Source organism: Capnocytophaga sp. G1920, from assembly GCF_051417515.1.
On record NZ_JBPRKH010000009.1, the window covers coordinates 1 to 109,204 of the forward strand.

The 109,204-nt window shown below is 40.8% G+C and carries 100 protein-coding genes, 6 tRNA genes and 1 pseudogene; 70 read left to right on the forward strand and 37 right to left on the reverse strand.

Going from position 1 to position 109,204, the window contains the following annotated elements:
• From ACSQ7D_RS06500 to nrfH, 10 genes are all read right to left on the reverse strand, one after another.
• Positions 1–540: hypothetical protein (locus ACSQ7D_RS06500; RefSeq protein ID WP_437135700.1), on the reverse strand; the 540-nt coding region annotated here is incomplete at its 3' end.
• A 177-nt stretch (positions 541–717) separates the two neighbouring features.
• A complete protein-coding gene (locus ACSQ7D_RS06505) occupies positions 718–2,958 on the reverse strand; it encodes a GH92 family glycosyl hydrolase (RefSeq protein WP_437135701.1) in 2,241 nt (746 codons plus the stop codon).
• A 43-nt stretch (positions 2,959–3,001) separates the two neighbouring features.
• Entirely contained in the window at positions 3,002–4,171 is a 1,170-nt protein-coding gene (locus ACSQ7D_RS06510; protein ID WP_437135702.1) for a glycosyltransferase family 4 protein, read from the reverse strand.
• Positions 4,152–4,982, reverse strand: a complete 831-nt coding sequence (locus ACSQ7D_RS06515) for a glycosyltransferase family 2 protein (RefSeq protein WP_437135703.1) — start codon at positions 4,980–4,982, stop codon at positions 4,152–4,154. Before ACSQ7D_RS06515 ends, ACSQ7D_RS06510 begins: the two co-directional genes overlap by 20 nt.
• Positions 4,983–6,104, reverse strand: a complete 1,122-nt coding sequence (locus ACSQ7D_RS06520) for an EpsG family protein (RefSeq protein ID WP_437135704.1) — start codon at positions 6,102–6,104, stop codon at positions 4,983–4,985. It lies immediately after the preceding gene.
• Entirely contained in the window at positions 6,101–7,513 is a 1,413-nt protein-coding gene (locus ACSQ7D_RS06525; protein WP_437135705.1) for a lipopolysaccharide biosynthesis protein, read from the reverse strand. The genes ACSQ7D_RS06520 and ACSQ7D_RS06525 overlap by 4 nt, the downstream gene beginning before the upstream one ends.
• Before the next feature lie 478 nt (positions 7,514–7,991).
• Entirely contained in the window at positions 7,992–8,786 is a 795-nt protein-coding gene (gene ccsA / locus ACSQ7D_RS06530) for a cytochrome c biogenesis protein CcsA (protein ID WP_437135706.1), read from the reverse strand.
• A 46-nt stretch (positions 8,787–8,832) separates the two neighbouring features.
• Complete coding sequence (locus tag ACSQ7D_RS06535) at positions 8,833–10,050, reverse strand: cytochrome c biogenesis protein ResB (RefSeq protein WP_437135748.1); 1,218 nt, start codon at positions 10,048–10,050, stop codon at positions 8,833–8,835.
• 84 nt (positions 10,051–10,134) lie between these two features.
• Positions 10,135–11,601, reverse strand: a complete 1,467-nt coding sequence (nrfA, locus tag ACSQ7D_RS06540) for an ammonia-forming cytochrome c nitrite reductase (protein WP_198475055.1) — start codon at positions 11,599–11,601, stop codon at positions 10,135–10,137.
• Between the two features lie 29 nt (positions 11,602–11,630).
• The gene (nrfH, locus tag ACSQ7D_RS06545) at positions 11,631–12,248 is read right to left on the reverse strand and encodes a cytochrome c nitrite reductase small subunit (RefSeq protein ID WP_034575961.1); all 618 of its coding nucleotides are present in this window, start codon (positions 12,246–12,248) and stop codon (positions 11,631–11,633) included.
• A gap of 185 nt (positions 12,249–12,433) precedes the next feature.
• Between nrfH and ACSQ7D_RS06550 the strand changes: the two genes are divergently transcribed.
• The 13 genes from ACSQ7D_RS06550 (at position 12,434) to bglX (ending at position 37,246) form a co-directional block, all read left to right on the forward strand.
• Entirely contained in the window at positions 12,434–13,828 is a 1,395-nt protein-coding gene (locus ACSQ7D_RS06550; protein ID WP_437135707.1) for an alginate export family protein, read from the forward strand.
• A 719-nt stretch (positions 13,829–14,547) separates the two neighbouring features.
• Positions 14,548–17,562 carry a SusC/RagA family TonB-linked outer membrane protein gene (locus ACSQ7D_RS06555; protein ID WP_437135708.1) on the forward strand — a complete coding sequence of 1,005 codons (3,015 nt, stop codon included), beginning with the start codon at positions 14,548–14,550 and terminating at the stop codon, positions 17,560–17,562.
• Between the two features lie 23 nt (positions 17,563–17,585).
• Positions 17,586–19,124, forward strand: a complete 1,539-nt coding sequence (locus ACSQ7D_RS06560) for a RagB/SusD family nutrient uptake outer membrane protein (RefSeq protein WP_437135709.1) — start codon at positions 17,586–17,588, stop codon at positions 19,122–19,124.
• Between the two features lie 88 nt (positions 19,125–19,212).
• Entirely contained in the window at positions 19,213–20,037 is an 825-nt protein-coding gene (locus tag ACSQ7D_RS06565; RefSeq protein WP_437135710.1) for a LamG domain-containing protein, read from the forward strand.
• A complete protein-coding gene (locus ACSQ7D_RS06570; RefSeq protein ID WP_437135711.1) occupies positions 20,030–20,803 on the forward strand; it encodes a prolyl oligopeptidase family serine peptidase in 774 nt (257 codons plus the stop codon). Before ACSQ7D_RS06565 ends, ACSQ7D_RS06570 begins: the two co-directional genes overlap by 8 nt.
• A gap of 425 nt (positions 20,804–21,228) precedes the next feature.
• On the forward strand, positions 21,229–21,375 hold the full coding sequence (locus ACSQ7D_RS06575) for a hypothetical protein (protein WP_048747783.1): 147 nt from the start codon (positions 21,229–21,231) through the stop codon (positions 21,373–21,375).
• Positions 21,376–21,525: 150 nt separating this feature from the next.
• A complete protein-coding gene (locus tag ACSQ7D_RS06580; RefSeq protein ID WP_048747784.1) occupies positions 21,526–22,908 on the forward strand; it encodes a glucoamylase family protein in 1,383 nt (460 codons plus the stop codon).
• Positions 22,909–23,218: 310 nt separating this feature from the next.
• Positions 23,219–26,023: a triple tyrosine motif-containing protein gene (locus ACSQ7D_RS06585; protein ID WP_437135712.1), complete on the forward strand. Its 2,805-nt coding sequence runs from the start codon at positions 23,219–23,221 to the stop codon at positions 26,021–26,023.
• An 881-nt stretch (positions 26,024–26,904) separates the two neighbouring features.
• Positions 26,905–29,919, forward strand: a complete 3,015-nt coding sequence (locus ACSQ7D_RS06590; RefSeq protein WP_437135713.1) for a SusC/RagA family TonB-linked outer membrane protein — start codon at positions 26,905–26,907, stop codon at positions 29,917–29,919.
• Between the two features lie 15 nt (positions 29,920–29,934).
• The gene (locus tag ACSQ7D_RS06595; protein ID WP_437135714.1) at positions 29,935–31,416 is read left to right on the forward strand and encodes a RagB/SusD family nutrient uptake outer membrane protein; all 1,482 of its coding nucleotides are present in this window, start codon (positions 29,935–29,937) and stop codon (positions 31,414–31,416) included.
• Positions 31,417–31,448: 32 nt separating this feature from the next.
• Entirely contained in the window at positions 31,449–32,993 is a 1,545-nt protein-coding gene (locus ACSQ7D_RS06600; protein WP_437135715.1) for a PKD domain-containing protein, read from the forward strand.
• A gap of 209 nt (positions 32,994–33,202) precedes the next feature.
• Complete coding sequence (locus ACSQ7D_RS06605; RefSeq protein ID WP_437135716.1) at positions 33,203–34,846, forward strand: family 16 glycosylhydrolase; 1,644 nt, start codon at positions 33,203–33,205, stop codon at positions 34,844–34,846.
• Between the two features lie 114 nt (positions 34,847–34,960).
• Positions 34,961–37,246 carry a beta-glucosidase BglX gene (gene bglX / locus ACSQ7D_RS06610; RefSeq protein ID WP_437135717.1) on the forward strand — a complete coding sequence of 762 codons (2,286 nt, stop codon included), beginning with the start codon at positions 34,961–34,963 and terminating at the stop codon, positions 37,244–37,246.
• A gap of 75 nt (positions 37,247–37,321) precedes the next feature.
• Here bglX and ACSQ7D_RS06615 read toward each other — a convergent pair whose 3' ends face one another.
• The gene (locus tag ACSQ7D_RS06615) at positions 37,322–39,007 is read right to left on the reverse strand and encodes a glutamine--tRNA ligase/YqeY domain fusion protein (RefSeq protein ID WP_437135718.1); all 1,686 of its coding nucleotides are present in this window, start codon (positions 39,005–39,007) and stop codon (positions 37,322–37,324) included.
• An 85-nt stretch (positions 39,008–39,092) separates the two neighbouring features.
• Positions 39,093–39,231 (reverse strand): annotated as a pseudogene (locus ACSQ7D_RS06620) (LuxR C-terminal-related transcriptional regulator); the annotation flags it as partial.
• 63 nt (positions 39,232–39,294) lie between these two features.
• Between ACSQ7D_RS06620 and ACSQ7D_RS06625 the strand changes: the two are divergent.
• The 37 genes from ACSQ7D_RS06625 to rplQ all read left to right on the forward strand — a co-directional run bounded on the left by ACSQ7D_RS06625 (position 39,295) and on the right by rplQ (position 68,219).
• The gene (locus tag ACSQ7D_RS06625) at positions 39,295–39,951 is read left to right on the forward strand and encodes a carbonic anhydrase (protein ID WP_437135719.1); all 657 of its coding nucleotides are present in this window, start codon (positions 39,295–39,297) and stop codon (positions 39,949–39,951) included.
• A gap of 1,167 nt (positions 39,952–41,118) precedes the next feature.
• Positions 41,119–44,235: a SusC/RagA family TonB-linked outer membrane protein gene (locus ACSQ7D_RS06630; protein WP_437135720.1), complete on the forward strand. Its 3,117-nt coding sequence runs from the start codon at positions 41,119–41,121 to the stop codon at positions 44,233–44,235.
• Between the two features lie 12 nt (positions 44,236–44,247).
• Positions 44,248–46,239, forward strand: a complete 1,992-nt coding sequence (locus ACSQ7D_RS06635) for a RagB/SusD family nutrient uptake outer membrane protein (protein WP_437135721.1) — start codon at positions 44,248–44,250, stop codon at positions 46,237–46,239.
• 641 nt (positions 46,240–46,880) lie between these two features.
• Positions 46,881–47,795 (forward strand): SPFH domain-containing protein, encoded by a 915-nt coding sequence (locus ACSQ7D_RS06640; protein ID WP_015782334.1) that lies wholly within the window; start codon positions 46,881–46,883, stop codon positions 47,793–47,795.
• Positions 47,796–47,967: 172 nt separating this feature from the next.
• Complete coding sequence (gene pheT, locus ACSQ7D_RS06645) at positions 47,968–50,400, forward strand: phenylalanine--tRNA ligase subunit beta (protein WP_437135722.1); 2,433 nt, start codon at positions 47,968–47,970, stop codon at positions 50,398–50,400.
• A gap of 455 nt (positions 50,401–50,855) precedes the next feature.
• Positions 50,856–51,263, forward strand: coding sequence for a 30S ribosomal protein S12 (gene rpsL, locus ACSQ7D_RS06650; RefSeq protein WP_002675007.1), 408 nt, complete (start codon positions 50,856–50,858; stop codon positions 51,261–51,263).
• 32 nt (positions 51,264–51,295) lie between these two features.
• Positions 51,296–51,772: a 30S ribosomal protein S7 gene (gene rpsG, locus ACSQ7D_RS06655; RefSeq protein WP_106095968.1), complete on the forward strand. Its 477-nt coding sequence runs from the start codon at positions 51,296–51,298 to the stop codon at positions 51,770–51,772.
• A 9-nt stretch (positions 51,773–51,781) separates the two neighbouring features.
• Positions 51,782–53,902 (forward strand): elongation factor G, encoded by a 2,121-nt coding sequence (gene fusA, locus ACSQ7D_RS06660; RefSeq protein WP_009419802.1) that lies wholly within the window; start codon positions 51,782–51,784, stop codon positions 53,900–53,902.
• 12 nt (positions 53,903–53,914) lie between these two features.
• Entirely contained in the window at positions 53,915–54,226 is a 312-nt protein-coding gene (rpsJ, locus tag ACSQ7D_RS06665) for a 30S ribosomal protein S10 (RefSeq protein ID WP_009417400.1), read from the forward strand.
• Positions 54,227–54,399: 173 nt separating this feature from the next.
• On the forward strand, positions 54,400–55,017 hold the full coding sequence (gene rplC / locus ACSQ7D_RS06670) for a 50S ribosomal protein L3 (protein WP_002675012.1): 618 nt from the start codon (positions 54,400–54,402) through the stop codon (positions 55,015–55,017).
• Positions 55,017–55,646, forward strand: coding sequence for a 50S ribosomal protein L4 (gene rplD / locus ACSQ7D_RS06675; RefSeq protein WP_015782338.1), 630 nt, complete (start codon positions 55,017–55,019; stop codon positions 55,644–55,646). Before rplC ends, rplD begins: the two co-directional genes overlap by 1 nt.
• A 7-nt stretch (positions 55,647–55,653) precedes the next feature.
• The gene (rplW, locus tag ACSQ7D_RS06680) at positions 55,654–55,941 is read left to right on the forward strand and encodes a 50S ribosomal protein L23 (protein ID WP_002675014.1); all 288 of its coding nucleotides are present in this window, start codon (positions 55,654–55,656) and stop codon (positions 55,939–55,941) included.
• Positions 55,942–55,962: 21 nt separating this feature from the next.
• Positions 55,963–56,790, forward strand: a complete 828-nt coding sequence (gene rplB / locus ACSQ7D_RS06685) for a 50S ribosomal protein L2 (protein WP_002675016.1) — start codon at positions 55,963–55,965, stop codon at positions 56,788–56,790.
• A gap of 11 nt (positions 56,791–56,801) precedes the next feature.
• Positions 56,802–57,080, forward strand: coding sequence for a 30S ribosomal protein S19 (gene rpsS, locus ACSQ7D_RS06690; protein WP_002675018.1), 279 nt, complete (start codon positions 56,802–56,804; stop codon positions 57,078–57,080).
• Between the two features lie 8 nt (positions 57,081–57,088).
• On the forward strand, positions 57,089–57,499 hold the full coding sequence (gene rplV, locus ACSQ7D_RS06695; RefSeq protein ID WP_002675020.1) for a 50S ribosomal protein L22: 411 nt from the start codon (positions 57,089–57,091) through the stop codon (positions 57,497–57,499).
• Positions 57,500–57,507: 8 nt separating this feature from the next.
• Positions 57,508–58,248: a 30S ribosomal protein S3 gene (gene rpsC / locus ACSQ7D_RS06700; RefSeq protein WP_002679516.1), complete on the forward strand. Its 741-nt coding sequence runs from the start codon at positions 57,508–57,510 to the stop codon at positions 58,246–58,248.
• A gap of 20 nt (positions 58,249–58,268) precedes the next feature.
• On the forward strand, positions 58,269–58,688 hold the full coding sequence (rplP, locus tag ACSQ7D_RS06705; RefSeq protein WP_002679503.1) for a 50S ribosomal protein L16: 420 nt from the start codon (positions 58,269–58,271) through the stop codon (positions 58,686–58,688).
• Between the two features lie 10 nt (positions 58,689–58,698).
• Entirely contained in the window at positions 58,699–58,890 is a 192-nt protein-coding gene (gene rpmC, locus ACSQ7D_RS06710; RefSeq protein WP_002675028.1) for a 50S ribosomal protein L29, read from the forward strand.
• A 14-nt stretch (positions 58,891–58,904) separates the two neighbouring features.
• Positions 58,905–59,162, forward strand: coding sequence for a 30S ribosomal protein S17 (gene rpsQ, locus ACSQ7D_RS06715; protein WP_002675041.1), 258 nt, complete (start codon positions 58,905–58,907; stop codon positions 59,160–59,162).
• A gap of 2 nt (positions 59,163–59,164) precedes the next feature.
• Positions 59,165–59,533, forward strand: a complete 369-nt coding sequence (gene rplN, locus ACSQ7D_RS06720) for a 50S ribosomal protein L14 (protein WP_002675043.1) — start codon at positions 59,165–59,167, stop codon at positions 59,531–59,533.
• Positions 59,534–59,548: 15 nt separating this feature from the next.
• A complete protein-coding gene (gene rplX, locus ACSQ7D_RS06725; protein ID WP_314334603.1) occupies positions 59,549–59,863 on the forward strand; it encodes a 50S ribosomal protein L24 in 315 nt (104 codons plus the stop codon).
• Between the two features lies 1 nt (position 59,864).
• Positions 59,865–60,416: a 50S ribosomal protein L5 gene (gene rplE / locus ACSQ7D_RS06730; RefSeq protein ID WP_009411644.1), complete on the forward strand. Its 552-nt coding sequence runs from the start codon at positions 59,865–59,867 to the stop codon at positions 60,414–60,416.
• 4 nt (positions 60,417–60,420) lie between these two features.
• The gene (gene rpsN, locus ACSQ7D_RS06735; RefSeq protein WP_002675050.1) at positions 60,421–60,690 is read left to right on the forward strand and encodes a 30S ribosomal protein S14; all 270 of its coding nucleotides are present in this window, start codon (positions 60,421–60,423) and stop codon (positions 60,688–60,690) included.
• A 20-nt stretch (positions 60,691–60,710) separates the two neighbouring features.
• Positions 60,711–61,109, forward strand: coding sequence for a 30S ribosomal protein S8 (rpsH, locus tag ACSQ7D_RS06740; protein WP_002675052.1), 399 nt, complete (start codon positions 60,711–60,713; stop codon positions 61,107–61,109).
• A 21-nt stretch (positions 61,110–61,130) separates the two neighbouring features.
• On the forward strand, positions 61,131–61,673 hold the full coding sequence (gene rplF / locus ACSQ7D_RS06745) for a 50S ribosomal protein L6 (protein ID WP_009751543.1): 543 nt from the start codon (positions 61,131–61,133) through the stop codon (positions 61,671–61,673).
• Between the two features lie 11 nt (positions 61,674–61,684).
• Positions 61,685–62,041 (forward strand): 50S ribosomal protein L18, encoded by a 357-nt coding sequence (gene rplR, locus ACSQ7D_RS06750; protein ID WP_002679484.1) that lies wholly within the window; start codon positions 61,685–61,687, stop codon positions 62,039–62,041.
• Between the two features lie 5 nt (positions 62,042–62,046).
• On the forward strand, positions 62,047–62,571 hold the full coding sequence (gene rpsE / locus ACSQ7D_RS06755; protein ID WP_002675058.1) for a 30S ribosomal protein S5: 525 nt from the start codon (positions 62,047–62,049) through the stop codon (positions 62,569–62,571).
• Positions 62,572–62,583: 12 nt separating this feature from the next.
• A complete protein-coding gene (gene rpmD / locus ACSQ7D_RS06760; protein WP_002675060.1) occupies positions 62,584–62,766 on the forward strand; it encodes a 50S ribosomal protein L30 in 183 nt (60 codons plus the stop codon).
• A 17-nt stretch (positions 62,767–62,783) separates the two neighbouring features.
• Positions 62,784–63,236: a 50S ribosomal protein L15 gene (gene rplO, locus ACSQ7D_RS06765; protein WP_009751575.1), complete on the forward strand. Its 453-nt coding sequence runs from the start codon at positions 62,784–62,786 to the stop codon at positions 63,234–63,236.
• A 10-nt stretch (positions 63,237–63,246) separates the two neighbouring features.
• Positions 63,247–64,590 (forward strand): preprotein translocase subunit SecY, encoded by a 1,344-nt coding sequence (gene secY, locus ACSQ7D_RS06770; RefSeq protein WP_002675064.1) that lies wholly within the window; start codon positions 63,247–63,249, stop codon positions 64,588–64,590.
• 7 nt (positions 64,591–64,597) lie between these two features.
• Entirely contained in the window at positions 64,598–64,813 is a 216-nt protein-coding gene (gene infA, locus ACSQ7D_RS06775; protein WP_002675066.1) for a translation initiation factor IF-1, read from the forward strand.
• 275 nt (positions 64,814–65,088) lie between these two features.
• Positions 65,089–65,205, forward strand: a complete 117-nt coding sequence (gene ykgO / locus ACSQ7D_RS06780) for a type B 50S ribosomal protein L36 (protein ID WP_002676536.1) — start codon at positions 65,089–65,091, stop codon at positions 65,203–65,205.
• A gap of 2 nt (positions 65,206–65,207) precedes the next feature.
• The gene (rpsM, locus tag ACSQ7D_RS06785) at positions 65,208–65,582 is read left to right on the forward strand and encodes a 30S ribosomal protein S13 (RefSeq protein WP_002675068.1); all 375 of its coding nucleotides are present in this window, start codon (positions 65,208–65,210) and stop codon (positions 65,580–65,582) included.
• A gap of 13 nt (positions 65,583–65,595) precedes the next feature.
• Positions 65,596–65,997, forward strand: a complete 402-nt coding sequence (gene rpsK, locus ACSQ7D_RS06790; protein WP_437135723.1) for a 30S ribosomal protein S11 — start codon at positions 65,596–65,598, stop codon at positions 65,995–65,997.
• An 84-nt stretch (positions 65,998–66,081) separates the two neighbouring features.
• A complete protein-coding gene (gene rpsD / locus ACSQ7D_RS06795) occupies positions 66,082–66,687 on the forward strand; it encodes a 30S ribosomal protein S4 (protein WP_002675073.1) in 606 nt (201 codons plus the stop codon).
• 22 nt (positions 66,688–66,709) lie between these two features.
• Positions 66,710–67,702 (forward strand): DNA-directed RNA polymerase subunit alpha, encoded by a 993-nt coding sequence (locus ACSQ7D_RS06800; RefSeq protein ID WP_009411648.1) that lies wholly within the window; start codon positions 66,710–66,712, stop codon positions 67,700–67,702.
• A gap of 31 nt (positions 67,703–67,733) precedes the next feature.
• Positions 67,734–68,219 carry a 50S ribosomal protein L17 gene (gene rplQ / locus ACSQ7D_RS06805; protein ID WP_002675077.1) on the forward strand — a complete coding sequence of 162 codons (486 nt, stop codon included), beginning with the start codon at positions 67,734–67,736 and terminating at the stop codon, positions 68,217–68,219.
• Positions 68,220–69,173: 954 nt separating this feature from the next.
• On the opposite strand, the gene ACSQ7D_RS06810 is transcribed toward rplQ, so the two are convergent.
• The 12 genes from ACSQ7D_RS06810 to ACSQ7D_RS06865 all read right to left on the reverse strand — a co-directional run bounded on the left by ACSQ7D_RS06810 (position 69,174) and on the right by ACSQ7D_RS06865 (position 80,302).
• Positions 69,174–70,601 carry a NupC/NupG family nucleoside CNT transporter gene (locus ACSQ7D_RS06810; protein ID WP_002675080.1) on the reverse strand — a complete coding sequence of 476 codons (1,428 nt, stop codon included), beginning with the start codon at positions 70,599–70,601 and terminating at the stop codon, positions 69,174–69,176.
• Positions 70,602–70,613: 12 nt separating this feature from the next.
• Entirely contained in the window at positions 70,614–71,222 is a 609-nt protein-coding gene (locus ACSQ7D_RS06815; RefSeq protein WP_002675081.1) for a bifunctional nuclease family protein, read from the reverse strand.
• 156 nt (positions 71,223–71,378) lie between these two features.
• Positions 71,379–71,825 carry a copper resistance protein NlpE N-terminal domain-containing protein gene (locus ACSQ7D_RS06820; RefSeq protein WP_009417407.1) on the reverse strand — a complete coding sequence of 149 codons (447 nt, stop codon included), beginning with the start codon at positions 71,823–71,825 and terminating at the stop codon, positions 71,379–71,381.
• A gap of 20 nt (positions 71,826–71,845) precedes the next feature.
• Positions 71,846–73,300 carry a sensor histidine kinase gene (locus ACSQ7D_RS06825; RefSeq protein ID WP_437135724.1) on the reverse strand — a complete coding sequence of 485 codons (1,455 nt, stop codon included), beginning with the start codon at positions 73,298–73,300 and terminating at the stop codon, positions 71,846–71,848.
• Between the two features lie 19 nt (positions 73,301–73,319).
• Entirely contained in the window at positions 73,320–73,670 is a 351-nt protein-coding gene (locus ACSQ7D_RS06830; protein WP_015782360.1) for an SPOR domain-containing protein, read from the reverse strand.
• Positions 73,671–73,680: 10 nt separating this feature from the next.
• A complete protein-coding gene (locus tag ACSQ7D_RS06835; protein ID WP_437135725.1) occupies positions 73,681–74,367 on the reverse strand; it encodes a hypothetical protein in 687 nt (228 codons plus the stop codon).
• A gap of 35 nt (positions 74,368–74,402) precedes the next feature.
• On the reverse strand, positions 74,403–74,963 hold the full coding sequence (gene pyrR / locus ACSQ7D_RS06840; protein WP_437135726.1) for a bifunctional pyr operon transcriptional regulator/uracil phosphoribosyltransferase PyrR: 561 nt from the start codon (positions 74,961–74,963) through the stop codon (positions 74,403–74,405).
• Positions 74,964–74,968: 5 nt separating this feature from the next.
• Positions 74,969–77,458 carry an O-antigen ligase family protein gene (locus ACSQ7D_RS06845; protein WP_437135727.1) on the reverse strand — a complete coding sequence of 830 codons (2,490 nt, stop codon included), beginning with the start codon at positions 77,456–77,458 and terminating at the stop codon, positions 74,969–74,971.
• A gap of 61 nt (positions 77,459–77,519) precedes the next feature.
• On the reverse strand, positions 77,520–77,843 hold the full coding sequence (locus ACSQ7D_RS06850) for a type II toxin-antitoxin system RelE/ParE family toxin (RefSeq protein ID WP_009410190.1): 324 nt from the start codon (positions 77,841–77,843) through the stop codon (positions 77,520–77,522).
• Positions 77,833–78,051 (reverse strand): hypothetical protein, encoded by a 219-nt coding sequence (locus ACSQ7D_RS06855; protein ID WP_437135728.1) that lies wholly within the window; start codon positions 78,049–78,051, stop codon positions 77,833–77,835. The genes ACSQ7D_RS06850 and ACSQ7D_RS06855 overlap by 11 nt, the downstream gene beginning before the upstream one ends.
• A gap of 72 nt (positions 78,052–78,123) precedes the next feature.
• Complete coding sequence (gene recF / locus ACSQ7D_RS06860) at positions 78,124–79,242, reverse strand: DNA replication/repair protein RecF (protein ID WP_437135750.1); 1,119 nt, start codon at positions 79,240–79,242, stop codon at positions 78,124–78,126.
• Between the two features lie 151 nt (positions 79,243–79,393).
• Positions 79,394–80,302, reverse strand: a complete 909-nt coding sequence (locus ACSQ7D_RS06865) for a hypothetical protein (protein ID WP_016478546.1) — start codon at positions 80,300–80,302, stop codon at positions 79,394–79,396.
• Between the two features lie 743 nt (positions 80,303–81,045).
• Here ACSQ7D_RS06865 and ACSQ7D_RS06870 point away from each other — a divergent pair.
• Together ACSQ7D_RS06870 and ACSQ7D_RS06875 are read left to right on the forward strand one after the other, a co-directional pair.
• Positions 81,046–82,782 carry an ABC transporter ATP-binding protein gene (locus tag ACSQ7D_RS06870; RefSeq protein ID WP_437135729.1) on the forward strand — a complete coding sequence of 579 codons (1,737 nt, stop codon included), beginning with the start codon at positions 81,046–81,048 and terminating at the stop codon, positions 82,780–82,782.
• 6 nt (positions 82,783–82,788) lie between these two features.
• Positions 82,789–84,510, forward strand: a complete 1,722-nt coding sequence (locus tag ACSQ7D_RS06875; protein WP_437135731.1) for an ABC transporter ATP-binding protein — start codon at positions 82,789–82,791, stop codon at positions 84,508–84,510.
• A 49-nt stretch (positions 84,511–84,559) separates the two neighbouring features.
• Here ACSQ7D_RS06875 and ACSQ7D_RS06880 read toward each other — a convergent pair.
• The 10 genes from ACSQ7D_RS06880 to ACSQ7D_RS06925 form a co-directional block, all read right to left on the reverse strand.
• Positions 84,560–84,633 (reverse strand) — tRNA-Asn (locus tag ACSQ7D_RS06880).
• A gap of 215 nt (positions 84,634–84,848) precedes the next feature.
• Entirely contained in the window at positions 84,849–86,231 is a 1,383-nt protein-coding gene (locus tag ACSQ7D_RS06885; protein ID WP_009410196.1) for a dipeptidase, read from the reverse strand.
• 119 nt (positions 86,232–86,350) lie between these two features.
• Entirely contained in the window at positions 86,351–86,659 is a 309-nt protein-coding gene (locus tag ACSQ7D_RS06890; protein WP_015782366.1) for a type II toxin-antitoxin system YafQ family toxin, read from the reverse strand.
• A gap of 3 nt (positions 86,660–86,662) precedes the next feature.
• Positions 86,663–86,905, reverse strand: coding sequence for a hypothetical protein (locus ACSQ7D_RS06895; RefSeq protein ID WP_015782367.1), 243 nt, complete (start codon positions 86,903–86,905; stop codon positions 86,663–86,665).
• Positions 86,906–86,943: 38 nt separating this feature from the next.
• A complete protein-coding gene (locus ACSQ7D_RS06900) occupies positions 86,944–89,268 on the reverse strand; it encodes a glycoside hydrolase family 20 protein (RefSeq protein WP_437135733.1) in 2,325 nt (774 codons plus the stop codon).
• Between the two features lie 27 nt (positions 89,269–89,295).
• On the reverse strand, positions 89,296–89,991 hold the full coding sequence (locus ACSQ7D_RS06905; RefSeq protein ID WP_437135734.1) for a ZIP family metal transporter: 696 nt from the start codon (positions 89,989–89,991) through the stop codon (positions 89,296–89,298).
• Between the two features lie 7 nt (positions 89,992–89,998).
• The gene (locus ACSQ7D_RS06910) at positions 89,999–91,129 is read right to left on the reverse strand and encodes a GTP cyclohydrolase (RefSeq protein WP_437135735.1); all 1,131 of its coding nucleotides are present in this window, start codon (positions 91,127–91,129) and stop codon (positions 89,999–90,001) included.
• Positions 91,110–92,054 carry a transporter gene (locus tag ACSQ7D_RS06915; RefSeq protein ID WP_437135736.1) on the reverse strand — a complete coding sequence of 315 codons (945 nt, stop codon included), beginning with the start codon at positions 92,052–92,054 and terminating at the stop codon, positions 91,110–91,112. Before ACSQ7D_RS06915 ends, ACSQ7D_RS06910 begins: the two co-directional genes overlap by 20 nt.
• 56 nt (positions 92,055–92,110) lie before the next feature.
• The gene (locus ACSQ7D_RS06920; RefSeq protein ID WP_437135737.1) at positions 92,111–93,382 is read right to left on the reverse strand and encodes a nucleotide sugar dehydrogenase; all 1,272 of its coding nucleotides are present in this window, start codon (positions 93,380–93,382) and stop codon (positions 92,111–92,113) included.
• A 127-nt stretch (positions 93,383–93,509) separates the two neighbouring features.
• Complete coding sequence (locus ACSQ7D_RS06925) at positions 93,510–94,763, reverse strand: sigma-54 interaction domain-containing protein (RefSeq protein WP_289012791.1); 1,254 nt, start codon at positions 94,761–94,763, stop codon at positions 93,510–93,512.
• 663 nt (positions 94,764–95,426) lie between these two features.
• Between ACSQ7D_RS06925 and ACSQ7D_RS06930 the strand changes: the two genes are divergently transcribed.
• Positions 95,427–96,287: a glycerophosphodiester phosphodiesterase family protein gene (locus tag ACSQ7D_RS06930; RefSeq protein ID WP_009421748.1), complete on the forward strand. Its 861-nt coding sequence runs from the start codon at positions 95,427–95,429 to the stop codon at positions 96,285–96,287.
• Positions 96,288–96,329: 42 nt separating this feature from the next.
• Here ACSQ7D_RS06930 and ACSQ7D_RS06935 read toward each other — a convergent pair whose 3' ends face one another.
• A complete protein-coding gene (locus tag ACSQ7D_RS06935) occupies positions 96,330–97,289 on the reverse strand; it encodes a ribonucleotide-diphosphate reductase subunit beta (RefSeq protein ID WP_002675128.1) in 960 nt (319 codons plus the stop codon).
• A gap of 281 nt (positions 97,290–97,570) precedes the next feature.
• On the opposite strand from ACSQ7D_RS06935, the gene ACSQ7D_RS06940 reads away from it, so the two are divergent.
• The 17 genes from ACSQ7D_RS06940 (at position 97,571) to gldA (ending at position 107,803) form a co-directional block, all read left to right on the forward strand.
• Complete coding sequence (locus tag ACSQ7D_RS06940; protein ID WP_002675130.1) at positions 97,571–97,786, forward strand: hypothetical protein; 216 nt, start codon at positions 97,571–97,573, stop codon at positions 97,784–97,786.
• 6 nt (positions 97,787–97,792) lie between these two features.
• A complete protein-coding gene (gene rfbD, locus ACSQ7D_RS06945) occupies positions 97,793–98,629 on the forward strand; it encodes a dTDP-4-dehydrorhamnose reductase (protein ID WP_437135738.1) in 837 nt (278 codons plus the stop codon).
• A 26-nt stretch (positions 98,630–98,655) separates the two neighbouring features.
• Positions 98,656–99,219, forward strand: a complete 564-nt coding sequence (locus tag ACSQ7D_RS06950; protein ID WP_437135739.1) for a LemA family protein — start codon at positions 98,656–98,658, stop codon at positions 99,217–99,219.
• A 152-nt stretch (positions 99,220–99,371) separates the two neighbouring features.
• A complete protein-coding gene (locus ACSQ7D_RS06955; RefSeq protein WP_009419836.1) occupies positions 99,372–100,295 on the forward strand; it encodes a M48 family metallopeptidase in 924 nt (307 codons plus the stop codon).
• Between the two features lie 597 nt (positions 100,296–100,892).
• A tRNA-Thr gene (locus ACSQ7D_RS06960) sits at positions 100,893–100,966 on the forward strand.
• Positions 100,967–101,002: 36 nt separating this feature from the next.
• A tRNA-Tyr gene (locus ACSQ7D_RS06965) sits at positions 101,003–101,084 on the forward strand.
• Positions 101,085–101,105: 21 nt separating this feature from the next.
• Positions 101,106–101,178: transfer RNA gene (locus tag ACSQ7D_RS06970), tRNA-Gly, on the forward strand.
• A 12-nt stretch (positions 101,179–101,190) separates the two neighbouring features.
• Positions 101,191–101,262, forward strand: a tRNA-Thr gene (locus tag ACSQ7D_RS06975).
• A 65-nt stretch (positions 101,263–101,327) separates the two neighbouring features.
• A complete protein-coding gene (tuf, locus tag ACSQ7D_RS06980; protein ID WP_034553965.1) occupies positions 101,328–102,515 on the forward strand; it encodes an elongation factor Tu in 1,188 nt (395 codons plus the stop codon).
• Between the two features lie 77 nt (positions 102,516–102,592).
• Positions 102,593–102,663 (forward strand) — tRNA-Trp (locus tag ACSQ7D_RS06985).
• A 179-nt stretch (positions 102,664–102,842) separates the two neighbouring features.
• A complete protein-coding gene (locus tag ACSQ7D_RS06990) occupies positions 102,843–103,283 on the forward strand; it encodes a lipocalin-like protein (RefSeq protein ID WP_437135740.1) in 441 nt (146 codons plus the stop codon).
• Positions 103,280–103,741 (forward strand): hypothetical protein, encoded by a 462-nt coding sequence (locus ACSQ7D_RS06995; protein WP_437135742.1) that lies wholly within the window; start codon positions 103,280–103,282, stop codon positions 103,739–103,741. The genes ACSQ7D_RS06990 and ACSQ7D_RS06995 overlap by 4 nt, the downstream gene beginning before the upstream one ends.
• 227 nt (positions 103,742–103,968) lie before the next feature.
• Positions 103,969–104,178: a transcriptional regulator gene (locus ACSQ7D_RS07000; protein ID WP_181831625.1), complete on the forward strand. Its 210-nt coding sequence runs from the start codon at positions 103,969–103,971 to the stop codon at positions 104,176–104,178.
• Complete coding sequence (locus tag ACSQ7D_RS07005; protein WP_181831626.1) at positions 104,166–104,450, forward strand: virulence protein; 285 nt, start codon at positions 104,166–104,168, stop codon at positions 104,448–104,450. The genes ACSQ7D_RS07000 and ACSQ7D_RS07005 overlap by 13 nt, the downstream gene beginning before the upstream one ends.
• 65 nt (positions 104,451–104,515) lie before the next feature.
• Entirely contained in the window at positions 104,516–104,992 is a 477-nt protein-coding gene (locus tag ACSQ7D_RS07010; RefSeq protein ID WP_053581494.1) for an S-ribosylhomocysteine lyase, read from the forward strand.
• 12 nt (positions 104,993–105,004) lie between these two features.
• Positions 105,005–106,774: an aminopeptidase P family protein gene (locus ACSQ7D_RS07015; protein WP_437135743.1), complete on the forward strand. Its 1,770-nt coding sequence runs from the start codon at positions 105,005–105,007 to the stop codon at positions 106,772–106,774.
• Between the two features lie 129 nt (positions 106,775–106,903).
• Positions 106,904–107,803, forward strand: coding sequence for a gliding motility-associated ABC transporter ATP-binding subunit GldA (gldA, locus tag ACSQ7D_RS07020; protein ID WP_437135744.1), 900 nt, complete (start codon positions 106,904–106,906; stop codon positions 107,801–107,803).
• Between the two features lie 32 nt (positions 107,804–107,835).
• Here the strand turns inward: gldA and ACSQ7D_RS07025 are convergent, their stop codons facing one another.
• Together ACSQ7D_RS07025 and ACSQ7D_RS07030 are read right to left on the reverse strand one after the other, a co-directional pair.
• Complete coding sequence (locus ACSQ7D_RS07025) at positions 107,836–108,552, reverse strand: LytR/AlgR family response regulator transcription factor (protein ID WP_437135746.1); 717 nt, start codon at positions 108,550–108,552, stop codon at positions 107,836–107,838.
• A gap of 297 nt (positions 108,553–108,849) precedes the next feature.
• The coding region (locus ACSQ7D_RS07030) for a transposase (protein ID WP_437135747.1) at positions 108,850–109,204 on the reverse strand (355 nt) is incomplete at its 5' end.

A 109,204-nucleotide genomic window follows, 5' to 3' on the forward strand; every position in this document is an offset into this window, starting at 1 on the left:
CATTTCTTGCTGGTGATGAATTTTACACTTGAATGGTAAGTTTGAAAATCCAATGGTGAATTTTAAGCTTAGCTTTCCTTGCTCATCTTTTTTATTCTTCTGTCCATTTTGCATTCCTAAATGGAGTAGTTTGGATGAGATACTCACTATTGTAGAATCATAACTACTTATTTTAGAAGTAATTCCTTCTTCTAAAAAAGGTGCATACTTCTTTACGCAATAAGCAAAAAGTCTTTCAAAGAAAACTACATTTATTTTAGCAATCCTTTCTGCAATGCTACTATGTGATATGACTTTAGTAAGTGATATCTTAGCAATCATTTTAAAGAAATTTGTGATATAAAAGTTTTCAAAGGTTCTTAGACTAGCTCTATCATCTGTCAAAGCACCGAAAATTAGCAACTTAAATATTTCTATTCCTTTAAGTTTTTTGCTATATTTATCGACTCCTGTTTCTTTTACAAGAAATTCTAACTCTTTATCTTCTATCTTAGAAAAGATATTTGAAATTCTTTTTCTATTCTTTATTATAGTGGTCATAACTTTTTTTTTGCAAAGATAATACTTACACAGTATTTCTACAAAAAAAACATAGTTAAAAATCAGTGCTTTATAAATCTTCCTTACAGTTTTGGTTTCAGACTTTGGCAAAGTGTAGTGACGGAAATGTGATTTAGTTTTTTTTGAATAGCCTCAGTATCACACTTTTCTTACCTCTTATCTCTTACCTAGCTCAAATCGTATTTTCTTTGCATTCTTTAGTGCCTCGTGACTGATGAAATAGGATTTGTAAGGCTTGTCGTCGATGTAAATGTTCTTAATGAAAATGTTTTCAGGCGAAGCATTACTTTCTATTACCAAATCACCAGCAGGATAGTACTGCGGATTGCGTTTGAGGGTGATTTTAGTAAACTTAGGCGAGGTAAAAGTATAGTTAGGCTCAGCGGGAGTAATAGGATAAAAACCTGCCATTCCATAAATGAGCCAAGCCGACATTACTCCTGTGTCTTCATTGCCTGGGAGCCCCGCAGGTTTGTTTTGGAAATACTCATTGATGAGTTGGTCTACTTTCTGTTGGGTTTTCCACTCTTTACCTTTAAGGAAGTTGTAGAGATACGGATAGGCAATATCGGGTTCGTTTGCCATATCGTACTGCTTACTGTCGAAAATATGGTCAAGTTGCTTTTCAAAAGGTTTTTCACCGCCCATTAGCTTGATCATTCCTTTTACATCGTGGGTTACCATATATACGTATTGCCACGCATTACCCTCTATATAGCCTACATTCTCTTCAAAGTTAGCCCCACTTTCGGGGTTGAAAGGCGCATACCACTTGCCATTGGCGTGACGTGGACGCAATAAATGGGTTTCTTTGTCGAATAACTTTCTATACGAATAGGCTTGTTTGTTAAACTTCTCGTAATCGGCTTTTTTGCCTAACTTCTTAGCGATTTGCGCAATGGCAAAGTCGGCAGCGTTGTACTCTTGGGTAGTAGATACCGGACCTCTTACACCCCCATCTACACTCAGGTACCCCAATTTCCAATACTCTTTCACCCCTGGGCGTATAGGGTTGTTTTCAAGGGTATTCGCCCCTTTGAGCATCGCCTCGTAAGCCGTTTGTATATCAAAATCGGTGAGACCGCGCAGGTAAGTATCTGCTAATACTATGCTGGCAGGATCGCCTACCATCGTAAAGGTTTCAGTGGAATTGAGTTCCCATTTTGGCAGCCAACCACTTTCTTTGTAGATGTCGAGCATCGTGCGCACCATTTGCAGTTGCTGTTCGGGGTAGAGCAGGGTGAGCAATTGGTGGTAATTGCGATAGGTATCCCACAATGAGAATACCGTATATCGTTCGTGATTTTTGCCTATTTTGTTAGTTTTGCTCTCAGGGTAATCACCATTCACATCGTTGAGGAGATTCGGGTGAATAAGCGCGTGATAGAGCGCTGTGTAGAATATCGTTTTTTGGTCGTCGGTACCGCCTTCTACGGTAGCGCGGAGGGCATCGCTCCATGTTTGGCGAGTAGCGGCATACACCTCGTCAAAAGTGCGGTTGCCTATTTCTTTTTCGAGGTTTTCACGGGCGTTGGCAATGCTCACGTATGAGATACCTACTTTGAGTTCTACTACTTCATCTTTATCAAATTTATAGCGGAAATACGCCCCTATACTATCGCCTACTACCTCGCGAGCGAATTGTTCTTTGAGGCGGGTGTCGCCGTTGTACCACATCCATTGGGCTTCTACCCCTTGATGTTTTTCAGGCGTATGCCAAACGCCATAAGAAGGGGCTACTTTGTTCACTTTAGCTACAAAATACACCGGATATGCCAGCTCCGGACTGTTATAGCAGAAAGTCCCTACCATACGCATCCCTTCCACCTCGGTAGGTGATACGAATTTGAGCATCGCGCCCTTTTCGTTGGTGAGCCCGAGTCCGAGATTGATGAGCAGGTTGGCTTCTCCTTTCGGGAAGTGATAGCGAGTAATACCAGCCCTTGTAGTGGCGGTAGCTTCAGTTTTGATATGGTATTTAGTAAGGAAGTTGCTGTAATAGCCCGCTTTAGCCACCTCATTTTGGTAGGTTGAGCCATATTTTAGGTGATTTACCTCCAATTTACCAGTAGTAGGCATTGCGATAATCACCCCGAGTTCAGGACAACCCACACCGCTGAGGTTCACGTGGGTAAATCCGGTGAAGAATTTATTTTCATTTACATAAGGATTAGAAAGCCAGCGACTGTCTTTTTCGAGCGGAGCTTTCACCCCCGTAGTATCGAAAGCTACATTGAAAGGCGAAATGCTAAGCATACCGCGCGGAGCAATAGCCCCAGGGTGCGTAGCGCCAAAGTTAGAAGTACCAATGAGCGGATTGATATAATCCACAGGTTGCTGTTGAGCGTGTAGTGATAAAGCCACCCACAAAGTGGCAAAAGAAAGAAGTTTCTTCATTCGTTCAGAACTCTAAATGGTTAATCAGGCTACAAATGTACGATTATTTTTTAGAAGAAGCAACACTTAATAACTTATTATACGTTTCTATCAAGGCTTGCCATACCATTTCCTTGTGATATCGTTGTTCTATCAAAGGTCTGCTATTACTCTTTAACTTATGATACAACGGCTTATCATCTAATAATAACGTCATTGCTTTTTGAAAAGCTTTTGCATTTTTAGGAGGAACGATAAGTCCGTTTTTGTTTTCTATAATAATTTCGTTACTACCGTTGATATCGGTTACGATACAAGGTAATTCCATAGCACCTGCCTCTAATACTACATTGGGGAAGCCTTCGCGATAACTTGGAAATACAAAACAGTTGGCTATTGCCAAATAAGGGCGTACGTCTTTTTGCTCTCCTACGGATATAATATCAGGGTCTGTATCTATGGCGCTTAATGTTTTAGTTTGCAGGGGGTCTAAATGAGCTTCTTGTCTGCCTACCAATAGCAGTTTTATAGGGGATGTTGTTTGCTGTTTCAGTGCTTGAAAAGCGGTAACCAATTCATTAATGCCCTTATCGCCTACTAATCTTCCTACAAAAACATATATAAAATCATCTGCTCCTATGCCTAAGGATGCTCGTAAAGTAGCTTTATCAGTAGCCGAAAAATGTGTTTTAGAAAAATAGTCGGTATCTATCCCGTTGATATTGCCATTAGCCAATACTTTTAAGGGTTTTGCTGTAATATGAAATTGCTGTAAATCTCTTTTTACCCCTTCACCTTCGGGATATATATCGGTAGCCGCCCAGCATAATAACTTATCCATCGCTATGAGTAGCCGTTGCATTACACCTTTGCGAGTGGGAAAAATGAGTCCGGTAAAAGTATGTATCCTGATAGGTACTCCAGCCATCTTAGCAGCCAGCATACTCAGTAAGCCTGCTTTGGGAGTAATAGAATGTACTATAGTAGGTTTTTCTCTCTTAAACAAGCGGTAAAGTTTCAACAGAGAACTCAAATCTTTCAAAGGAGCAATAGGGCGCGACATTGCAATAGCAAAGGTATTTACCCCTTCTCGCCTCTTTACCTCTTCCAAGTCTTCTCCTTCACCCGAAATAGCAGTTACCTCAAAAGTCTCGTTCAAGAACTTTAGTTGCCCTTTTAGCAGTGAGTTTAAAGACGAGGGTACAGTGGCGGTTCTAAATAGTTTTATTTTCATCTTGATAAGCTGTATAAGGTTTTACAGGGCTGATTTTTATATTGCGCCTATTCACAAGCCTTTGCTCCATACCAAAAATATGAGCTATTCTATATACAATACCTTTGAGAAAATTCGCTCTAAAATAGTGTTTCCAATAGCTTTCATTAGGATATTTACTAAAAATATAGGCTTTACTTTGCTGAGCTAAAAAATACTTCTTGTAATAGTTATTGCCCACTTCTCTATAAAACAGTAACGGCTCATTCAAACGCACAAAATGGTATTTTGAGTGGGTGCGATACCACAGTTCAGCATCTTCCATACGAAGCGCTTTGGTATCATAAGGATTTTCTAAAAACCACTGTTTTTTAGCTATGATGGTAGGGTGTATAAAGCTTTTTACACGTGTTAAAGTATTTTCAGGAGTGAGAGGGTATCGTGTGCCTGTTACGACATTCTCATCGTTTATGATATAGGCATTAGTGCCGAGTACATCTATCTCGGGATGAGCTTTCAATACCGTTAATTGTCTTTCAATGCGAGCAGGGTGCATTATATCGTCGGCGTCCATTCGAGCGAGGTAAAGCCCTTGAGCAAGAGAAGGAAGTTCGTTGAGTCGCGTTGCCAAGTTTTTATTCTTTCCATCGCTTATTACTTTTATACGACTGTCTTTCTGAGCATAACTTTGAGCAATAGATAAAGAATTGTCAGTGCTTCCGTCGTCCAAGAGGAGTAAATCCCAATCGGTATACGTTTGAGCTTGTACGGATTCAATGGCTAAGGCTAAATACTTTTCGGCATTGTAAAAAGGGAGTCCAATGGTTACCATCTATGTGTGTTTTAAAGTGTTGTACAAAGTGAAAAATGCGTATAGCAAAATGAAAAAAGCAATCACAGCGGTCTTAGGTTTAAAGTCTTTTGAAAAACACGGCAGTACAATAAACGGAATCGCTATCCAAGCAAAAAGTCCCCAACGGTCGGAATACGGAATCTGGAATGCCATAAAAAACAGAAAACTTACGCTTGTAAAATATTTTAAAAGCTGGTCGTAAGAGGTACTCCAAGCGCTCGCTACTACAAACGATTGCTTACGCATATAGAGCCCTATCCCCAGAAATAGCGTGGTAAAAGCTACAAATTGTGGTTTGAAGCCCACTTGATATAAGCCATCATCATTTATAAAATAAGTGCTAAAGCGACCTGGGTCTTTCCGCAAGATAACTTCCATAACCGAAGCAATATTTAACAGTCCTACATTTAGATAGGCTAAAACAATCCCCAATACATATAAAGCTAAAAAATAGTACAATGGAATTTTTTTAGCTACTAATTGCAATAGCAGAAATACGACAATAGGAATTATTACAGTGGTGTGGGTAACAAAGGCTAATAATAAAAATAAATAAGCTGTGTATTGTTTTCTTTCCCATAAACTATAAGCAAATATTAAAAAAGCTAAAGAAAGCCCTTGCCTAATAATATTAATAGCTAAACTCTCTGCAAAAAACAACGACACAAAGGAGAAAAAGGCAAAAAAAGCATTCGTTTGGTATTTATCACTTAAGTTTTTCAAAGCATAGGCTATGATTCCGTAGAAAAGCCCTGCAACTATTAGCAAAAATACCGAAAAAGGGGCTCCTATACTACTTAATCCTGTCATCAACCAGCTGAACATTACCTCTATTTTTACAATGGGAGGCATATCTCCATTCATCCAATAATGATAATTCATCGTATCTGTACCCACGCTTACATCTCTAAACCCTACAATTGAGATAAAATAAATCACAAAGAAGGATAAAGCGTGTTTTGAAACAAAAGAAGGTAATTTATCTTCATTACCTCTATCCATTCGGTATGCCCAAACGAGGGCTATAATAGCCATTAGTGCATAACCAACGTTATACAATAGCTTAAAATACGCTTCTGAAATTCCTAATGGTGTAATCATAATTCTTTATTTTTATACATAATTTGTTTAACTTCCTTTGCATAAAACACAGCGAAAAGCGACCCTATCACTAAACATTTTAACACAAAAGAGAGGTATAAATTATGAAATTCAATATCTCGGGTAAAATAGGCTATCAATAATAGCCCTACAAATATAATGGCTACTTTCAGCATACTCAATAACTGATGCTTTAAAATTCCTTTGAGTACTTTATCAAGAGAAAAACTCACCCAAAAAAACATTATCACACTGTGGATTACGATTCCGTAGAGCACCCACTGAAAACTTCCGCAGTAGGCAATCAAAAGAACGGGAATAATGAGTAGTTTCCCTATGAGTTCTATCCGTAAATATTGGTTAGTGTCACCTAATACCGCAAAATAATCAATATTTAAGTTGTAAAGTACTATAAAGACCCCTGAAAGGGAAAGGATTTGTAATATCGGGATACTTTCTGTCCATTTTTCTGATAATATAATAATTATTATCTCCTTTGAGGTAAAAAATAGCACACAACTCACAAAACTCACCAACAAGAAAGTAACCTTTTCAAAAAAAAAGAACTTATCACTTTTGGCTTTGAGATTTTCTTCCTTAGAAAGGGTTGAGAAACTTACTTTTTTTACAATCGTAGAAATATTGGAAGAAAACAAATCGCGGAAGGTTACTGCACGAGTGTAATAACCCAAAGCACTTGCACTGAAAAACTTACCAATAAACACGTAGTAAATATTAGTTTGTAGGATATTTAGCAGGTTTGAAAAAAGTAGATTTCCTCCATACAAAAACAACTGTTTAAACGATTGCCAAGAGAATAACCAACTGGGGCGCCATTTATTTAAAATCCAAAAAAGTGCTACTGTAATAGCTTCTCCAATAAGCACTCTATACAGCAAACTGTACACACCCCAGCCTCTTTTTGCCATTACGATAGCACAAACGGCACTGATAGTTACAGAAATGAGTGAAACAACGGCTATCTTTCTGAAAGCTAATTCTTTTATAAGTATAGTGCGATGTATAAGCTCAAAAGAAACTAATACAATGTTAAGCCCTAATAACTGTAATAGAGGCTGAATAGGAGGGTTACCAAAAAAAGAGGCTATCCCTGCTGATGAGACATAGAGGAGTAGGTATAAAAAGACTGAAAAACCTATGTTTATAAAGAAGATAGTGCTATAATCGGTTTGTGTAGTGTTCTTTTTATTGATAAGTGCTGCCCCAAAACCTCCTTCTACCAAAACATTTGTTACGGTAATGAAGAAGGTAGCAATACCAATAAGACCAAAATCTTCAGGCACGAGGATACGAGCCAAAATAATCCCTACTACAAAATTCAATATTTGTTGTAGGAAATTATCTACTGAACTCCAAAATAAATGCCTAAAAGAATTGCTTTGTAACATTAAAAAAATGATTCTCTACATTAAGTAGTTAAATTGCAAAAGTAGCAACTCTGCCGAAAAAAAACAACAAAAAGGACGTATTTTTATTTTTTGAGTATTGATAAACAACTTCTCAGAGAGAGTCTGAATACATCGGAAGGAAACGGAGATTTTCAAAAGTAGGATTTTAGATAAAAGGTAAAAGATGAGCTGTAAATTGGGTGTGCTTAGCTTATAGAGAGCTTATAGGAAGCTTATACGAATCTTGGACGATTGGTATAGAAAGGGTATATAAGTTGTTGATTCATACTGTGATACAACAGCGCTAAAAATGTTAAAAACAGGGTTTCGAGGCGAAAGAAAGAGAAAAGGCACTAGGCCTTAGGCCATAGGCACTAGGGGGAAATAGGCTACACGGGCAGTTATAACTTTCAGCAAAAATCGTAGCACAACAAGTAAAAAAGCTGTTAAGCGAGGGCTTAACAGCTTTTTTAGTTATTTATCCTGAATAGGTATGTACACTCATTTGTGCCGTTGGCAAGTAGTTAACGCCAAACCAACAGATGAGCAACAGTATAAATGCGAGCCCTACAATGATAAAACTCTGAAAGGGTTTCTTTTCTTTGTGATTGTACTTGTGGTGGAGATATACCAAATAGCCGAGCCAAGTGATAAATGCCCAAGTTTCTTTAGGGTCCCACGTCCAATAGTGTCCCCACGCTTCTTTTGCCCAAAGAGCTCCAAAAAGCAATCCAAAGGTGAGAAATACATAACCTATTTTTACAAGCTGATCGATAACAGTAAAGATTGATTGTACTTCTTGTCCTTTTTTATAGCGATAAATGCCATAGAAAGCGGTGAGTGATGCCATTCCTAACATCGCATAAGCAAATATATACACAATTACGTGTGGAATGAACCACACGCTCTGCAAGGCAGGCATTAGGGCTTTGTTCATTGTATCGGGGTGGGTGTAGGTAAGTACTACAAATACAATCCCCATTACAGCCGAATAGCTAAGCATCCACTTTTGGCGATAGAGGAGGTAGATAGCATAACCTATGAGCCCCATAAAGAATGCGTACCAAATACGCGTTTCGGCAAGTGTGCGCAATGGCGGACGGTCTAAATTCTGCCATAAGGCAACAATAAAACCTCCTATGGTTAAGGTAGCTACCAAGTGAGCTACAATACTCACTCCTCTAAGTGCTTTGCTTTTGCTGTAGATAAGCGTACCCGAAAGTAGCCACAAAGCTACTGTAATATATGTTATAAGATTAAAATAATGCCACATTTTTAATTAACAATTGACAATTAATAATTAACAACAGCGTTAGCTGTTACTTGTTAGCTGTTTTAGTTTTTACTTCAAAGAGTAGGGCAATACCGCCAGCAAGTAGTAAGAAAATTCCTACATAAACGACAGGTAACCAAGGGTCGGAGATGAGTTCGACGACACTAAGTTCTGACCAACGTCCCATACGCTCGTCATAACTCAATTGGTAAATGCGCCAACCACCTACGCTAATAGGGTGATTTACTTCTATTTTTTCTTCGAGTACTTCGTTTATATGATCTTTTTGATATATCAATACATCGGATTGGAATTTACGTGCTTCGGCAGGAGCCATTACCAAGGTATGCTCATTGTCTAAATGAATGGCACGGGGTGAGAATTGGAAGTTTCCGGCAGAAATCCAATCGGTTTTCTTTTTGTGAGTACGAAGGTCTTCTACGGTTACTTTGGCTGCATTGGTCGCACCCCACATCGTGTGATTGATGTAGGTACTATCGGTATCGGGAATAGCTTTTTCAAGATATTGGTGAAGGGTGATTTTCCAGTTCAGCAGGGTTGCATAGTCACCTTCTTTCTCCAGCATAAAGCCTTGAGGTTTTTCAGTAGGCAAAGCAGAACCTGTACTATCAATCACAAATAGTTTGTTAGGATAAATATCAATACTGAACTCTTTGAGTTCCATTGCAATGGGGAGTTCTACCATCTGATTATCTTCAGTAGTAGCGCGCCATTCGAGCTTATCCTTATAGAGGTTCATTTTCAGACGTATAATATCTCCCTGCCCTAATACCCCAGCAAACATTGTAAGCCATAAGCCAAAGTGATTGAGGAGGAAAGGAATGTTTTTGCGTTGATAAACCATTGAGCGTTTGAGGATAGAAAACCAGAGGTTCATCAGTGCTAATACGAAGATAATGCCAAAGTACCAAGTTTTGGTAAGGTCGTCTAAGCCTAATTTGCCCACAAAGCTATGAGCTACCTCTTGAGGATTTACGTTGATGCTCCCCAAACCAATGGTGAGAACCCCAAGGGTTACGACCGTAACAATAGCAAAAGGCGCTGATGAAAAGCGCACGATAAAATTCGTTTTTCTAAAAATAAAATATACAGCTGTAGTGAGTACCACAAAGGCAAAGCCTCCTATTACATTGTAAGGAAAGCTAAACCAACTTTTGCTGATACTTCCTAAGGTAAGTTGTAGTATCAGCCCTATGATAAGGGATATGCACGCTACGAGAATAGCGAAAGGATATTGTTTCATAGTTAGGTAAAAGATAAGAGGTAAGAAATAGGGGCGAATGTAATTCGCCCCTACATCGTGATTTGTCATTCGTAATTCGTTAAATTACTTTTGGGTTACTAAGCGTCCTTTTTCTTTAGCTTCTTTAATCCATTTAGGAACGATAGTTTCTAAGAATCTTTTCTTAGCAGCTTCTTCTTTAGGGATATCTAAGCCTATTTCTTTCTGAGCTTTAGCTTTAGTGCTGATATCAGGCATCACGAAAGCTGTTTTGATGTTTAGTTTTTCTTTAAGCACATCTAAATTATCTTCAGCTTGATAAGCATAGATAAGACCATCGCTAAGGAGGCGTTCAGATTCGATAGGAGCGTGGAAAGCGGCACCGTGTGAAGAGTGTACCATATCCCAACGCCATTGTGATTTGCGGATAAGTGCCAAAGTAGGTTTCATTTGTTCTTCAGTAGCACCGTTATCCCACAAGAATTTAGCTTTAAAGTGTACTTTTGCTAATTGTTTTTCGAGTTTCATACGCATACCATATACAGCATCTTGGCGATCGTATACGTTTTTCACCAATTCTTCTTCACTTTGGCGGTGACAAGTTTGACAACTTGCTGACACGTTACGCAAAGGGCTACTGATTTGGTGATCGGTGAATTTCACAGCACCATCAGTTTTGTAAGGCATATGGCAATCGGCACAAGAAACGCCACGTTGTCCGTGAATACCGAGTTGAGAAAGTTCATAGTCGGGGTGTTGTGCTTTGAGGATAGGAGTACGGCTAAGTGGGTGTACATAGTCAGTCCAACCTTCTGCATCGTAGTACTCTTCCATCTTTTCAATAGTCATACCTTTATCCCAAGGGAAAGTAAGATATTTTTTATCACCTTTGAAGTAGTACTCTACGTGGCATTGCGCACAGACGAGAGAACGCATCTCTTGATGAGTAGCTTTATTGATATCGCGCCCTTGACGTTTGAAGGCTTCTTGTAAAGCCAATTGACTTACTTGCAATTTCATAGTTTTAGTATCGTGGCAAGTAGCGCAACCGATAGGATTTACGATTTGGCTACCCCATTGATCCCAAGGAGCGCTGTAATAAGTTTCGGCACCTACTTCTTTCATAAGGCGAGGCACATCGGGGCTTTTACAAGTCCAGCAAGTACCTGGTTGAGGAGAGTGGGTAGAATCGGTAGGGGCACCAGTACGGAGGATTTTAGTAACGTCTTCAATAGCGTGCATATGTCCGCGTGGAGCGTTGTATCCCTTAGAGAAAGAATAACCAGCCCAAAGGATTACCATTTCTGGACGTAGCTCAAGCAGATCATCATCGTTACTACTCATATACTTAGAGCGGAAAGTAGTGTCGGCAGTAGCTGCCCACGAAGCGTATTCACGAGGATAGAACGGTTCGTAAAGCTCATTGCGGCATTCACCTTCTTTAAGGTTATTACCACCTCTAGCTATCAATTGAGCTTCTGTAGATCTGTTCATTATCGAATTAGCCAATAGACCTAATAAAAAGGTAACCACTGCTAATAAACCTGCAATTAACCAATGTTTCTTTTTCATCGCTGTATAAATTATATTTCGTTTTTTTTTTAATTATTTGATTTTTCTCTGTTTTTCACCATTTTGTCAAGCCAATCGGGAGTATTGCTAGGCATATTGTCCACAATAGGCACAGGCGAATGAGGAGCAGCATTAAGCCCTCGTACGCGACTGTGAGGTACTTCTCGGTGGCAGTCCCAGCACAATTTACCGTTATCAGCGTGTGCCATTTTAGCAGTCACCTTGCCCGCTTGCACTTCACTTACCAAAGTACTATGGCAACGAATACAATTTTCTTGTACCACTGTTTGCCCTGGAGTGTGCATCTTAATCACTTGTGGTTCCATACGGAAGGTGAACATTGTAGCGTGGCGAAGTCCGTCGTTCGCTTTAAAATAATATTTGCGAAAAACGTTGTCGTGAGGCACGTGACAATCGTTACACACAGTATTGCGACCGTGCGAAGAGTGCATCCACGTAGCATACTCAGGCTCCATAATATGGCAGTTCACACACGCCTTGGGGTCGTCAGACAGATAGGTGTATGCTTTGGATATATAAAATTTGTATCCGCAAAGCCCTATCAGTATCCCTACTAACGAGGGAATTAAGAAACGAAACCATCGTCCTTTTTTAGTAGATGGGGTGTTGTTATCTGTTGTCGCCATTATATAAAAAAATATTTTTTCGTTGTTTTTCGTTGCAAATGTAAATAGTTTCCTTACATTTGCAAAAGAAAATAAAGATATATCCTTATTTTATTGTAATTCTAAATAAGAGACTGTGGTCTTATGTCTTATTTTTAGTATTTTAACCTATTTTAAACGTAAAACATTTTAAAAACACTATACCAATGAAAAAACATTTATTATCATTTTTTGCTTTGGGTACCGCTTTCGTTTTGTGCCCCACTTTAGCAACTGCGCAGGTAGAAAATCCTCCTGCCCCTAATGAAGGTATTCCTCCTCCACAACCTCCTATGGAAGAGATGATGACACCTCCTTCTCCGCCACCTGCCGATAATGAGTTCACGCTATCAGCACAAATTCGTCCGCGTTTCGAGTACCGCAATGGGGCATATCGCCCTTTAGTAGAAGGTGAATCTCCTGCTATCCTCACCAACAACCGCGTGCGCTTAAACTTCGACTATAAGCATAGCGACCGCCTACATTTGTACGTTTCTCTCCAAAACGTAAACGTTTGGGGGCAAGCGCAACAAGTACAAGCTGTCGATAGAACAGGCGGTATGTCGGTTTTCGAGGCTTACGCCGAATTCCCTCTTATGAATACTCTTAGCGCAAAAGTAGGTAGACAAGTGATTGCGTTGGACGACGACCGTATTTTCGGCTCTCTCGATTGGCACCCTGCCGGACGTAGCCACGATGCAGTAAACCTCAATTGGACACCTTCCGAAAAGTGGACACTTCGCGGTTTCTTTGCTTATAACCAATCGGGAAGTACCACGACCCCTACTCTAAATGTAAATACTCCGAGCGGACAGAATTTCACTCCAGGATGGGGTCAGGATTATCAACACTTGCAAGCGCTTCACGCACACTACAACATTAGTGAAGCGCACCAATTGTCGCTCTTGTTTGCTAACTTAGGTTACCGTACTGATGATAGTGCTGACCAAAATATGCAAACTTTCGGAGCACACTACACTGGCAAAAGTAACCAGTTGACCTATGGAGCTTCTGCTTATATGCAAACTGGTAAAAACGCTACAGGAGCCGATAAAAGCGCTTATATGTTTGCAGTGAACGCAGGCTATAAGTTCTCTCCTATCTTTGGCTTAACTGCTGGTGTAGACTACCTCAGTGGCAACGCCTCTGATGACAATTCTAAAGATAAGAAATTCAATCCATTCAGCGGTACCAACCACAAGTTCTATGGCTTTATGGATTATTACTATGTAAGTTTCACTCCTTCTGTAGGTTTGCTCAATCCTTATCTCACTGCCAATGTACGCACTGGCGAAAAGAGCAACCTCAGCGCTACTTATCACTTCTTTGCACCCGCAGCTAAGTTCGAAACTGATAAGAAACACAGTAGTCTCGGTAGTGAAATCGACTTAGTGTACAACTTAAAGGTACAACCTTTTATAGGGTTGCAAGTAGGTTACTCTACTTACTTTGCTAACGATGGCACTAAAGCCCTCAAAGGTACTGCTAACCAACGCGGTTACCAAGACTGGTTCTGGTGCAGCCTAAACATCAATCCTAAATTGTTCTCTGCTATATTTTAATTGTATTGAACTATAATAAAAAGAGGTAAGAATTGCCATAGCATTCTTACCTCTTCTTTTTTGCTAAATTGTTCACTACATCTCTCTTCTACCTTCACCTTTCCGTCGCTACATTCCCCCTATTACCTCCGTCATTCGTCATTCGTTCCTCGTCATTCGTTCCCTTTTCCGTCATATTCCCCCTAGTACCTATGGCCTAAGGCCTATCACCTCTTCCTTTTTCTTTCGCCTCGAAACCCCGTTTTTCCCATTTTTATACTCGTTGTATCATATTATGAATCAACTATTTATATACCCTTCCTATACCAATCGTCCAAGATTCGTATAAGCTTCCTATAAGCTCTCTATAAGCTACCCCCACCCTCCTTACACCCTTTTTTCATCAAAAGACCTCTTAGTCTCCTTCTGAAAATTTCCGTTTCCTTCCGAATCCTCCTAACAGTCCCAACACATCGCTTTTTCATCTCAAACTTTGGCAAAGTTTTAAACTTTGCCAAAGTTAAATAAACTAACAATATTTTCTAATTCTCTCATTTTCTAATTTACTCACTTTTTTGCTCTCAGAAATATCTAACAATCAAAATATTGTATTTTTTTGTAGTACTTTTGACGTAGTATGTCATTTCGTTAATTTTTCATTGTAGTAGTTTTGACGTAGCTCTTTTTTTGGAGATAAAAGAAACTTTTAGCAATTTTGCGGTGAAAAAAATCAACAACATATGGAAATAAAGAAAATATTGTTTTTCTTCCTGATGTTTTCTCTAACCGTTACCCTGCACGCTCAACAAATTACCGTACAAGGTACCGTTTATGAAGAAGGGACTAAAAACCCCATTCCAGGAGCAAACGTAATTGTAAAGGGTACTACCCAGGGTACTTCTACCGACTTCGAAGGGCACTATACACTTCCCAATGTGCCCTCCAATGCCGTCTTAGAAGTCAGCTTCGTAGGTATGCAGACCCAAAATGTAAAAGTAGCAGGACGCTCCCGCATTAATGTTACTTTAAGAGAAAATACCCAAGAGCTCAAAGAAGTAGTAGTGATTGGGTATGGGGCAGCTCAAAAACGAGACCTTACAGGCTCTATTGTCAGTCTTAAAACCGATGAATTTGCTGACCGTCCATCTACCAACCCCTTAGCCTCTATCCAAGGGAAGGTAGCTGGGGTGCAAATCGTCAATACAGGGCGGGCAGGGCAAGACCCCGAAATACGTATCCGCGGTACAAACTCTATCAACGGCTATACACCTCTATACGTAGTCGATGGGCTCTTTACCGATAATATCAACTACCTCAACCCGCAGGATATCGAGTCTATGGAAATCCTCAAAGACCCCTCGTCTCTCGCAATCTTCGGGGTTCGTGGTGCCAATGGAGTGATTATCATTACCACCAAGAAAGCCAAAAAAGGACAAACCATCGTAAATATCAATTCTTCCGTAGGATTAAAAATCATCAACGACCGTATTGCAATGACTGATGCCGAAGGCTTTAAAACTCTCTACAACGAGGATTTAGCTAACAAAGGTGCCGCTCCTTTTGATTATACACACTATCAAGCCAATACCGATTGGCAAGATGAAATCTTCCGCCGTGCGTGGGTGTCTAATCATAACGTCAGCGTAGCCACCTCAGGCGAGAAAGGGCGCTTTTATATGGGGGCAGGCTATACCGATGAAGAGGGCTCTATCAAGCACGAAAAGCTCTCTAAACTCACCCTCAACCTCAGTAGCGATTACAACGTAACCGATTATCTGCGCTTTGGCTTCCAAGCCAATGGTTCTCGCACCCTCCCTATCGATGCCAAAGGGGTAGCAAGTGCCCTAAAAGCAGCTCCTATTGTAGCCCCTTACGACACTCAATCGGGTTTGCTAAATATAATGCCTAACTTCCAGCGTGCCCAAGTGTGGAATCCTCTTATCGATGTCGAAACACGTGCCAATCACAACAAAGGTTTGAATCACCGTTTGGCGGGCAATGTATATGGTGAACTCGATTTTCTTAAAAACTTCACCTTTAAGGCTACCCTTTCTATGGATTACCGCATAGGCGAAAACCGCGAATATTCCCCTATCATCTGGGTCTATAACCCCGATACCCAAAAGAAAGAAAACCTCAACGAACGCGAAACAATTAATCAGAGTAAATCTACCACCATTGCCACCCAGCAGGATTATATCCTTACCTACAAAAAACAAGTGGCAAAACACAACCTTACCTTTATGGGAGGGCTTACCACCAATTACACCGAACACAGTTCGCTATCAGGCTCTCGCTATCAAAATATCAACGATATAGTGTTTGGCATTCCCGAAAATACCGATAAGTGGTGGTTGTCATCAATTGGGGGTAGCAATATGAGCAATGGTTCTGGTCAGTATCGGCGTTTTACAATGTCGTATTTAGTACGTGGTTTGTACAATTACGACAACCGTTACCTCCTCAATGCTTCTTTCCGCCGCGATGGTGCCTCCGTATTTAACCGCTTAGGCAATACGTGGGATAACTTCTATTCCTTCGGGGCCGGCTGGGTGCTCAGCGAAGAAGCCTTTATGAAAAACCAAAAAGTGGTAGATTACCTCAAACTCAAAGGATCTTGGGGCGTTTTAGGTAACCAAAACACTGGCGGACGTAACTATCCTACTTACCCTCTGCTCACCAATTCGGGCAGTGCTGTATTCGGCGACCGTATCATTACGGGCTATGCACCTGCTTATTTAGTGCAAAACTTAGGTTGGGAAAAGACCTATGCGTGGGAAGCTGGTGCTGAATTCCGATTCTTAGGCAATCGCCTCAGTGTAGAACCTGTTTACTATCACAAGAAAACCAAAGACCTTATCGTGCTACTCAGTGGCTTAGCAGGAGCAAAAAACTCTTTGGAAAACCTCGGCGAAATTGAAAATAAAGGATGGGAGATTTCAGCCTCTTGGCAAGACCAACGCAAAGAAAGTGGTTTTAGCTATGGTGTAAATGCCAATATCACCACAATTGATAACAAAGTGCTTTCACTTGGTAGAGGAGAAAAAGATGCGCTTTACGAAGGCTATCAAAACGTAGCGCGCACGTTGGAAGGCTACCCTATTGGGCACTTCTACGGCTATAAAGTGAAGGGCGTGTATCAAACTTTTGAAGATATCGACACCTCACCTACCAACAATATCGCTACCGTAAAACCTGGTGATCTCAAATTTGAAGATGTGAACGGCGATGGTGTAATCGATAGCAAAGACCGCACGATGATAGGTAACCCTACCCCCGATTTCACTTATGGATTTAGTGTGAATCTCGGCTACAAAGGCTTCGACCTCACCGCCGAATTTATGGGAGCTTATGGCAACGAAATCTACCGCGGTTGGGGCGAAGTAGGCTATGCAATTCTCAACTACCAAGCCCACCGTTTAAAACGTTGGCACGGCAAAGGCACTTCTAATTGGGAGCCTATTATAGATAACGGTCGCGCTATCAACCGTGAAAACTCCTCTTATTACATTGAAGACGGTAGCTTTTTCCGCCTCCGCAACGTGCAATTGGGCTATAGCTTGCCACAAGAAGTAGTACAACGCTTCAAAGTACAGAAATTGCGCTTCTATGCCAACGTACAAAATCTCAAAACTTGGCATAAAAACACAGGGTATACCCCCGAAATAGGTGGAGGAGCTTTGGCTTTCGGTATCGATACCGGCACCTACCCTATGCCAATGATTGTTACCTACGGGGTGAACCTTACATTTTAATTAACAATTGATAATTAACAATTATGAAAAAGAATATATATCATATCATAGCAATAGGATGGATGGCAGCGAGCCTCGCCCTCTTTACCCATTGCAATAAATTCGACCAAGAGCCACAAGGCGAATGGGTCGATGGCGACCAAGGGAATGTATCAGGCTCTTTTGAAGCCGATATATTCACCCTCTACGGAAAACTGAGAGGCTCTGATCTGGTAGCGGGTATTCCTGCTTTGGCAATCCACAGTTTCCGCAGTGAAGATGCCGAAAAAGGCTCTACTGCCAGCGATGGAGTTGATCACGCCAATATGTTCGATAATTTCAATTATGTAGCGACTAATGGTTTAATTAACGGATACTATTCCGCTAACTACGAAGTTATTCACCTCTCCAATACCGTGCTCGACAAAATCAATAAGGCTGACCAAAGTACTCTCACCGATTCCGATAAGATAAACCGCGGTGAAGCACACTTTTTCCGCGCCTTTGCCTATTTTAACTTAGTGCGCGCCTTTGGCGAAGTACCTCTTATCAATTTCCGTATCTATAAAGATGAAGATGCCAATAAACCTAAGGTAAGCGTTGATAAAATCTATGAACTCATTGATGCCGACCTTACTGCTGCCGAAAGCGTACTCCCTCGCACGTGGAGTGCTATCTACATCGGTAGACTTACTTGGGGGGCTGCCCGTTCGTTGCACGCCAAAACCTATATGATGCGCTCTAATTGGCAAGCAATGTACAACGCCTCTACCGATGTGATAAATTCAGGAATTTACAACCTTAGTACACCCTACAATAAGTTGTTCCGCGAAAGTGGCGAAAACGCTCCCGAATCTATCTTAGAAGTACAGTGCACTGCCAATGCCACCTATCCTCAATCCAGCCAAGTAGGTAGTCAGTTTGCTCAAGTACAAGGCGTGCGGGGCTCTGGACAATGGGACTTAGGTTGGGGGTGGAATTGCCCTACCCAGCTTTTAGCCGATGCTTTTGAAGCAGGCGACCCTCGCAAAAATGAAACCCTGCTCTATTTTGCCAAAAGTGAAGCCGAAGCTGCTACTATGCAACCCAATACCCCTTACGACGAAAAACCAATTGCACAAGCAGGCGTGGTAAATAAATATTACAACAAAAAAGCCTATACCGACCCTGCTTTGCGTAGGTCATACAGTCGTTTTGGTTATTGGTTCAATATTCGTCTCATTCGATATTCCGATGTACTTTTAATGGCTGCCGAAGCCGCTAACGAACTCGGCAACAGTGCCCAAGCGCTCGTCTACTTAGAGCAAGTGCGAGCAAGAGCACGAGCAGGCAATAACAGTGTTTTACCTGCCGTTACAACCACCGTTCAAAGCAATTTGCGCGACGCTATTCGTCACGAACGCCGTATAGAGCTCGCTATGGAATTCGATCGTTTCTACGATTTAGTGCGTTGGAATATTGATGTGGAAACCCTGCACAACGCGGGCAAAACCGCTTATCAAACCAAACACCGCCTTTTGCCCTTACCTCAAGCGCAAATCGACCGTTCCAACGGAGTACTTATCCAAAATCCTAATTATTAATTAGCTAACAGGTGTCAGGTATTAGGTGTCAGCTGTCAGGTAACATCACGTCATCTTTTACCTTTTACCTCTTATCTCTTATCTAAAAATGAAAAAATATCTATTTTATATCAGTTTTATGGCAGGTCTTACAGCTTTTACTAACTGTTATCAAGATTTAGACCAAGACCCGCCTTTCGATTATCCTGAGGAGGTAATACCTCAGTACAACCCTCAAAAGCTCTTGTTTACCTTTGAGGGCAATGCAAAAAATGTGAGTACTTACAAGATTCCTACGCTCTCTAAGGGCAATGTCACCTATACAGACGGCAAAAAAGGCAAAGCCTACCAAGGGGGTGAAGGTACTTATGTTTTTATCTCCCCTCGCACAGCGCGTTTTGCAGGCGATATATCTCTGAAAGATACGATAGCTAACCTCGGTAGTTTTACAGTAGCTTTCTGGATGAACTCCCCTCAAGTAAATAAAGGTACAGGTATCTTTTCAATTCCTAATACTAAAAAGTTCTGGGGTAACCTCGATATTTTCTTAGATGGCAATAATACTGCTGGCGAAGGACGTTTTAAAATGCACCTCTTCAATGGTACTAAAGAAAATTGGGTAGAGACCAAAATCCCTGGTACTATTGGTGATTGGGTGTTTATGACCTTCCGTTACAACCACAAAACGGAAATGTTACACATTTTCAAAAATGGAGAAATTGTCTTTACGCGTGCCCTTACAGGTTGGGGGAGAATTGTCTACAACAATATGGGCGATTTGGTCTTAGGTACTTATGGATTCCAAACCGATCCTCCTCAATCGTCTGACAAAGCACAAACTTGGGCACAGTCCTTCCCTGGCAAGTTAGAAAACTTCGCTTTCTACAACAAAGCCCTTACCGATGAACAGATAAAAGCTTTGTATAATGAGTAGCCGTTATTATGTTTACTTTATAGCACTCTTACTTTCCTTTCCTCTTTCTGCTCAGAATGAGGCGTATACCAAAGGCGTATATGTGGATAAGCAAAAAAACAGTATGCCTTACCGCTTTCTTCAACCTAAAAAAATGGAGAAAGGCAAGAAATACCCTTTGGTGCTCTTCTTGCACGGAGCTGGCGAAAGAGGGAACGATAATGAGAGTCAGTTGCGCAATGGGGGCACGGTGTTTAGCAATCCTGCGAACCGAGATAAGTATCCTTGCTTTGTGCTCTTTCCGCAGTGTCCTGAGGGTGCGTATTGGTCGCTTGAAAAGCGTCCTGAAAAAGGTTACAAAAGCGGTAATCCTTTACCAAAGGACACTCCCATTACCAGTCATTTACGGTTGGTGAAGGAACTTTTAGACGAGACTTTGGCTACATATCCTATCGACCCTAAGCGGGTGTACATTATGGGCATTTCGATGGGTGCGATTGCTACTTTGGATATGGTGTATCGCTTCCCCGATACCTTTGCTAAAGCTGTCTCGATATGTGGGGCGACTAATATAGAGCGTATGCGTGAGTTCAAAGGGAAAACAAAATTCCGCTTTTATCACGGTGATATTGACGATGTGATACCGGTCATTTACTCGCGCGAAGCCTATGAGGCGTTGAAAAGCACTGGCAAGAAAGTAGAATACATAGAGTTCTACGGAGCCAATCACAACGCTTGGCACCCTGCTTTTAACACCAAAGACTTTTTAGAATGGAGTTTTAGGTAAGGTAAAAGGTGCGAGCCGCACAGGCAGTGTGAGCCACACGGGCAGTCGTAGCACGACGGGCGGGGAAAAATTAGCAGATTAGCAAATTTGAAAATGAGGAAATGTGGAGGGTTGGAAGATTCGGAAGGAAACGGAAATTTTCAAAAGGAGACTAAGAGGTCTTTTGATGAAAAAAGGCTGTAAGATGGGTGGGGTTAGCTTATAGAGAGCTTATAGGAAGCTTATACGAATCTTGGACGATTGGTATAGGAAGGGTATATAAATAATTGACTCATAATATAATACAACGATACAAAAAATGGTAAAAACGGGGTTTCGAGGCGAAAGAAAGAGGAATAGGTGATAGGCCTTAGGCCATAGGCACTAGGGGCGAGTGTGACGGAAAATTGAAAGAAACCTCCTCCTAGCCCCCTCAATGAGGGAGAATGTGGAGAGTCATTTATTCGGTAAGCCCCCGAACCCCCGAAGGGGGACAAGCTGTAAAAGGAGACAAACCTCCGCCTTTACACATACTTTGCTTTCGTGGGGCACATACCCAGCTATTGCTGGCTACTTTCAAAGGGGGAAATTAGTGACGGATAGGAACACAAGCTATAAGTTTGCGCTAGCGGGGAGATAAGTAGCTGATGTTGCTAAATTGCACAGATTGCAATATAAATATAACTGTAAATCAGTATTAATATTATATTGAATTGATGTTAAAATAGAAAAATATACAAAATATGAAGCATATCAAACAGATAAACAGAACACTTTTTGTGCTTCTTATTGCATTCTGCGCGTCGTGCAGTTGCAGTAAGGACAGTAAGAAAGGGGGTAATACGCCTACTCCTAAACCACCTGTTGAAAAGAATCGTCCGATGGAATTTGCTTCCGACGATGCTTTCTTGGATTATATTCAGCGTTCGCACCTCAACTATATGTGGGACGGTGCCGAACCTAACTCGGGGTTAGCCCCTGAGCGCATTCATATAGATGTCCCTTCCGATGATGCTCATATCATCACTACGGGAGGTTCGGGCTTTGGCATTGCAGGGCTATTGGTAGGGGTAGAACGCGGTTTTATCCCTCGTACACAAGCGGTAGAAAGATTTACTAAAATCGTAACTTTCTTAGAGAAAGCCGACCGTTATCACGGTGTATGGTCGCACTGGATAGACGGACGTACGGGTAAGACCAAACCTTTTGGACAGAAAGACAACGGGGGAGACCTTGTGGAAAGCGCTTTCTTGATGCAAGGATTGCTCTGTGTACGTCAGTATTTCAAAGACGGGAACGATACCGAAAAAGCCTTAGCTTCTCGCATTGATAAATTATGGCGCGAAATGGAATGGGATTGGTACTTAAACGGACAAGATGTGCTCTATTGGCATTGGAGTCCTGATTATGCTTGGCAGATGAATTTTCCTCTGAAAGGTTATAACGAGTGCCTGATTACCTATATTTTGGCAGCTTCTTCGCCAACCCACACCATTCCTGCTTCGGCTTATCACAACGGTTGGGCAAGCGGAGGAGCTATTAAAAGCACTCAGGTAACTTATAGTTTGCCACTTATTCTCAAGCACAACGGCGCAGAGCAATACGGAGGACCGCTATTTTGGGCGCATTATTCGTACATAGGGTTGAACCCCAAAGGACTCAGTGATGATTATGCCAATTACTGGGATTTGAATCGCAATCACACCCTTATCAACTACAAATATTGCCTAGAAAACCCCAAAGGTTATAAAGGTTATGGGGCGAACTGCTGGGGACTTACCGCCAGTTATTCAGTAAAAGGGTATGATGCACACAGTCCTAGCAAAGATTTAGGGGTGATAGCACCTACTGCCGCACTTTCCAGCTTTCCTTATACCCCTCAAGAATCAATGGCTGCGCTCAAGCATTTCTATTATGATTTGGGCGATACTATTTGGGGTAAATACGGCTTTTATGACGCTTTTAGCGAGCAAGCGGTATGGTATCCTAAGCGTTATTTGGCTATCGACCAGCTTACTATTGCCCCGATGATAGAAAACCACCGCACGGGTCTCATTTGGAAACTGTTTATGAGTTGCCCCGAAGTGCAGGAGGGATTAAAGAAACTGAATTTCAAGGTGCAGTAAAAAAGATAAAAGGTTAAGCCCAGCATTATCTTATGTCTAACCTAACCAGAAGTTTATTACTAACAGTGTTTTGAAAATTGGGTTTTAACAAAGGGCGATGTGTGAACATCGCCCTTTGTTTGATTAATGACTAAAAATAAAGAACAACAATTTTAATACGATAATACCAAAAATGCCAATAATACCAACTCAGAGACGAATGATGAGGGAGAAATAAGCGAAAAGAGACTTTCGTTGAAAATAGACGATGTTTTTTGGAATATTCAAAATAAAATAGTTATCTTTGCCAGCAACTAAACTTTAATACCTTATGCGTATGCGTGTTTTTCTGTGTGTTTTGATGGGATGGTTTGTAGGGACGATACACGCTCAGTTATTGCCACCTATCTATAACTACGCTCCTTCGGTATACTCGGGTGAGAGTCAGAATTGGAAAATATGTCAAGCGATAAATCAAAAGATATATTTTGCTAACAATATAGGTCTATTGGAGTTCAATGGGGTGGTATGGCAACATTACCCCTTGCCCAATGGGGCGATAGTGCGCGCCGTAAACGCCAAAGGTAACACTATCTATACAGGTGGTTTTGCTGAATTTGGTTATTGGCAAGCAGATGCTTTCAACCGTTTGCAATACACTTCGCTAAGTAAACGATTGGCATCTAAGGACATAGAAGACGAAGAGGTATGGAAAATTGTTTTTTTTGACCATTGGGTGCTCTTCCAGTCGTTACACAAACTTTATATTTACGACTCTCAGCACGACCGCTTTCACATTGTGCATTCGCAAAACAACTTACCTAAAATCTTCAAAGTGGGCGAGCATATCTTCTTTCAAAAGATGAATGAGGGGCTTTTTGCTCTTGTGAATGGTAAAGAGGAGTTGCGTTCGGGAGCATCTCTTTTCCGCGAGCATATTGTTATTAATATCTTCCCCTATAAAGGTAAGTTTCTATTTGTTACCCAAGACAAAGGCATTTACGAAGGAACACCTGCTGAGGTGAGACCTTGGCAAGTGAGTACTGGAGCACTTACTTCTTCCCTAAACATTTACAGTTGCGAACAACTCTCTGACGGTTCTATCTTGCTGGGGACGATTGCCAATGGTGTATACCGATTATCGCCAGAAGGACAACTATGGGAGCACCTTCATCAGAAGCAAGGCTTGCAAAACAACACGGTGCTTTCTATCTTCGAGGACAAGGAACACAATGTGTGGTTAGGCTTAGACAATGGCATTAGTATGGTGAATTTCTTTTCGCCTTTCCGCCAGTATAAAGATAACGAAGGAGTGTTAGGAGCCGTTTATACGTCTATTGTTTACCAAGGTGATTTGTATTTGGGCACCAATCAGGGGCTTTTTTATGCGTCCTTTCCTTTGAAAGCAGGTCAGCCATTTCAGTTGGTTGAAGGTACTAAAGGGCAAGTGTGGCAACTGAAAGAACTACAAGGCACTTTGTTTTGTGGGCACAATTCAGGTACGTTTGTGATAAACAACCATCGAGCACAGTTGGTGTGTAATCTTTTGGGTACTTGGGATATTAAACCTGTGGAAGGACACCCTAATTGGCTCTTGCAAGGCAATTATGAAGGTTTATACCTTTTGGAACTGAAAGAAGGGCGTTGGCAATACCGCAATAAGATAACAGGATTCAACGTATCGAGTAGGTTTTTTGAGTTTATTTCGCCTACTGAACTATTGGTAAGTCACGAGTACAAAGGCGTGTTCCGGTTGCAACTCTCCCCTGATTTTACCAGAGTACTCCAAGTGCACAAAGAGACTTCTGCCCCAATGGGACGCAAGTCGGCGATTGCTAAATACCGCAATGAGATTTGGTATTTTACTGAAAAAGGCTTGTTTAAATATGATATTACCGCACGTAAGTTTGTGCAAGATGAAAGCCTTACCCATCGGCTATTCGACCAAGATGCCTACTTATCGGGCACTATGTTACGGGGTAAAGAGGACGGATTGTGGTTTTTTACCCAATACAATATAGTGAAGATGAGTCAGGGTAAGTTAGACAAGGCACTTCAGCTGAAAAAGATGCCTCTCTCGGCTGCTTTTCGCAAGGATTTGGTAGGGTTTGAGAACCTCAATGAGTACCGAGAAGGTGATTGCCTTTTAGGTACGAGCACCGGCTTTATGGATTTTGCGTTTAATCCGTCGCACCATACTGCTTATGAAGTGCATATAGACCATATAGATAAAAGCAAAGTGGAAGGCGTATGGCAACCTATTGCTCTTAATAGTACTGATAACCGCTGGGCACATAACCAAAACAATCTGCGTTTTAGCTATAGTGTACCTGCCTATAATGTGATGTTTCAAACTGTATATCAATATAAATTGGAAGGACTTTATGAGCATTGGAGCGACTGGAGCAAGGAGGCAAGTGTGCAGTTTGATAATCTGCCTGCGGGTGATTATACCTTTCTGGTAAGAGCCAGAGTGGGAAATGCTGTTTCGACCAATACGGCTACTTTTCACTTTGTAATTGAAAAGCCTTGGTATGCCACTAATGTAATGATAGCCACCTATATAGGACTCTTACTGCTTTTGCTTTTTATTATCCACCGAGTGTATAGAGTTCATTATAAGCGTCATAAGAAGAAAGTAGAACAAGAAAAAGAGAAAGAACTCGCCCTATTGCAATTGGGGAACGACCGTACGGTAATGAAACTCCAAAACGATAAGCTCCAGAGTGAAGTGGAGAGCAAGAACCGCGAGCTGGCGGTGACTACGATGAACATCGTGCGCAAGAATGAACTGCTGATGAGCATCAAAGAGGCTCTTTTGAATAGTGGCAATAGCAAAGAAGTGTTACACATTGTGGAAGATAAGATCAACAGCGAAGGCGACTGGAAGCATTTTCAAGAAATCTTTAATCAAACTGACCGCGACTTCCTTAATCGGCTTAAATCACTTCACCCTGACCTTACTCCTAATGACATTAAACTGTGTATTTACCTGCGTTTGAACCTTTCGAGTAAAGAAATTGCTCCACTACTGAACATCTCTACCCAAAGTATAGAAATAAAACGCTACCGCTTGCGCAAAAAGATGCGTTTAGAGCGCAACCAGAACCTTACTGACTATATTCTAAAGCTCTAAATTAATGATTAATGGTTAATAATTAATGGTGCGAGCCGCACAGGCAGATGTGAGTCGTATGAGTGAGTAGAAAACATAAATTGATTTTCTTAAAAAAATATATACATTACCTATACAACACCTCTTTTTAAGAGGTGTTTTTTATTTGTTGTTACCTTTACATCGATTTTTTGCATATAAGTTTAAATGTAAGATTTACAATGGTTTGTTTTGTAATTCTCGTTAATAGTAACTATACATTTACGTTAAAAATATTCCTTGTATATTTTTTGTATAGGTAAAATATTTTGTGTGTTGAATAATTGCGTTTATCTTTGTTGCGTGATTGAAAGAGAAATAAAAGAAAGAGAAGGTAATACCGAGTTAATACCAGAAATGTCAATAATATTGATTAAAAGTATAAAATTAGTGAAGGATTAAAGTTTGGGCTAAGTCAGGGACAGTAAGTAGTATTATTAGTTATGTAGTTTTAGAGGCTTTGACAAAGTTGGGAGGCAAAACCAACTGAAAAAGGTGATTTGTTATTTTGAAATTAAGGCTGTAATTTATCCTTTTTGAGATAAAACTTATCAAAAGTTACCACGGGGAATGGAAGAACGAAAGCGCACGAAAATTATTCTTAACTTTATCTAAAAAAGAGACGGATTTTTACTAGATGAATGATGGACTTAGCTTATAGAGAGCTTATAGGAAGCTTATACGAATCTTGGACGATTGGTATAGAAAGGGTGTATAAATAGTTGATTAATAATACAATACAACGATACCAGTAATATCAGTAATAGGTAATGAGGCGAAAGTAAAGGAAAGAAAAGAGCAAGTTAGAAACAGTTTAAACCTAATATAATACATTAACATACCATTTAAAAAGAGCAATTCAGATGAAAGTATTTATTTTACCAATGTTGCTATTTTTATGTACGAGTTTGGCAGTGGCACAAACTTATAACATAAAAGGAAATGTGAAAGAAGCTCCTAACAGTCCGATGATGGGGGTTTCGGTGGTTGTAAAAGGCACTACCCACGGGGTCTCTACCGATTTCGAAGGGAATTTTGCCTTAGACAATGTGAAGAGAGGTCAGGTTCTGGTGTTTTCGTATGTGGGTTACATCACTCAAGAAATCACTGTGAACAATGGCAATGCGCTGAACGTTACCTTGAAAGAAGATACCCAAACCCTCGGTGAAGTGGTAGTTATCGGGTATGGAACTCAAAAGGTAAAGGACGTAACAGGTTCGGTATCAGTAGTAGATGCTAAAACCATTACCGAACTAAAGCCTGTGGATGCGGCTACTGCCCTACAAGGTACTACCTCAGGGGTGAGCGTAAACAAGGCTTCGGGCTCACCTGGAGGGAAGATAAACATTCTCATTCGCGGAGTGAGTTCTAACGGTAGCAACGAGCCTTTGGTAATTATCGACGGTTACGAAGGGGCACTGAACAGTATTAATCCCGAGGACATCGAGAGTCTTACTGTACTAAAAGACGCTCAAGCGGCTATCTACGGTATTAAAGGGGCGAATGGAGTAGTACTCGTAACTACTAAGGGTGGACGCAAAAACACACCTTTGGAAGTGAAAATTAGCTCTTATACCGGTATTCAGCAAACTACGAAAAAGTTGGATTATATGAACGCTACCGAGTATGCTGCCTTACTCAACGAGAGTTATGCAGCCAACGGACAGGCGTTGCCTTTTGGCAATTTGGCTTCTTTAGGCAAAGGCATTGATTGGCAAGACGAGGTGTTTAAGAATTCTGTCATTTCAGATATGACAGCTAGTATCTCGGGTGGAGGTGAGAAATTTAGTTATTACTTAGGAGCATCACATCTTACCCAAGACGGTATTGTAGCCCCTGAAAAGTCCAACTTCAAACGTAATAACGTGAAAGTGAGTTTGGGTGCTGATATTACCTCTAAACTCAAAATGAATTTCACAGCTAACTATTATAACAACAAGCGCAAAACCATTGAGGAAAACGGCTTGGGAGCAGTGCTTTTCAACGCTTTGAACTTCTCGCCTACCTACGGTTTGCACGATGAAGATTTAACGGGCTTTTTGGGTAATGAGGTAATTAACCCTTTGGCACAAATAGACAATACCTATAATCAGTACGATGGTAATGGATTAGAGGGAAATTTCCAGTTGAGCTATAATCTCATAGAAGGCTTAGACCTTACTTCACGTATTGGGTTTAAAACGTATAGTGATGAGAAAAAAGATTTTCAACCTCTTAGCTTCTTTGGTACGGGCAAAATCTTCAACCGCAGTCGCAGTACGGTAACTCAGGAAAAGAACGAAACGCACGCTTATACGTGGGAGACTTTTGCTACTTATAACAAAACGCTCTTTCAACATCATAACACCTCACTCACTGTGGGAACTAGTGCGCAACGGAACTGGGGCAGTGGACTCAGCGCTACGGGTTACGATGTGCCTAATAACTCTTGGGATTTTGCTGATATAGGGCTTACTACAGGCACTAACAACAGCAAAACTGATAACTCGTATATGAACGATTCGCGTCTTACCTCTTTCTTTGGTAGATTGCAATACGATTATAAGAGTAAATACTTGCTATCGGCGATGCTTAGGCGTGATGCTTCTTCAGACTTCCCGAAAGACAACCGCGCCGACTTGTTTTCATCAGTAACAGCAGGTTGGAAAGTATCCGATGAAGGCTTCTTGAAAGACAGCAAATGGATAGACTTCCTCAAATTGCGCGGTAGTTACGGTACGCTAGGTAACAATGCCGGTAAAAACCTTTATAAGGCAATTTTAAACGGGGAAGCTGTGTACGTGTTCAACGGACAGATAGTGCGTGGAAAAGCTGTAGGCAAATTGCCCAACCCAAGTGCCAAATGGGAAGTAGCTGAAAAGTTAGACGTTGGTTTTGATTTCAATACCTTGAAGAACCGTTTGTCGTTAGTATTTGATTACTTTATAGAAAACCGCAACGATTTGCTCATTTCTAATTTTCCTGTCTCAGGTATTATAGGAACGGCTGCACCAGGAGCATCAAACCCCACCGTGAACGCTGGTAATACTCAAAATAAGGGCTTTGAGGTAGCCTTAGGTTATAGAAGTGATGTAACTAAACCTTTCTCTTGGGGCTTTAACTACAATATCACCCGTTTGGACGGCAAAGTGGTATCGATTAATGGCGATGTGATTCCAGAAGGAGGAGCTTTCAGTGTGGGTCAGTTAGCACCTGCACGTATGGAAGTGGGTCAACCTATTGGTTACTTCTACGGTTTGCAAGCCGATGGAATCTTCCAAAACCAAGCTGAGGTAGATGCACACCCTTCACAACTCGCCTTAGGAGCTCCTGCCAAACCTGGCGACATCAGGTATAAAGATGTGAATGGCGACGGAGTAATCGATTTTAAAGACCGTACTTATTTGGGTAAACCTACCGCCACTTACTATATGGGCTTGAACCTCAATGCTAAGTATAAAAACTTTGATTTCTCGACCTATATGTATGCTGAGCTCGACAAAGAGATGGTGCGCAACTACGAGCGTTCACAACCTAACGTAAACCGCCATCGTTCCTATCTTGACCGTTGGCGTGGTGAGGGCACCAGCAATAGCGTGCCTCGTGTAACCACAGGCGCAACTACCAATAATTTATTCTCAAGTTTCTTTGTAGAAGACGCCTCATTCTTGCGCGTTCAGAATATACAGTTGGGCTATTCGATTCCTGCATCGGTATTGGAGAGTGTGAAGATGAAAAGCTTCCGCGTGTATTTTTCAGTAAACAACGCCTTTACGTTTACTAAGTACAAAGGTTATGACCCTTCAGCTACCTCTGGTGATGCCATTGGTGGAGGTATTGATTACGGCTTTTACCCACAAGCCCGTCAGTTTATCTTAGGATTTAATACTTCATTCTAAAACCCATACAAACAAATGAAAACGATACATAACATACAGAAATGGACTATAGGGCTAATGCTCCTCGCCTTTGCCCTTGCTTGTTCCGATGATTTTCTCGACAAAACCAAACAGTACGAAATCAATTCGGAGACCTATTTCAATTCAAAGGAAGACTACCAAAATGCGCTGATTGCAGCTTACAATTTGTTACATTCTACGTATATAAATGTATTGATGGGCGAAATTGCCTCCGATAATACCCTTTGCGGAGGTGAAAGTGCTTCCGATGTGCCTGGTTTTCAACAAATAGACCAGATGATTCACACGCCTATCAACAGCCAACTCAAAAACTTGTGGGACTGGATGTTTGCCGGTGTAAACCGCTCGGCTTATATCTTGGAATTCCAAGACAAAACAGCCTTTGAGGGCAAAGAAGTGATTATTGCCGAAGCGCATTTCCTTCACGCTTATTACAATTTTGAGCTCGTGAAATGGTTTGGGGCAATTCCACTCAAAGAAAACAAACGATTTGAGCGTGGCGACGAACAAAAAATACCCCGTTCCCCTGTGAGTGAGGTATATGCTTCTATTGAGAAAGACCTTTTGGCAGCCATTCCTCACTTGCCTACAACACCACCCGACGGACAAGTAGGACGTGCTACTAAAGGCGCCGCTCAAGCCCTCCTCGGCAAGGTGTATTTATACCAAAACAAATTTGCCGAAGCAGCTCAAGTATTAGAAACCGTGATACACAGCAATACCTATTCACTTGTAACTGACTATGCTTCTATCTTCGAAAAAGAAGGTGAAAACGGGGCTGAATCGGTATTCGAGATACAATACACCGATGCTGAAGGTGCTAGTTTTGACTGTTTGCAATGTAGCAAAGGAAATGTAGCGGTAGGGTTTAACAGTATCCGCAACTATAACGGCCCTGTGTTCGATTCTGGCTATAGTTTTAACGTACCTGTACAAGAGGCAGTCGATGCTTTCGAAGCAGGCGACCTTCGCAAAGATGTTGCTATCTTGGATATCGTAGCGTGGGCAGCAGCGAACAACGCTACTTATGCCGAAGGTTACAAACATACAGGCTATTTCAATAGAAAATATATAGCTCGTAAAGGCGACCTCAATAGCCCCGACCAAAACCTTACCAACCCTAATAACTATCGTGCTATTCGCTATGCCGATGTGCTCTTAATGGCTGCCGAAGCGCTCAATCGTGGTAATATCAGCGATGAACGTGCTCGCGACTATCTCAACCAAGTGCGCAAACGTGCCTTTGGCGATGAAAATCACAATATTACGGTTTCGGGTACTGCTCTTACCGAAGCAATATGGAAAGAACGCCGTGTAGAGTTCTTAGGCGAAGGCTTGCGCTTTTTCGACTTAGTCCGCACGGGTAAAGGTACCGAAATACAAGGCTTTACTGCCAATAAAAACGAAGTGTTCCCCGTACCCCACGAAGAAATTCGTTACGCCAATGGCAATTGGCAACAAAACCAAGGATATTAATGACGAACCTCTTACCTCTTATCTAAATTAAAATGAAAGCACTCAAAACCCTAATAGCACTACTGCTCCTCATTGGAATGGTAGCTTGCGAAAAAGATAAGGACGATCTCAGTTTCGTCCAAAATGCCACTCCTCCTACTGATGTCTCAGCTAAATTTCAGGTGAGCACCGATAACACAGGAACAGTAACCATCACACCTTTAGCTACGGGGGTAGCCACCTATAAGGTCTACTTTGGCGATAGCACTGCAACTCCCACTGTGGTAAAAGCAGGTGGTTCGGTAACACACACTTATGCTGAAGGTAGTTACCAAGTGAAAATAGTAGCTGTGAACATCGCTGGCAAGGAGGCCGAAGCGACTTTGCCTTTAGAGGTGTCGTTCCGCGCCCCTGAGAATGTAGAAGTAACTGTGGCTAACGACCAAGCGGTTTCTAAGAAAGTGAATGTAACGGCTAAAGCTAACTTTGCGATTACTTACGATGTGTATTTCGGTGAAAGCGCCGATGAAAAACCGGTGTCTGGCAATATAGGTGAAGTTGTTTCACACATTTATAAGCAAACAGGCACTTATACCCTTACGGTAGAGGTGAAAGGTGCTGGCAAACAAACTACCAAAGTACAAAAATCGGTACGAGTAATTGCCTTGCAACAGCCAACTACTGCGGCTCCTCAACCTCCAATCCGCAAAGCACAAGAGGTCGTTTCGCTTTTCAGCGGACGATATACCAATGTGGCAGGTACCGATTTCAACCCTAATTGGGGGCAAGCCACTGCCTATAATTTCTTTAAGTTGGGCACCGATGAAATCTTGCAATACGCTCACCTCAATTATCAAGGTATCCAATTTGCCCGAGAAATCGACCTATCAGCGATGGAGTTCTTACATTTAGACGTTTGGACTGCCGATGCTACAGCTTTAGATATCTATTTGATTAGCAAAAGCACAGGCGCTGACGGTGAGAAGTTCGTCAAAAAGACCCTCACTGCCGATAAGTGGACAAGCATTGATATTCCGCTAAGCGACTACACCAAACAAGGATTTGTAATCACCGATGTACACCAAATCAAATTAGTAGGACAAGGTACGGTATTTATTGATAACTTGTATTTCTACAAAAAATCGAATACCGTGATAATCGAAAACTTTGAAGGTACAGCTCCCGAATTTACTACCTTTGGCAATATGGCAGATGTGGAAGTAGTAGCCAACCCTAATACTACAGGCAATACTTCTACCAAAGTAGCCAAAATGGTGCGCACCAAAGGTTGTGAAACGTGGGCAGGTGCGTTCTTTACTTCCGAAAGTTTGGATATGAACGCTCATAAAGTCCTTAAATTGAAAGCACTATCACCTAAAACAGGTATTGTTGTAAAAGTGAAATTAGAGGGAGCTACTAGCAATGAAGCAAAAGAAGTAGATGCTCGCATCACCAAAAAGAACACTTGGGAAGAACTTTCTTTTGACTTTACAGGCATTGATACCAGCGCAAAATATACTAAAGTAGTTGTTTTCTTCGACTTTGGTGAAAAAGGCGATGATACCACTTATTACTACGATGAAATAACACTTAACTAACGTCAGTTCGATATAACAGAATATTGATTTACAGATTTGTAACATATATTCACAAAATAATTCACCGTCAGGTGAAAATTCGTGAGATAATAAAAAATAAAGACTTTTATGCACTCCCAATTTCGTGAAAATTCGTGTAATTCGTGAGATAATAAAAAATTGTTAAATAATTACTTACGCCGAACTCTCGTTAACTAAATTGAATAGAAATGAAAACCTTAAATCTTTTAACCCTATTAGTAGCTTTTGTCTTTATAAGTTGTAAAGATAAGCACGAGTTTGGAGACCTTACACCTCCTTCTAATGTAAATGCCTCGTTCAGTATTGTGGGGGCTGATAACACTCATCCTCACGGCGACGGCACGGGTTTGGTGAACTTTGTAGTAACCGCCCAAAATGCCATTTCTTACCGTGTCGATTTTGGCGATGGCAAGACCGAAATGGCTCCCTCTGGTAAAATCCAACACCGCTATACCAAAGTAGGTACGAATAAATTCACAGCGGTAGTAAGTGCTGTAGGTGCAGGAGGCTCTATGAGTTCTGTGTCTTTAGAATTGGAAGTATATAGTTCCTTCTCCGATGCTGAAGCTGAAAATATGCTTGCTGGTAAGAATGTAGGCGATACTAAAACTTGGTATTGGGCTGCCAATGTAGCAGGATATGCAGGCTTAGGACCTCAAGAAAGTGGCGATAATGGCGAATATGGCTACCCCGCTTGGTGGCAAGCAACACCATTTGACCCTACTCGTACTTGTATGTTCGAAAATTCCTTTATCTTCACCCGTACAGCTAATGGTATTACCTATAAACAAACTGCCAACCACGTGTTCATACCAGGAGCTTATGCTGAGGTGTTAGGTGTAGCTAAAGACCAATGTCACGGCACCGATGTAGTACCTACGATTACAGGTGAGAAACAAGTGTCCTTCGTGCCTTCTACTTCCAAAGCCGCTACCCAAGGTAAGTACGACAACAAAGCCTATCGCGGTACAGCTATCGAGCTCTCCAATGGTGGTATGCTCGGTTGGTGGGTAGGAGTAAGCACTTATGATATCATCAGCCTTACCGATACACAACTTGTCGTACGTGTAATGCAACCTAATAGTCAGTTTGCTTGGTATCACATTTTCACTACTACCAAACCTTCCGAAAATAGTTTTACCAACCTCGTATGGTCTGATGAGTTCAATAAAGCGGGCGCCCCCGATGCGACAAAATGGACGTATGATTTAGGCAAAGGTAGCAATGGTTGGGGTAATAACGAGTTGCAAACATACACCAAAGACCCCGAAAATGTGAAAGTTGAAAACGGTGTGCTCAAAATTACTGCCAAAGCCGATGGCAGTGGAGGGTATACTTCTGCACGACTCAAAACTGAAGGTTTGTATGGTTTCAAATACGGCAAAGTGGAAATCAAAGCCAAATTACCTGCTGCCAAAGGTACCTGGCCTGCAATGTGGTTCTTGGGCAATAACTTCGCTACCGAGGGCTGGCCTAAATGTGGCGAAATAGATATGCTCGAACAAAAAGGTAATAAAAAGACCCATATTCTCGGCGCTTGCCATTGGTACGACACCGATAACAACCGTCAGGGTGATTACGACAAAGAAACTGAATTTGCAAACACTTCTGCAGATTTTCATATCTATACGATGACGTGGACAGAAAAAAAGATTATCTTTGCAGTCGATAACAAGAACTATTTCGAAATGGACAACAACGCTAAATTGCCATTCAACCAAAAATTCTTCCTCATTCTAAACGTTGCAATGGGAGGAACACTGGGAGGTCAAGTAGCTAATAATTTCACCGAAGATAGCCTTGAAATCGATTATGTAAGAATTTATCAGTAAATACTATCGCAAACTTTTTACGTAGGGGCATATTGTATACGCCCACGTGATATATCATTTTTGTGTAAATTCGTGAGACTCGTTTTATAGCGAACTCACCTTAAAATAAGTTTTATGAAGAAATTAATCTGTGCTGTTACTGTCTTATTCGCTGTAGTAGCTTGTAACAATTCGTCAAAAACCGACGATAAAACCCCTGTAAAATGGGAGTCCTTCAGTGGCGATAAAAACATCGAACGCAAGGTAGATTCTTTGCTATCGCTGATGACCTTAGAGGAAAAAATAGGACAACTTACTCAGTTTGCCGCTAATTGGGATGTTACAGGCCCCGTAATGTCCGATGACTTTCAGCCTTATCTCGAAAAAGGTCTCGTGGGCAGTGTGTTCAACGCTGTTACCGTGCCTGGGGTGCGCAAAATGCAGGATATTGCTGTCAAAAAAACTCGTTTAGGCATTCCTATCCTCTTTGGTTACGACGTGATTCACGGTTATAAAACCATCTTCCCTATGTCGCTTGCCGAAGCCTGCTCTTGGGATTTAGAACTAATGCGTCAAACCGCTGCCATTGCTGCCGAAGAAGCTGCTGCTGATGGTATCAAATGGACGTTTGCTCCTATGGTAGATATTGCTCGCGATCCGCGCTGGGGGCGTGTGATGGAAGGCGCTGGCGAAGACCCTTTCTTGGGAAGTGAAATTGCTAAAGCTCGCGTACAAGGATTTCAAGGCGGTACCGACTGGCATTCGCTTAGCAAAACCAATACTGTCTTAGCGTGTGTAAAACACTTTGCTGCCTATGGTGCTGCCGAAGCAGGGCGCGACTACAATACTGCCGAGCTCTCTCAGCACACCCTTTGGAATGCCTATCTACCACCTTATAAAGCAGCAATCGATGCAGGAGTGGGCACCGTAATGGCTTCCTTCAACGAGGTGAACGGTATCCCTGCAACTGCCAATCGCTATCTAATGACCGATATCCTTCGCAAGCAATGGGGCTTTAAAGGCTTTGTAGTAACCGATTATACCGGTATTAACGAACTGGTTCCTCACGGTGTTGCGGTTGATAATAAGCACGCTGCCGAGTTAGCAATCAATGCTGGTATTGATATGGATATGACAGGCGCTAACTTTATCAAGCACCTCAAAAAATCAGTCGAAGAGGGTAAGGTAAAAGAAGAGACTATCAACACCGCTGTACGCCGTATCTTGGAAATGAAATTCGTATTGGGCTTATTTGACGACCCTTACAAGTTCCTCGATGAGAATCGCGCAAAAACAACCCTTATGAAACCGGAGTTCTTGCAAGTAGCCCGCACTGCCGTTGCTAAATCGGTAGTATTGCTCAAAAACAACGCCGAGGTATTGCCTATCACTCCCGATATGCCGAAAAAGGTAGCCCTTATAGGCCCTATGATAAAAGATTCTATTAACCAAAATGGCGAATGGCAAGGTCGTGGCGACCGTGAACTCAGCGCTTCTCTTTTCAAAGGATTACAAGAAGTGTATAAAGATAGTAAGGTGCAGTTCAGCTATGCCAAAGGTTGTACCCTTACTGCCACTACTTCTGCCGATATTGCCAAAGCAGTAGCCACCGCACGCACCGCTGATGTAGCAGTGGTAGCCTTAGGTGAAGACTATAACTGGTCTGGTGAATCTGCTTGCCTTACCGATATACGTTTGCGCGCTCCTCAACGCGAATTGCTCCGCGCCCTCAAGCAAGCAGGCAAACCTATAGTGTTATTAGTGTATAGCGGTCGTCCGCTCGACCTTAGTGAAGAGAGTGAATTAGCCGATGCTATTTTGCAAGTGTGGTTCCCTGGTACCCAGTCAGGTTATGGCATCGCCGATGTATTATCAGGTAAGTACAACCCTTCAGGGCGTTTGGTGATGAGTTTCCCTCGTAATGTTGGGCAAGTGCCTATCTATTACAATCACAAGAACACCGGTCGCCCCGTTGACCCTAATAACCCAACAGTTGATTACCGTTCTAAATATGAGGATGCGCCTGTCACACCGCTCTATCCTTTTGGTTACGGATTGAGCTACACTACCTTTAATATTAGTAATGTACAGCTCAGCAGTGCCACACTCAGTAAAGGAGGTAAACTCACCGTTACAGCCCAAGTAGCCAATACCGGCAAGCGCGATGGTGAAATAGTAGTACAGTTATATATTCGCGATTTGGTAGGTAGTGTAACCCGTCCGGTGAAAGAGCTCAAAGGCTTCCAAAAAGTCGCACTCAAAGCCGGCGAAAGCAAACAAGTGCAGTTTGAAATCACCGAAGACCTCTTAGCCTTCTACAACGCCGATTTGAAAAAAGTAACCGAACCCGGCGCTTTCAAACTCTGGGTAGCCCAACACTCCGCCGATAACAGCAACGAAAAAGATTTTGAACTAAAGTAGATTTTTTCCTTTCATTACACGCAAAAAGGATTGCTCTTCTAGGGCAATCCTTTTTTTGTTTTAGTGTATGATGTCTTATTCGCTAATCTTAGCCCACGTATCTTTTAAGCCTACGGTTTTGTTGAACACCAATTTTTCAGGGGTAGTATCGGGGTCTACACTGAAATATCCCAGACGTTGGAACTGTACCGTGTCGCCTGCTTGGGCGGTCTTGAGGCTTGGCTCTACATAGGCAGTTACTATTTTTAGAGAATTGGGGTTGATGTAGTTTAAGAAGCTATCCTCTTGGCGGTCGGGTTCAGCAACGGTAAAGAGGCGGTCGTAGAGGCGCGCTTCGGCTTTCACGGCGTGGGGTATGGACACCCAATGCAATGTGCCTTTTACCTTGCGCATACTCGCTTCGGTACCACTACCGCTACGGCTATCGGGGTCATAAGTACAATGTATTTCGGTAATATTTCCTTGAGCGTTTTTCACTACGCTTTCAGCTTTGATGATATAAGCATTCTTCAAACGTACTTCTCCTCCTAATTTCAATCGGAAATACTTCTTGTCAGCCTCTTCTCTAAAGTCATCTCTCTCGATATAAATTTCTCTACTGAAAGGCACCTTACGATAGGTCATAGGGGTTATCTCAGGATTATTTTCGGCGTCAAGCCATTCTTCTTGTCCCTCGGGATAGTTAGTAATCACCACCTTCACAGGGTCGAGCACTGCCATTACACGGTTAGCTTTTTTATTGAGGTCTTCGCGCACGCAGAATTCCAATAGCGATACATCGATGAGGTTTTCCCGTTTGGCAATACCGATGGTATCAGCGAATTTGCGAATGGCTTCAGGGGTATAACCACGGCGACGTAAGCCTGAGATAGTAGGCATACGGGGGTCGTCCCAGCCAGCAACATAGTTTTCGTTTACCAACTGCAACAGCTTACGTTTACTCACAATCGTATGACTGAGGTTACGGCGGGCAAACTCACGTTGTTTAGGACGGGTACGAGTGTTGTCGTATACCTGGTCTAAAAACCAATCGTATAACTCTCTGTGTGGTAAGAATTCTAATGTACAAAGGGAGTGTGATATTTGTTCGAGGTAGTCGCTCTCTCCGTGTGCCCAGTCGTACATAGGGTAGATATGCCATTTGTCACCTGTGCGGTGGTGTGAAGCGTTCATAATACGGTAGATGATAGGGTCGCGCATTAGCATATTAGGCGATGCCATATCTATCTTGGCGCGGAGTACATACGTGCCATTTTCGAATTCACCGTTTTTCATACGCTCAAAAAGGGCGAGGTTTTCCTCAGGAGAGGTATTGCGATAAGGGCTCTCGGTTCCTGCTACCGTTGGCGTGCCTTTTTGAGTGGCAATCTCTTCTGATGTTTGTTTATCTACATAGGCTTTTCCTTGTTTGATGAGCATTACTGCCCAGTCGTAAAGTTCTTGAAAATAGTCGGAAGCATAGCATTCTTTATCCCATTTGAATCCGAGCCACGCTACATCACGGCGAATCGCATCTACGTATTCTTGTTCTTCCTTAGAAGGGTTAGTATCGTCGAAACGCAAATTTACAGGGGCGTTGTAGCGCAACCCCAATCCAAAGTTAAGGCAGATAGAACTCGCGTGACCGAGGTGCAAGTAGCCATTCGGTTCTGGAGGGAAGCGAAAGCGTAAGGCGCTGGCGGGAAAGCCTGCCTCAAGGTCTTCCTCAATGATATTTTCTATAAAGTTATTAGAGCGTTGTTCTTTTAATTCTTCTGACATCTTTTTTAATGATTAATGATGAATGGTAGATAGTTAATTCTTGTTTTCAAGGTGCAAAGATACAAATAATTTCCTAATTTACTAATTAACCAATTACTCTCATTCTTTTGGCGAAGGCAATAGCTTCCACATTATCAGCGTGTGTTTTCTCTTAGGATATTTTGCCTATAACGGTTTACTGTATGTACACTGATATTCAGCTTTTCGGAGATTTCTCTGCAAAAATTTGTCATTTTCCTAAAAACATCTACCTTTGCCACCTCAGTAGCCACTAATCATTATAACTTATGCCTACTTACAACAAAATATTTGAAAACAATCGTCAATGGGTAAAACGCCGCAAAGAGGGCGACCCTCATTTCTTCGAGAAACTTGCCGAAGACCAGAACCCCGATTACCTCTATATAGGTTGCTCCGACAGTCGTGTAGCTGCCGAAGAGTTAATGGGTGTAGGTCCTGGTAAGGTGTTTGTACACCGCAATATTGCCAATGTAGTAAATACCCTCGATATGAGCTCTACCGCTGTGATACAATACGCCGTAGAACACCTGCAAGTAAAGCATATTGTCGTATGTGGTCATTACGATTGCGGAGGTGTAAAGGCTGCTATGCAAGCTAAAGACTTTGGTCTGTTAAACCCTTGGTTGCGTACCATTCGCGATGTATACCGGTTGCATCAAGCAGAACTCGATGCCATTACTGATGCCGACCAGCGTTACCGTCGTTTGGTAGAACTGAACGTAGAAGAACAGTGTTTCAATGTTACCAAAATGGCAGTTGTGCAAGAAAGTTATCTCAAACACCAATACCCTGCTGTTCACGGTTGGGTATTCGATATTCACACCGGCGAACTCATAGACCTTAACCTCGACTTCGAAGCTTTCCTTCATAAAATCCAAAAGATATACGACCTCACCGGACAAGAATGGTATAAACCCTACTAATTTCACTCAGTAGTCAAAAGTCAAAAGACGTCATATATCAGCTCCAACTATTCTCTGGCTACTTTACAACGAACTTATATTAAATACAATTTCTCTCTAAAGCTTCTTTATAAACAGCTATTCTACCACGTCTATCTTTTCGCTCCCCTAAATCTCTCCGACAGCACCCACCTTTTTAACCTATCTCATAAAACTTTTTAACCGCCTTACCCTCGTCATTTGTCGTTCATTCCTCATTGCCCGTGCGACTGACACCTGCCTGTGTGGTTCACACTTTTCCTTCGCTACATTCCCCCTATTACCTCCGTCATTCGTCATTCGTCCCCCGTCATTACTTCCCTTTTCCGTCATCACATTCCCCATTTGAAGGTAGCCAGCGACAGCTGGATATGTGCCCCGCTAGAGCGGAATATGTGTAAAGAGAGATGTTACACTCGTCATTCGTTATTTGTTACTCGTCCCTACACTCCCTCTCCTTGGGAGAGGGACGGGGTGAGGATTCTCTTTTCTTTCGCCTCGAAACCTCGTTTTTGGCATTTTTAGCCTTGTTGTATTATGTTGTGAATCAACTATTTATATACCCTTCCTATACCAATCGTCCAAGATTCGTATAAGCTTCCTATAAGCTCTCTATAAGCTAACCCCACCCATCTTACAGCCTTTTTTCACCAAAACCCCTCTCATCTCTCTTCCGTTCTTCTCCGTTTCCTTCCGAAAGCTCTTAATAGTACCAACACATCGTTTTTTCATCTCAAACTTTGGCAAAGTTTTAAACTTTGCCAAAGTTGAATAAACTAATAATATTTACTCCTTTACTCATTTCCAAATTCCTTCATTTTCTAATTTGCTAATTTTCTCCGCCCGTCGTGCTACGACCTCACACTCGCCTGTGTGGCTCACACTTTCTTCCTTTTTCTTTTGAAAAGTGTTAAAATTAACAATAATACACTTTCTTTTATTTTCTCCTTATCTATTGTAATTCATATGATTATCCCCTCTATTTAGCGAAGTATATAAAATTATTTAAAAATATTAGCTATAATTATTTGGTAGATATAATAAATAGTGCTACTTTTACGCCGTAAATTTCATTTAATAGCCAAACTTATGAAAGAAAAGTATTTAACATTTGTTATGTTTGTGTTAGGTTGCTTTTTAACAACTCTTATGGCACAAACCATCTCAGTAAAAGGTAAAGTTACTGACGATAAAAAAACGCCTTTACCCGGTGTTTCCGTAGTGGTTAAAGGCTCTACGCACGGTACATCTACTGATTTTGACGGTAATTACCAAATCCAAGCCAAAGCAGGCGATGTGCTTGAGTTTAGCTTTGTAGGGTTTACTACCCAAACTAAAAAAGTTGTAGGGGGTGGCAATTCTTATACAGTTAATGTACAGCTAAAAGAAGATACCCAGCAACTCAGCGAAGTAGTAGTGGTGGGGTTTGGTACCCAAAAGAAAGTAAACCTTACGGGTTCTGTCAGTTCTGTCGACTCTAAAACTATCGAAGCACGTCCCGTAGCTACCGTCACTGAGGCTTTGCAAGGTATTGTTCCGGGGCTGAACATCTCCACTTCTACCGCTGGAGGTCAGCTCGATGCTACCAAAAGTTTTAACATTCGTGGAGCAGGTACCATTGGCGATGGCTCTAATGCAAGTCCGCTAGTGCTCATCGATGGTATGGAAGGTGATATGAATGCCCTCAACCCTAATGATATCGAGAATATTTCAGTGCTTAAAGATGCAGCAGCTGCTTCTATCTATGGTTCAAGAGCTCCGTTTGGGGTAATCCTCATAACTACTAAAAAAGGAAAATCTGGTAAAGTAATAGTAAACTATACTTCTAATTTGCGTGCTGATTCTCCTATCATTCGCCCTAAAATGGTCGATTCTTACTCTTGGGCTACTTACTTTAACGACGCCGATGTAGGCGGTACGCAATTCCAAGATTGGAAACTTCAACAAATAAAAGACTTTCAAGAAGGAAAGATTACCAAATCAATGTTCGAAAACTCTTCTGGTAAATGGGAAGCTTGGGACGCTCACGACTTGCTCCCTATTGCAAATACCAACTGGATTGAAGAACACTACAAGAAAGCTTATTATTCTTATGAACACAACCTCAGTGTAAGTGGCGGTAGTGATAAAAACCAGTATTACATCTCTGCTAACTACTTAAACCGCGATGGACTTTTCCGTTATGCTTCCGAAGACTTCGACCGCTATACCCTTACAGGTAAAATAAACGCTAAAATTAATGACAAACTCTCCATAGGTTATAGTTCTCGGTTAGTGCGCCAGAATTACGAAGCCCCTTCCTACCTTACCCACAATGCCGTATTCTTCCACGATATCATTCGTTATTGGCCTATTATCCCTCTCAAAGACCCAAATGGCAATTATACTCGTGAAAGTAAAGTGCCATACCTGAGAGAGGGTGGTAAACAAAAATCTGAGAAGGATTGGTTGTATTCTCAACTCACTGCCAATTACAAAATCACTGATAAATGGGACGTGGTAGCTGAGTTTAACTACCGTATCTATACAGAGTTCAATCACACCGACCATCTTACTACTTATGCTAAAGATGTGAAAAATCAACCTTATATTGTAGATAACGAGACTTCTTCTATATATGAATATGCTAAGAAAGAAAACTTCTTAAACCCTAACGTATTCACAAATTATCACATCAATTTAGAAAGTGGTCATAACTTTAAGCTTATGGCGGGCTTCCAGTCCGAACTTCTAAAGAGTAGAGATTTATCAGGCGATAAAAAGAATGTGATTACCCCTTTAACTCCTACCCTAAATACCGCTTCTGGTAAAGAAGTGACCAAAGGAGGCTATAGCCATTGGGCTACCTTAGGTTTCTTTGGTCGTATCAACTACGATTACCAAGGTAAATATTTGTTAGAGGTAAATGGTCGTTATGATGGTACTTCTCGCTTCTTGCGCAATCAACGTTGGAGCTTCTTCCCTTCTTTCTCTGCCGGTTGGAACGTAGCTCAAGAAAACTTCTGGGAACCCTATCGCGACTATGTGAGTACCTTCAAGATTAGAGGCTCTTGGGGTGAATTGGGTAACCAAAATACCAAAAACTGGTATCCTCTTTATACTATAATAGATTACAAAACCAATGAAGGTAAGTGGATTTTAGGAGAATCTCGCCCTAATATTGCTGGTATACCTGCACTTATCAGTACTACTTACGGCTGGGAAACCGTACGTTCTTGGAATGCAGGTCTCGATGTAACCGCTCTTAAAAATCGTTTGAACTTCACGTTCGATTACTTTGTCCGTGCCACTTACGGTATGATAGGACCTGCTCCCGAGCTACCTCAAACCCTTGGTGCAGCAGTCCCTAAAACTAATAACTCCGATATGGAAAGCCGTGGTTTTGAAGTAATGCTCAGCTGGAAAGACAAAATCGGTGAAGACTTTCGCTATGGTCTTACCTTTACCCTTGCCGACTCTCGTCAGAAAATCCTTAAATACCCTAACCCTTCTAAGAGTTTAGGTGACAAAAGAGATAATTGGTACGAGGGTCGTTATGATGGTGATATCTGGGGATATACCACCAAAGGAATCGCCAAAACACAAGCCGAAATGGACGCTCATTTAGCTAAGGTAAACCAAAGCCAGTTAGGAAGTAACTGGAGTGCGGGCGATATTATGTACGAAGACCTTAATGGCGACGGTAAAATATCTAACGGTAAAAACACTGTCGATGACTCCGGCGACCTTTCTATTATAGGTAACAAAACCCCTCGATATAACTATGGTATAACCCTCGATGCCTCTTACAAAGGATTCGACTTCCGTCTCTTCTTGCAAGGGGTAGGCAAACGCGACTTTGCCACCAGTGGTTCTTACTTCTGGGGGGCAAGTGGCGGTAAGTGGCAAACCGTAGTCTTTAAAGAACATTTGGACTATTTCCGCGATGACCCTAATCACCCATTAGGACAAAATCTCGACTCTTACTATCCTCGTCCCGACTGGGGTTCTGGTAGAAACCGCCATACACAAACCCGCTATTTGCAAAATGCCGCTTATCTAAGGGTGAAAAACATACAGCTCGGATATACGATCCCCCAAGAAGTAAGTGAGAAAATAGGCATTAGTAACTTACGTGTCTATATTTCAGGTGAAAATATCCTCACCTTTACCAAGCTCAGTAAACTTTACGACCCCGAAATGTTAGGTATCGGTTATGGCGACGAAGGTGCTAAAACTTATCCTATCTCAAAAACTTGGGCAATTGGTTTAAATATAACTCTTTAATTTTAGTAAACTATGAAAAGATATTTAAAATATATAGCTTTATCAGCAGGAGTATTGCTCACCTCTTGCGATAAGTTCTTAGATAGAGAGCCTTTGGATAAAGTAACCCCCGATAACTTCTTTAATACCGAAAGCGACTTACTCTCTTATGCTATCAACCTCTATCCCGATGTAAGTTTCTCTACTATTCCACCAGGACAATACGGGCTTTCCGTCTTCAAATCGGACGATGCAACCGATAATCAAGTTGCCCCAGCTGGTAATGCTCGATTCTTACCCGGTGAATGGCGTGTGCCTAGTACTAGTAAAGAATGGAATTTCGAGTCTATCAGAAAATGCAACTACTTCTTTGAGAAAGTACTTCCTAAATACGAAGCCAATGAAATTAAAGGAAGCCCCGCTAATATTAAGCAGTGTATAGGAGAAGTCTATGCGCTCAGAGCACAAATTTATTTCGTAAGACTCCAAAACTTTGGCGACTTCCCCATCATTACTGAAGTATTGCCCGACGAGAACGCTATCTTAACTGAGCAAAGCAAGCGCCGTCCTCAAAATGAGGTAGCCCGCTTTATCCTTTCCGATTTAGACAAAGCCATCGCCTTGCTCAGCGAAAGTACCCCTAATGGCAAAAATCGCATCAATCTCAATGCTGCTTATCTCCTCAAGTCTCGTGTAGCACTTTACGAAGGTACTTGGCTTAAATACCACAAAGGTACTGCCCAAGTGCCAGGAGGAGCTGGCTGGCCTGGTGCTCAAGCAAGCTATTTGAGTAACTTCAGTATCAATATCGATGATGAAATTAAGTTCTTCCTTACCGAAGCCAAAAACGCTGCTAAAGTAGTCGCCGATAAGATGGTAAATAACCTTGCCCCTAACTCTGGCGTGCGTGTAGCTCGCGATGCCAGTATGGCTATTAAGAATCGCTATTTTATGATGTTTGCCGATGATAATATGGAATCTTATGACGAGGTTATCTTCTGGCGTAAATATTCTAAAACTGAACAAACGCATAATATCCAAATGGAATTAGCTCGTAACGGAGGTGGCTCTGGCTATACCAAAGGACTCGTAGACTCTTACCTAATGAAAAACGGCTTGCCCATCTATGCATCAGGATCAGGCTATTTAGGCGATGAGACTCTTTTCAATACAATAGAAAAACGCGACGACCGCTTGCGCCTCTTCACTAAGTTAGATAACGACACCTTGTATTACCACGAAGGGACTCCTGTAAAAGCCCCTGTACCCGAAATCCTTAATCCTGCCGAAACCCTTGCTACCACAGGCTATCGTGTGAAAAAAGGATTGAACTATTCAGAAGCCGATGCCACTACTCACGACCACGGTATTACAGGCTCTATTGTTTTTCGTGGTGCCGAAGCTTTACTCAACTATATGGAAGCTCAATATCTCCTCGATGGTACCCTCGACGGCTCTTCTCAAACCTATTGGCGCGCTCTTAGAACACGTGCTAACGTAGATCCCGATTTCCAAAAAACCATCAATGCTACCGATATGGAGAAAGAAAAACTTGGCGACTGGGGGGCTTACTCCGCAGGAACTCTGGTGAATACAACGCTTTACAATATCCGTCGCGAACGTCGTAACGAGTTTATTGCCGAGGGTATGCGTTGGGCTGACCTAAAACGTTGGCGTTCTATGGAACAGATTAAAAACACTCCTTATATTGTCGAAGGATTCAAAATTTGGGGAACTATGAAAGATTGGTATAAAAACCAAGATGGCACTTCCAAATTAGTAGTAAGCGACACCGATAAAGGAAATGTAAACCCACAATCCAACAGCGTCTACTTGCGTCCTTACCAACGCAATAAAGTGAACAATCTTTATTACGATGGTTATAAGTGGAATGACGCTCATTATTTCGAGCCTATACCTATGGACGCCTTCCGTCTTACTTCTCAAAATCAAGCCAATTTAGATGGTTCGGTAATCTATCAAAATCCAGGCTGGAGCAAAGTAGCCGGCGAAAGTCTAAAATAACATCTTTCATAACATAATTTTTATTGCTTAAATAGGAAAAGCTACCTTTGAGGGGTAGCTTTTTCTGTTTTATAGCTATTTGCTATAAACTTTTTCATCGCCCCACCTTTCGTCACTCATCATTCGTCCCCCGTCATTACTTCTCCTTTCCGTCACTACATTCCCCCTCATTGAGGGGGCTAGGGGGAGGTTATCTCCTATTGCCTATGGCCTAAGGCCTAATGCCTTTTCTCTTTCTTTCGCCTCGAAACCCCGTTTTTAACATTTTTAGCGTTGTTGTATTATAGTATGAATCAACAACTTATACACCCTTTCTATACCAATCGTCCAAGATTCGTATAAGCTTCCTATAAGCTCTCTATAAGCTAACTCCACCCTCCTTACAGCCTTTTTTCATCAAAACCCCTCTCAACTCCCTTCCGAACTTTTCCGTTTCCTTCCGAACCCCTCAACGCTTCCCCATTTGCTAATTTCCTCATTCTCTCATTCTCTAATTTTCTAATTCTCTCATTTTCTAATTTTCTAATTTCCTCATTTTCTTTAAATTATTTTAAACTCAAAATTCTGTACTCATCTTTCTTGCACAATTCAAAAAAAGAAAGTACATTTGTAGCCGTTAATAACCCATAAAATTTCACATTATGCCCTATTTATTTTACATTTTATTCTTTTTTGTATTAGTATTTTTGCTATCTACTTTCTTCACCGTGCGCCAACAAACCGCCGTGTCAGTAGAACGTTTCGGTAAATTCGAAAGCATTCGTCATTCGGGTTTACAAATGAAAATACCTATCATCGATAAAGTAGCCGCTCGCATCAGCCTCAAAATCCAACAGCTCGATGTGATTGTCGAAACCAAAACTTTGGACGATGTATTCGTCAAAATCAAAGTATCAGTACAGTTCGTGGTGATTAAAGAAAAAGTATACGATGCCATTTACAAGCTCGAATACCCACACGACCAGATTACCAGCTATGTATTCGACGTAGTCCGCGCCGAAGTTCCTAAGATGAAACTCGACGATGTATTCGTTAAGAAAGACGATATCGCCATCGCCGTAAAACGCGAAGTACAAGAATCAATGGAAACTTACGGTTACGACATCATCAAAACCTTAGTAACCGATATCGACCCCGATGCCCAAGTGAAAGCCGCAATGAACCGTATCAATGCCGCCGAACGCGAAAAAGTAGCTGCTCAATACGAAGGTGATGCACAACGCATCCTCATCGTCGAAAAAGCAAAAGCAGAAGCCGAAAGCAAACGTTTGCAAGGTCAAGGTATCGCCGACCAGCGTCGTGAAATTGCTCGCGGATTGGTAGAGAGTGTAGACGTATTGCATAAAGTAGGTATCAGCTCGCAAGAAGCTTCAGCGCTTATTGTAGTTACTCAACACTACGATACCTTGCAAGCCGTAGGTCAGCAAACCAATAGTAATCTTATCCTACTTCCTAACTCACCCGAAGCAGGTAGTGAGATGCTCAACAATATGATTACCTCCTTCACCGCTTCAGCTCAAGTAACCGAAACCTTGAAGAAGAAGAAAAACGACTAACTCACTGTTAAATAATATAGATTTTAAAAGCTATTCATTTTTTTTGAATAGCTTTTTTTGTGGTTATTGCTAAAATTACTACTTTTGCACTCTGTAATAACTTTTTGCGGTATACATATTGGTATACACTTTGCCAAAGTAACGCTTGATTGAAGATTGGAAAAAAACAACTATGAAAATATCATATAACTGGTTAAAACAATATTTGAAGTTAGAAATGCCTGCTGAAGATACAGCGGTCATCCTTACTGATTTAGGCTTAGAAGTAGAAGGGATTGAACACTTCGAAAGCGTAAAAGGGGGACTCAAAGGCGTAGTGGTAGGTCACGTACTCGAATGCGAAAAACACCCTAACGCCGATAAACTTAAAATCACCAAAGTAGACGTAGGGGGCGAAGCTCCTTTGCAAATCGTTTGTGGAGCTCCTAACGTAGCACAAGGGCAGAAAGTACTTGTAGCTACTATTGGTACAGTACTCTACGACAAAGAAGGTAAGCCTTTCGAAATTAAAAAAGGTAAAATTCGTGGCGAAGAGAGTTACGGTATGATTTGTGCTGAAGACGAACTCGGCTTAGGCGAAGGTCACGATGGCATTATGGTGCTCGACAGTAAATGGGAAGTAGGTACCCCTGCCAGTAAGGTGTTTGAGGTAGAAACCGACGAGGTATTCGAAATAGGACTGACTCCTAACCGCGCCGATGCAATGAGCCACTACGGTGTAGCACGCGACTTACGTGCAGGCTTGATGCAAAAAGGTATTTCATTAGAGCTCATCACCCCTTCTATTACAAAATTTCACGTCGATAACCGTTCACTTAAAATGGATATAGAGGTACAGAACAAAAAACTCGTACCTCGCTATACCGGTGTTACCATTAGCAATGTACGCGTAGACGAATCGCCTGAATGGTTACAAAACAAACTCAAAGCCATAGGCATTACTCCTAAGAACAACGTAGTAGATGCTACAAACTACGTACTGCACGGAATGGGACAACCTATTCACGCTTTTGATGCCGACCATATTATTGGTCGCAAGGTGATTGTAAAGAATGCCGACGAAGGTACGAAGTTTAAAACCCTCGACGGAGTAGAACGCACCCTCAACGCTGAAGACATTATGATTTGTGATGCCGAAAAACCTCTCTGTATAGCAGGGGTATTAGGTGGTGAAAACTCAGGTATCACTCATTTTACTCGCAATGTATTTTTAGAAAGTGCTTATTTCGATGCTGTATCGGTGCGCAAAACAGCCAAACGCCACGGCATCAATACCGATGCTTCTTATCGCTTTGAGCGCGGTATTAATATAGAAGATTGTAAATACGCCCTAATGTATGCCGCAGTACTGATTGAAAATATTGCAGGAGGGGTTATATCATCCGATGTGATAGATTTTTATCCTAAAAAGCAAGAAGATTTTCAGGTATTTCTTACTTTTGAGAAAATAGATAAACTTATCGGTCAGAAGATTTCACGCGATACGATTAAGGCTATCTTACACTCTTTAGATATCAAAGTAAATTCCTTTACCGAACGTGGGTTAGGTTTGTCAGTCCCTTCGTACCGCGTAGATGTACAGCGTGAAGCCGATGTGATAGAGGAAATCCTTCGTATCTATGGTTACAACAATGTCATTTTCTCTGAAAAGCTAAATGCTACAATGGCGTATTCTAACAAATACGACGACCACAATATACAAAATGTGGTAGCCGACCAGTTGGTAGCGCAAGGCTTCTTTGAGATAATGACCAACAGTCTTGTTTCAGAAAAAGAGATTACTACTTATGCCGGAAATCCAGAGCAAGCAGTAAAGCTCCTCAATCCTTTGAGTAGCGATTTGGGCTATATGCGTAAAAATCTAGTGTTTTCAGGCTTAGAAGTGATTGCTTATAATAACAATCGCAAACGCTCCGATTTGAAGTTGTTCGAGTTTGGCAAGAACTATCACTATATCGATGGTAATTATACTGAAAACAAGCATTTGGTGTTGTATCTCACAGGTAATACCCAACCTGAGTATTGGGGCGCTCCCGCTCAAAAAACCTCTTTCTTTGAGCTTAAAGGAGTGGTAGAATCTCTCTTCGAACGTCTCGGCTTGAAGGAAATCACTATTTTACCTTTAGAAGCTAACGACACGTTGAGTAGTGAAGGGTTCCGTTGGCAAATAGGGGAGACCCTTTTAGGAACGATAGGAGTAGTAAAAAGCAAAGTGCTTAAAGATTTCGATATCAAACAAGAGGTGCTTGTAGCTGATTTGCATTGGGAAGTGATTTTAGAACAAGTACAAGACCATAAAGTGGTATATAAGGAAATATCTAAATACCCCGAAGTACGTCGTGACTTAGCTCTTTTGCTCGATGAGAAAGTAACCTTCGCCGATCTTTACGAAAAGGCATATGCTACCGAGAAAAACCTCTTAAAACACGTAAATCTTTTTGATGTATACCAAGGCGACAAACTACCCGAAGGCAAGAAGAGCTATGCCCTCAGTTTTGTACTTCAAGACAACAATAAAACTCTTACCGATAAACAAATCGACAAAACGATGCAACGCCTCCAAGATGCTTTTGAAAAACAATTTGGCGCAGCATTAAGAGAGTAAAAAATAAATTTAGAACAAAAATAAGACGGCGTAAAAAAGCCGTCTTATTTTGTTATGCTCCTTAGTCTTATTTTGTTATGCTCCTTAATAGTGTTTAGTTCTCAAATTAAGACTATTGTTATAGAACAAAATTAGAATTATTTTGTGATATTTGTAACAAAACACAACTTTTTCATAACTACTTATATTACACTAATTTCTAAAACTCAATCTCGTTAAAATATTGGTAATCAACAATAATATAGTGTCTACACCTCTTGTTTCTCATCTCCTATCTCTTATCTCTTATCTCTTATTTATCACCTCTTATCTATCAGAGACTTTTGCAGTTTTAAAAAATAGTTGTACTTTTGCACCCGCTTTGGATATTAAGTCCAAACCTCTAATGCCTATGGACTAATGTCTATGGACTGACAACAAGTAAACAAATAAACAAATATATAGTATTGTAAATTATGCCAACAATTTCACAATTAGTACGAAAAGGAAGAACCAGAATTACCAAGAAGAGTAAATCGGTTGCTTTGGATTCGTGCCCACAACGCCGAGGTGTATGTACACGTGTGTACACCACAACGCCTAAAAAGCCGAACTCAGCTATGCGTAAAGTAGCTCGTGTTCGCTTGACTAATGGCAATGAGGTGAACGCTTACATACCTGGTGAAGGTCACAACCTCCAAGAGCACTCGATAGTATTGGTACGAGGCGGAAGGGTAAAAGATTTACCAGGTGTTAGATACCACATTGTTCGTGGTGCTCTCGATACGGCTGGTGTAGCAGGTAGAACGCAACGCCGTTCTAAATACGGTGCGAAACGCCCTAAACCAGGACAAGCAGCTCCCGCCGACAAAAAGAAAAAGTAATTTAACACACAAAATCTTTTAACTGAAAAGAAATGAGAAAAAGACAGGCTAAAAAACGCCCCCTTTTACCAGACCCTAAGTTTAACGACCAATTGGTTACGCGTTTCGTGAATAACCTTATGTGGGACGGTAAAAAGTCAGTGGCTTTTAAAGTATTCTACGACGCAATTGACATCGTAGAACAAAAGAAGAATAACGACGAAAAGTCGGCATTAGAAGTTTGGAAAGACGCTCTTAGCAATGTGATGCCTCACGTTGAGGTGCGATCACGTCGTGTGGGAGGTGCTACCTTCCAAATCCCTATGCAAATCCGCCCAGACCGCAAAGTGTCTATGGCGATGAAATGGCTCATCGGTTTCGCTCGTAAACGCAATGAGAAATCAATGGCTCAGAAATTGGCTGCCGAAATTATCGCTGCCTCTAAAGAAGAAGGTGCTGCTGTGAAGAAAAAAATGGATACGCACCGTATGGCTGAAGCTAACAAGGCATTCTCACACTTTAGATTCTAATAAAACACGATGAGTAGAGATTTAAAATATACAAGAAACATAGGTATTGCCGCACATATCGATGCCGGTAAAACCACTACTACTGAGCGTATCCTTTTCTATACCGGTAAAACGCACAAAATTGGTGAAGTACACGATGGTGCTTCTACTATGGACTGGATGGAACAAGAGGCTGAACGCGGTATTACTATTACTTCAGCGGCTACTACCTGTAAATGGAACTTCCCTACCGAAAATGGTAAACCTACCGCCGATGCTAAAGAGTATCACTTCAACATTATTGATACCCCAGGTCACGTCGATTTTACTGTTGAGGTAAACCGTTCCTTGCGTGTACTCGACGGCTTAGTATTCCTTTTCTCTGCCGTTGATGGGGTAGAACCTCAATCGGAAACTAATTGGCGCTTGGCTGATAATTACAAAGTACCTCGTATTGGGTTTGTAAATAAAATGGACCGTCAAGGGGCTAACTTTTTAAACGTTTGCAACCAGGTGAGAGATATGCTCAAATCTAATGCAGTGCCTATTGTATTGCCTATTGGTGACGAAGCAGATTTCAAAGGTGTTGTAGATTTGATTAAAAACCGCGCCATCGTATGGCACGAAGAAAATTCAGGTTCTACTTTCGACGTAGTAGAAATTCCTGCCGATATGAAAGAGGATGTAGCCAAATACCGCGCTCAATTGATTGAAGAGGTAGCAGGCTATGACGAAGGATTACTTGAGAAATTTATGGAAGATGAAAGTTCAATTACTGAAGACGAAATCCATAAGGCATTGCGCGCAGCAGTAATGGATATGGCTATCATTCCTATGGTATGCGGTTCATCATTTAAAAATAAAGGGGTACAATTTATGCTTGATGCGGTATGTCGTTATTTGCCATCACCGCTTGATAAAGAAGCTATTGAGGGTACTAATCCTGAAACAGGTGAGCCTGCACTCCGCAAGCCAGCCGTTGACGCTCCTTTTGCAGCCTTGGCATTCAAGATTGCTACTGACCCTTACGTAGGTCGTTTAGCATTCTTCCGCGCTTATTCTGGTCACCTCGATGCAGGTTCTTATGTGTTGAACACTCGTTCAAACAACAAAGAGCGTATCTCTCGTATCTACCAGATGCATGCTAATAAACAAAATCCTATCGAATATATTGAAGCTGGTGATATAGGGGCTGCAGTAGGTTTTAAAGATATCAAAACGGGTGATACCCTTTGCGATGAGAAATATCCTATCGTACTCGAAAGTATGGTATTCCCTGATCCAGTAATCGGTATCGCTGTAGAGCCTAAAACAAAAGCCGACGTTGATAAATTAGGTATGGCTTTAGCTAAACTCGCTGAAGAAGACCCAACCTTCCAAGTAAAAACTGACCAAGCCTCTGGGCAAACTATCATTTCTGGTATGGGTGAGTTACACTTGGATATCATTGTAGACCGTCTCAAACGTGAGTTCAAAGTAGAAGTAAACCAAGGACAACCTCAAGTAGAGTATAAAGAGGCTATCACTGCTAAAGCTGACCACCGCGAAGTTTACAAAAAGCAAACAGGTGGACGTGGTAAATTTGCCGACATCGTATTCCGTATGGAACCAGCCGAAGAAGGCAAAGTAGGTCTTGAGTTCGTAAACGAAATCAAAGGTGGTAACATTCCTAAAGAGTATATCCCATCAGTTGAAAAAGGTTTCAAAGAAGCAATGAAAAATGGACCTTTGGCAGGCTTCGAAATGGACGCGATGAAGATTGTTCTTATCGATGGTTCATTCCACCCTGTCGATTCAGACTCATTGTCATTCGAGTTGGCAGCCAAATTGGGGTACAAAGAAGCTGCTCGTGCTGCAAAAGCTGTATTGATGGAGCCTATTATGAAATTGGAAGTTATTACTCCAGAGGAAAATATGGGTGATATCGTAGGAGACTTGAACCGCCGTCGTGGTCAAGTAAACAATATGGACGACCGTAACGGTGCTAAAGTAATTAAAGCATTTGTTCCACTATCAGAAATGTTCGGTTATGTAACAGCGCTTCGCACTCTTTCATCAGGTCGTGCTACTTCTACAATGGAGTTCTCTCACTATGCCGAAACTCCTTCAAACATTGCAGACGAAGTAATTAAAAACGCCAGAGGCAACTAATTTATTGAAAAAATGAGTAATCAACAAAAAATAAGAATAAAGTTAAAATCTTACGACCACAACTTGGTAGACAAATCTGCTGAGAAAATCGTAAAAACAGTAAAAGCAACAGGTGCAGTAGTTACAGGACCTATTCCATTACCTACACACAAAAAAATCTTTACTGTGTTGCGCTCACCTCACGTAAATAAAAAAGCACGTGAACAGTTCCAATTGAGCTCTCATAAACGTCTTTTAGATATCTATAGCTCGTCATCAAAAACTATTGATGCTTTGATGAAATTGGAATTGCCAAGTGGTGTAGAAGTAGAAATCAAAGTTTGATAACTTTACTAAAATGTCCCGAAACTGCGGGTTAGGGAAAAACGGATAAAAATGATTCAGGGTTAAAAAGCCTAGGGCATTTTTTGACCCTGAACCATTATAATAATTGTCAATTATCAATTGCTAATTGTCAATTGAAAAAGAAACTAATAACTAATTTAATATTTAATTTTATGTCTGGGTTAATCGGAAAAAAAGTAGGAATGACCAGCATTTTTGATGAGAACGGAAAAAATATCCCTTGTACCATCATCGAAGCAGGTCCTTGCGTAGTTACCCAAGTCAGAACCAAAGAGGTTGATGGCTATGATGCTCTTCAACTTGGTTTCGATGACAAAGCAGAAAAACGTGCTACCAAAGCAGAGCTTGGTCACTTCAAAAAAGCAGGTACTTCTGTAAAGAAAAAAGTTGTTGAATTCCAAGGTTTTGAAGACAATTACAAATTAGGTGATACTATCACCGTAGATTTCTTCACCGAAGGAGAGTTTGTGGATATCACAGGCGTTTCTAAAGGTAAAGGTTTCCAAGGGGTGGTACGTCGCCACGGTTTTGGCGGAGTAGGTCAAACTACTCACGGTCAGCACAACCGCCTCAGAGCACCAGGTTCAGTAGGTGCTTCGTCTTACCCTTCTCGCGTATTCAAAGGTATGCGTATGGCTGGACGTATGGGAGCTGAAAAGGTAACAGTACAAAACTTGAAAGTATTGAAAGTGGTTGCTGAGAAAAATCTTTTAGTTGTAAAAGGTTGTATTCCAGGTCACAAAAATGCTTACGTAACTATTCACAAATAATGGAAGTAGCAGTATTAAACATACAAGGAAAAGAAACAGGTAGAAAGGTAACCCTTTCTGATGCTGTGTTCGGTATTGAGCCTAACAATCACGTAGTATACTTAGATGTTAAACGCTATTTAGCTAACAAACGTCAAGGTACTCACAAGGCTAAAGAAAGAAATGAAGTGGCTGGAAGTACTCGCAAAATCAAAAAACAAAAAGGTACTGGTACAGCTCGTGCAGGTAGCGTAAAATCTCCTGTATTTGTGGGTGGCGGACGCATATTTGGTCCTCGTCCTAAAGACTATACACAAAAACTTACTAAAAACGTAAAACGCTTGGCTCGCCGTTCTGCCCTCAGCGCTAAAGTGCAAAACCAAGCTCTCGTTGTAGTTGAAGATTTAAATTTCGACGCTCCAAAAACTAAAGATTTCACCGCAGTTGTTAAATCTTTGGGCTTAGAAAATAAAAAATCACTTTTTGTGTTACCAAATACAAATAATAATGTATATTTGTCCTCTCGTAACGTACCTACTTCAAGTGTAGTAACCGCTTCAGAGTTAAACACTTATCAATTAGTGAATGCTTCAAACGTAGTACTTACTGAGAGCTCAGTAGCAGTTTTAGAGTCAATTTTAACAAAATAAGAAGGAAATGAGCGTATTAATTAAACCTGTAAATACAGAAAAAGCAAACGACAATAGCGAGTTGAGAAACTGCTATACGTTCGTAGTAGCTAAGGACGCTAACAAGATTCAAATCAAAAATGAAGTTGAAGCTACTTATGGCGTTAAAGTGAAATCCGTGCGTACTCTTAACTACGGACCTAAACGATCTACTCGTTATACAAAAACAGGCTTGCAAATCGCTAAAACTAATGCTGTTAAAAAAGCAGTTGTGCAAGTAGAAGATGGAACTATAGATTTTTATAGTAATATATAAGTATTTAACAAATAGACAAAAATGTCAGTTAGAAAATTAAAACCGATTACCCCCGGTCAGCGTTTTAGAGTAGTAAACGAATTCGACACCATTACTACTGATAAGCCGGAAAAGAGCTTGCTCGTTCCGTTGAAAAAGACTGGTGGTAGAAACAATCAAGGAAAAATGACCATGCGTTACATTGGTGGTGGTCATAAGAAAAAGTACCGTATTATCGACTTCAAACGAAACAAATTCGGCGTAGACGCCAAAGTAGTTTCTATCGAGTACGACCCTAACAGAACAGCGTTTATTGCTCTCGTTCAATACACCGACGGTGAAAAGCGTTACATCATCGCTCCCGCTGGTTTGAAAGTAGATCAAGTAATCGTTTCAGGTCAAGAAAACATCGCCCCTGAAATCGGTAACGCAATGCCGCTCTCTCAAATCCCTCTCGGTACTGTAATTTCTTGTATTGAATTGCGCCCTGGACAAGGAGCTAACATCGCTCGTTCTGCAGGAACTTTTGCTCAACTAATGGCAAAAGATGGTAAGTATGCTACTGTAAAGCTACCTTCAGGTGAAACCCGTATGATCCTCCTCACTTGCCTCGCAACTATAGGAGCCGTATCAAACTCCGATCACCAATTGGTACTTTCAGGTAAAGCAGGTCGCTCACGCTGGTTAGGACGCCGTCCTCGTACCCGTGCAGTAGTTATGAACCCTGTCGATCACCCAATGGGTGGTGGTGAAGGTCGTGCTACCGGTGGTCACCCACGCTCACGTAAAGGTATCCCAGCGAAAGGTTATAGAACTCGTTCTAAAACCAAAGCAAGTAATAAGTATATTGTAGAACGCAGAAAAAAATAAGAGACTAACAAATGGCACGTTCATTAAAAAAAGGACCTTACGTTCACTATAGCTTGGAAAAGAAAATCCAACAAAATATACAGTCTGGTAAGAAAAACGTTATCAAAACTTGGTCACGCGCTTCTATGATTACACCAGACTTCGTTGGCCAAACTATTGCAGTTCACAACGGTCGTCAGTTTGTCCCTGTATATATCACTGAAAATATGGTGGGACATAAATTAGGAGAATTTTCACCTACTCGTTCCTTCCGTGGACACGCAGGTGCAAAAAATAAAGGTAAAAAATAATTAAGGCTATGGGAGTTAGAAAAAAATTAAGAGCAGACGAAATTAAAGAAGCTAAAAAAAGCTTGGCTTTCGCGAAGTTAAATAACTGCCCTACTTCTCCTCGAAAAATGCGCTTAGTAGCGGATTTAGTACGTGGACAGCAAGTAGACAAAGCCTTGGCTATTTTGAAATTCAACCAAAAAGAAGCAGCCGCTCGTTTAGAAAAATTGTTGCTTTCAGCTATCGCTAACTGGCAAGCTAAAAACGAGGACGCTAACTTGGAAGAAGCAGGAGTATTCATCAAAGAAATCCGCGTGGATGGTGGCGCTATCCTTAAACGCTTACGCCCAGCTCCACAAGGAAGAGCACACAGAATTAGAAAACGCTCTAACCACATAACTTTGGTGCTTGGAGCTAAAAATTTTAACACAGAAAGCTAAGATAAACTATGGGACAAAAGACAAATCCAATCGGAAATCGCCTAGGAATTATCAGAGGATGGGAGTCTAACTGGTATGGAGGCAATGATTACGGAGATAAACTCGCTGAAGACGACAAAATCAGAAAATATGTTCTCGCTCGTTTATCTAAAGCTAGTGTTGCTCACGTGATTATCGAACGTACTTTCAAACTTGTAACCGTTACTATCACCACCGCTCGCCCCGGTATCATCATCGGTAAAGGAGGTCAGGAGGTAGACAAGCTGAAAGAAGAACTTAAGAAAATCACTGGTAAAGACATCCAAATCAACATTTTTGAAATCAAACGCCCTGAGCTCGACGCCGCTCTCGTTGCAGCAAGCATCGCCCGCCAAATCGAAGGTCGTGTCTCTTACAAACGCGCTATCAAAATGGCTATCGCTTCAGCTATGCGTATGAACGCCGAAGGTATCAAGGTAATGATTTCTGGCCGTTTGAATGGAGCCGAAATGGCACGTTCCGAAAGCTTTAAAGAAGGTCGTATCCCTCTTTCAACCTTTAGAGCTGATATCGATTACGCTATTGACGAAGCTCACACTACTTATGGCCGTATGGGCATCAAAGTGTGGATTATGAAAGGCGAAATCTATGGTAAAAGAGAACTCTCCCCACTCGTAGGTATGACTAAAAAAGCTACCGGTGGAAATTTCTCTGGTAAATCAACTGACAAGCCTGCTGGTGCACCCAAAAGAGCGCGTCGCAAAAAGTAATTTTTTAAAGAACAAGAAAGATGTTACAGCCAAAAAGAACGAAATATCGTAAACAACAAAAAGGCAGAATGAAAGGTGTAGCTCACCGCGGTGCGCTCCTTTCTAATGGTACTTTCGGAATTAAATCGTTAGATTCAGCATTCATCACTTCTCGCCAAATCGAGTCAGCTCGTGTAGCTGCTACCCGTTATATGAAACGCGAAGGTCAACTTTGGATCAAAATATTCCCAGATAAACCTATTACCAAAAAGCCTTTGGAAGTACGTATGGGTAAAGGTAAAGGTGCCGTAGAATACTGGGCAGCCGTAGTAAAACCAGGAAGAATAATGTTTGAGGTAGGCGGCGTGCCGCTCGACGTAGCAAAAGAAGCGCTACGCCTCGCAGCTCAAAAGCTACCTGTGAAAACAAAATTCGTTGTAGCAAGAGATTATCAAAATTAATTAAAGAACAATGAAACAGTCTGAAATTAACAAATTGACAATAACTGAGCTACAAGAAAAGCTTGGTGAGTTTAAGAAATCGTATGCAGATTTGAAAATGGCACACGCAATTTCGTCATTGGAAAAACCAATTCAATTACGTAACGTAAGAAGAACTATCGCGAGATTGGCTTGTGAGCTAACTAAACGAGAATTACAATAATTCGAACCTGCCTTATGGAAAAAAGAAATTTAAGAAAAGAAAGAATAGGGGTTGTTACAAGCAACAAAATGGATAAATCTATCGTAGTTTCAGAAGTGAAACGTGTAAAACACCCTATGTATGGTAAGTTCGTATTGCGCACTAAAAAATATGTTGCGCACGACGAAAAAAACGATTGCAACATTGGTGATACTGTTCGTATAATGGAAACACGTCCATTGAGCAAAACCAAATGTTGGAGATTAGTAGAAATCATTGAAAGAGCTAAGTAATTATGGTACAACAAGAATCAAGACTAAAAGTAGCCGATAATACTGGCGCTAAAGAAGTGCTAACTATCCGTGTACTCGGTGGTACTAAGCGCCGATACGCCTCTGTTGGCGATAAGATTGTAGTTACCGTCAAAGAAGCTACCCCTAACGGAAACGTAAAAAAAGGACAAGTTTCTACCGCGGTGGTTGTAAGAACTAAAAAAGAAGTACGCCGTGCCGATGGTTCTTATATCCGATTTGATGAAAACGCTTGCGTTCTCTTGAACGCAGCTGGTGAAATGAGGGGTACCCGTGTGTTCGGACCTGTAGCGAGAGAACTTCGTGATAAACAATTTATGAAGATCGTTTCATTAGCACCAGAAGTGCTTTAATTTTTAATAAAGTAAATGATGAAACTAAAAATTAAAACTGGAGATACCGTAAAAATAATTGCTGGAGAAGAAAAAGGTAAAGAAGGCAAAGTATTACGTGTAGATCGCGAGAAGAACAGAGCGATTGTTGAGGGGCTAAACTTGGTGAAAAAACACACCAAACCTAACGCTCAAAACCCTCAAGGTGGAATCGTAGAAAAAGAAGCATCTATTCACATTTCTAACCTCGCCCTCATCGACCCTAAAACGAAAAAAACTACTCGTGTAGGATTCGAAGTACGTGACGGTAAAAAAGTGCGAATTTCTAAAAAATCTAATGTAGTAATATAATATGGCTTACGTACCTAGATTAAAACAAGAATACAAAGAGCGCGTTATTGCGGCTCTAAAAGAAGAATTTGGCTATAAAAACGTAATGCAGGTTCCTAAACTTGAAAAAATAGTTGTGAGCCGCGGTGTTGGTTCAGCCGTAGCCGATAAAAAACAAATCGACTATGCTGTAGACGAACTTACCAAAATTACTGGTCAGAAAGCTGTTGCCACTTATTCTAAAAAGGACGTAGCTTCTTTCAAACTCCGTAAAGGTATGGCTATCGGTGCCAAAGTTACCCTTCGCGGCGAAAGAATGTATGAGTTCTTAGACCGTCTTATCACTACAGCTCTTCCTCGTGTAAGAGACTTTCAAGGCGTGAAAGCAAATGGCTTCGATGGTAGAGGTAACTACAACTTAGGCGTTACCGAACAAATCATATTCCCTGAGATCGACATCGATAAAATCAATAAGATTGCAGGTATGGATATTACCTTCGTTACTTCAGCTTACACTGATAAAGAAGCTAAATCATTATTAAGCGAATTAGGATTACCTTTTAAAAAGAACTAAGTATATGGCTAAAGAATCAATGAAAGCCCGCGAGGTGAAACGTCAAAAGTTAGTAGCTAAATATGCTGCTAAACGCAAAGCTCTAAAAGAAGCTGGTGATTATGAAGCACTTCAGCTAATCCCTAAAAATGCTTCTCCTGTCCGTCTGCATAACCGTTGCAAACTTACAGGACGCCCTAAAGGGTATATGCGCACTTTTGGAATTTCACGTGTGTTATTCCGCGAAATGGCAAACAAAGGATTAATTCCTGGTGTAAAAAAAGCAAGTTGGTAATAATTTAAAAGGACAAATTTATGTATACAGATCCTATCGCAGATTATTTAACAAGAATTAGAAATGCTAATAGCGCAGGTCATAGAGTTGTAGAAATCCCTGCATCTAAACTCAAAAAGGAAATTACTAAAATCCTTTTCGACCAAGGATTCATTCTTAGCTATAAATTTGATGACTCTACCGTTCAAGGTACTATCAAAATAGCTTTGAAATACGACAAAGTGACTAAAGAACCCGTTATTAGGCATATTGAAAGAGCCAGCCGTCCAGGTCTAAGAAAGTACGCTGGCGCTGATAACCTACCTCGAGTATTAAACGGATTGGGTATTGCTATCATCTCTACATCACAAGGCGTGATGACAGGTAAAAAAGCTAGAGAACTCAATATCGGTGGAGAGGTAATTTGTTACGTTTACTAATCAATAAAAAGACAATAAAGAATGTCAAGAATAGGTAAAGCACCCATCAATATTCCCGCAGGCGTTACCGTTACTATCAAAGATAACGTTGTAACCATAAAGGGGAAATTAGGCGAATTAACCCAAGAGGTTAAAGACATTGCTGTAAAGCAAGAAGATGGACATTTAGTGTTTGAAACTACAGATGCTACCAAAGACCAAAATGCTAAACACGGTTTATACCGTGCCTTAGTCCATAATATGGTCGTAGGTGTTTCTGAAGGATTCACTAAAGAATTAGAGTTAGTAGGGGTTGGATACCGTGCAGCTAACCAAGGACAAAAGTTAGATTTAGCCCTCGGTTTCTCTCACAACATCATTCTCGAATTGCCAAAAGAAATTAAACTCGAGACAATCAACGAGAAAGGTAAAAACCCTATCATTAAATTAACTTCTCACGACAAACAACTACTCGGTCAAGTAGCGGCTAAAATCCGTAGCTTCCGCAAACCTGAACCTTACAAAGGTAAAGGTGTGAAATTTGTAGGCGAAGAGTTGAGAAGAAAAGCAGGTAAATCAGCTTAATAGTTAGAACAATGGCATTATCAAGAATAGAAAGAAGACAACGTATTAAAAGCAGAATCAGAAAAGTAGTAAAAGGTACTGCTGAACAACCTCGTTTGGCTGTTTTCAGAAGTAATAACGAAATCTATGTACAAATCATAGATGATACTAAAGGAACTACTCTGTTGGCTGCATCTTCACGTGATAAAGAAATTAGTGCCGCCAAAGGTACTAAAACTGAAAAAGCAGCATTGGTCGGTAAAGCTATTGCTGAAAAAGCTTTAAAACAAGGTATCGAAAAAGTATCCTTCGATCGCGGGGGATATCTTTATCACGGACGTGTGAAATCATTAGCCGACGGTGCTAGAGAAGGCGGACTTAAATTCTAATAACTATGTATCAGAAATATAAAAATGTAGAATATGTAAAACCAAGTGGTTTGGAATTGAAAGACCGTTTGGTAGGAGTACAACGTGTTACTAAAGTAACTAAAGGTGGTCGCGCTTTCGGTTTCTCTGCTATCGTTGTAGTAGGCGACGAAAACGGCGTGGTTGGTCACGGCTTAGGAAAATCTAAAGAGGTTTCTGAAGCTATTGCTAAAGCAGTAGAAGACGCTAAGAAAAACTTAGTGCGTATCCCTCTTAACGGTACTACCTTGCCCCACGAACAAAAAGGAAAATACGGCGGAGCTCGTGTATTCTTACAACCAGCTACTGAGGGTACCGGAGTAATCGCAGGAGGTACAGTACGTGCCGTATTGGAATCAGTAGGTATCCATAACGTACTTTCTAAATCACAAGGTTCTTCTAATCCTCACAACGTGGTAAAAGCTACTTTCGATGCTTTATTGCAGTTGCGCAGCGCTAAAACTGTTGCTGCTCAACGTGGCATCTCTTTAGAAAAATTGTTTAAAGGTTAATTTTTTATAGCAATGGCAAAACTTAGAGTAACACAAATTAAAAGTAGCATCAAACGTCCAAAAGACCAAAAACTTACTCTTGAGGCTTTAGGACTTACCAAAATCGGTAGAACCGTGGAACACGAAGCTACACCAAGTATCCTTGGTATGATCAATAAGGTAAAACACTTAATTTCTGTAGAAGAAGTTAAATAATATTTTTATACAAAGTTATGAACTTGAGTAATTTACAACCCGCACAGGGTTCAATTCACAGAGAAGGGAAGCGCGTAGGTCGCGGTCAAGGTTCCGGTAAAGGTGGAACCGCTACCCGTGGTCACAAAGGAGCTAAATCTCGTTCAGGCTTTTCTAATAAGATTGGCTTCGAAGGTGGACAAATGCCCCTCCAAAGACGCGTACCAAAATTCGGTTTTAAAAACTTTAACCGTAAGGAATACGTAGGTATCAACTTGGGTAGACTACAAGAACTCGTTGATAATGGTAAAATTACTGATAAAGTAGACCTTGAAATCTTAGTTCAACTAAACCTCATTAAAAAAACTGACTTGGTGAAAATATTAGGTGGTGGAGAACTAAAATCTAAGCTAAAAATATCTGTTCATAAGTTTACAGCAAGTGCTAAAGCTGCTATCGAAGCAGCTGGTGGTGAAGCTGTAACCTTGTAATATTTAATTTATGAAGAAGTTTATCGAGAACCTGACCAACATTTGGAAAATTGAAGAGTTAAAAAATAGAATTATTTTAACTCTCGGAATTTTGTTAGTTTATCGCTTTGGAGCTCACATCGTCCTCCCTGGTATCGACTCCGCTCAACTCCACGAGTTAGCAACGAAAACCTCAGGTGGCGGATTGCTCGACATCCTTAATGCTTTTACAGGGGGCGCTTTCTCTAATGCCTCAGTATTCGCGCTCGGGATTATGCCCTACATCTCGGCTTCTATCGTAGTACAGTTGATGGGAATCGCTATTCCTTATCTCCAAAAACTACAAAAAGAAGGTGAAAGCGGGCGAAGAAAGATAAACCAAATCACTCGATGGCTTACTATTGCAATATGTATTGTACAAGCACCTGTATACTTATACGGTATCAATAGATTAGGAGTTCCTGATTCTGCCTTCCTTTTAGGTAAGGGACTCAATTTTATTGTTCCAGCAGTGCTTATCTTAGTAACAGGAACTATTTTTGCAATGTGGTTAGGTGAGAAAATCACCGATAAAGGAATAGGTAACGGTATCTCCCTCCTCATTATGGTAGGTATCATCGCCCGCTTGCCTCGCGCATTCTTGTCTGAAACAGCCTCTCGCCTTACTGGTAATGGAGGACCCCTATTGATTCTTATCGAAATAATTCTTTGGTTTGTAATCATTTTGCTTTGTATTTATCTAATCAAAGCAGTACGTCAAATCCCAGTACAGTATGCACGCAGAACAGCTGATGGTGGAACTACTAACGAGAGAAACATCTTCGGAGCTCGCCAATACATTCCTTTAAAAATTAACGCTGCAGGGGTAATGCCTATCATCTTCGCTCAAGCTTTGATGTTTATCCCAGCCACTGTAGCCGGACTATCACAGTCAGAATTTGCAAAAAGTGTTCAAGCAGCCTTCTCAAACGTCTTCGGATTTTGGTACAACCTGCTATTTGCAGCTATGATTATACTCTTCACGTATTTCTATACTGCAATTACAGTGCCTACAAACAAAATGGCCGATGACCTAAAACGCAGTGGAGGTTTCATACCAGGCATACGCCCAGGTAAAGAAACAGGCGACTATTTAGATAAAATTATGTCGCTTATCACTCTCCCAGGTTCTATATTTATAGCCTTGGTAGCAATATTCCCTTCTCTGCTTAAAATCATCGGAATGCAAGACCAATGGGCATTGTTCTACGGTGGTACCTCACTACTCATCTTAGTAGGGGTTGCAATTGATACTATGCAACAAGTAAATTCATATCTGCTCAATCGCCATTATGATGGTTTGATGAAAACAGGTAAAAACAGAAAAGTATCTTAATTAATATATGGCTAAACAGGCAGCAATTGAGCAAGACGGAACCATTGTAGAAGCTTTGTCTAACGCAATGTTCAGAGTTGAATTGGATAACGGTCACGTAGTGATTGCCCATATCTCAGGAAAAATGCGTATGCACTACATCAAGCTTCTTCCTGGTGATAAAGTAAAACTTGAAATGAGTCCTTACGACCTAAGTAAAGCTCGTATCACTTACCGTTATTAGTTAATTAAGAGAATTCTTCCAATATTTTGGTTGTTAATTTCTCACAGATATTTTCCTATTTTAGTAATATCTGTGAGAAATTATAATCATAAAAAAGAATTTTTTATTTGTAGTATTTTTAGTATAAAGCATTTGTATTCAGTATCTTGAATGTGGCTTTTTATGCTTAGAAATGAGTGAGCGGAATGTATAATTGCATTTTTGTGAGCTAAAAATGTGGCTATTACAAAAAAAAATTGTAGTTTTGCGCACTCTATTGATATAAACAAAACGAAATGAAAGTTAGAGCATCAATTAAAAAAAGAAGTTCAGAGTGCATCATTGTGCGCAGAAAAGGACGATTGTACGTAATTAACAAGAAAAATCCTAAATTTAAACAACGACAAGGATAATTATGGCACGAATTGCAGGTATTGACTTACCAAAAAACAAAAGAGGGGTTATTGGTTTAACCTACATTTTTGGTATTGGAAAAAGTAGAGCTAAAGAAATCTTAAGTAGAGCTCAAGTAAACGAAGACACAAAAGTAAGCGAATGGAATGATGACGAAATCACTCGTATTCGCGAAGTGGTTGCGTCTTATAAAATTGAAGGAGAATTGCGCTCCGAAATCCAATTGAACATCAAACGTTTGATGGACATCGGTTGTTATCGCGGTATCCGCCATCGTAACGGATTGCCTTTGCGCGGACAAAAAACTAAAAACAATTCTCGTACAAGAAAAGGTAAAAGAAAAACTGTTGCAAACAAGAAGAAAGCAACTAAATAATAAGTAGTAGAGTATGGCAAAACAAAATGCAAAGAATGCAAAAGTCTCTAAGAAGAGAAAAGTAGTGGTTGAGTCAGTAGGCGAAGCACACGTTTCAGCTACTTTTAACAATGTTATTATTTCTCTTACCAACAAAAAAGGAGACGTAATTGCGTGGTCATCAGCAGGAAAAATGGGCTTCAAAGGGTCTAAAAAGAACACTCCTTACGCTGCCCAAGTAGCCGCAGAAGATGCAGCTAAAGTAGCTTTTGACTCAGGTCTTAAAAAAGTAAAAGTATACGTGAAAGGACCGGGTAATGGTAGAGAATCTGCTATCCGTACTATTCATAATGCAGGTATAGAAGTAACTGAAATTATCGATGTTACTCCACTACCTCACAACGGATGTCGCCCTCCTAAAAAACGTAGAGTCTAATTTCAATACTAACAAGTAAGAAAGGTGAGTTGTTATCGAAGGAATGCCTTAATTCATAACTACCTTTCATTTAAACAATTTAAAATGGCAAGATATACAGGACCAAAAACAAAAATAGCTCGTAAATTTGGTGAAGCTATCTTCGGAGATGATAAATCTTTTGAAAGAAAAAACTATCCTCCCGGACAACACGGTTTGGCACGCCGTAGAGCAAAACGCTCTGAATATGCTATCCAGCTACAAGAAAAACAAAAAGCTAAATATACTTATGGTATTTTAGAAAAACAATTCCATAATCTATATGAAAAAGCAAAAAGAAGTAAAAGTATTACCGGTGAGGTGCTTCTTCAACTTTGCGAATCTCGTTTAGACAATGTAGTATACCGTATGGGCATTGCTCCTACTCGTAGTGCAGCCCGTCAATTGGTATCTCACCGTCACATCACTGTAAACGGAAATATTGTAAACATTCCGTCTTACTCTCTTAAACCAGGTGATGTAGTAGGCGTTCGCGAAAAATCAAAATCTTTAAGTGTGATCGAAAATTCATTGGCAGCTCATAGTGCTGTATACGAATGGATCACTTGGAATCCTGAAAAAATGGAAGGTACTTTCGTAGCAGTACCTCAACGTATTCAGATTCCTGAAAATATTAAAGAACAGTTAATCGTAGAGTTGTACTCTAAATAATAATAAAGACAGCAGTCAAATTATGGCATTATTCAACTTCCAAAAACCAGATAAAGTTATAATGATTGAATCATCTGATTTCGAAGGACGATTTGAGTTTCGCCCTTTGGAGCCAGGGTATGGTTTAACAATAGGTAACGCATTACGAAGAGTTATGCTTTCTTCGTTAGAAGGTTTTGCAATCACTTCTGTGAAATTTGATAAAGTAGGACACGAATTTTCTACTATATCAGGAGTAAGAGAAGATGTTACTGAAATTATTCTCAATTTGAAACAAATACGTTTTAAACGCCAGATTGAGGATATAGAAAACGAAACAGCAACTATTACTGTTTCTGGTAAAAGACAATTGACTGCCGGTGATTTTCAAAAAGCTCTTTCAGGTTTTCAAGTATTAAATACTGATTTGGTGATTTGCAATATGGATTCTTCAGCTTCTTTTACAATAGAGATTACTATTGAAAAAGGACGCGGTTATGTTTCGGCTGAGGAAAATGCAAAACCAAATGCGCCGATAGGTGTAATTGCTACTGATGCAATTTTTACCCCTATTAAAAATGTGAAATATTCTATTGAAAATTATCGTGTTGAACAAAAAACAGACTACGAGAAGTTAGTCTTTGAAATTAAAACCGATGGGTCTATACACCCTAAACAAGCACTTACAGAAGCTGCAAAAACACTCATTCATCACTTTATGCTCTTCTCCGACGAGAGAATTACTTTAGAGGCTGATGAAATAGCACAAACTGATACTTATGATGAAGAATCATTGCATATGCGCCAGTTGCTAAAAACTAAGTTGGTGGATATGGACTTATCCGTTCGTGCACTCAATTGTTTGAAAGCTGCCGAAGTAGAAACATTAGGTGATTTGGTATCTTTCAATAAAGCCGATTTGATGAAGTTTAGAAACTTCGGAAAGAAATCATTAATTGAGCTTGATGAGTTGGTAGTCAATAAAGGTTTAGTGTTTGGTATGGACACCTCGAAGTATAAATTGGATAAAGATTAACTCGCTCTTGCGATATTTTAACTAAGGAAAAATGAGACACGGAAATAAAATTAATCATTTAGGAAGAAAAACTGCTCACAGAAATTCAATGCTTGCCAATATGGCGAACTCACTGATTGAGCATAAACGTATTAACACTACTTTGGCAAAAGCAAAGGCTTTAAAACTATTTGTAGAGCCTTTGGTAACCAAATCTAAAGAAGATACCACTCACAACCGTCGTATCGCTTTTAGTAAATTGCGCAATAAATATGCTGTTACCGAGCTTTTCAAAGAAGTGGCTGTAAAGGTAGGCGACCGCCCAGGGGGATACACTCGTATTATTAAATTAGGAAACCGTTTGGGTGATAACGCTGAAATGGCTATGATTGAGTTTGTAGATTACAACACTACTTACAACGTAGCTAAAACCGCTAAGAAGAAAACTACCCGCCGTGGTAGAAAGAAAGCAACTGCTGAAGAAACTCCAGCTACAGCCGAAGTTAAACCAGAGGCTACTGCTGAAGCTACTGAGTAATATTGCAGTTTATTAGGTTCGTAAATTATAAAAAAGGGCTTGCCGTCGGCAAGCCCTTTTTTTATTGTGTAAGAATCTTTTTAAAGGCGTTTTTTTAGTCTTTTATATAAAGTGTAGCTTACGCTACAGAAATCGTACAAATCTTTAAAAAATCAAACAAATGGGCAACAAGTTACCTGAAAAAGTCAATAATACTAGAAATACTGATAATTAACTTTGCCAAAGATGCGAGTCGCACAGGCAGGGGAAAAAATTAGAAAATGAGAAAATTTGGAAATTAGAGAATGAGAAAATGGGGGAATGGGGAGGTAACTTTTTGGAACATCAACTTTGCCAAAATTTCAAACTTTGGCAAAGTGCGTACCGCAAAAGCGATGTGTTAGGATTGTTAGGAGGGTTCGGAAGGAAACGGAAAAGTTCGGAAGGGAGTTGAGAAGAGTTTTGATGAAAAAAGGGTATTAGAAGGGTGGGGTTAGCTTATAGAGAGCTTATAGGAAGCTTATACGAATCTTGGAAGATTGGTATAGAAAGGATGTGTAAGTAGTTGATTCATACTATAATACAACAGCGCTAAAAATGTTAAAAACGGGGTTTCGTAGCGAAAGAAAGAGAAAGGGTATTAGGCCTTAGGCCATAGGCACTAGGGGAGAAGTGTGACGGGAAAGAGAATTAGCAAATTAGAAAATTAGAGAATTAGCAGATTAGGTGTGAGACAGGCGAGCGGGTAAGAGCTGGACGGGCTGGGAAATTAGAGAATTAGAAAATTTGGAAATTAGAGAATTAGCAGATTAGGTGTGAGACAGACGGGCGGGGACGAGCTACACGGAGGATTGTAGCAAAATAGACAATAAAAAACTTTGCCAAAGTTGTAGAACGATAGGTGTTCAGAACCTTTGGCAAAGTATATATGATATAAAAAGCGATTTTAAGCTTGTGTTATTTAGAAAAGTGTGGTTACCCGATAATCATTCCGGCGATAGTTGCGGATAACAGAGAGGCTAAAGTACCCCCGAGAACGGCTTTTAAGCCGAATTGAGAGAGGGTTTTGCGTTGGTTCGGGGCTAAGGCTCCTATACCTCCTATTTGAATGCCTATGGAGGCGAAATTGGCAAAACCGCAAAGCATATAGGTTGCCATAATGATAGATTTGTTATACATTAGATGAGGAGCGCTCGTCATATCCTTTAAGGTGGCTAACTGAGTGTAAGCCACAAATTCTGAGGAGGAGAGCTTAATACCGAGCAATTGTCCCATCAGCATAACGTCTTCTTTGGCAATACCAGCGAGCCACATAACGGGTGAGAAAACGGTACCTAAAATCATTTCTAAAGAGAGTCCGTTATAAGGAGTATTGCTGGCTATGATATTGTTGAGATGTGTTTGATAACCTACCCAATTAAAGAAATAATTAATCATTGCGATAAAAGCCACAAATACTAAAAGCATAGCCGCTACATTGGCAGCAAGTTTAAGTCCTTCGGTAGTACCATTGGCGATAGCGTCGAGCACATTGGAACCTACATTCTCCATAGAGACGTGTGAATCGTTAGAGAATTGCTCGGTTTGAGGGCATAGCATCTTGGAAACTACGATAGCACCGGGGGCTGCCATTACGGAAGCTGCTAAGAGGTGCCGAGCGAAGAGCAAGCGCATTTGGGGATCGTCGCCGCCGAGGTATTGGATATAAGCAGCCATTACGCCTCCTGCTACGGTAGCCATTCCGCCTATCATCACAAGGAGGATTTCGGAGCGAGTCATTTTGGCTAAATAGGCTTTAATCATCAGAGGGGCTTCGGTTTGTCCTAAGAAGATGTTACCCGTAACCGAAAGACTTTCGGCACCTGAGATATTCAGCAGTTTAGACAATGCCCACGCCATACCACGCACTATTACCTGAATAACACCTAAATAGAACAATAGGGAGGTGAGTGCAGAAAAGAAGATGATGGTGGGGAGCACTTGGAAAGCGAAGATATAGCCTATGCTATTGGTATCGACTAAGTTACCGAGGAGAAACTGACTGCCTGCTCTTGTGAAATCTAATATGAGCACAAAGATACTACCGGCAAAATCGAAGGCGTCTTGTATAAAGCCTACTTTTAGAATACCTATTGCAATGGAGAGTTGTAGGGCTAAGCCTATGCCAATAGTCTTCCAATTAATAGCGCGCCTATTGCTACTGAAAAGATAGGCGATAAACAGAAGGGTAATCATACCTACCACACCACGAGTAAAACTTTCGAGAGAGAAACCTTCGCTAGCGACAGCCTTCATTACTTGTGTAGTGGCGGTTTGTGTAGTAGGAGATTGTGTAGCGTCTTGGGCGACACTTATGAGTGGTAAAAGGAAGCTAAGACTTCCGATGGTTATGTTTTTTTTCATTGGTATATAGTTTTAAAAAGTACTATCGCGTTTAGAGATTTCATCTCTGATAAGCGCTGCCATTTCGTAATCTTCATTTTCGATACAGTCATTTAGCATTGTTTTTAGTTCGGGTAAGGCGTATTTAGTATATCTGTTTCGGCTACTGTCTTCCTCATCAACGTTATCTAACGAAGGACTTATGGTATTGGAGGGCTCATCGTTGAGCAAAGGGATATAAATGCCGGCTCTTTGAATGATATCTCGATAGGTGTAGATGGGTGCGTTGCAACGCAAGGCAATGGCGATGGCATCGCTGGTACGAGCTTCGATGGTGTATTCTTGACTATTTTGTACACAGAGGATATTGGAGTAGAAAATGCCTTCTTCTAATTTGTAAATCACGACTCTTTTTATTTGTATACTGAAAGTATCGGCGAATATCTTGAAGAGGTCGTGTGTAAGGGGTCGAGGAGGTACAAGACTCTTCTCTAATTCCAAGGCAATAGATTGTGCTTCAAAGGTACCAATAACGATGGGTAGCTTTAAATCGGTCTCGACCTCGTGCATTATAAGCACAAAGGCATCGTTCTGCGATTGATTGTATGATATCCTTTTTATGAAAAGACGCACTAAATCCATTGGAAGGTTACTAACATAAAATACAAATTAGGGGGTAAAGTTATAACAATTATTTTAACTGCAAAAGATTTTTAACATATTTTTTTCTTCTTTGTAAAAGAAAAGGCTGTTCAATCTTGTATTGAACAGCCTTCGCATTACATAAGATTTTACTTGTTACATTTGTTTGGTAAGAGTATATTCTTTTACCATTTTAGGTTCTTTACCATCTTCACCTACTTGTACGATATTATCGCCTTTGGTAATATAGAAAGATTTGTGATTATCAGCTTTAGAAACGAGTGTAAAACCTTTATCAGTGTGTTCTACTTTACCTTCTTCTTTAGATTCGAAGTTTTTGCTTGCACAGTTTTCTTGTTTTACATAGGTGTCATCGGCATAGAGATGGATAACGGTAGCCATTCCGCCGCAATCGGCAGCAGGAAGAGTACCTACATAAGTAGCTAACAATTGAGGAGTTACCATTTCTTCTACTTTTTCAGCAGCATTCTCCATCATAGTAGTGGTTTCACTTACTACAGTGTTAGCAGTTTGTGAAGGATTGTTTTGGCAGGAGGCGAGCATAAGCACAGCGACTCCCAATGTTAAGATGTGATTTTTCATAAAATATAATGTTTATTTATTTACTTATTCAAAAAGTGTACCAATACTACAGTAAATTCACTTCCCTTTCCTACTTCGGAAGTAAAGTGAATGCTACCCCCGTAGGAAAGCACGATGTTTTTCACCATTGCTAATCCCAAGCCACTACCACTGGTTTTGGTAGTGAATTTTGGTTCGAATATCTTTTCTTTATCGGCGTCGGGGATACCCGTACCATTGTCTTTTACTTTTAGAGTAATATCGGTATCGCTTTTATTAAGGCTCACTTCAATAGAAGGGAAAGGTTCGTTTTCGGTAGCTTGTAGCGCATTTTTCACCAAATTGGTAACTACACGACCGAGCTGGTCTTTATCGAATACACTTATAATCTCATCGTGAGAATGGGTGAAGTGAATTTCATCAGAATTAAAGATATCTAAAGTGCGTTTGATAACAGACACAAAATCGAATTCCTCATCGTTTTTAGCAGGCATATTGGTAAGTGCTGAGAAGGCAGTAGAAATATTGCTCAATATGTCTATCTGTTGGATAAGAGATTCGCAGAATTCATTAGTTTGTTCAGCTGTTTGAGGCTCTCGAAGGGCTTTGCGTTGATAACTTTGCACGGAGAGACGCATAGGGGTAAGAGGATTTTTGATTTCGTGCGCTACCTGCTTTGCCATATCGCGCCAGGCTTGTTCGCGTTCGGATTGCGCCAAAAGGGCTTTGCTGTTCTCAATCTCATCAATCATTCCGTTATAGGCATTTACCAACTCGGTAATCTCGGCAGGGGCAGATTTGAGAAGTATCTTTTCGTTTTGGGAGAGCAAACGAGTTTTCTCTAAACGACCTTCAATGGTTTTAAGCGATTTGGTAATATATTTAGAAATGAAGTAAGCTACCGTAAGGGCAACTACCAAGAGCGAGAAATACACCATCGCTAAGTTGTACAGCGACCCTTTTAAAGCGCGCTCGTTGAAGGTGTCGTTCTCGAAATAAGGAATGTTGAGAATAGCGATAGGCTTGAACTGCAAATCGGTAATATAACTGTAAGAAGTTTGGTAACCACGCCCTGCAAATTCGTGGTGCTCAACAAGTCGTTTATTGAGTGTAGCGGAAAGCTGATGCAATACATCAGGAGGAATAAAAAACGCATCTTGGTCGGGCGAGAGAGAGGCTTTGGAGCTTTTTAGCAGAACGCCGTCGAGGTCATAGAGGGCAAAGTTTAGGTTTTGGATATTGGCAATGCTGTAGATATCCTCCCGAAAGATAAGGGGTATATAAGGGGTTTCGACAGGGAAAGTGGTTTGCGAGAATACATATTGTATCTGCATCTTGATTTGGTTTTCCTTGTCGATAAGTCGCTCATCGTGATATTCTAATGCCTGTTTTTTATACTGCCCAATCATTACGAAAGCTAAGATAGCAAATGCTACTAGCACGAGTAGGGTCATACTGAGGAATATCTGAAAGCGAAGGGTGTTTTTTTTAAACATAGTGTCCCCTTATTATGAATTATTTTAAGCCTATTACAAAGGATGCGGGATAAGATTTTTTAATCTCTACAAGTTTCTTCTCAGCCTCTAAACGCGTACGGAAACTACCAAGGCGCACTTTGTAGTTAGGTGACTCGAAAGTGAGCAATACAGGGTATTGTTTGTATTTACTTTTGGCATCGAGCATTACTTTATTAGCTTCGGTGATATTGCCATTATAGATTTGTACTTGGAAAGCGCTCTCAGTACGAGCTATTTCCTTTTTGAGTTCCATAGCATCGGCTATATTCTTTTCCTGACTAATAGTTATTTGTGCATAGGATGCGCTTGTGAGCAATAGTATTCCAGCTATAAATATGTTTTTCATCATCGATATAAATTTAATTCTTTTGTTTTCTTTGGTGTAAGAACCAATACAATTTACTAAATCCAAAGCCTATGCCAAACAAGGCTATAAAGAAAGTAAATATACCTCCCAATACTTTAAAATTGATAGGTTCACTTTGGGGAACGTAGAGTATTTGTCCGTTAGCAGTACCTATAAGTCCTAAGAGAGTGATAAGCAAACTCACCAAAAAGTGCAGCTCTAAGCGCAGGTCTTTCTCGGGCAAGAGCTTTTGGAGACGCCAAGTGCCTAATATAATAAACACTCCTACGCTAGCACCTATCCAAAAGGCAATATGCTCAAACGATACCCCTGTATAATAAAAGATAGATTGAGTGAGCACGTAGAACAATGCAGGAAAGATAAGCAGGTTAGGATACCACTGCAAAACTTTATGCCAACGACTTTCTTTACCTTTGAAAAGCGTGCGTAGTGAAGTAAAACAATACGCCATACACACAGCTGTTTCTACGGTGAGCAGTACGGTAATATTGCCAAGCACTTTGGGGTCGCTGAGCATTGTTTGGAGGGTAACTTGTGACTGCTCTGAGGCAAAATCAGTAGCCAACCATACAAACAAGAAACAAACAGCTGCAAATAACACCTGTTGCCACAGTTTCCAAAAACTGAGTTTTAGCACTACGTTGAGCATTATAAAGACTGTAAGAATTGCTATTACCATATCACATATCCCTTATCTCTTACTTACATACTCAGCTACGCCAGCTCACCGGCTTTACTTATTACCTCTACTGAGTCTTCTCCGTCGTTTTGTTTCCAGTGTACTACCACACGCTCATCATTGATAGCGTCTACTTGCTTACCGTTGTAATCGGGTTGTATGGGAAGATGGCGACTAAAGCGCCTATCAATAAGCACTAAGAGCTCTATTTCAGAAGGGCGCCCGAAGCTCTGTATGGCACTGAGAGCAGCGCGAATACTGCGCCCTGTGTAAAGCACATCGTCTATGAATACCACTCTCTTGTTTTCGACGATAAAGTCGATAGCGGTAGAGTTGGCTTCAAGAGGTCTACCTGTACGCCTAAAATCATCGCGAAAGAAAGTAATATCTAATAAGCCTAATGGAATATCAGCAATGTGGTATTCGTTAGTGAGTAGTTCTACCAATCGCTCAGCTAAATAAGTGCCACGGGGCTGGATACCGATAAAAACCGTATTCGAGAAATCGTTATGGTTTTCTATCAGCTCACAAGCAAGGCGATGTAGCATTACTTGGAGTTCCTTCTCGCTGAGGATTTGTTTTGTATAGGTATTCATTTGACTTAAAAACTGAGGGTATTTAAGTTGCGTTGAGCATCGGCATTACCCTCGCTAGCGGCTTTTTGGAAAAAGACTTTGGCATTCGCCTTGTCGCCCAACATATAGTAGCAAGAGGCACGATAATTATTCAGTACAGCATCTACGGGCACTCCTAAGCTCTCCATTTCAGCCATATCATTAATAGCCTTTTGGTATTGCTGGGTGTTGTAGTAACTAATAGCACGATACCTGAGCCCGTCTATATGAGCAGGTACTTTTTCCAAGAACTTCGTAAATATAGGAATAGCTTCAGCATAACGTTGCTGCAAATAGAGTTGCATTGCCTGAGTGTAAAGAGGAGCAAACTGTTCTACCTGCATACGCGAGATAATCTTGTTGCGGTTATTAATTATATCTTTATTATCGGGCAAATACACAATGGCACTATCTAAGGTAGCACGAGCATCAGCTATTAAGTTATTTTTCTCTTGCAGATAAGCCAAAGAGTTCCACGCTTGTACCTCACTGCGATTACCGCGAAGAGCGTCTCTATCTACATCTACGTGGAAACGGTTTTTCAGTATAGTTTTCCACTTAGGTTGTGGTTTCTGCACACTGTCTTTCTCCAATCCTAAATACTGTTTGAGCAAGTGAATCGATTCTTGTTCTTTACCCATATTGTTCAGCGCAAAGGTCTCTAAATTTAGGTTACCGAAGAAATTCGGCTTTATCATTCGGGCTTTATGGGCATATTTATAAATACTATCGTTGTTTTTGTTTTCTTCCATAAAGTATGATACAGCAGTAAAATACTCAGGACGCGCATCATAAGGGTGGTAATGAATGGAAGCCAATACTTTACGTGCCTCATCGAATTTCTTTTCGTCTATCAAGTAGCGCGCTTTTTCTACATCTACGGGCTCAGCCACTGCCGTGAGATTTGGAATACGAGGATAGTTGCGTATCAGGTAATCCGAAGGTGATTTGGTAGGACGCACCCCTTGTTGCTCTTCTTTTACCATACGTTGTATTTTAGAAGAATCAAAGTACATACGCTCTACTACTACATTCAAAACCATTGCCACCACGGCTACTGCTCCTATGAAACCTACAACACTCATTGGCAATTTGCGCTCTTCTCCTTTTTTCTTACTGAAATACAATACTGCCAAGCCTACTGCTATCCCTACATAAATACCAAAAAGGGCTTGAATTTCTGGACGGTCTTGAGGAAAGTTAAAGAACGCATCGAACGAATAAGCAAAGAGACCAAACAATGGTAAGAAAAACCATTGCTCTTGCTCAGGATTCTTGTTTTTATAAGTGCCTCTTAGGAAATAATAAGCTGTCAAGAAGAAGATAGCCAAGAACGCCAACCCTGCGAAGATTCCCGCTTCGGCGGTGAGCTCCAAAAAGTCGTTGTGGTTCTTATACATATAAATATAATGCGGACTGTAAGAATTCTCATACTGTAAGAAGCGTACCTTCCAGTTACCAATGCCTACGCCCAACAGTGGGTCGTTCGGGATCATATCGGTAGCAGTAATTACCCAAGCCGTTTTACGCAAATTGTTACTGGTATTCTCTTGGTTAGCTACCTCAGCCAAACGAGCCCCGAAGCTGGTGCTTTGTCGCACTTGTTCAGGGTATAAATAGTTCTGTACAAACGAGAAAATACCAAAAGCAAGAACTACCAAGCCTACGTGCATCAGTACTTTTACGCCCGTTTCACGGCGTTTTAAGATAAAATAGTCGATAGCACCATACGTGATAAAGATAAGCGTTGTAAGAATAGTTGCTAAATAGAAAGCACGGGTACTCATAAAAAAGATTGCCAAAGTACCGACTAAAACACCTATCCCCCCAATGATACGCAAGGTGTTTTTATGAAAATAAAACAACCAGATAGCAAAAGGTATCTTGATAAACATAGCCGAAGCCAAAATATTCTTGTTAGAATACGAGCCTTTGATATTGTAATCGGCACTAATACCCTTGATGATGCCTTTTACCCCGTCGAGGGTTACCAAAAAGTCATAACACAAAAGAATTGTCATTGCAACTGCCAAATGTACTAAACTCTTTTTGTTGTAAATCACCAAAGCCGATACCATCCAAGCAGCTGAGAAAGCTGTAAATATCTTAAAGAAGTGCAAAATTGCTTCTTCTATATCAATAGCTTTGGTAAACGAGAGCAATGCCAATACCATTATTAGGCAGTAAGCAATTCCTATTTTATTAGTAAAAAAGCCAAACAGTAATTGTGTGCGTTCTCTGAATTCTTTAATAAAAAACACAAGCCCTACTACTATCAAGTTCAGAATAGCAAAGGTGTAAAACTTTGTAGCATTGGAGTCGAATGCCATCCAGTTAGGGGTAAGTACCGTTACATAGCCATAGGCAATGAGCAAGACACTCGCCAAAAGCTTCATACTCGAACTCCCTTCCTCACTCACTGTGGGGGTAGGTTTAATAGGATTCTTGCTAGGTGTTTTCTTCTTGTTGGGTTTCATCTTATGTATTTATATAAATTTTCTTAATTACTTATATCTTGATAGTTACCTCCAATTATAATCAGTCTTTTATATCAGAAATTCTATTGAATATTTGGTGTTCTTTTATTTGTTGTTTGGTGTTAATAATGGCTATGATAATCACTTCTGACAATTCTTCCAAAGCAATATAATGAATTCCAAAGTGGAATCTTTTAGTAAAGAAAATACGAACCTCCTCATATTTCTTTGGAGCAACAAAGGGAAAGTCTTTTAATGTTTCTATATAATCTACTATTTCATTATATGCTTCAAAACCTAAATTTTCTCTAAAAACATTGTAATAATCTATAATATCATTTAACTCTTTTTCTGCTCTGGGGTGGAAAATCAAACTAAATGACATACTTCTCTGATATTTTCTTCTTTACTTCTTCAAAAGAAATTCCAATAGAAGGGTTCTCTTTTATCTCTATAACTCTTTTATCCAACTCTTTTTTAAGAGAATCAGATAAAAAAGATTGTTCATACTCAAATTCCACTCCCATTTTTTCAAACAAAGAGGTCAATTCAGCTTTTTGTATTTCATTCTTAGGATACACTAATAAACACATATTATTTTAATTAAACAATTAATATCTGTAAAAGTCACTTTCTCTTCTCATTTACCTTTTATCTCTTATCTTTTACCTGCTTTTGTGGCTCTTACTGCCCGTGCGGCTCGCACCTATTTGAATCATCTCATACGCTAGTCCCGTTTGCTTCACTACGTCTTCGGTGCGTTGCGAATGAGTATCGGTAATAAAAAGCTGTCCGAAATGTTTTTGAGTAACCAACTGCACCAACTGCGTTACGCGAGTATCGTCAAGCTTATCAAAAATATCATCTAAAAGCACTATGGGCGTAATCCCTAACGATTGCTTCAACACTTCAAACTGCGAGAGCTTTAAGGCTATCAAAAACGACTTTTGTTGCCCCTGACTACCATACTTCTTCATCGGGTAGCCCTCAATCTCAAAAAGCAAATCGTCCTTGTGAATACCTGCGGTAGTGTATTGCGCACTGCGGTCTCGCTCAGTATTTTCGGCAAGCTGGGTAGCCAAATCACTTTGGTGCAAACTACTGTCGTAATGCAAACTCACTCGTTCCTTACCTCCCGAAATATACGCGTACTGCTCGCTAAAGATAGGCAAAAACTCTTCCATAAAAGCTCGCCGTTTCTCATAAATGTGTTGTCCTAAGGGTGCCAACTGCTCGTCGTAAATGTGCAAAGTCTCTAAAGAGAAAACGCCTCCTTCTGCCATTTGTTTCAGTAACGTATTGCGTTGCAAGAGCGTGCGGTTATAGCGCAAAAGCAGTTCTAAGTAAGCCCTATCAGTTTGCGAAATCACACTATCCAAAAACTTACGGCGCGTTTCACTACCTTCTACTATCAAGTCGCGGTCGGAAGGTGAAATGAGCACCATAGGGTATTTACCTATATGGTCAGCCAGACGTTCATAGGCTTTACCGTTGTGTTTCATTACTTTCTTCTGTCCTTTTTTAAGGCTACATACTATCTGTTCTTCACGTTCTTCTTGTCGAAACTGTCCTTCGATAAGATAAAACTCCTCGCCGTGGCGTACGTTCTGCACTGCCGAAGTAGTAAAGTAGCTCTTAGCCATACCTAAGTGATAAATAGCATCAAGCAGATTCGTTTTCCCTACACCATTATCTCCTACAAAACAGTTGATAGTAGGGCTAAAGGCATACGCTTGTGAGAGTATGTTCTTGTAGTTTACGACCGATATTTGTTTGAGAAACATCATTTGTTAGTGCAAAGGTACGAATAATTTGTGAATTACCAAATTTGTCGATTGAGTAATAAAAAACTTTGCCAAAGGTAATAGTCTGTCGTGCTACGTCCTTTGGCAAAGTTGATACTGTAATGCTTTTTGTTAAAATTCTTTTAGAAAATTAATAGCTGTATTCTGTAGTGCTGATAAGTACTTGTGGTGCTTTTTCATCTTTAGGCACTGAGTAAACTTTAATTCGGATTGGATAATCCCCATCATACTGAATATCATAGCGATATACGGTCTTAGTAACATTTTCTGGCTTATTGAGTTCTGCAGTTACAACTGTTTTCTTAATGATATTATTAGGGGTAAGAAGAGTAACAAAGTGGTCGGGAGTAGTTTGTATTATAAAATTCACATACTCAGGATTGATTTTAGCATCATATTCATAGGTTACCTCATAGCTATGAGTGGTAGTAGTGTACTCATCTTTTACCACATTGCCTTTAGCGTCTAAGGTGTAGCTATGCCATTCGTTTGTGTCATCACCGTTTTTGCCATCTTTTCTCACATAAGTGTTTTTGGTAATTCTTACCACATTGGTACTGGGATAATCGAAAGTAGTCGTGATGTAGCTCCCGTCGTTGTTGTTGGCGGGCTTATCTTCTTTTTTCACAAGACGTCCGTCTGCTCTGTATTCATAAACTTTCGTAGCGTAAAGAGTTGTTCCCAAGGCTATCGTTTCTTCTTTTTCTAACTTCCCATCAGCTCTATAGGTATAGATGTAGTTATGGAAGTAAGGCTCCTTTGAGTAGTAAGTTCTTCTTTGTAAACGGCCACTGCTATCGTAGTCGTAATCGTGATAAGTCTCATCACCATAAGAAGAATTGCCTCGATAGGTAATTCTTGTTTCTTTTTTAGGACGAGTAGCATCTTGCATCTCATATTTAATAACAGTGCGTTCTGTTCCTACAATAGTAGTAATTTCTTTAGGGAATTTAGCACTAGTACCGTCTTCGTCCTTGTCTTCTTTATTACAAGCTACGAAAGTTGCTGTTGCCATTAAAGCTAAAAATATTTTCTTCATCGTTTAAAAAGTATTTTGTTAATCGGCACAAAAATACACACTTTTTTGTTCCCCACCAAATATTTCATCATCTTTTTTTGTTTTACATATAACACAAACCATTTGCTAACCTTCCTACCTATGCGCTCACACCTAATCTGCTAATCTCTAATTTCCCAGCCCGTCCAGCTCGTACCCGCTCGTCTGTCTCACGCCTAATCTGCTAATTCTCTAATTTCCAAATTTTCTAATTTGCTAAATCTCTTTTCCGTCACACTCCCCCCCTAGTGCCTATGGCCTAAGGCCTATTGCCTCTTCCCTATTTTCTAATTTACTAATTCTCTTTCCCGTCACACTCCCCCCTAGTGCCTATGGCCTAAGGCCTATTGCCTTTTCTCTTTCTTTCGCCTCGAAACCCCGTTTTTAACATTTTTAGCACTGTTGTATTGTACTATGAGTCAACTACTTATATACCCTTTCTATACCAATCGTCCAAGATTCGTATAAGCTTCCTATAAGCTCTCTATAAGCTAACCCCACCCTCCTTACAGCCATTTTTCACCAAAAATTCCCTTAACCCTCTTCCGAACCTTTCCGATTTTCTTCGTGTCCGTTTACTAATCTATTAATTTTCTCATTCTCACATTCTCTCATTTTCTAATTATTAAAAAAGCTATTCACATTTAAAAAAAAGCTATTTATATTAAATCTATGTAAGAGCTTTTTACAGTATTTTTGCCCCGTTAATCAAACATTTAAATAAAATGATTCGCAATTTACTGTATATTACAGCTTTTAATAAAAAAGGTACGTGGCAGAGCGTGTTGTGGGAAATTGTGCATAACGGTTTTATCACAGCTCCGTCGGGCATATTACTCATAATATTATGGGAGCTTTTTAAACCGCAACCCAATCTGTCCCTTATCTGGGAAATGGTAGCCCTAATGGGCTTCCTACTCCTATTACAGTTCTTCGTTGCCTCGCGCACCCTTGTGTCGTCCAACCTATTAGTATATGGTATTTCCGAAAAAGTACGCATTCGCTTAGGTAATCATATCCAAAAATTCTCATTAGGTTTCTTCAAAAAGCGCGACCCCGGCGAAATAGCTTCAGTGATTATGCAAGATGTCGCCTCGTTTGAGCATATTTTCAGTCACAGTTTTGGCAATTTAGCAGCCGCTCTTTTCGGTACACTTATGCTCTCAGGATTTCTCTTCTATTGCGATTGGCGACTCACCCTTTGTTTGTTCATTGGCATTCTACTGGTAATACCGTTCTTAAAGCTCGGTATTTTTATGGTCGATAAATGGGAACTCAGCAAAGGGCAAGTAAAGGCACGAAACGAAGTATCAGCTAAATTCTTGGAATATGTACAAGGAATACGACACCTAAAATCCTATGGTCTTACAGGTAGTAATTACCGAATGCTCGAAAAGGCTTATGAGAATTTGCGCCAAAAGAGCATCCGCTTAGAAGCTATACCAGGACCATTTGTAATGCTTTCGTTCACTGTTTTGGAAATAAGCTTTGTGTTGATGCTCGCTTTAGGCTTGTACTATCTCACTCACAATACCATTACTATTCCTGTGCTTATCGTTTTTCTAATTTTAGGCTATATTCTGTACAACCCCATCAAAGTAGTATTAGTAGATTATATGATGTTGCGCTATATGAACGAAAGCCTCAGCCGTGTCATTGATGTACTGAAAGAACCCACTATGGAAACCGATAAAAACGAGTTCCCTTCTCACTTTAATATCAATTTTGATAATGTAAGTTTCTCGTATTTAGAAGATAAAACTACACTTAACAATCTTAATTTCAGCATTCCTCAGCACAGTATGGTAGCATTGGTAGGACATTCGGGCTCGGGTAAAACCACTATTGCTTCACTCATTGCGCGTTTTTGGGACGTGAATAATGGAAGAATTACCATCGGTGGAGTAGATATTAGAAATATCCGGCAAGACCGCTTCTATGGACTTATCAGCGAAGTATTCCAAGATGTATACCTATTCGATGATACTATTTACAATAACATCAAAATAGGGAATCCTAACGCTACCGAAAGCCAAATTATAGAGGCTGCCGAAAAAGCACAAGTACTTTCGTTTGCGTGGGAATTACCGCAAGGAATGCACACTCCCGTAGGTGAAGGAGGCAACCATCTCTCTGGCGGACAAAAACAACGTATCAGCATCGCACGTGCTTTGCTGAAAGACGCTCCTATTATCTTGTTAGACGAAGCTACTGCCAGTCTCGACCCCGAAAACGAAATATACATTCAAAAAGCCATTCAGGAACTTGTAAAAAACAAAACAGTAGTGGTGATAGCCCATAAGCTCTCCACCATTAAAAATGCTGATAAAATACTTGTTTTAGAAGAAGGGCGTATTGCCGAAGAAGGTACGCACCCCGAACTCTTGGCTAAAAAAGGTATTTATCATCGCCTCTGGACACTCCAACAACAAACCTCTGGCTGGACAGCAATTAACAATTAACGAACTATGAAAAGATTATTACAAATAGCAGGACAGCGTAAAACCTTACTCTTAGCCTCCTGCACTTTAGCCATTATTCACGCAGTACTGAGCTTGATTCCTTATGCCTTGGTATTCTATATCATACAAGAACTCACACAGCAAATACCCAATTTTGCTACCGCTCAACAATACGTAATCTACGCCATTGTAATGATAGCCGTGAGTATGGTCGCTTTCTTCTTATCGGGTATTTTATCACATATCGCCGCTTTCAACATTCTTTACGGTCTCAGGAAAACGATTACCGAAAAGGTCGGCGTATTGCCTATGGGCTATCTTTCTAACCGCAATTCAGGAGCTTTTAAGAAAATTATTTCAGACGATGTAGAACGTATAGAAACCTTTATTGCTCACCAAATCCCCGATTTTGTAAAAGCTATTGCCTTGCCTTTATTCACCTTAGGATATCTGTTCAGTCAAGATTGGCGATTAGCTCTTGCCAGCTGTTTGCCTTTATTGTTGCTACTGCTTATTTTCCCAATAATGTTTGGAGGAAAAAACAAAAATCTTACCCAGCTATATCACCAATCGTTAGAAGAGATGAGCTCAGGTATCGTAGAATACGTACGTGCTATGCCTGTGATGAAGATATTCCAACAATCAGCTGAGAGTTTTGATAAATACGGCAAGAAAGTAAAATCTTTCAACCGTTTTGTAAGCCAGTGGATACGTCATAGCTCACCCCCTTACGCTATCTTTATGAGTTTTGCTAGTAATGCAATGTTGCCTGTTTTGGCATTAGGTCTATATCTTTATTTTCACAATGGGGTAACCCTTGCCACTATGCTCTTTTTCCTTATCATAGGCACAGGCTATATACGTCCCGTTTTTGCCATTAGCAATATGGCAATGCAACTACAGCTGATAGAACAAGGCGTACAACAGATTGATAAAATTCTCAATCAACCCATTCTTCCCGAAGGACATAATGCACAGATACCTACTCACTATAATATCTGTTTCGACAAGGTTAGCTTTGCTTACGACGGCGAGAACTATGTATTGAACAACGTTAGCTTCACAGCCAAAGAAGGTACAGTTACTGCCTTAGTAGGCCCCTCAGGGGCAGGTAAAAGTACCGTAGGGCAATTGCTCTCTCGTTTTTGGGATTGCCAAGAAGGACGAATTACTATAGGTGGAATTGACATCAAAGAGTTACCCACCGAAAGTTTGATGCAAAAGGTATCATTTGTTTTCCAAGATAGCTTTATGTTTCAACAAACAATGTACGACAATATTTGTATGGGAATGGATAAAACAGAAGAAGAAGTGATAGAGGCTGCCAAAGCAGCTCAAATACACGATTTTATCACGAATCTGCCCAATGGGTACAACACATTTTTCGGTCAGCAAGGGGTACATCTCAGCGGAGGAGAACAACAACGCTTCCAGTTGGCACGTGCTATTCTTAAAAATGCACCAATCCTCATCTTAGACGAAGCTACTGCCTTTGCCGACCCTGAGAACGAGCATAAAATACAGCAGGCTTTCAGTACGCTTATTCGCAACAAAACTGTACTTGTGATAGCACACCGCCTTAGCTCTATCACCACAGCCAACCAGATTATTGTATTCAACAAAGGCGAAATCAATGCTATAGGCACTCATAGTCAGTTATTGCAAGGGAGTGAATTGTACGAAAGAATGTGGAATGCTCACAACCGAGCTAAAGAATGGGCTTTATAAGAAGATAAAATAAAAAAAGCACTTACATTATGTAAGTGCTTTTTTGTTGCTCCCCCTACTGGACTTGAACCAGTGACCCTCTGATTAACAGTCAGATGCTCTAACCAACTGAGCTAAGGAGGAATATTTTCTACTTATGTTTTCCTTAATTGCGGTGCAAAGGTACAACTATTTTTGAAACCTGCAAATTTTTAAGCAGAAAAATATTTAATATTTTTTAGTTGTACTGCTAAGTCGTTTATTTTCAATAATAATATAAAAAGACTTTACCGAAAGTTTAATAGTCTCTCGTGCTACGAGTTTCGGTAAAGTCCTTATTACTATTTATGTAACTTGTATTACTTTTGTACAAAGTAGTGATAGAACCACGGAATGGTTTCAATACCTTTTAGGAAGTTGAAAATACCGTAGTGTTCGTTAGGCGAGTGGATAGCATCGCTATCTAAACCAAAGCCTAAGAGAATAGATTTGCTACCTAATTCTTCTTCAAAAAGAGCTACAATAGGAATACTACCACCTGAACGCACAGGTATAGGTTCTTTCCCGAAGCTCGCTTGGCAGGCTTTTACTGCTGCTTGGTAAGCAGGCGTATCGGTAGGGGTTACATAGCCTTGTCCGCCGTGGTGCGGAGTTACTTTCACGCGCACACCTGCTGGTGCGATACTCTCAAAGTGCTTGGTGAAGAGCTCGGTAATTTCGTGGTTGTCTTGGTTAGGTACCAAGCGCATTGATATTTTGGCATAAGCCTTACTTGGGATAACCGTTTTAGCTCCTTGTCCGGTATAGCCTCCCCAGATACCATTTACATCAAGGGTAGGACGTATAGAGGCACGTTCGGTAGTGGTATAGCCTTTTTCGCCATATACCTCATCAATATCTAAGGCTTTTTTGTAGGCTTCGAGTGAGAAAGGTGCTTTTGCCATTTCATCGCGTTCAGCTTGTGAGAGCTCTTCTACTTTGTCGTAGAAATGCGGAATGGTAATGCGGTTGTTCTCATCGTGCAAAGAAGCAATCATTTTAGTAAGCACGTTGATAGGGTTCGCTACGGCACCACCATATAAACCAGAGTGCAAATCGCGGTTAGCACTGGTAACCTCCACTTCCACATAGCTAAGTCCGCGTAAGCCCGTAGTGATAGAAGGGGTGTCGTTAGCCAGCATACTGGTATCGGAAATGAGAATAATATCGTTTTTGAGTTTTTCGTGGTTGTTTTTTACAAACCAACTAAGACTTCCTGAGCCTATTTCTTCCTCGCCTTCAATCATAAACTTCACATTGCAAGGGAGCACGTTGTTTTTCACCATATATTCAAGGGCTTTCACGTGCATAAACATTTGTCCCTTGTCGTCACAAGCCCCACGAGCGAAGATAGCTCCATCGGGGTGAATATCGGTTTTTTTGATAACAGGCTCAAAGGGGTCAGATTCCCAAAGCTCAATAGGGTCGGCGGGTTGTACATCATAGTGCCCATATACTAAAACAGTAGGCAGGGCAGGGTCGATAGTTTTTTCGCCATATACGATAGGGTAGCCAGGGGTTTCACATATTTCCACCTTGTCGCAGCCAGCCTTCTCTAAGGCGTTTTTTACAGCATCGGCGGTGTTGAGCACATCCTGAGAATAGGCAGCATCAGCACTGATAGAGGGCATTTTAAGCAGTTCTATCAGTTCCGCAATAAAGCGGTCTTTGTTTTCATTGATATAATTTTTTACTGAATCCATATGTCAATTAACAATTTACAATTAATAATTTACAATTCTGCAACCGTAGCAGGGTGTTTTTTCTTTTTGTGTTATTGTTGTGTGTTTTTTAAAATATGTAGTTATATCCTTTAGTAAAATTATTTGCTAAACAATTCTGAATGAGAACCTAACCTAACTAAAAGTATTCTTTTCCTCTCTTCATCGTATTGTAACCAAATGATAAGTAAATCAGGTTCTATATGGCATTCCAAATGTCCTTTATAATTTCCTGTGAGAAAATGGGCTTTCATTGATTTAGGTAAGTTATCTACTCCTCCCTCTTCTAATAAAGCAATAGTATCTTCAATCTTTAGGATTTTGTTTTTATTACTTCTATACTTTTTATAGTCTTTTTTAAACTGTCCAGTATAAGTTATTTCATATACATTTCTGTTAATATTATCCATAACTTAATCATTTAAAGAGGCTATTAATTCTTTTACATTTGTAAAGTATTTTGTGTTAGGATCGTTTATAAGTCTTTCTGCTTCTTCTAAGGCTTTTTGAGTAGTCTCATTTGGAATGTTTTCTCCCCTTCGTAAACGTGGAGTTTCTTCAAAAGTCTCTATTATTTTAAAGTTGAGACTTTCAAGTACAGATTTAGCATTTTTCAATGAAAGTCCTTTGGGTAAGGCAACTGTAATTGTTTCCATATTTTTCTTCTTTTACGCAACAAAGGTACATTATTTTTCTAAAATACCAAAATTTCATCTATAAAAAGCCAAGCATCACCTCCTTTTGGGGGTGTTTTTACGTTTTTGAGGGTGAGCTTGATATAGCGTGCTTCCGTTGGACTAAACTTCAACACAAAATCTTTTAAGGTGGCTTTCCCTCTGACTACACAAGGCTCGTTGTGAGTTGCTACTTCACGGTAGTTTTTACCGTCGTTTGAAAGGGATACTATAAATTCTACGGGAAAGTAAATACCAGATGCTTGGGCATCCATTGCGCCTATACGCACTTCTCTTACCTCGGTAGCTTGCTCCAAATCGAGGGTAAGGGTTACATCGTCGCCTAACCAACCGAGCCATTGCCCATCGTGAAAGTTTTTGGTACCGCGAATGACATTGGTGAGCGTCGCTTCTCCTTGCCCTTGGTAATTCTTGTGATAAAGTGGACTGTAACTTACTTTCTTATCTATCGCTTTGTGGAATGTTACCTCGCCAGTGGTAATGGTGTTGGTCGCCTTTCCACTGAAAACAGTTGCTTTAAAGGTCGTGCTTCGATTCAACGCAATAGGCTGGTGGTATTTCGTAGCTTTCTCTATAGGAGTATCTCCCAAAGCGTAGCGAATGTCGGCGTTTGGGACTTCACAGTCTAATTTTAGAAAGATAGTCCCCTCTTGGTTTTCAACGGTAGGCACTACTTGGTACATAGAGCGGGCATAGTTCACCTTCATCACGTCCAAACGCTTCATAAAGGCTTGAGTGCGATTTATAAAGTTGTCCCAATTCTTCAAGTTATCGGTTGTCCAACTGATTTCAGCAAGCGCCAACAATCGCGGAAAGAGCATATATTCCGAATGTTCAGTGCTACCCACGTGTTCTGCCCATAAGTTGGCTTGCGTACCCAAAATATTTTTTTGTAGCGCTGGGCTGAGGTTTTCTTTTTCAAGACTGTAATGGTAAAGGGTTTTGAGCGGTAAGTAACCACCATTGGCTTGAGGCTCATAATCGGGAAGACCTTGATAGTTGTCTATATAGCAATCGCTAGTGAGGACAACAGGGTTACCTTGTTCGAGGGCTTTTTTACCTACCTCGATACCGCGCCAATTCATCACCACTGCATTGTTAGCTAAACCACCATCCATTATCTCGTCCCAACCTACCAAAGTGCGCCCTTTGGATACTAAGAAATCATTTATACGTTTGATAAAATAACTCTGTAGTTGGTGCACATCTTTTAAGTGGTGGTCTTTCATACGTGCTTGGCATTTGAGGCACTTTTCCCATTCGGTGTGAGTGGCTTCGTCGCCACCTACGTGAATGTATTTGCTGGGGAAAAGCTCCATCACTTCGGTAAGTACATCTTCCAAGAAAGTAAAAGTTTCTTCTTGCCCCGCACAATAAATATCGGTGATAGGCCACACCGCGCCTGAGGGTACTCCTATGGGGTGTTTGTGACAAGACAGTTTGGGGTAAGCCGCTATGGCACTCATTGCGTGGGCAGGCATTTCTATTTCGGGGATTACCATAATGCCACGTGCAGAGGCGTAGGCTACAATCTCTTTAATATCTTCTTGGGTATAGAAACCTCCGTATTTTTTAGGAGCTGTCGCAGGATTAGCAAAGGCGTTGGCGGGGTTAGTGATGCGCTCACCCCATAGTTTATCCTCTTGGTCTACACGCCACGCACCTATTTCGGTAAGTTTAGGATACTTTTTAATTTCGATGCGCCAACCTTCATTGTCTACTAAGTGGAAGTGGAAGGTATTGAGCTTGAGCATTGCCATACGGTCGAGGGTTTTCAGTATATATTCCTTGGAGAAGAAATGGCGAGAGACGTCCAGCATCAATCCGCGCCAAGCGTACTGAGGAGCATCAATGATGGTAACTGCGGGCACCGCCCAATCAGTCTTCACGGGTGTAGTGCTTTCAAACTCTTTAGGCAGTAGTTGACGCAGCGTTTCGAGGGCGTAAAGTGCCCCGTTGTAACCACCTGCCTTAATGATAATTTCTTTAGGATTTACAGTGAGAGTGTAACCTTCTTTAGGAAGAGATGTATCAGTGTCAATCACTACATAATTAGTCAAGAGAGCTACTTTTTGTACAGAAAACCTAAATCCAGAAGCCTTCTCAAATTGTTCGAGAAAAGAACGCCGAGCTGGCATCAAAGCAGGGTCAATCACAAAAGCAGTTTCCTTAGTAAACCGGAAACTACCCTTACCCAGAGTGAGCGATTGGGGTCGCGGAATAACATTAAGGTCACTCTCGGTAAAGGCAACCTCTTTATGAGGAAGTTGGCAAGCAACTACCCATAAAACACTAATGCATAAGAATTTTTTTATCGTCTTCATTGGTTAATCTGTTAATTGGTCAATTTACTAAGTAAGATACGCTACCACAAATCCTACACAAACACTTAAAAACTTTAATAGGTTAAAACGATGTCCTTCGGAGTTTTTAAATAAGATTACGGTAGATATATGTAAGAAAATACCTATTACAATAGCCGAAAGCTCCGTGTGGTAACTGATAAGGCTTGGTACTGTATTGCTTAAAAAAGTGCCTAATGGCGTCATTAGGGCAAAGAAGAGTAAAAACAGTGCTGTCTTCCACCTGTTCACCCCCGAATTCACAAAAAAGGTAGTGAGCACAATAGCCACAGGCAGTTTGTGCACGAATATACCATACACAAGGTCGTGATTATGCCCGTGAGATAGCGGGAAACCTTCTAAAATGGAGTGAATACTAAGGCTGATAAACAGTGAGAGCGGGAAAGCACTATGCTGGTGTGGGTGTGGGTGCTGGGTGTGACCGTGTTCGGCTCCGTGCGAAAAGAACTCTAAAACAATTTGTAAGAGTACTCCTACTATCACAAATAGCCCTATGTATTTAAAATCGTGCTGCTCATCGTGAGAGTGATATACTTCGGGTATCAGCACGAATACAGTGAGTGCTAATAGGTAAGCGCCACTGAAAGAGAGTAGTAGTTTGGTGTATTGCTGTTGGGCAGGTTTAAAAAAGGTAACGAATGAGTAGCCTAATACCACTGCCAGAAAAGGGAGAAGATAATTCATTTTACATTTAATCTCTTACCTGTTTTTTAAAGGTAGCACGGCGAGCAAAAATGACGGGGTCAAAACTCTTCCAGAGTTGCTGAATAGCAATATTTTCTTCGAGTTCAGGTGTAATCACGCAATGAGTAACACCATTGCGGGTGAATATATCATAATAATAGTCGAACAACAAGGCGGGAATACCCTTACTTTGGTATTCGGGGGCTACCCCAATAAGGTAGAACTCCACCGTGTCGTGATGTCGTTTCGATTGTAACAAATACCACCAACCCCAAGGAAAGAGTTTGCCTTTTGCCTTTTGTAATGCTTTGGAGAACGAAGGCATCACTATGGCAAAACATATCAGTTTACCGTCCTTATCTTCAATAAAACGTATATACTCAGGATTGATAAAAGGGATATACTTTTGTTTGAAGTACTCGCGCTGACGTTCGCTTATAGGCACGTAGGAGGCTAACTTAGAATAGGTTTCGTTGTAAAGGTCAAACATTGCGTCTACGTGCTTGAGCACTTCTTTAGTAGTAGGCGTATCAATAAACTTTACCCCATAGCGTTTTTTTATGGCTTCAGCTGTTTTCTTAAAAATCTCAGGTTTAGAGTTCTTTACTAAAAATTCCATCTCTACAAAGCCTTTTTCTTTGGTAAAGCCTAATTGCTCTAAATGCCGATTATAATAAGGATAGTTATACCACGTCATCATATTCGAGAGATGGTCGTAACCTTCAGTAAGCAATCCCACTTTGTCCATATTCGAAAAACCTATAGGTCCTTCCATATACTCCAGTTGATACTCACGAGCTTTTTCAGCTACTTTATCCAAGAGAACTTGTGTTACTTGAATATCGTCTATCATATCCAGCCAACCAAAGCGCACTTTCTTTATGTTCTGTTTAAGGTCGTGCTGATTAATAATAGCTACTACGCGCCCTACCATTTTACCTTTCTCATTGTAAGCTCCGTAAAAGAAGGCTTCGGCATTGTCGAATACAGGGTTCTTGGTTTTGTCAAAAGAGGCTACCTCGTCACTGATGAGAGGAGGCACCCAATAAGGGTTGTTTTTGTATAAAGAGAAAGGGAACTTCACAAACTCGGTAAGTTCCTTTTTAGTGGTGAGTTCTTTAATCGAGATCAATGGCATTACGTCTGTTTCTTTTAGGTTTTTTCTTGTGTTGTATTTTGGTGGTTTCTATTGTTTCACTCAATACCTTCTTGATATAGCTGTTGTGGTTATCGATGCGATAAGAAGCCCCGAACAATCCCATATAGCGTTGTGGGGTATCTTTCCAGCCAAAGCCCATATCGGCATTGAGTTGTATTTTATCGGAGAGCAAGAAGGCAACGCCAAGACGCGTAATCTGGTCGTTGTAATGCTGGCTGTGAATACCTTGATGCTCTGCAAAGATACTAAACCAACCATTGTCTAAGTTATGAGTAACGGTGAACAAATAGCTGTATTCGGTGTTTTTTCCGCTTAAGAACCTATCAATGATACCGTTTGCTACCAACACCACACGGGGGATAGGCTCTGCTTGAAAGATAGCTGCTACTTTGGGAGAGAGTGCCGGTATTGACTCGTAGTAATATCGCTTGTTTGGTAAGAAATTCACCCCTGCATAAAGAGATATGGAAGGTGTGAGATTGCGCCATCTAAAAGAGTTATTAGCCTTCCAACTGTAAATACTCGGCTCTTCATCTAAAAAAGCAGGTTTAAAGAGCAAATACTTAGCTCCGATAGTATTGTTCACAAAACCAAAGTGCGAAGTCGTACCATTAGATGCAATCGTACGGTCATAAGCAAGAGTACCATTGAGCATCACTTCCAATTCTTCTTTATAAAAACCATAACGCACTGCATAGTTCATTCCAGTAAAATCCATAGAAGTGCCTGTCTCTTTGTGGTGGTTGTGCTCGTACCATAAACCTCCTTCAAATTGTAATACTCTCGCCCCTACTGCGTAAGCACTTTGTGAATTACCTGGGAGGTTTGAGTTAATAATTTCAGTGTATTGTGCCTTTGCCAAAAACGGAAAAGCACAAAGCATTAGCAAGTATATTTTCTTCATTGTATGTGAATATTTTAGGCGACAAAGGTAGGAAAAAGTTTTTTACTATACAACTTTTATAACCTAAACACGTTCTTCTTCACTTTCAACTTCCCCTTTACGTCGTAAACGATACCGTCTTCTTTTAAGTAATTTCCTATATTCATCTGTAGAAACTCTTGGTGCGCCACGCAAAGCACCACTACATCGTTGTGGGTAGGGAGGTTTTGTGGTTTAGTAGCTACTGTAATGCCATATTCTTCACGAGCGCGCTCGGGGTTTGCCCAGGGGTCGTATACCACTATATGATTAGTAAAGTTTTCGAAGGTGCGGTAGATGTCTACTACTTTCGTATTGCGAGTGTCGGGGCAGTTTTCTTTGAATGTAAAACCTAAGAGCAGGATTCGGCTGTCCTTCACAGGCATACCTTGTAAACACAAGCGGTTGATAATCTGATAGGCGATATAGCCTCCCATCGAGTCGTTTGTCTTTCGGGCTTCCATCATTAAGCGTGGCGATACGCCGTGCAGTTTAGCTTTTTGTATGAGGTAGTAAGGGTCTACCCCTATACAGTGTCCACCTACCAGACCGGGGCGGAAGGGCAAGAAGTTCCACTTGCTACTGGCTGCATCTATCACCGCATTAGTATCAATCTCTAAAATATTGAATATCTTCGCTATCTCATTCATAAAGGCGATATTCACATCGCGCTGAGCGTTTTCTATCACTTTGGCGGCTTCGGCTACTTTTATAGACGGGGCAAGGTAAGTGCCTCCCCTCAGCACTGAATTGTAGAGAGTATCTATTTCCTGTGCTACCTCAGGGGTAGAGCCTGAGGTAATCTTGCAGATAGTCTCCACGGTATGGTGCTTATCACCAGGGTTGATGCGCTCGGGCGAGTAACCCACAAAGAAATCGCGGTTGTATGCAAGCCCCGACACGCTTTCCAAGATAGGCACACACACCTCTTCCGTCACTCCTGGGTAAACCGTCGATTCGTAAATCACTATATCTCCTTTTTTTAGCAATGCACCTACTGTTTGGCTCGCCTCGCGCAAGGCGGTAAGGTCGGGTTGCTGATAGAGGTCGATAGGTGTAGGTACTGCCACTATGTACACATTGCAATCCTTAGCGTCCTCAGGGTTCGCAGTACAAATAAGGTGGGTAGCCAAACGCTCTTTAAGGATTTCACTACCGATTTCGCCCGTAGTGTCAATACCTGTGTTGAGGCTCTCCACTCGCGCCGTATAGGGGTCGTAACCCACTGTGGGATATTTTTTGGCAAACAGACAAGCTAAGGGGAAGCCCACATAACCCAGCCCAATAATGCCTATTTTATATGATTTCATCTAAATAATTAACAATTCACAATTAATAATTAACAATCCTTTCCCAAAACTCCGCCACGTCCGGCTGGCAGAAAGTTCTCTCTTCTGACCTCCTATTACCTGAGGCTTATGCCCCAAAGCTTAGTGCCTAAATCATATTATACTGTTTTAGTTTGCGATATAGCGTCCGCTCCGAAATCCCCAAGGCTTTGGCGGTTTCCTTGCGCTTGCCACCGTTGTGTTCTAACGACTTGCGTATCATTTCGCGCTCTTGCTCTTGAAGTGAAAAACGCTCTTCTTCCGCAGCTTCCTCATAGTCGTACACCTCTTCGTGAGATAGGATTTCCTTCTCGGTAGGAGGTACGGGAATGATAGAATAAGCCGGAGAGCTCGCCTCATTCTTGTGTGAATCATTGCCGTAGATGCGATGAATAAGTCCCTCGTTGTCCTGTTGTACTTGGGCTGAATTGCCGTGTTGTAGCAGTTCAAGGGTAAGCTTTTTCAAGTCATTGAGGTCAGATTTCATATCGAAAAGCACCTTGTAAAGCAACTCGCGTTCGTTGCTAAAATCACTATCCTGGCGCGCTTGCTGAGGTACAACCTGTGGTAGATTGCTACCCTCATCGGGTAAGTAGGTGCGCAAAATACTCGCCGTAATATCCCTGCGCTGTTCAAGTACCGAAATCTGCTCGGCTACATTCCGCAACTGACGGATATTCCCGCTCCAACGGTAGTTCGTGAGCAGATGTACCGCGTCTTCGCTGAGCTTCACAGGAGGCATTTTGTATTTCTCGGCAAAATCCGAAGCAAACTTGCGGAAAAGCAAGTGGATATCGTCTTTGCGTTCGCGCAAAGGAGGCAAATGTATCTCTACTGTGCTGAGTCGGTAGTAAAGGTCTTCGCGAAAACGTCCTTTTTTAATAGCTTCTTGCATTTGCACATTGGTAGCCGCCACAATGCGCACATTCGTCTTCTGCACTACCGAGGAACCTACTTTTATGAACTCGCCATTCTCGAGCACCCGCAAGAGGCGCACTTGGGTAGTGAGGGGCAATTCACCTACCTCGTCCAAGAAAATAGTCCCGCCATCGGCTTCCTCAAAATATCCACTACGGGTAGCGGTAGCTCCCGTAAAAGCGCCTTTTTCGTGACCAAAAAGTTCCGAATCGATAGTCCCTTCGGGGATTGCTCCGCAGTTTACGGCTATGTATTTACCGTGTTTGCGTAGAGACAGCGAGTGAATGATGCGCGGTATAGCCTCTTTCCCCACCCCACTTTCTCCGGTGATGAGTACCGAAATGTCAGTAGGGGCTACTTGTATGGCTTTTTCGATAGCGCGATTTAGCTTAGGGTCGTTGCCAATAATGCTAAATCGCTGTTTTATAGCTTGTATATTTTCCACTTTTTTAGTTGAGAGTTTATGAACGGCAAAGGTACGAATATTTTTTTGAATTTATGTCAGTTCGATATAACAAAATGCTATTTTTCAATCGCTTTTCCTCCGCCTTTCCGCCACCACACTCCCACTAAACTCCTCCCACAAATTTGCTAATCTCCAAATTTTCTAATTTTCTAATTCGCTAATTCTCTAATTATCCCTTCTCTTTTCGGTCGCCACATTCCCCTTTTTTCGTCGCTCTCTACCCGTCACTACACCCCCTCTCCTTGGGAGAGGGACGGGGTGAGGATTCTCTTTCTTTCGCCTCGAAACCCCATTTTTGGCATTTTTGGCATTGTTGTATTAAGCTATTAATCAACTTTTTACACACCCTTCCTATACCAATCGTCCAAGATTCGTATAAGCTTCCTATAAGCTCTCTATAAGCTAACCCCACCCTCCTTACAGCTCATTTTTTACCTTTTGCCTAAATTTTCCCTTCCGTTCTTTTCCGATATCTTTCTATCTCCTCAGTCTCTCCAATAAAGCCTTTAATCTCATCTGAATCGTCTGACTTGTCTGACCTGTCAAAAAACTATTTTTATCACTACTCATTTGCTAATTCTCTCATTTTCTCATTCTCTCATTTTCTCATTTCCACATTTTATTTATCTTTGCAAAAAAAATATGTTTTTAATGAAGAAATATATCATCACTTTATCGCTTTTGTGCCTCGCAATGGCTTGCAAAAGCCCCTCAACCGGACAGATAATCCCCCAAGAGGAGATTACTAATCAAATGTATTTCACCTCCAAACCCATTGTTTCTGCTCATCGGGGTGGGGGAGGAGAGCAACTTAAAGGCTATCCCGAAAACTGTTTGGAAAGCATTCAATACCTTTCCAAAAAAGGAATACACAGCTTTGAGATAGATATCTTCGAGAGTGCCGACGGCGATTTGCTCCTGATGCACGACGATAAGTTAGGACGTACCGCCACAGGTCAAGGAGTCGTATCAGCTCTTACTACCGCACAGTTGCGTACTGAAAAACTCAAAGATGAGTTCGGTAATGTAACTGCTTTTCAGATTCCGTTTTTAAAAGATGTACTTTCCTGGTGTAAAACCAATAAGGGGTACTTAATGTTAGATTTTAAAAAGGGTATTTCTTATCAAAAAGTGGTAGATTTAGTGCGCGAAGAGAAGATGGAAGCACAAGTGGTGCTTATCAGTTATAATACTGCACAAGCCGAAGCCTTGCATAAGGTAGCTCCTGAGATGCTCCTTTCGGTGAGCGCCCGCAATGAAGACGAACTGAACCGTATTTTGCAAACAGGTATTCCTAAACAGAAGTTGTTGGCTTTCACTGGTATTCGTTTAGCTCCTGATCAGCTGTACGAACGTTTAAACCAACTAAAAATACCTGCCATATTAGGTACATTAGGTAACTTAGATAAGCGTGCTGCTACCAAAGGCGACCACCTATATACCGAGTGGGCAAAGAAAGGTATACAAGTTTTTTCTACTGATAGACCTTTGGCATTCAACTAAAAAATAAGAGGTAAGAAACTTACTTCTTACCTCTTATTTTATCTAAAACAAATCGTTTTCGCTAATACTCTTGTCGTGTTTAGTATAAGCAGTAGGGCGTTTGGCAAAGAAGTCGTCAAGCTCATTGCTGAACACTTCCTCCTCAAACCACATCATCGGTTTAGCTTCCTCTCCCGAAATACCAAAAGGCTTTCCTAATCCCAATTGTGTAAGCGAGTCGTCCAAACGATAACGCATATAGTTCGACAAGTCTTTTTTGCTAAAAAACTCCAATTCACCTTGTTCAAAAATCCAGTCTAGCATCTTGTCTTCCAAAGTGATATAACTACGGATAAAAGTAGTCGCATCTTCTTCGGCTTTAGCTTTCATTTCTGGATTTTCTTCAAATATCTTTTTGAGAATATAAATACCTGCATTGGCGTGTAACTGTTCGTCTACCGATGTCCACGCAATAATATTCGCTACGTTTTTCAAGAACCCTTTGAAACGCGTAAATGAAAGAATAGTAGCAAACTGACTGAACAACGAAGCATTCTCAATAATCAATGTGAAAAACAGAATCCGCTCCATAGCGTTCTCACGATTTTTAGCCAAGTATTCTTTTAATACATTACTGCGTTCTTTAAAAACAGGTACCTCCAATAAGTTTTCAAACTCGTTGTTGTAGCCCAAAACCTCCAATAAGCGTGCGTAAGCCTCGCTGTGGCGGAACTCACATTCGGCAAAAGTAGCCCCTAATCCGTTGAATTCAGGTTTAGGAAAGAGGTCATAGAGGTCTCCCCAGAAAGTCTTTACCGATACTTCCACTTGGGCGATACCTAATAGAGCGCGCTTTACAGCCTCTTTTTCCACAGGTGTTAACTCCGATTTAAAATCCTGAATATCGGCAGTAAACTCCACTTCTGAGTGTACCCAAAACGATTTGTGCATAGCGTTCACAAACTCCATAACCTCAGGATATTCAAAAGGTTTGTAGTTCTCGCGTTTGTCAAAAATTCCCATAATGATAAATGTTTTTTTTATGAATGTTTTAATGATGTTTTACAGAGCGCAAAGATAATAAAAATACTATAAACTCCAATAATTTTTCTAATTTTCTAATTCCCACATTCCCTAATTTTCTAATTTTTTTTTACCTTTTATCTTTTACCTTTTACCTAAATTCCTCCTGTTGATAACTCTGTTAATAACCTGTTAATTTAAATTGATAACTATTTTTTTGTCAATAATAAATTTATTCGTACTTTTGCCTCGTCAAACAATGATTAAACATTTATAGAACTATGGAAGAATTTGTAAAATTAGTAGAACACATTTTGTATATGGAGAATTTCAATACTGCAATTACTCCTGATTTAAAACAAAAGTTTATAGAGCTTAACAGAACTTATGGCAATAATGTGCCCGATAAGTATAAAGCAGACGTAAACAGATTATATAATAGCTTTCGCGATAAACAAAGCGTAGAGGTAGATAGTAACGCTTACGCTGTTAGCTAATAGTAAATGAATGTTTTAGTAACTGGAGGTAGTGGGCAATTAGGTTCTGAAATTCAGGCTAATTCTCACAAGAAAAGTTGCTACTATTTCACGGATATAAATAGCTTGGACATCTGTGATGTCCAAGCTATTCGTGCTTTTGTGCAACTCAATAATATTGATGTCATTGTCAATTGTGCAGCTTATACCAATGTTGATAAAGCCGAAGACGACTCAGCTCTCGCAACTCTTATCAATCATACAGCTGTCGAGAATTTAGCAACTGTTTGTAAAGAACACAACTTGCCTCTTATTCATATTTCCACCGATTATGTATTCGGAGGAAGTAAAAACACTCCTTATACCGAAACCGACCCAACCACACCTCTTGGGGTGTATGGGCGTACTAAATTAGCAGGCGAACAAGCAATACAACAAGCAGGCATTGAACATCTCATTATCCGTACAGCGTGGTTGTACTCATTGCGTTTCGGTCATAACTTTGTAAAGACTATTCAGCGCCTCAGTGCCGAACGTACTGAACTAAAAGTAGTATTCGACCAAGTAGGTACCCCTACCAACGCTTCTGATTTAGCCGATTTTATTGTGCAAGCAGTCGAAAACCTTTGGTATAAAGGCAAACGTGAGGTATATCACTTCTCTAACGAAGGGGTTTGCTCGTGGTATGACTTTGCAGTAACTATTGTAGCACAATCGGGTAATAATTGTAAAGTATTGCCCTGTCGTTCTGATGAGTTTCCAAGCAAAGTAACGCGCCCTGCCTACTCAGTGTTAGATAAAACCAAGCTAAAAAAAGACTTTAATTATCCAATTCCTCATTGGAGGCATAGTTTTAATTGTTAATATTAATTGTAATTATTAAATTAGATATGGGACTTATAATAACCATCGCAATCATAGTGATTGTAGTATTTTGGTACATTAGTGCCAATAATAGATTGGTAGCATTAACCAATAATCGTGAGAACGCCTTTGCTGATATTGATGTGCAACTCAAGCAACGTCACGACCTTATTCCTCAACTCGTAGCAGCTGTAAAAGGCTATATGACTCACGAGTCCGATGTGCTCACCAAAATCACTCAAGCGCGCAGTCGTGCTATGAGTGCTACTGATATAAACGATAAGATTGCAGCCGAGAAAGAACTCTCTTCTGCTATGGGCGCTTTCAATATCCAAGTAGAAGCTTATCCTGATTTGAAAGCGAATACTAACTTTATGCACCTCCAACAAGAAATTGCCGATATAGAAAATAAATTGGCGTCAGTGCGTCGCTTCTTCAACTCTACTACCAAAGAGCTGAATACCGCTATCCAATCGATACCTACTAACATTGTAGCAGGTTTCAAGAAAATGACTCCACAACCCTTCTTCGATTTGGGTACAGAACAACGCCAGCAGTTGGATAAAGCTCCAGAGATTTCGTTTAGCTAATCGAATGCACAGAAGATATATAAAGGAGATGTTTTATAGCGTCTCCTTTATTTGTTTTTTGAACATTGTTTGGTATTCTCATATAAAACTAATATCTTTGCCACTCCTATCCTTGCAAGTAAAGAAAAATTGCTAATAATAAAACTTAAATTATGCAATATCTTGGTATCCGACAACAAATCGCACGAAATAACACCAAGTCTGTTCTGTATTTATTAGCCTTCCCCTTGCTAATCCTTGCGGGAACCTATGCGGTATTGTATATGCTTAACGACCAAGATATAGAGGCTGTGAATGCTCAATTCCTTTCAGTAGTACCTGTGGTGCTGATAGGGGTAGCTATATGGTTTGTAATCTCCTACTTCTTCAATACCCAAATGATACAAACCGCCACCCACTCTCGTCCCTTAGAACGCCGTGAGAATATGCGGGTGTATAACCTCACCGAGAACCTTTGTATGAGCGTCGGAATGCCTATGCCCAAGCTCTATATTATAGAAAGCGATGCGCTCAATGCTTTTGCTTCTGGTATCAACCAAAAAACCTTTGCCGTCACCCTCACACGTGGTATTATCAACACGCTTAACGACGACGAACTCGAAGGGGTGATAGCTCACGAACTTACCCATATCCGCAACCGCGATGTCCGTTTGCTTATTATTACCATTGTGTTTGTAGGTATTTTTGCCACGATTGCCAATATCGCTTTCCGCACGATGCTCAACAGTCAGTTATATTCTTCACGCAACAGGCGAAACGAAAAGGGTGGGGGAGGAGCTGTTGTGCTGGTAGTCTTATTGGTAGCAGGGGTTGTCTATTTTTTTTCAATACTCTTTAAGTTGGCACTTTCTCGCAGTCGCGAATATATGGCTGATGCAGGAGCTGTTGAAATGACCCATAAGTCTTTGGCATTAGCCAATGCCTTAAAGAAAATCTCAGGGCACTCTACCATCGAAGGTGTGGATAACGACGAAGTAAAAGAACTCTTCATCGACTATAAAGCCGAAGGCTTTTTTGCAATGTTCGCCACCCACCCACCTATTCGCAAACGCATACAAGTATTAGAGCAATTTTAATGACTTATTTTAGCTCAAATCAACCAAAACATTCTTGTGCATAAGCTTACCTTCTACAACTCCTCTTGATTCTTTCAGTAAACGTACCTCCCCTATGTATCAATCACAGAAGTTTTCTTTCTTCATTCTTCGTCTTTTGTTTGTCTTTTCTTCATTCTAGACCCACTGTAGACCCACTGTAGACCCACTGTAGACCCACTGTAGAGCCACTGTAGACCCACTTATCCTTCGTTTAAACCTTATTACTTGTCCGTATGCCCCACACTTGCTCGTGCGGTTCGCATCGTACTTTTATTTACTTTTACATCACAAAGCTTTGCCAAAACCTTAAACTTTGGTAAAGTTGAAGTTACTCAAAAAGCTCTTTTTATCATCATTTTTATCTTTCAGTCTTAATTTTTGTATAAGCAAACCCTAATTTGCCAATTATTCACGTAAGCTAAAAAAACAGCAATAAAGTTAAAACATATTATTCAGAAAACACATCTGATATTCAAATGTTTGTATTTACAGTTAAAATATTTTAGTAAAAAAAGTGCTAAAAATTTTGTCAATAAAAAAAAATGTTATACTTTTGCGCTCTGTAAAAAGATAGACGCCGGCATAGCTCAGTTGGCCAGAGCACGTGATTTGTAATCTCGGGGTCGTGGGTTCGAATCCCTCTGCCGGCTCAAAAAAAGTACATATTTTAATAGTTCAAATATTCGGGGGAGATACTCAAGCGGCCAACGAGGGCAGACTGTAAATCTGCTGGTTTTACCTTCACAGGTTCGAATCCTGTTCTCCCCACTGTCATATTTTTATTTTTTTGCGGGAGTAGCTCAGTTGGTAGAGCGTCAGCCTTCCAAGCTGAATGTCGCGAGTTCGAACCTCGTCTCCCGCTCTTTTTTTGTATGCTGATGTAGCTCAGGGGTAGAGCACTTCCTTGGTAAGGAAGAGGTCACGAGTTCAAATCTCGTCATCAGCTCTGACGTATTTTGTACACACATCAAACACTCATTTATATAACTAAGATTTAAAATTTATTTAAAAATGGCAAAAGAAACATTTGATCGTTCCAAACCCCACTTGAATATTGGTACTATTGGACACGTGGATCACGGTAAAACAACTTTGACAGCCGCTATTACTAAAGTATTAGCCGACGCTGGTCTTTCAGAAGTTCGTAGCTTCGATTCAATCGACAACGCTCCCGAAGAAAAAGAACGTGGTATTACCATTAATACCTCTCACGTAGAATACCAAACAGCTACTCGTCACTACGCACACGTAGACTGTCCTGGCCACGCCGACTACGTAAAGAATATGATTACAGGTGCTGCCCAAATGGACGGTGCTATCCTCGTAGTTGCTGCAACCGATGGACCTATGCCTCAAACTCGTGAGCACATCCTCCTCGGTCGCCAAGTAGGTATTCCTCGTATCGTTGTGTTTATGAACAAAGTAGATATGGTAGACGACCCAGAATTGTTGGAACTCGTAGAACTCGAAATGCGTGAGCTTTTGAGCTCTTACCAATACGATGGCGATAACACTCCTATCATTCAAGGTTCAGCACTTGGAGCTCTTAACGGTGAGAAAAAATGGGTTGATAGCGTTCTTGCCCTTATGGACGCTGTTGATAAATGGATCGAACTTCCAACTCGTGACATCGATAAACCATTCTTGATGCCTATCGAAGACGTGTTCACTATCACCGGTCGTGGTACCGTTGCTACTGGTCGTATCGAAACTGGTGAAGCTAAAACAGGTGATGCAGTTGAAATCATCGGTATGGGTGCTGAAAAATTGACCTCTACTATTACTGGGGTTGAAATGTTCCGCAAAATCCTCGACCGTGGTGAAGCTGGTGACAACGTAGGTTTGTTGCTTCGTGGTATCGACAAAAAAGACATCAAACGTGGTATGGTAATCTGCAAACCAGGTTCTGTAACTCCACACGCTAAATTCAAAGCTGAGGTGTATATCCTTTCTAAAGAAGAAGGGGGTCGTCACACTCCATTCCACAACAACTACCGTCCTCAGTTCTACGTACGTACAACCGACGTAACCGGTACTATCCACTTGCAACCAGGTGTTGATATGGTTATGCCAGGTGATAACGTAACTATCGAAGTAGAATTGTTGCAACCTATCGCTCTTAACGTAGGTCTTCGTTTCGCTATCCGCGAAGGTGGTCGTACCGTAGGTGCTGGTCAAGTAACTGAAATTCTTGACTAATTAGCTTAGAAGGTTAGGTTAAATATTATTTAATACAAAAAAGTTTTGAGCATAAAAACTCAAAACTTTTTTAAAATACGGGTGTAGTTCAAGGGTAGAATAGCGGTCTCCAAAACCGTTGATGGGGGTTCGAATCCCTCCACCCGTGCTTAACATTGCTAAAGTTACAAACTTTGGCAATGTTTTTTTGTTTTTATCTTTATCTTCTAAAAATCATATCTTTGTATCACATTATTTTTTATCTTTTACCTGAATATACTCCATATTTTTGATGATAAATAAAAAAGTTGTACCTTTGTGGTGTCAAACCCAGAAACGATATTTCCAATGAAACCTCTTTATTTTTTCTTCTATATGCTCCTCGTTATGAGTTGTAGCAAGAGTTCCGATGATAGTTTTTCCAATCCTTTACAAGGCACGTGGAAACTTATAGCTGTGATCGACGAAACTGGAAATGGTAGAAAGCCTGATCCTACGGTAGCCGATTGTCCGGATTGTTATGTGATTACTTTTAATAATGATGGTACTCTCACAGGAAAAACACATACTAATTTGCTTAGGGGAAATTACTCTTTTAGTGCTGAAAGCAGTGTGTTATCAATTGAAAAAGGCTTAGGAAGCACTAACGCTGCTGAAACCGCTGATGGTGAGTTGTTGATAAAAATACTCACAGGTAAGAGTATTTGTGTTTTCAAAAACAATTTGCTAAAAGTAGTCAATCAAGATACTCAAAACATTAAAGAATCCTTACTTTTCGAAAAACGATGAAACCTTTTTACTTCTTTTTCTGTATGTTCCTCGTTATGAGTTGTAGCAAGAGTTCCGATGATAATAACGCTTTTGTTTTTACGTCTCTACTCAATAGCTATACGGGTTCTACTGCTTCTGTTACTCACCAGCAAGAAATTATTCATAGCGAAACCGAATTACAAGAGATTGCTAAAAAATGCGGTATAGAACACAAAATAGTCAAACTCCCTAAAATTAATTTCAACACTGAACAGCTGGTACTCATTTGGGGAGACATCAAAGGTTCGACACCATCGCAAATAGAGGTAATCTCGGCTATAGAATACGATGACTACATAGAAATCATCACCGAAAGCAAAGTAACAGGAGATGCCTTGGCACTTAGTCGTCCTTTTTGTATTATTAAAACGACTAAAACACATAAGAAAATGGTGATTAAGAGTAATATCTCTACTGGTGGAATTATAGGTTCTTGAAACAATATGCCTAAAACATTTGCTTTTTAACGACAGGTTTAATACCTTTGCAGTGTAGTTTATTAGGTGTCAGGGGTCAGGTTTCAGGCGTTAGCGTTTTATCAGAAACTCTCTGAGTTTCTTTGAGAATTTAGAAGCTCTCAATAAATTAAATATCAATTAACAACAAGTTAAAATATAAAGGTATCATTTCTTACCTCTTATCTCTTACCTCTTAGCTAAATAAAATGGAAAGCAAATTTAATATAGGACAACGTGTGTGGGTTTCTCCTCAACTCACAGGAAAACCCGATTGGGTAGAAGCTACCGTTACCGAAATAGAACAAAATCCCTTTATAGGAATTGTCATTGAAGTAAAGACGGACAATGACGAATTATTCTTTGAAAAAGAAGATATGTTTAAACCCGTAGAAGAGGAAGAATTATGCAGGCTATAGCTTTTGACTTAATAGTTTCTGAGCTAAAGAAACATTATAAAGATCCATATCACAACGCTTATGCTGAAATTAGAAAAGTACTTAAGCAAAATAATTTTTATTGGATACAAGGGAGTACTTATGCTACTGAAGGCGATTTGCGAACCCTTTTTCGTGCTATACAAAGCCTAAAAAATATCAAATGGTTCTGCCTTTCAGTAAGAGATATTCGCGCTTTCAAAATAGAAGACTACTCCGATTTTACTCAAGAATTTCAACTAAATATCAATTAACAAAAAATCAAGAAGTAAAAGGTATCATTTCTTACCTCTTATCTCTTAACTCTTAGCTAAATAAAATGGAAAGAATAGCAAGTTTTTGTATCGACCACCTCAAACTCGAGCGTGGCATTTATGTATCGCGTAAAGACTATGTAGGCAACGAAGTGCTTACCTCTTTCGATATCCGTATGAAGCTCCCTTACCGCGAGCCTGTACTTGGCAGTCCCGAAACGCATACTATCGAGCACCTCGCCGCTACTTGGTTGCGCAACAATCCCGAGTGGAAAGACAAGATTATCTATTGGGGGCCTATGGGCTGTATGACCGGTAATTACCTCATTCTCGCTGGTGACTATACCTCTAAAGATATCGCCCCCCTGATTACCGAACTCTTTGAGTATATCGCTAATTTTGAAGGTGACATTCCTGGTGCATCGGCTTTAGAATGTGGCAATTTCTACAACAATAACCTCCTAATGGCGAAGTATGAAGCTAAGAAATATTTAGAAACTCTTCACCACCTCACCGATAAAAATCTGAATTATCCAGAATAAAAACTATAAACAATGAATACACCTGAAAAATTATCCCTCTTGCGCTCTAAAATGCAAGAAAACCACATCGACGCTTTTGTGGTATTCAGCGCCGACCCTCACCTTAGTGAATACCTCCCAAAAGAATGGCTCGAACGCGCTTGGCTCTCTGGATTTACAGGCTCTGCGGGTTTTGTAGTCGTTACCAAAGATAAAGCCGGCTTATGGACGGACTCTCGCTACTTTGTACAATCGGCTATCGAGCTCAAAGGCTCTGGCATCGACCTCTTCAAGGACGGTGTAGAAGGCACTCCCGATTATGCCGATTGGCTCGTATCAGTACTTCCTGCTGGGGCTACTGTGGCACTTAACGCCTTGGCAACCTCTCACATAGCTTGGGAAAAACTACAAGCTACTTTAGCCACTCACAACATCAAATTGGTACATAAACCTCTCATCGACCTTATCTGGACAAACCGCGAAAAAGACCCTCTTCATCACATTTTCGTACACCCCGATAAATGGGCAGGACAAACCGTAGCCGAGAAACTCACCGCTATTCGCAAAGCAATGGCTACCCACCGCACTACCTTGCACCTTATCACTGCCTTAGACGATGTAGCTTGGACACTCAATCTCCGCGGTAGTGATGTGGCTTACAACCCTGTATTCCTCGGTTATATTGCTCTATCCGATAAAGAAGCGACCCTTTTTGTAGATAAAGCTAAACTCACCCCTGAGGTAGAAAATCATTTGGCAGCAGCCAAAGTAAACGTGCGTGCTTATGATGAGTTCTACAACTATTTGGCTACCGTAAAAGGACAAAATATACTCCTCGCCCCTAATACGAATCAAGCGATATTTGAAGCCCTCCAAAAGGACAATAAACTCGTGCAAGCTCCCGCTCCTGGCAACCTGATGAAAGCCGTGAAGAACGCTACCGAGCTCGAAGGTTTCCGCACCGTAATGGTACGCGATGGGGTAGCAATGGTGAAGTTCCTCTACTGGCTCACCCACCAAGTAGGCAAAGAACCAATGACCGAATACAGCATTGGCAAGAAGCTACGCGATTTCCGTGCCGAAGGCAAAAACTTTGTAGGTGAAAGTTTTGGCAGTATCATTGGTTATCAAGGTAATGGTGCTATTGTGCACTACTCAGCTCCTGAGCACGGCAGTAAAGAGGTACACCCCGAAGGTAGCGTTTTGGTAGACTCTGGCGGACAGTATCTTGAAGGCACTACCGATATCACTCGTACCATTCCATTAGGCAAAGTAAGTCAGCAGTTTATAGACGACAGTACCCTCGTACTCAAAGGAATGATACAACTCGCAATGGTACAATTCCCAAGAGGTACTCGTGGTGTTCAGCTCGACGCCTATGCACGTATGGCACTCTGGAAAAACCACAAGGACTACGGTCACGGCACTGGTCACGGGGTAGGTAGCTTTATGAACGTACACGAAGGACCTCAAAATATTCGTAAAGACCTCAACCCACAAGTGCTATTAGCGGGTATGGTATGCTCCGACGAACCTGGGGTATATCTCGAAAACCAATACGGTATTCGTCACGAGAACCTCATTACGGTGCGTGAAGTAGCTACCAATGAGTTTGGTACGTTCTACGATTTCGAGACCCTCACCCTTTGTCCGTTTATGCCCTCAGGCATCAATGTGAGTCTCCTTACCGATGTAGAGCGTAAGTGGCTTAATGCTTACCACAAAACCTGTGAAGAGAAACTCGCTCCCCTTTTGGAAGGCGATGTAAAAGAATGGTTCTTAACTCTTGTAAAACCTTTGTAGTTTAGCTTCTATTTGTTTTTAAATATACTGAAGGAAGGCTACCTAAAGCTCTATTGGGGTAGCCTTTTTTAATTATTACGCTTGCCAATTGTTTATTATTTTGTACTTTTGAGCCCAAAATATAATAAGATGTCTGTAGAAGTTCAACAACTAACAAAAATATACGGACAGCAAGTGGCTGTCAATGCTATCAGTTTTCAACTTGAAAAAGGTGAAATTACCGGCTTTTTAGGACCTAATGGCGCAGGTAAATCTACGACTATGAAAATGATTACAGGAGCGCTTACCCCTACTGATGGAATAATAACAGTAAATGGCATTGATATACTAAAAAATCCTATTGAAGCACAGAGAACAATAGGGTATTTACCCGAACACAATCCGTTGTATACCGAAATGTACGTGCGAGAATACCTGCGCTTTATGGCTGAACTATACCCCAAAGTCCCCTCCGATAGAATTGAAGAGGTAATTGCTCTTACAGGGCTTTCTTCTGAAAGCAATAAGAAGATAGAGGCGCTCTCCAAAGGCTATCGCCAGCGTGTAGGCTTGGCTTCTGCGCTTATTCACGACCCCGAAATTCTTATACTCGATGAACCTACCGCAGGGCTCGACCCCAATCAGCTGGTAGAAATACGCCATATTATCAAAGAGTTAGGTAAGCGTAAAACAGTGTTGCTATCTTCTCATATTATGCAAGAAATTCAAGCTTTGGCTGACCGTGTGATTGTATTGCATAAAGGTAACATCGTGTTAGATAAGAAAATGACCGAACTGCAAAACAAAGAACAAATTATAGAAGTAGCTTTTGATTTTCGTGTCGAAGAACGCCTCTTACGCGCTTTGCCTAACATCGTATCAGTGCATAATGTCTATGATTTTCTATATCAGTTACAGTTCGATACCTCAGAAGATATGCGCCCCACTGTATTTGATTTTGCCAAAGAAAACGGATTGAAAATACTACAAATTAATCACAAACATAAAGACTTAGAAGAAACCTTTATTCAACTAACGGCTAATAATTAAAAAAGTTGCTTGATTTTTTCAAGCAACTTTCTTTATTGACCATTAGGTATTATTTTATTCAGAAACGCCTCCCTACAATTCTCAGCAATCGTAATGCGTTGTTTGCCAAATACTATTTGGTTGCGCTCCACTACTTTCACTTTGTTCAAAGCTACTATAAACGACCTATGCACTCGCATAAACCGTTCTTCCGGTAATTCCTCTCCCAATTTCTTCAAACTCATCAGCGTTACAATAGGTTGTGGCTGACTGTTGAGGTATATTTTTACGTAATTTTTAAGACTTTCTATATACAAAATATCATCATACATCACCTTTATTTGCTTGTAATCCGCCTTTACAAACATATAATCCTGCGCTACTTCGAGCGGTTTTTCAGTAACAGAAGGTGTGCTTAATAGCAAAGCCTTTTGAGCCGTCTCCAAAAACTCAGCATAATCAAAAGGTTTCAATAAGTATCCAATAGAGTTTACCTTATATCCCTCAATAGCGTATTGGTCAAAAGCCGTAGTGAAAACAATTTTAGTAGAGGTGGGTATCTTTTTAGAAAGCTGGAGCCCTGTAAGCTCAGGCATTTGGATATCCATATAGATAAGGTCTGGCGTACTACCTTCATATAAGAACGTCAATACATCAATAGCATTGCTAAATTTGCCGACTAACCTCAGAAAAGGAGTCTTTATCACATAACTTTCTAGCAGTTGGAGTGCCATAGGCTCATCGTCTACAATGATACAAGTAAGTTGCATTTTGCCACAGATATAAAATTCCAAAGGCAAAGATACACTTATTTTTCTGTTATATACCCAAATAATAATATTTTTTCCGCCCCCACACTCCCACTAAGCTCCTCCCACAAATTTGCTAATTTCCAAATTCTCTAATTTGCTAATTCTTTTTTCTGTCATACTCCCCCCTAGTGCCTATGCCCTAAGCCTCGCACATCACCCATTTTCTCATTTTCAATTTTGCTAATTCTCTAATTATGTCACGTCCTAAAAAAGGTTGTCATAATTAATTATTGTTTTATTAGTCAATTTTTTTCATTAAGCTACCTTTTGAAAGTACACCTGATCAGGAGTTTTTAAGTTCAATGCATAGTGAGGACGTTTTTGATTATATGTCTTTATAGCCGAACATACCGCACTAAGAGCTTGTTGTTCAGTATTAAAAGTAACTCCTAAATTAAACTCTTGCTTGAGAATCCCATTGATACGCTCCGTGTGAGCATTTTCATAACAGTGATTCTCCTGAGTCATACTAATTTGAATGTCCTCTTTTTGCAATAACAATATATACTCTTTGCAACAATATTGAACTCCTCTATCCGAATGATGTATTAAAGACTCTGACCTTTTCTTCCCTTTTAAAGCCTTCTTCAAAGCCTCTAAACACCCTTCA

Excerpts from the sequence above, each read along its gene's own strand:
- rplX (WP_314334603.1), top strand. The coding sequence starts at position 59,549 with ATGATGAAACTAAAAATTAAAACTGGAGATACCGTAAAAATAATTGCT.
- rpsJ (WP_009417400.1), top strand. The coding sequence starts at position 53,915 with ATGAGTAATCAACAAAAAATAAGAATAAAGTTAAAATCTTACGACCAC.
- ACSQ7D_RS06820 (WP_009417407.1), bottom strand. The coding sequence starts at position 71,825 with ATGAAAAATCACATCTTAACATTGGGAGTCGCTGTGCTTATGCTCGCC.
- secY (WP_002675064.1), top strand. The coding sequence starts at position 63,247 with ATGAAGAAGTTTATCGAGAACCTGACCAACATTTGGAAAATTGAAGAG.
- ACSQ7D_RS06830 (WP_015782360.1), bottom strand. The coding sequence starts at position 73,670 with ATGATGAAAAACATATTTATAGCTGGAATACTATTGCTCACAAGCGCA.
- ACSQ7D_RS06510 (WP_437135702.1), bottom strand. The coding sequence starts at position 4,171 with ATGAAAATAAAACTATTTAGAACCGCCACTGTACCCTCGTCTTTAAAC.
- rpmD (WP_002675060.1), top strand. The coding sequence starts at position 62,584 with ATGGCAAAACTTAGAGTAACACAAATTAAAAGTAGCATCAAACGTCCA.
- gldA (WP_437135744.1), top strand. The coding sequence starts at position 106,904 with ATGTCTGTAGAAGTTCAACAACTAACAAAAATATACGGACAGCAAGTG.
- ACSQ7D_RS06550 (WP_437135707.1), top strand. The coding sequence starts at position 12,434 with ATGAAAAAACATTTATTATCATTTTTTGCTTTGGGTACCGCTTTCGTT.
- ACSQ7D_RS06600 (WP_437135715.1), top strand. The coding sequence starts at position 31,449 with ATGAAAGCACTCAAAACCCTAATAGCACTACTGCTCCTCATTGGAATG.
- ACSQ7D_RS06815 (WP_002675081.1), bottom strand. The coding sequence starts at position 71,222 with ATGGATTTAGTGCGTCTTTTCATAAAAAGGATATCATACAATCAATCG.
- ACSQ7D_RS06800 (WP_009411648.1), top strand. The coding sequence starts at position 66,710 with ATGGCATTATTCAACTTCCAAAAACCAGATAAAGTTATAATGATTGAA.
- ACSQ7D_RS06505 (WP_437135701.1), bottom strand. The coding sequence starts at position 2,958 with ATGAAGAAACTTCTTTCTTTTGCCACTTTGTGGGTGGCTTTATCACTA.
- rplR (WP_002679484.1), top strand. The coding sequence starts at position 61,685 with ATGGCATTATCAAGAATAGAAAGAAGACAACGTATTAAAAGCAGAATC.
- ACSQ7D_RS06520 (WP_437135704.1), bottom strand. The coding sequence starts at position 6,104 with ATGATTACACCATTAGGAATTTCAGAAGCGTATTTTAAGCTATTGTAT.
- rpsM (WP_002675068.1), top strand. The coding sequence starts at position 65,208 with ATGGCACGAATTGCAGGTATTGACTTACCAAAAAACAAAAGAGGGGTT.
- ACSQ7D_RS06535 (WP_437135748.1), bottom strand. The coding sequence starts at position 10,050 with ATGAAACAATATCCTTTCGCTATTCTCGTAGCGTGCATATCCCTTATC.
- ACSQ7D_RS06990 (WP_437135740.1), top strand. The coding sequence starts at position 102,843 with ATGAAACCTCTTTATTTTTTCTTCTATATGCTCCTCGTTATGAGTTGT.
- rpsQ (WP_002675041.1), top strand. The coding sequence starts at position 58,905 with ATGGAAAAAAGAAATTTAAGAAAAGAAAGAATAGGGGTTGTTACAAGC.
- rfbD (WP_437135738.1), top strand. The coding sequence starts at position 97,793 with ATGAATGTTTTAGTAACTGGAGGTAGTGGGCAATTAGGTTCTGAAATT.
- ACSQ7D_RS06595 (WP_437135714.1), top strand. The coding sequence starts at position 29,935 with ATGAAAACGATACATAACATACAGAAATGGACTATAGGGCTAATGCTC.
- pheT (WP_437135722.1), top strand. The coding sequence starts at position 47,968 with ATGAAAATATCATATAACTGGTTAAAACAATATTTGAAGTTAGAAATG.
- bglX (WP_437135717.1), top strand. The coding sequence starts at position 34,961 with ATGAAGAAATTAATCTGTGCTGTTACTGTCTTATTCGCTGTAGTAGCT.
- rpsD (WP_002675073.1), top strand. The coding sequence starts at position 66,082 with ATGGCAAGATATACAGGACCAAAAACAAAAATAGCTCGTAAATTTGGT.
- ACSQ7D_RS06935 (WP_002675128.1), bottom strand. The coding sequence starts at position 97,289 with ATGGGAATTTTTGACAAACGCGAGAACTACAAACCTTTTGAATATCCT.
- ACSQ7D_RS06885 (WP_009410196.1), bottom strand. The coding sequence starts at position 86,231 with ATGGATTCAGTAAAAAATTATATCAATGAAAACAAAGACCGCTTTATT.
- ACSQ7D_RS06555 (WP_437135708.1), top strand. The coding sequence starts at position 14,548 with ATGGAAATAAAGAAAATATTGTTTTTCTTCCTGATGTTTTCTCTAACC.
- rplQ (WP_002675077.1), top strand. The coding sequence starts at position 67,734 with ATGAGACACGGAAATAAAATTAATCATTTAGGAAGAAAAACTGCTCAC.
- ACSQ7D_RS06875 (WP_437135731.1), top strand. The coding sequence starts at position 82,789 with ATGAAAAGATTATTACAAATAGCAGGACAGCGTAAAACCTTACTCTTA.
- rpsK (WP_437135723.1), top strand. The coding sequence starts at position 65,596 with ATGGCAAAACAAAATGCAAAGAATGCAAAAGTCTCTAAGAAGAGAAAA.
- ACSQ7D_RS07010 (WP_053581494.1), top strand. The coding sequence starts at position 104,516 with ATGGAAAGAATAGCAAGTTTTTGTATCGACCACCTCAAACTCGAGCGT.
- pyrR (WP_437135726.1), bottom strand. The coding sequence starts at position 74,963 with ATGAATACCTATACAAAACAAATCCTCAGCGAGAAGGAACTCCAAGTA.
- ykgO (WP_002676536.1), top strand. The coding sequence starts at position 65,089 with ATGAAAGTTAGAGCATCAATTAAAAAAAGAAGTTCAGAGTGCATCATT.
- ACSQ7D_RS06560 (WP_437135709.1), top strand. The coding sequence starts at position 17,586 with ATGAAAAAGAATATATATCATATCATAGCAATAGGATGGATGGCAGCG.
- rpsS (WP_002675018.1), top strand. The coding sequence starts at position 56,802 with ATGGCACGTTCATTAAAAAAAGGACCTTACGTTCACTATAGCTTGGAA.
- ACSQ7D_RS06910 (WP_437135735.1), bottom strand. The coding sequence starts at position 91,129 with ATGCCATTGATCTCGATTAAAGAACTCACCACTAAAAAGGAACTTACC.
- rplO (WP_009751575.1), top strand. The coding sequence starts at position 62,784 with ATGAACTTGAGTAATTTACAACCCGCACAGGGTTCAATTCACAGAGAA.
- ACSQ7D_RS06855 (WP_437135728.1), bottom strand. The coding sequence starts at position 78,051 with ATGTGTTTATTAGTGTATCCTAAGAATGAAATACAAAAAGCTGAATTG.
- rplW (WP_002675014.1), top strand. The coding sequence starts at position 55,654 with ATGAGCGTATTAATTAAACCTGTAAATACAGAAAAAGCAAACGACAAT.
- ACSQ7D_RS06625 (WP_437135719.1), top strand. The coding sequence starts at position 39,295 with ATGCCTACTTACAACAAAATATTTGAAAACAATCGTCAATGGGTAAAA.
- recF (WP_437135750.1), bottom strand. The coding sequence starts at position 79,242 with ATGTTTCTCAAACAAATATCGGTCGTAAACTACAAGAACATACTCTCA.
- ACSQ7D_RS06590 (WP_437135713.1), top strand. The coding sequence starts at position 26,905 with ATGAAAGTATTTATTTTACCAATGTTGCTATTTTTATGTACGAGTTTG.
- rpsE (WP_002675058.1), top strand. The coding sequence starts at position 62,047 with ATGTATCAGAAATATAAAAATGTAGAATATGTAAAACCAAGTGGTTTG.
- ACSQ7D_RS06515 (WP_437135703.1), bottom strand. The coding sequence starts at position 4,982 with ATGGTAACCATTGGACTCCCTTTTTACAATGCCGAAAAGTATTTAGCC.
- ACSQ7D_RS06955 (WP_009419836.1), top strand. The coding sequence starts at position 99,372 with ATGCAATATCTTGGTATCCGACAACAAATCGCACGAAATAACACCAAG.
- ACSQ7D_RS06580 (WP_048747784.1), top strand. The coding sequence starts at position 21,526 with ATGAAGCATATCAAACAGATAAACAGAACACTTTTTGTGCTTCTTATT.
- rplE (WP_009411644.1), top strand. The coding sequence starts at position 59,865 with ATGGCTTACGTACCTAGATTAAAACAAGAATACAAAGAGCGCGTTATT.
- ACSQ7D_RS06810 (WP_002675080.1), bottom strand. The coding sequence starts at position 70,601 with ATGAAAAAAAACATAACCATCGGAAGTCTTAGCTTCCTTTTACCACTC.
- nrfH (WP_034575961.1), bottom strand. The coding sequence starts at position 12,248 with ATGGCGACAACAGATAACAACACCCCATCTACTAAAAAAGGACGATGG.
- rpsC (WP_002679516.1), top strand. The coding sequence starts at position 57,508 with ATGGGACAAAAGACAAATCCAATCGGAAATCGCCTAGGAATTATCAGA.
- ACSQ7D_RS06605 (WP_437135716.1), top strand. The coding sequence starts at position 33,203 with ATGAAAACCTTAAATCTTTTAACCCTATTAGTAGCTTTTGTCTTTATA.
- rplC (WP_002675012.1), top strand. The coding sequence starts at position 54,400 with ATGTCTGGGTTAATCGGAAAAAAAGTAGGAATGACCAGCATTTTTGAT.
- ACSQ7D_RS06570 (WP_437135711.1), top strand. The coding sequence starts at position 20,030 with ATGAGTAGCCGTTATTATGTTTACTTTATAGCACTCTTACTTTCCTTT.
- nrfA (WP_198475055.1), bottom strand. The coding sequence starts at position 11,601 with ATGAAAAAGAAACATTGGTTAATTGCAGGTTTATTAGCAGTGGTTACC.
- ACSQ7D_RS06900 (WP_437135733.1), bottom strand. The coding sequence starts at position 89,268 with ATGAAGACGATAAAAAAATTCTTATGCATTAGTGTTTTATGGGTAGTT.
- ACSQ7D_RS06865 (WP_016478546.1), bottom strand. The coding sequence starts at position 80,302 with ATGAAGAAAATATTTTTAGCTTTAATGGCAACAGCAACTTTCGTAGCT.
- ACSQ7D_RS06905 (WP_437135734.1), bottom strand. The coding sequence starts at position 89,991 with ATGAATTATCTTCTCCCTTTTCTGGCAGTGGTATTAGGCTACTCATTC.
- rplF (WP_009751543.1), top strand. The coding sequence starts at position 61,131 with ATGTCAAGAATAGGTAAAGCACCCATCAATATTCCCGCAGGCGTTACC.
- ACSQ7D_RS06630 (WP_437135720.1), top strand. The coding sequence starts at position 41,119 with ATGGCACAAACCATCTCAGTAAAAGGTAAAGTTACTGACGATAAAAAA.
- ACSQ7D_RS07015 (WP_437135743.1), top strand. The coding sequence starts at position 105,005 with ATGAATACACCTGAAAAATTATCCCTCTTGCGCTCTAAAATGCAAGAA.
- rpsN (WP_002675050.1), top strand. The coding sequence starts at position 60,421 with ATGGCTAAAGAATCAATGAAAGCCCGCGAGGTGAAACGTCAAAAGTTA.
- ACSQ7D_RS06640 (WP_015782334.1), top strand. The coding sequence starts at position 46,881 with ATGCCCTATTTATTTTACATTTTATTCTTTTTTGTATTAGTATTTTTG.
- ACSQ7D_RS06635 (WP_437135721.1), top strand. The coding sequence starts at position 44,248 with ATGAAAAGATATTTAAAATATATAGCTTTATCAGCAGGAGTATTGCTC.
- ACSQ7D_RS06940 (WP_002675130.1), top strand. The coding sequence starts at position 97,571 with ATGGAAGAATTTGTAAAATTAGTAGAACACATTTTGTATATGGAGAAT.
- ACSQ7D_RS06575 (WP_048747783.1), top strand. The coding sequence starts at position 21,229 with ATGTGGAGAGTCATTTATTCGGTAAGCCCCCGAACCCCCGAAGGGGGA.
- ACSQ7D_RS06845 (WP_437135727.1), bottom strand. The coding sequence starts at position 77,458 with ATGAAACCCAACAAGAAGAAAACACCTAGCAAGAATCCTATTAAACCT.
- rpsH (WP_002675052.1), top strand. The coding sequence starts at position 60,711 with ATGTATACAGATCCTATCGCAGATTATTTAACAAGAATTAGAAATGCT.
- infA (WP_002675066.1), top strand. The coding sequence starts at position 64,598 with ATGGCTAAACAGGCAGCAATTGAGCAAGACGGAACCATTGTAGAAGCT.
- ACSQ7D_RS06615 (WP_437135718.1), bottom strand. The coding sequence starts at position 39,007 with ATGTCAGAAGAATTAAAAGAACAACGCTCTAATAACTTTATAGAAAAT.
- ACSQ7D_RS06950 (WP_437135739.1), top strand. The coding sequence starts at position 98,656 with ATGGGACTTATAATAACCATCGCAATCATAGTGATTGTAGTATTTTGG.
- rplB (WP_002675016.1), top strand. The coding sequence starts at position 55,963 with ATGTCAGTTAGAAAATTAAAACCGATTACCCCCGGTCAGCGTTTTAGA.
- ACSQ7D_RS06920 (WP_437135737.1), bottom strand. The coding sequence starts at position 93,382 with ATGAAATCATATAAAATAGGCATTATTGGGCTGGGTTATGTGGGCTTC.
- rplN (WP_002675043.1), top strand. The coding sequence starts at position 59,165 with ATGGTACAACAAGAATCAAGACTAAAAGTAGCCGATAATACTGGCGCT.
- ACSQ7D_RS06835 (WP_437135725.1), bottom strand. The coding sequence starts at position 74,367 with ATGGTAATAGCAATTCTTACAGTCTTTATAATGCTCAACGTAGTGCTA.
- rpsG (WP_106095968.1), top strand. The coding sequence starts at position 51,296 with ATGAGAAAAAGACAGGCTAAAAAACGCCCCCTTTTACCAGACCCTAAG.
- ACSQ7D_RS07025 (WP_437135746.1), bottom strand. The coding sequence starts at position 108,552 with ATGCAACTTACTTGTATCATTGTAGACGATGAGCCTATGGCACTCCAA.
- ACSQ7D_RS06825 (WP_437135724.1), bottom strand. The coding sequence starts at position 73,300 with ATGTTTAAAAAAAACACCCTTCGCTTTCAGATATTCCTCAGTATGACC.
- ACSQ7D_RS07000 (WP_181831625.1), top strand. The coding sequence starts at position 103,969 with ATGGAAAGCAAATTTAATATAGGACAACGTGTGTGGGTTTCTCCTCAA.
- tuf (WP_034553965.1), top strand. The coding sequence starts at position 101,328 with ATGGCAAAAGAAACATTTGATCGTTCCAAACCCCACTTGAATATTGGT.
- ACSQ7D_RS06870 (WP_437135729.1), top strand. The coding sequence starts at position 81,046 with ATGATTCGCAATTTACTGTATATTACAGCTTTTAATAAAAAAGGTACG.
- fusA (WP_009419802.1), top strand. The coding sequence starts at position 51,782 with ATGAGTAGAGATTTAAAATATACAAGAAACATAGGTATTGCCGCACAT.
- ACSQ7D_RS06890 (WP_015782366.1), bottom strand. The coding sequence starts at position 86,659 with ATGGATAATATTAACAGAAATGTATATGAAATAACTTATACTGGACAG.
- ACSQ7D_RS06895 (WP_015782367.1), bottom strand. The coding sequence starts at position 86,905 with ATGGAAACAATTACAGTTGCCTTACCCAAAGGACTTTCATTGAAAAAT.
- rplV (WP_002675020.1), top strand. The coding sequence starts at position 57,089 with ATGGGAGTTAGAAAAAAATTAAGAGCAGACGAAATTAAAGAAGCTAAA.
- ACSQ7D_RS07005 (WP_181831626.1), top strand. The coding sequence starts at position 104,166 with ATGCAGGCTATAGCTTTTGACTTAATAGTTTCTGAGCTAAAGAAACAT.
- ACSQ7D_RS06850 (WP_009410190.1), bottom strand. The coding sequence starts at position 77,843 with ATGTCATTTAGTTTGATTTTCCACCCCAGAGCAGAAAAAGAGTTAAAT.
- rpsL (WP_002675007.1), top strand. The coding sequence starts at position 50,856 with ATGCCAACAATTTCACAATTAGTACGAAAAGGAAGAACCAGAATTACC.
- rplD (WP_015782338.1), top strand. The coding sequence starts at position 55,017 with ATGGAAGTAGCAGTATTAAACATACAAGGAAAAGAAACAGGTAGAAAG.
- ACSQ7D_RS06525 (WP_437135705.1), bottom strand. The coding sequence starts at position 7,513 with ATGTTACAAAGCAATTCTTTTAGGCATTTATTTTGGAGTTCAGTAGAT.
- rpmC (WP_002675028.1), top strand. The coding sequence starts at position 58,699 with ATGAAACAGTCTGAAATTAACAAATTGACAATAACTGAGCTACAAGAA.
- ACSQ7D_RS06565 (WP_437135710.1), top strand. The coding sequence starts at position 19,213 with ATGAAAAAATATCTATTTTATATCAGTTTTATGGCAGGTCTTACAGCT.
- ccsA (WP_437135706.1), bottom strand. The coding sequence starts at position 8,786 with ATGTGGCATTATTTTAATCTTATAACATATATTACAGTAGCTTTGTGG.
- rplP (WP_002679503.1), top strand. The coding sequence starts at position 58,269 with ATGTTACAGCCAAAAAGAACGAAATATCGTAAACAACAAAAAGGCAGA.
- ACSQ7D_RS06995 (WP_437135742.1), top strand. The coding sequence starts at position 103,280 with ATGAAACCTTTTTACTTCTTTTTCTGTATGTTCCTCGTTATGAGTTGT.
- ACSQ7D_RS06585 (WP_437135712.1), top strand. The coding sequence starts at position 23,219 with ATGCGTATGCGTGTTTTTCTGTGTGTTTTGATGGGATGGTTTGTAGGG.
- ACSQ7D_RS06930 (WP_009421748.1), top strand. The coding sequence starts at position 95,427 with ATGTTTTTAATGAAGAAATATATCATCACTTTATCGCTTTTGTGCCTC.
- ACSQ7D_RS06915 (WP_437135736.1), bottom strand. The coding sequence starts at position 92,054 with ATGAAGAAAATATACTTGCTAATGCTTTGTGCTTTTCCGTTTTTGGCA.